Origin of the sequence: Rhizobium sp. BT-226 (genome assembly GCF_025847085.2) — a bacterium.
Lineage (GTDB): Bacteria > Pseudomonadota > Alphaproteobacteria > Rhizobiales > Rhizobiaceae > Rhizobium > Rhizobium sophorae.
Map to the genome: position 1 here is coordinate 173,015 of NZ_JAOYTI010000004.1, position 114,414 is coordinate 287,428.

At 61.5% G+C, this 114,414-nt stretch carries 104 protein-coding genes, 1 tRNA gene and 1 riboswitch (2 of these 106 only partly in view); of the genes, 63 read left to right on the forward strand and 42 right to left on the reverse strand.

The features are described 5' to 3' along the window. A protein-coding gene (locus OIU37_RS25355) for an IS5 family transposase (protein ID WP_372353392.1) crosses the window boundary here: on the reverse strand, positions 1-111 show its start. The gene continues 267 nt to the left of window position 1, outside the view; 111 of the gene's 378 nt are visible here — the first part of the coding sequence; its start codon is at positions 109-111; its stop codon lies off the left edge, out of view. A 149-nt stretch (positions 112-260) separates the two neighbouring features. Further along, a complete protein-coding gene (locus OIU37_RS25360) occupies positions 261-2,024 on the reverse strand; it encodes a glucan ABC transporter ATP-binding protein/ permease (protein WP_168309168.1) in 1,764 nt (587 codons plus the stop codon). Between the two features lie 319 nt (positions 2,025-2,343). Here OIU37_RS25360 and OIU37_RS25365 point away from each other — a divergent pair, with 319 nt between their 5' ends. The 3 genes from OIU37_RS25365 (at position 2,344) to OIU37_RS25375 (ending at position 7,544) form a co-directional block, all read left to right on the forward strand. Next, positions 2,344-3,099 carry a LuxR family transcriptional regulator gene (locus OIU37_RS25365; protein WP_240603978.1) on the forward strand — a complete coding sequence of 252 codons (756 nt, stop codon included), beginning with the start codon at positions 2,344-2,346 and terminating at the stop codon, positions 3,097-3,099. 217 nt (positions 3,100-3,316) lie between these two features. Further along, positions 3,317-6,781 (forward strand): pyruvate carboxylase, encoded by a 3,465-nt coding sequence (gene pyc / locus OIU37_RS25370; protein WP_264258964.1) that lies wholly within the window; start codon positions 3,317-3,319, stop codon positions 6,779-6,781. Positions 6,782-6,971: 190 nt separating this feature from the next. Continuing rightward, on the forward strand, positions 6,972-7,544 hold the full coding sequence (locus OIU37_RS25375; protein ID WP_138331911.1) for an NADPH-dependent FMN reductase: 573 nt from the start codon (positions 6,972-6,974) through the stop codon (positions 7,542-7,544). 59 nt (positions 7,545-7,603) lie between these two features. On the opposite strand, the gene OIU37_RS25380 is transcribed toward OIU37_RS25375, so the two are convergent. The 4 genes from OIU37_RS25380 to OIU37_RS25395 all read right to left on the reverse strand — a co-directional run bounded on the left by OIU37_RS25380 (position 7,604) and on the right by OIU37_RS25395 (position 10,944). Then, on the reverse strand, positions 7,604-8,365 hold the full coding sequence (locus tag OIU37_RS25380) for an amino acid ABC transporter ATP-binding protein (protein WP_264258965.1): 762 nt from the start codon (positions 8,363-8,365) through the stop codon (positions 7,604-7,606). Next, entirely contained in the window at positions 8,362-9,042 is a 681-nt protein-coding gene (locus OIU37_RS25385) for an amino acid ABC transporter permease (RefSeq protein ID WP_264258966.1), read from the reverse strand. The genes OIU37_RS25380 and OIU37_RS25385 overlap by 4 nt, the downstream gene beginning before the upstream one ends. Positions 9,043-9,146: 104 nt before the next feature. Continuing rightward, on the reverse strand, positions 9,147-9,920 hold the full coding sequence (locus tag OIU37_RS25390) for an amino acid ABC transporter substrate-binding protein (protein ID WP_017995516.1): 774 nt from the start codon (positions 9,918-9,920) through the stop codon (positions 9,147-9,149). A 154-nt stretch (positions 9,921-10,074) separates the two neighbouring features. After that, the gene (locus OIU37_RS25395) at positions 10,075-10,944 is read right to left on the reverse strand and encodes a DMT family transporter (protein WP_264258967.1); all 870 of its coding nucleotides are present in this window, start codon (positions 10,942-10,944) and stop codon (positions 10,075-10,077) included. Positions 10,945-11,149: 205 nt separating this feature from the next. On the opposite strand from OIU37_RS25395, the gene OIU37_RS25400 reads away from it, so the two are divergent. The 4 genes from OIU37_RS25400 to hisC all read left to right on the forward strand — a co-directional run bounded on the left by OIU37_RS25400 (position 11,150) and on the right by hisC (position 15,608). Further along, positions 11,150-11,926: a DeoR/GlpR family DNA-binding transcription regulator gene (locus OIU37_RS25400; protein WP_182208612.1), complete on the forward strand. Its 777-nt coding sequence runs from the start codon at positions 11,150-11,152 to the stop codon at positions 11,924-11,926. Positions 11,927-11,990: 64 nt separating this feature from the next. Then, positions 11,991-13,184, forward strand: a complete 1,194-nt coding sequence (locus OIU37_RS25405) for an MFS transporter (RefSeq protein WP_180696556.1) — start codon at positions 11,991-11,993, stop codon at positions 13,182-13,184. Positions 13,185-13,279: 95 nt separating this feature from the next. Next, positions 13,280-14,530: a flavodoxin-dependent (E)-4-hydroxy-3-methylbut-2-enyl-diphosphate synthase gene (gene ispG / locus OIU37_RS25410; RefSeq protein WP_171604728.1), complete on the forward strand. Its 1,251-nt coding sequence runs from the start codon at positions 13,280-13,282 to the stop codon at positions 14,528-14,530. Between the two features lie 16 nt (positions 14,531-14,546). Beyond that, the gene (gene hisC / locus OIU37_RS25415) at positions 14,547-15,608 is read left to right on the forward strand and encodes a histidinol-phosphate transaminase (RefSeq protein ID WP_182208611.1); all 1,062 of its coding nucleotides are present in this window, start codon (positions 14,547-14,549) and stop codon (positions 15,606-15,608) included. Between the two features lie 9 nt (positions 15,609-15,617). Here hisC and OIU37_RS25420 read toward each other — a convergent pair whose 3' ends face one another. After that, positions 15,618-16,532, reverse strand: a complete 915-nt coding sequence (locus tag OIU37_RS25420; protein ID WP_240603982.1) for a polyprenyl synthetase family protein — start codon at positions 16,530-16,532, stop codon at positions 15,618-15,620. 135 nt (positions 16,533-16,667) lie between these two features. Between OIU37_RS25420 and mtgA the strand changes: the two genes are divergently transcribed. From mtgA to OIU37_RS25445, 5 genes are all read left to right on the forward strand, one after another. Further along, positions 16,668-17,405: a monofunctional biosynthetic peptidoglycan transglycosylase gene (gene mtgA, locus OIU37_RS25425; protein WP_171604489.1), complete on the forward strand. Its 738-nt coding sequence runs from the start codon at positions 16,668-16,670 to the stop codon at positions 17,403-17,405. A 96-nt stretch (positions 17,406-17,501) separates the two neighbouring features. Next, positions 17,502-18,224 (forward strand): DUF1868 domain-containing protein, encoded by a 723-nt coding sequence (locus OIU37_RS25430; RefSeq protein WP_264258968.1) that lies wholly within the window; start codon positions 17,502-17,504, stop codon positions 18,222-18,224. 13 nt (positions 18,225-18,237) lie between these two features. Then, the gene (locus tag OIU37_RS25435; RefSeq protein ID WP_182208609.1) at positions 18,238-18,885 is read left to right on the forward strand and encodes a glutathione S-transferase family protein; all 648 of its coding nucleotides are present in this window, start codon (positions 18,238-18,240) and stop codon (positions 18,883-18,885) included. A 155-nt stretch (positions 18,886-19,040) separates the two neighbouring features. Then, a complete protein-coding gene (gene rpmF, locus OIU37_RS25440; RefSeq protein WP_003543812.1) occupies positions 19,041-19,226 on the forward strand; it encodes a 50S ribosomal protein L32 in 186 nt (61 codons plus the stop codon). A gap of 145 nt (positions 19,227-19,371) precedes the next feature. Then, positions 19,372-19,779, forward strand: a complete 408-nt coding sequence (locus tag OIU37_RS25445; protein ID WP_003543801.1) for a hypothetical protein — start codon at positions 19,372-19,374, stop codon at positions 19,777-19,779. Here the strand turns inward: OIU37_RS25445 and phaR are convergent. Beyond that, on the reverse strand, positions 19,774-20,346 hold the full coding sequence (phaR, locus tag OIU37_RS25450) for a polyhydroxyalkanoate synthesis repressor PhaR (RefSeq protein WP_129422077.1): 573 nt from the start codon (positions 20,344-20,346) through the stop codon (positions 19,774-19,776). The genes OIU37_RS25445 and phaR overlap by 6 nt on opposite strands. 238 nt (positions 20,347-20,584) lie before the next feature. Between phaR and OIU37_RS25455 the strand changes: the two genes are divergently transcribed. Continuing rightward, positions 20,585-21,766, forward strand: coding sequence for an acetyl-CoA C-acetyltransferase (locus OIU37_RS25455; RefSeq protein ID WP_171604492.1), 1,182 nt, complete (start codon positions 20,585-20,587; stop codon positions 21,764-21,766). A 68-nt stretch (positions 21,767-21,834) separates the two neighbouring features. Beyond that, entirely contained in the window at positions 21,835-22,560 is a 726-nt protein-coding gene (locus tag OIU37_RS25460; protein WP_171604493.1) for a beta-ketoacyl-ACP reductase, read from the forward strand. A gap of 485 nt (positions 22,561-23,045) precedes the next feature. Here OIU37_RS25460 and OIU37_RS25465 read toward each other — a convergent pair whose 3' ends face one another. Both OIU37_RS25465 and OIU37_RS25470 read right to left on the reverse strand, forming a co-directional pair. After that, positions 23,046-23,306 (reverse strand): YMGG-like glycine zipper-containing protein, encoded by a 261-nt coding sequence (locus OIU37_RS25465; protein ID WP_003543792.1) that lies wholly within the window; start codon positions 23,304-23,306, stop codon positions 23,046-23,048. A gap of 27 nt (positions 23,307-23,333) precedes the next feature. Next, entirely contained in the window at positions 23,334-23,489 is a 156-nt protein-coding gene (locus OIU37_RS25470) for a DUF3309 family protein (RefSeq protein WP_017962528.1), read from the reverse strand. An 809-nt stretch (positions 23,490-24,298) separates the two neighbouring features. On the opposite strand from OIU37_RS25470, the gene OIU37_RS25475 reads away from it, so the two are divergent. From OIU37_RS25475 to OIU37_RS25495, 5 genes are all read left to right on the forward strand, one after another. Further along, positions 24,299-27,571 carry a helicase-related protein gene (locus OIU37_RS25475; protein ID WP_182208608.1) on the forward strand — a complete coding sequence of 1,091 codons (3,273 nt, stop codon included), beginning with the start codon at positions 24,299-24,301 and terminating at the stop codon, positions 27,569-27,571. A gap of 2 nt (positions 27,572-27,573) precedes the next feature. Beyond that, entirely contained in the window at positions 27,574-27,978 is a 405-nt protein-coding gene (locus tag OIU37_RS25480) for an RNA-binding S4 domain-containing protein (RefSeq protein WP_180696550.1), read from the forward strand. 194 nt (positions 27,979-28,172) lie between these two features. Beyond that, complete coding sequence (gene fdxA, locus OIU37_RS25485) at positions 28,173-28,511, forward strand: ferredoxin FdxA (RefSeq protein ID WP_003567552.1); 339 nt, start codon at positions 28,173-28,175, stop codon at positions 28,509-28,511. 393 nt (positions 28,512-28,904) lie between these two features. After that, on the forward strand, positions 28,905-29,477 hold the full coding sequence (locus tag OIU37_RS25490) for a CarD family transcriptional regulator (RefSeq protein ID WP_003543775.1): 573 nt from the start codon (positions 28,905-28,907) through the stop codon (positions 29,475-29,477). 375 nt (positions 29,478-29,852) lie between these two features. Further along, entirely contained in the window at positions 29,853-30,716 is an 864-nt protein-coding gene (locus OIU37_RS25495; protein ID WP_012759432.1) for an RNA polymerase factor sigma-32, read from the forward strand. Between the two features lie 134 nt (positions 30,717-30,850). Here OIU37_RS25495 and OIU37_RS25500 read toward each other — a convergent pair whose 3' ends face one another. Then, a complete protein-coding gene (locus OIU37_RS25500; RefSeq protein ID WP_264258974.1) occupies positions 30,851-32,395 on the reverse strand; it encodes a M48 family metalloprotease in 1,545 nt (514 codons plus the stop codon). A 390-nt stretch (positions 32,396-32,785) separates the two neighbouring features. Next, a complete protein-coding gene (locus OIU37_RS25505) occupies positions 32,786-34,324 on the reverse strand; it encodes an MDR family MFS transporter (protein WP_180696547.1) in 1,539 nt (512 codons plus the stop codon). Positions 34,325-34,439: 115 nt separating this feature from the next. On the opposite strand from OIU37_RS25505, the gene OIU37_RS25510 reads away from it, so the two are divergent. The 4 genes from OIU37_RS25510 (at position 34,440) to OIU37_RS25525 (ending at position 38,255) form a co-directional block, all read left to right on the forward strand. Next, on the forward strand, positions 34,440-34,967 hold the full coding sequence (locus OIU37_RS25510; RefSeq protein WP_264258975.1) for a MarR family winged helix-turn-helix transcriptional regulator: 528 nt from the start codon (positions 34,440-34,442) through the stop codon (positions 34,965-34,967). A gap of 57 nt (positions 34,968-35,024) precedes the next feature. Beyond that, a complete protein-coding gene (locus tag OIU37_RS25515) occupies positions 35,025-35,681 on the forward strand; it encodes a thiamine diphosphokinase (protein WP_182208607.1) in 657 nt (218 codons plus the stop codon). 3 nt (positions 35,682-35,684) lie between these two features. Further along, positions 35,685-37,505: an ABC-F family ATP-binding cassette domain-containing protein gene (locus OIU37_RS25520; RefSeq protein WP_182208606.1), complete on the forward strand. Its 1,821-nt coding sequence runs from the start codon at positions 35,685-35,687 to the stop codon at positions 37,503-37,505. 120 nt (positions 37,506-37,625) lie between these two features. Continuing rightward, positions 37,626-38,255, forward strand: coding sequence for a hypothetical protein (locus tag OIU37_RS25525; RefSeq protein WP_182208605.1), 630 nt, complete (start codon positions 37,626-37,628; stop codon positions 38,253-38,255). Positions 38,256-38,294: 39 nt separating this feature from the next. Here the strand turns inward: OIU37_RS25525 and OIU37_RS25530 are convergent, their stop codons facing one another. The 3 genes from OIU37_RS25530 to OIU37_RS25540 form a co-directional block, all read right to left on the reverse strand. Next, positions 38,295-38,585 carry a type II toxin-antitoxin system RelE/ParE family toxin gene (locus tag OIU37_RS25530; RefSeq protein WP_180696543.1) on the reverse strand — a complete coding sequence of 97 codons (291 nt, stop codon included), beginning with the start codon at positions 38,583-38,585 and terminating at the stop codon, positions 38,295-38,297. Then, entirely contained in the window at positions 38,582-38,830 is a 249-nt protein-coding gene (locus OIU37_RS25535; RefSeq protein ID WP_182208604.1) for a type II toxin-antitoxin system ParD family antitoxin, read from the reverse strand. Before OIU37_RS25535 ends, OIU37_RS25530 begins: the two co-directional genes overlap by 4 nt. A 106-nt stretch (positions 38,831-38,936) precedes the next feature. Next, complete coding sequence (locus tag OIU37_RS25540; protein ID WP_182208603.1) at positions 38,937-40,826, reverse strand: ABC transporter ATP-binding protein/permease; 1,890 nt, start codon at positions 40,824-40,826, stop codon at positions 38,937-38,939. A 114-nt stretch (positions 40,827-40,940) separates the two neighbouring features. Next, positions 40,941-41,018: riboswitch (SAM riboswitch) on the forward strand. Between the two features lie 47 nt (positions 41,019-41,065). Between OIU37_RS25540 and metA the strand changes: the two genes are divergently transcribed. From metA to OIU37_RS25570, 6 genes are all read left to right on the forward strand, one after another. Next, positions 41,066-41,989 carry a homoserine O-succinyltransferase gene (gene metA / locus OIU37_RS25545; RefSeq protein WP_003543755.1) on the forward strand — a complete coding sequence of 308 codons (924 nt, stop codon included), beginning with the start codon at positions 41,066-41,068 and terminating at the stop codon, positions 41,987-41,989. A gap of 225 nt (positions 41,990-42,214) precedes the next feature. Next, complete coding sequence (locus OIU37_RS25550; RefSeq protein ID WP_182208601.1) at positions 42,215-43,237, forward strand: aldose epimerase family protein; 1,023 nt, start codon at positions 42,215-42,217, stop codon at positions 43,235-43,237. Between the two features lie 131 nt (positions 43,238-43,368). Further along, entirely contained in the window at positions 43,369-44,142 is a 774-nt protein-coding gene (locus tag OIU37_RS25555; protein ID WP_182208600.1) for a GntR family transcriptional regulator, read from the forward strand. Then, entirely contained in the window at positions 44,139-45,170 is a 1,032-nt protein-coding gene (locus OIU37_RS25560; protein ID WP_264258978.1) for an SIS domain-containing protein, read from the forward strand. The genes OIU37_RS25555 and OIU37_RS25560 overlap by 4 nt, the downstream gene beginning before the upstream one ends. Continuing rightward, positions 45,170-46,321 (forward strand): N-acetylglucosamine-6-phosphate deacetylase, encoded by a 1,152-nt coding sequence (gene nagA / locus OIU37_RS25565; RefSeq protein WP_240603985.1) that lies wholly within the window; start codon positions 45,170-45,172, stop codon positions 46,319-46,321. The genes OIU37_RS25560 and nagA overlap by 1 nt, the downstream gene beginning before the upstream one ends. A gap of 17 nt (positions 46,322-46,338) precedes the next feature. Continuing rightward, positions 46,339-47,067, forward strand: coding sequence for an SIS domain-containing protein (locus tag OIU37_RS25570; protein ID WP_264258979.1), 729 nt, complete (start codon positions 46,339-46,341; stop codon positions 47,065-47,067). Positions 47,068-47,129: 62 nt separating this feature from the next. Here OIU37_RS25570 and efp read toward each other — a convergent pair whose 3' ends face one another. Beyond that, on the reverse strand, positions 47,130-47,699 hold the full coding sequence (efp, locus tag OIU37_RS25575) for an elongation factor P (RefSeq protein ID WP_028758989.1): 570 nt from the start codon (positions 47,697-47,699) through the stop codon (positions 47,130-47,132). A 147-nt stretch (positions 47,700-47,846) separates the two neighbouring features. Here efp and epmA point away from each other — a divergent pair, with 147 nt between their 5' ends. From epmA to OIU37_RS25620, 9 genes are all read left to right on the forward strand, one after another. Beyond that, complete coding sequence (epmA, locus tag OIU37_RS25580) at positions 47,847-48,908, forward strand: EF-P lysine aminoacylase EpmA (RefSeq protein ID WP_264258980.1); 1,062 nt, start codon at positions 47,847-47,849, stop codon at positions 48,906-48,908. Then, positions 48,905-49,957: a lysine-2,3-aminomutase-like protein gene (locus OIU37_RS25585; protein ID WP_264258981.1), complete on the forward strand. Its 1,053-nt coding sequence runs from the start codon at positions 48,905-48,907 to the stop codon at positions 49,955-49,957. The genes epmA and OIU37_RS25585 overlap by 4 nt, the downstream gene beginning before the upstream one ends. Positions 49,958-50,221: 264 nt before the next feature. Further along, a complete protein-coding gene (locus tag OIU37_RS25590) occupies positions 50,222-50,473 on the forward strand; it encodes an acyl carrier protein (protein ID WP_003543737.1) in 252 nt (83 codons plus the stop codon). After that, positions 50,473-51,654 carry an acyl-CoA dehydrogenase family protein gene (locus tag OIU37_RS25595; RefSeq protein WP_264258982.1) on the forward strand — a complete coding sequence of 394 codons (1,182 nt, stop codon included), beginning with the start codon at positions 50,473-50,475 and terminating at the stop codon, positions 51,652-51,654. Before OIU37_RS25590 ends, OIU37_RS25595 begins: the two co-directional genes overlap by 1 nt. 5 nt (positions 51,655-51,659) lie before the next feature. Continuing rightward, positions 51,660-52,568, forward strand: a complete 909-nt coding sequence (locus OIU37_RS25600) for an amino acid--[acyl-carrier-protein] ligase (RefSeq protein ID WP_012759415.1) — start codon at positions 51,660-51,662, stop codon at positions 52,566-52,568. Next, complete coding sequence (locus OIU37_RS25605; protein ID WP_171604729.1) at positions 52,559-53,551, forward strand: DUF1839 family protein; 993 nt, start codon at positions 52,559-52,561, stop codon at positions 53,549-53,551. The genes OIU37_RS25600 and OIU37_RS25605 overlap by 10 nt, the downstream gene beginning before the upstream one ends. Positions 53,552-53,567: 16 nt before the next feature. Continuing rightward, positions 53,568-56,042: a glycoside hydrolase family 2 protein gene (locus OIU37_RS25610; RefSeq protein ID WP_182208593.1), complete on the forward strand. Its 2,475-nt coding sequence runs from the start codon at positions 53,568-53,570 to the stop codon at positions 56,040-56,042. A gap of 109 nt (positions 56,043-56,151) precedes the next feature. Next, entirely contained in the window at positions 56,152-57,330 is a 1,179-nt protein-coding gene (locus OIU37_RS25615) for a glycosyltransferase family 4 protein (protein WP_264258984.1), read from the forward strand. Between the two features lie 190 nt (positions 57,331-57,520). Then, positions 57,521-60,832, forward strand: a complete 3,312-nt coding sequence (locus tag OIU37_RS25620) for an oligosaccharide flippase family protein (protein ID WP_264258985.1) — start codon at positions 57,521-57,523, stop codon at positions 60,830-60,832. 69 nt (positions 60,833-60,901) lie between these two features. Here OIU37_RS25620 and OIU37_RS25625 read toward each other — a convergent pair whose 3' ends face one another. The 3 genes from OIU37_RS25625 to OIU37_RS25635 form a co-directional block, all read right to left on the reverse strand. Then, positions 60,902-62,080 (reverse strand): glycosyltransferase family 4 protein, encoded by a 1,179-nt coding sequence (locus OIU37_RS25625; protein ID WP_264258986.1) that lies wholly within the window; start codon positions 62,078-62,080, stop codon positions 60,902-60,904. A gap of 251 nt (positions 62,081-62,331) precedes the next feature. After that, entirely contained in the window at positions 62,332-62,568 is a 237-nt protein-coding gene (locus OIU37_RS25630; protein ID WP_003543721.1) for an Lrp/AsnC ligand binding domain-containing protein, read from the reverse strand. 68 nt (positions 62,569-62,636) lie between these two features. Beyond that, positions 62,637-63,545, reverse strand: coding sequence for a LysR family transcriptional regulator (locus tag OIU37_RS25635; RefSeq protein WP_264258988.1), 909 nt, complete (start codon positions 63,543-63,545; stop codon positions 62,637-62,639). 84 nt (positions 63,546-63,629) lie between these two features. Here OIU37_RS25635 and OIU37_RS25640 point away from each other — a divergent pair, with 84 nt between their 5' ends. The 6 genes from OIU37_RS25640 (at position 63,630) to OIU37_RS25665 (ending at position 72,058) form a co-directional block, all read left to right on the forward strand. Continuing rightward, positions 63,630-65,063 (forward strand): VOC family protein, encoded by a 1,434-nt coding sequence (locus OIU37_RS25640; RefSeq protein WP_264258989.1) that lies wholly within the window; start codon positions 63,630-63,632, stop codon positions 65,061-65,063. A gap of 68 nt (positions 65,064-65,131) precedes the next feature. After that, on the forward strand, positions 65,132-66,415 hold the full coding sequence (locus OIU37_RS25645; protein WP_264258990.1) for an FAD-binding oxidoreductase: 1,284 nt from the start codon (positions 65,132-65,134) through the stop codon (positions 66,413-66,415). A 24-nt stretch (positions 66,416-66,439) separates the two neighbouring features. Next, positions 66,440-67,978, forward strand: a complete 1,539-nt coding sequence (locus OIU37_RS25650; protein ID WP_264258991.1) for an aldehyde dehydrogenase family protein — start codon at positions 66,440-66,442, stop codon at positions 67,976-67,978. Positions 67,979-68,190: 212 nt separating this feature from the next. Next, positions 68,191-69,207, forward strand: coding sequence for an iron ABC transporter substrate-binding protein (locus OIU37_RS25655; protein ID WP_264258992.1), 1,017 nt, complete (start codon positions 68,191-68,193; stop codon positions 69,205-69,207). Between the two features lie 149 nt (positions 69,208-69,356). Next, positions 69,357-71,024 (forward strand): iron ABC transporter permease, encoded by a 1,668-nt coding sequence (locus OIU37_RS25660; RefSeq protein WP_171604519.1) that lies wholly within the window; start codon positions 69,357-69,359, stop codon positions 71,022-71,024. Continuing rightward, a complete protein-coding gene (locus OIU37_RS25665; RefSeq protein WP_264258993.1) occupies positions 71,021-72,058 on the forward strand; it encodes an ABC transporter ATP-binding protein in 1,038 nt (345 codons plus the stop codon). Before OIU37_RS25660 ends, OIU37_RS25665 begins: the two co-directional genes overlap by 4 nt. 78 nt (positions 72,059-72,136) lie before the next feature. Here the strand turns inward: OIU37_RS25665 and OIU37_RS25670 are convergent, their stop codons facing one another. The 9 genes from OIU37_RS25670 to OIU37_RS25710 form a co-directional block, all read right to left on the reverse strand. Beyond that, the gene (locus OIU37_RS25670) at positions 72,137-73,471 is read right to left on the reverse strand and encodes a glucoamylase family protein (RefSeq protein WP_171604521.1); all 1,335 of its coding nucleotides are present in this window, start codon (positions 73,469-73,471) and stop codon (positions 72,137-72,139) included. Between the two features lie 254 nt (positions 73,472-73,725). Then, complete coding sequence (locus OIU37_RS25675; RefSeq protein ID WP_264258994.1) at positions 73,726-75,564, reverse strand: ABC transporter ATP-binding protein; 1,839 nt, start codon at positions 75,562-75,564, stop codon at positions 73,726-73,728. A gap of 24 nt (positions 75,565-75,588) precedes the next feature. Then, positions 75,589-76,344, reverse strand: coding sequence for a DUF1028 domain-containing protein (locus OIU37_RS25680; RefSeq protein WP_264258995.1), 756 nt, complete (start codon positions 76,342-76,344; stop codon positions 75,589-75,591). Positions 76,345-76,346: 2 nt separating this feature from the next. Further along, the gene (locus tag OIU37_RS25685; protein ID WP_264258997.1) at positions 76,347-78,131 is read right to left on the reverse strand and encodes a gamma-glutamyltransferase family protein; all 1,785 of its coding nucleotides are present in this window, start codon (positions 78,129-78,131) and stop codon (positions 76,347-76,349) included. 21 nt (positions 78,132-78,152) lie between these two features. After that, a complete protein-coding gene (locus OIU37_RS25690) occupies positions 78,153-79,028 on the reverse strand; it encodes an ABC transporter permease (RefSeq protein ID WP_027666974.1) in 876 nt (291 codons plus the stop codon). Next, positions 79,025-79,972, reverse strand: coding sequence for an ABC transporter permease (locus tag OIU37_RS25695; protein ID WP_171604526.1), 948 nt, complete (start codon positions 79,970-79,972; stop codon positions 79,025-79,027). Before OIU37_RS25695 ends, OIU37_RS25690 begins: the two co-directional genes overlap by 4 nt. A gap of 166 nt (positions 79,973-80,138) precedes the next feature. Next, a complete protein-coding gene (locus tag OIU37_RS25700) occupies positions 80,139-81,647 on the reverse strand; it encodes an ABC transporter substrate-binding protein (protein WP_264258998.1) in 1,509 nt (502 codons plus the stop codon). Positions 81,648-81,738: 91 nt separating this feature from the next. Continuing rightward, positions 81,739-82,470, reverse strand: a complete 732-nt coding sequence (locus OIU37_RS25705; protein ID WP_168309113.1) for a FadR/GntR family transcriptional regulator — start codon at positions 82,468-82,470, stop codon at positions 81,739-81,741. A gap of 210 nt (positions 82,471-82,680) precedes the next feature. After that, positions 82,681-84,123 (reverse strand): M81 family metallopeptidase, encoded by a 1,443-nt coding sequence (locus OIU37_RS25710; RefSeq protein ID WP_264258999.1) that lies wholly within the window; start codon positions 84,121-84,123, stop codon positions 82,681-82,683. A 408-nt stretch (positions 84,124-84,531) separates the two neighbouring features. On the opposite strand from OIU37_RS25710, the gene OIU37_RS25715 reads away from it, so the two are divergent. After that, the gene (locus OIU37_RS25715) at positions 84,532-85,314 is read left to right on the forward strand and encodes an HNH endonuclease (protein WP_264259220.1); all 783 of its coding nucleotides are present in this window, start codon (positions 84,532-84,534) and stop codon (positions 85,312-85,314) included. Between the two features lie 138 nt (positions 85,315-85,452). Here OIU37_RS25715 and OIU37_RS25720 read toward each other — a convergent pair. Beyond that, positions 85,453-85,527 (reverse strand) — tRNA-Gly (locus OIU37_RS25720). A 256-nt stretch (positions 85,528-85,783) separates the two neighbouring features. On the opposite strand from OIU37_RS25720, the gene OIU37_RS25725 reads away from it, so the two are divergent. From OIU37_RS25725 to OIU37_RS25740, 4 genes are all read left to right on the forward strand, one after another. Further along, complete coding sequence (locus tag OIU37_RS25725) at positions 85,784-86,293, forward strand: prolyl-tRNA synthetase associated domain-containing protein (protein WP_264259000.1); 510 nt, start codon at positions 85,784-85,786, stop codon at positions 86,291-86,293. A 160-nt stretch (positions 86,294-86,453) separates the two neighbouring features. Next, positions 86,454-87,428, forward strand: coding sequence for a thioredoxin (trxA, locus tag OIU37_RS25730; RefSeq protein ID WP_264259001.1), 975 nt, complete (start codon positions 86,454-86,456; stop codon positions 87,426-87,428). A gap of 280 nt (positions 87,429-87,708) precedes the next feature. Beyond that, positions 87,709-88,395, forward strand: coding sequence for an LON peptidase substrate-binding domain-containing protein (locus OIU37_RS25735; protein WP_264259002.1), 687 nt, complete (start codon positions 87,709-87,711; stop codon positions 88,393-88,395). 9 nt (positions 88,396-88,404) lie between these two features. Continuing rightward, a complete protein-coding gene (locus OIU37_RS25740) occupies positions 88,405-88,593 on the forward strand; it encodes a Trm112 family protein (protein ID WP_017966162.1) in 189 nt (62 codons plus the stop codon). A gap of 41 nt (positions 88,594-88,634) precedes the next feature. On the opposite strand, the gene OIU37_RS25745 is transcribed toward OIU37_RS25740, so the two are convergent. Continuing rightward, entirely contained in the window at positions 88,635-89,849 is a 1,215-nt protein-coding gene (locus OIU37_RS25745; RefSeq protein ID WP_264259003.1) for a ubiquinone biosynthesis hydroxylase, read from the reverse strand. A gap of 83 nt (positions 89,850-89,932) precedes the next feature. Between OIU37_RS25745 and tesB the strand changes: the two genes are divergently transcribed. The 6 genes from tesB to OIU37_RS25775 all read left to right on the forward strand — a co-directional run bounded on the left by tesB (position 89,933) and on the right by OIU37_RS25775 (position 97,600). After that, on the forward strand, positions 89,933-90,817 hold the full coding sequence (gene tesB / locus OIU37_RS25750; RefSeq protein WP_171604533.1) for an acyl-CoA thioesterase II: 885 nt from the start codon (positions 89,933-89,935) through the stop codon (positions 90,815-90,817). 211 nt (positions 90,818-91,028) lie between these two features. Further along, positions 91,029-91,379, forward strand: coding sequence for a P-II family nitrogen regulator (locus OIU37_RS25755; protein ID WP_017962468.1), 351 nt, complete (start codon positions 91,029-91,031; stop codon positions 91,377-91,379). A gap of 27 nt (positions 91,380-91,406) precedes the next feature. After that, complete coding sequence (locus OIU37_RS25760) at positions 91,407-92,834, forward strand: ammonium transporter (RefSeq protein ID WP_264259004.1); 1,428 nt, start codon at positions 91,407-91,409, stop codon at positions 92,832-92,834. Positions 92,835-93,084: 250 nt separating this feature from the next. Further along, the gene (locus OIU37_RS25765) at positions 93,085-95,781 is read left to right on the forward strand and encodes a DNA translocase FtsK (protein ID WP_182208570.1); all 2,697 of its coding nucleotides are present in this window, start codon (positions 93,085-93,087) and stop codon (positions 95,779-95,781) included. Positions 95,782-95,920: 139 nt separating this feature from the next. After that, complete coding sequence (locus OIU37_RS25770; protein ID WP_171604536.1) at positions 95,921-96,589, forward strand: outer membrane lipoprotein carrier protein LolA; 669 nt, start codon at positions 95,921-95,923, stop codon at positions 96,587-96,589. 207 nt (positions 96,590-96,796) lie between these two features. After that, complete coding sequence (locus OIU37_RS25775) at positions 96,797-97,600, forward strand: exodeoxyribonuclease III (protein ID WP_026230959.1); 804 nt, start codon at positions 96,797-96,799, stop codon at positions 97,598-97,600. A gap of 48 nt (positions 97,601-97,648) precedes the next feature. Here the strand turns inward: OIU37_RS25775 and OIU37_RS25780 are convergent, their stop codons facing one another. Further along, positions 97,649-98,104 (reverse strand): cyclic nucleotide-binding domain-containing protein, encoded by a 456-nt coding sequence (locus tag OIU37_RS25780; RefSeq protein ID WP_264259005.1) that lies wholly within the window; start codon positions 98,102-98,104, stop codon positions 97,649-97,651. Between the two features lie 138 nt (positions 98,105-98,242). After that, positions 98,243-98,926: a response regulator transcription factor gene (locus tag OIU37_RS25785; RefSeq protein ID WP_027666953.1), complete on the reverse strand. Its 684-nt coding sequence runs from the start codon at positions 98,924-98,926 to the stop codon at positions 98,243-98,245. A 167-nt stretch (positions 98,927-99,093) separates the two neighbouring features. Here OIU37_RS25785 and OIU37_RS25790 point away from each other — a divergent pair, with 167 nt between their 5' ends. Together OIU37_RS25790 and OIU37_RS25795 are read left to right on the forward strand one after the other, a co-directional pair. Beyond that, complete coding sequence (locus OIU37_RS25790; RefSeq protein WP_171604537.1) at positions 99,094-99,615, forward strand: L,D-transpeptidase; 522 nt, start codon at positions 99,094-99,096, stop codon at positions 99,613-99,615. A gap of 128 nt (positions 99,616-99,743) precedes the next feature. Then, positions 99,744-100,574: an aldo/keto reductase gene (locus OIU37_RS25795; RefSeq protein ID WP_264259006.1), complete on the forward strand. Its 831-nt coding sequence runs from the start codon at positions 99,744-99,746 to the stop codon at positions 100,572-100,574. Positions 100,575-100,731: 157 nt separating this feature from the next. Here OIU37_RS25795 and leuC read toward each other — a convergent pair whose 3' ends face one another. The 10 genes from leuC to ffh all read right to left on the reverse strand — a co-directional run bounded on the left by leuC (position 100,732) and on the right by ffh (position 108,804). Beyond that, on the reverse strand, positions 100,732-102,141 hold the full coding sequence (gene leuC / locus OIU37_RS25800) for a 3-isopropylmalate dehydratase large subunit (protein WP_020052055.1): 1,410 nt from the start codon (positions 102,139-102,141) through the stop codon (positions 100,732-100,734). Positions 102,142-102,216: 75 nt separating this feature from the next. Next, the gene (locus tag OIU37_RS25805; protein WP_003567430.1) at positions 102,217-102,378 is read right to left on the reverse strand and encodes a hypothetical protein; all 162 of its coding nucleotides are present in this window, start codon (positions 102,376-102,378) and stop codon (positions 102,217-102,219) included. 39 nt (positions 102,379-102,417) lie between these two features. Next, positions 102,418-103,230, reverse strand: coding sequence for an amino acid ABC transporter permease (locus OIU37_RS25810; protein WP_264259007.1), 813 nt, complete (start codon positions 103,228-103,230; stop codon positions 102,418-102,420). A 16-nt stretch (positions 103,231-103,246) separates the two neighbouring features. Further along, positions 103,247-104,044, reverse strand: coding sequence for a basic amino acid ABC transporter substrate-binding protein (locus OIU37_RS25815; RefSeq protein ID WP_264259008.1), 798 nt, complete (start codon positions 104,042-104,044; stop codon positions 103,247-103,249). Between the two features lie 145 nt (positions 104,045-104,189). Further along, complete coding sequence (gene rplS, locus OIU37_RS25820) at positions 104,190-104,744, reverse strand: 50S ribosomal protein L19 (protein WP_003582945.1); 555 nt, start codon at positions 104,742-104,744, stop codon at positions 104,190-104,192. 287 nt (positions 104,745-105,031) lie between these two features. Further along, the gene (gene trmD / locus OIU37_RS25825) at positions 105,032-105,763 is read right to left on the reverse strand and encodes a tRNA (guanosine(37)-N1)-methyltransferase TrmD (RefSeq protein ID WP_264259009.1); all 732 of its coding nucleotides are present in this window, start codon (positions 105,761-105,763) and stop codon (positions 105,032-105,034) included. Next, entirely contained in the window at positions 105,763-106,332 is a 570-nt protein-coding gene (gene rimM, locus OIU37_RS25830; protein WP_264259010.1) for a ribosome maturation factor RimM, read from the reverse strand. The genes trmD and rimM overlap by 1 nt, the downstream gene beginning before the upstream one ends. Before the next feature lie 113 nt (positions 106,333-106,445). Next, positions 106,446-106,817 carry a 30S ribosomal protein S16 gene (rpsP, locus tag OIU37_RS25835; protein ID WP_003543667.1) on the reverse strand — a complete coding sequence of 124 codons (372 nt, stop codon included), beginning with the start codon at positions 106,815-106,817 and terminating at the stop codon, positions 106,446-106,448. Positions 106,818-106,865: 48 nt separating this feature from the next. Then, complete coding sequence (locus OIU37_RS25840; protein WP_037101839.1) at positions 106,866-107,186, reverse strand: chorismate mutase; 321 nt, start codon at positions 107,184-107,186, stop codon at positions 106,866-106,868. Between the two features lie 16 nt (positions 107,187-107,202). Continuing rightward, positions 107,203-108,804, reverse strand: coding sequence for a signal recognition particle protein (gene ffh / locus OIU37_RS25845; RefSeq protein ID WP_264259014.1), 1,602 nt, complete (start codon positions 108,802-108,804; stop codon positions 107,203-107,205). Positions 108,805-109,296: 492 nt separating this feature from the next. Between ffh and OIU37_RS25850 the strand changes: the two genes are divergently transcribed. The 6 genes from OIU37_RS25850 to OIU37_RS25875 form a co-directional block, all read left to right on the forward strand. Next, positions 109,297-109,521 (forward strand): hypothetical protein, encoded by a 225-nt coding sequence (locus OIU37_RS25850; protein ID WP_264259015.1) that lies wholly within the window; start codon positions 109,297-109,299, stop codon positions 109,519-109,521. A 118-nt stretch (positions 109,522-109,639) separates the two neighbouring features. After that, on the forward strand, positions 109,640-110,545 hold the full coding sequence (dapF, locus tag OIU37_RS25855; RefSeq protein ID WP_264259016.1) for a diaminopimelate epimerase: 906 nt from the start codon (positions 109,640-109,642) through the stop codon (positions 110,543-110,545). Beyond that, a complete protein-coding gene (mtaB, locus tag OIU37_RS25860; RefSeq protein ID WP_264259017.1) occupies positions 110,542-111,816 on the forward strand; it encodes a tRNA (N(6)-L-threonylcarbamoyladenosine(37)-C(2))-methylthiotransferase MtaB in 1,275 nt (424 codons plus the stop codon). The genes dapF and mtaB overlap by 4 nt, the downstream gene beginning before the upstream one ends. Positions 111,817-111,832: 16 nt before the next feature. Further along, complete coding sequence (gene ftsY / locus OIU37_RS25865) at positions 111,833-113,428, forward strand: signal recognition particle-docking protein FtsY (protein ID WP_264259018.1); 1,596 nt, start codon at positions 111,833-111,835, stop codon at positions 113,426-113,428. A 76-nt stretch (positions 113,429-113,504) separates the two neighbouring features. Beyond that, positions 113,505-114,149 carry a septation protein A gene (locus OIU37_RS25870; RefSeq protein WP_003543660.1) on the forward strand — a complete coding sequence of 215 codons (645 nt, stop codon included), beginning with the start codon at positions 113,505-113,507 and terminating at the stop codon, positions 114,147-114,149. Beyond that, on the forward strand, positions 114,146-114,414 hold the 5' end (the start) of the coding sequence (locus OIU37_RS25875) for a DUF2585 domain-containing protein (protein WP_168312943.1). 319 nt of this gene lie beyond the right edge of the window; 269 of the gene's 588 nt are visible here — the first part of the coding sequence; its start codon is at positions 114,146-114,148; its stop codon lies off the right edge, out of view. Before OIU37_RS25870 ends, OIU37_RS25875 begins: the two co-directional genes overlap by 4 nt.

Genomic DNA, 114,414 nt, shown 5'->3' on the forward strand with positions numbered 1-114,414 from the left:
CAACCGGTTATCTACCCCCGTCCGACTTGGATCGCTGGCCTTGCCCGGCAACAAAGGCGCAATTCTCGACCATTGCGCCTCATTCAACTCGTATCGCTTCACTCCCATCATAGGCCTCCGTGCTTCACACGGTACCCTATGAATCAGTGATCAACCGATTTGGGAATCCTCAATGTCGATTGGTTCTAGGTGTTTAGTCCAGGCAAACAAAAAGGCCGGAAGGAGTTACCTTCCGGCCTTTATCTTCAAACCTGAACCGATCAGGCGGCTTCGGTGGTGTGGGCCTTGCGGACCTCTTCGTCCGTCAGGATGCCGCTGGCGCGCAGCAGGGCGGCGAAGCGGCCGTTGCTGTGGCTGAGTTCGTCGAAGCTACCCTGTTCGACGACGCGGCCGTCATCCAGGAAGAGCACCATATCGGCTTCGCGGACCGTCGACAGGCGGTGTGCGATGATGAAGGTGGTGCGGTTCTGGCGCAGATTGTCGATCGCGGCTTTGACGCGGGCTTCGGTTTCGACGTCGAGCGCCGAGGTCGCCTCGTCGAGCACCAGGATTGGCGCGTCCTTGAGGATGGCGCGGGCGATCGCGATGCGCTGGCGCTCGCCGCCGGAGAGCTTGTTGCCTCGTTCACCGACATGCGTATCGTAGCGATCCTCGCGGGTCTCGATGAAGTCGGCAGCGGCGGCGGCTTCGGCCGCACGGCGCATTTCCTCTTCACTAGCGCCCTCGCGGCCAAGGCGGATATTGTCGCTGATCGAACGGTTCAGCAGGCCCGCATCCTGGAAGACGGTGGCGATGTGGCGACGCAGCGACTTGCGGGTCACCTTGGTGATATCGGTGCCGTCGACGAGGATCTTGCCGCCCTGGGCATCGTAGACACGCTGCAGCAGGTTGACGAGCGTCGTCTTGCCGGCGCCGGTCGGGCCGACGATCGCGACCGTCTGGCCTGCTTTCACCGAGAAGGAGACGTTGTGCAGGCCCTGCGAGCTGTTGCCGAAGCCGAAGGACACGTCGCGGAACTCGATCGCACCCTTGACGTCCTTGATCTCGCCGTTGCCGGCAGGCTCTTCACGTTCACGCACCGAGTCTTCCAGCGCATAGAATTCCTCAAGCTTGGAACGGGCCTCGAAAATCTGCGTAGCGAACTGGCGCATCAGGTCGAGACGGCCGATCAACAGGTTGGCAAAGCCGATGAAGGCGATGACGTCGCCGACGCGCAGCTGGCCGGCCTGGACGAGCATGGTGCCGATGATCAGGACCACCATCATCGCGATGGTCGACGCCATGCGGTTCAGTGCGCTGGCGATCGCCCACCAGTCGAGGACCGGATACTGAGCTTCGAGCAGACGGTCGGCGAAGGATTTCAGCGCCCTGGTTTCGGCCTCGATGCGGTTATAGCTGTGCAGGACCGAAACGTTGCTGATCGAGTCGCTGACATGCGAGAAGACGGTGTGATAATGGTTCTCGACCGAAGCCTGGCCGTCCTTGGTGCGGCCCATGACGACGCGGCCGATCAGCCAGTAGGCGATGGCGAGCACCATGAGCACGGCGGAAAGGCGCAGGTCCATCGACATTGCAGTCGGTATCAGAAGGGCAAGTGCGATGACCGTCGACAGGTGGTTTCGCATAAATTCCAGCCAGAGGCCGAATAGCGTCTCGCAGGCGCGCAGCAATGTATGCAGTGCGTTGGAAGTGCCGCGCTGATGGTGCCAGCCGAGCGGCATGGAAATGATGCGGCCGAAGGCTTCCGTCAACAGCGTCGCCCGCCGGCCATGGGCCAGCCGGTCGGCCTCGCGGGCCACCAGAACGAAGGCAATGGTGTTGAAGACGGCGAAAGTCGCCCACATGAAGAGGATGGGCTTGACCTCACCCTTGCCCGAAATCGCATCGATGATGCGACCGAACAGGATCGGCTCCGCGATAGTGATCGTCGCAAGAACAATGTTTGCGACAACGACCAGGGATACGCGCAGCTTGTAGGCGCCAAGATAGCGCAGAGCTCTTGCATAGACCTTGAATAGCGTCACGTGGAACCTCTTGTGCATCTGCGAAAAACGGGATGATGCGATGCTACAAAAGGCTACCTGAACGGGCGATTAACGGAGTATTCAGGCTTCAACCGGTGTGATGATTAATACGATCATACTATCGCAGGATGCGACGAGATGGGCATGGCGCGGAACTTGCCGTTCGGCTATATCCCGCAACAATTTGCGCTTGCATTTTATTAAATGTTTAGCGCAGCATTAAATTACAGACTGCATTTATTGAAGACCGTTTCGCGGCCAGTTCGACCAGCCGCCGACGGCCTCATGCGGGCATCAGGTCCGGGCAAGGGGCATTTTTGTGAATATTAATTCGTTAATTCAATTACTTGTAATTCTGGAAGAATGCTCAAATCCTGAAGCCGTCGTCACCGAGCTGGAGCAGATCCTCCGCGGTTGCGGCTTCGAATATTACGGGCTGCTGCGCCATGTGCCGCAGAACCCGGTGCAGCAGAATCCGGACCCCTGGGCTGCGGCGCTTGCCGGCTGCTGGCCGGAACAATGGCCACAGATATATACCGCGAAAAAATATGCTCTGATCGATCCGATGGTGCGCTATCTCGCCCATGCGCAGCGGCCTTTCCGCTGGCGGGAGGCGATCGCGGCCTTCCACAAGGACGCACATCAGCGCCGCATGGAGCAGATGATGGTCGATGCCTTCGGGCATGGATTGGAGGATGGCTACATCTTTCCGATCCACGGGCGCAACGGCATTCTCGCCAGCCTTAGTCTCGCCGGCAAGCCGATCGAGCTGTCGCCGGTGGAGATCGCATTGTTGGAGGCGGTGGCGCGCAAGGCCTTCTGGCGGTTGCTCGATCTGAAGGGCGAGGCGCAGGCACTGGAAACCGTGCTGCTGGCCGACACGCCGCTGACGCGGCGCGAGATGGAAATCCTGCACTATCTCGCCGAAGGCATGACTTCGATGGAGATCAGCAAGATGCTGAAGATCTCAAACCACACCGTCGACTGGTATATGAACGGCCTGCAGGACAAGCTGAAGGCGAAAAACAGGCAGCAGGCGGTGGCACTTGCCTTCCGTCATGGCCTGATAAGTTAGCGCAATGCCGCTTCTCAACGAAGCGGAATTGCTCTGGTTTTTTATTTTTGCGCAACTCCGGACGGAAAACCGTTTCGGACTTTTCCTGGAGTAGCTTCAGAATGTCGAAAAATTGCATTTCGCAGTCGCAAGATAAATTGAACTTCCTGTGACAAGAAGTTAAGAATTTCCTTCGCGGGTGCAGCATTCCCGCGTCTGAACGTCTGAGGAGACCGTTTTGCCCATTTCCAAGATTCTCGTTGCCAACCGCTCTGAAATTGCCATCCGCGTGTTCCGTGCGGCCAACGAACTTGGAATAAAAACGGTGGCGATCTGGGCGGAAGAGGACAAGCTGGCACTGCACCGCTTCAAAGCGGACGAGAGCTACCAGGTCGGCCGCGGCCCGCATCTTTCCAAGGACATGGGCCCGATCGAGAGCTATCTGTCGATCGAGGAGGTGATCCGCGTTGCGAAACTCTCCGGGGCCGATGCCATTCATCCCGGCTACGGCCTGCTGTCGGAAAGCCCCGAATTCGTCGATGCCTGCAACACGGCCGGCATCATCTTCATCGGCCCGAAGGCCGATACGATGCGCCAGCTCGGCAATAAGGTCGCAGCGCGCAACCTGGCGATCTCGGTCGGCGTTCCCGTAGTGCCGGCCACCGGGCCGCTGCCGGAGGACATGGCCGAAGTGGCGAAGATGGCGGAAGGGATTGGCTACCCCGTCATGCTGAAGGCTTCCTGGGGCGGCGGCGGGCGCGGCATGCGCGCGATCCGCGATCCAAAGGACCTTGCCCGCGAGGTGACGGAAGCCAAGCGCGAGGCGATGGCGGCCTTCGGCAAGGACGAGGTCTATCTGGAAAAGCTCGTCGAGCGCGCACGCCATGTCGAAAGCCAGGTTCTCGGCGATACGCATGGCAATGTCGTGCATCTCTTCGAGCGCGACTGCTCGATCCAGCGCCGCAACCAGAAGGTCGTCGAGCGCGCGCCGGCGCCCTATCTCTCTGAGGCGCAGCGCCAGGAACTCGCCGCCTATTCGCTGAAGATCGCGGCGGCGACCAATTATATCGGCGCCGGCACCGTCGAATATCTGATGGATGCCGATACCGGCAAATTCTACTTCATCGAAGTCAATCCGCGCATCCAGGTCGAGCATACGGTGACCGAAGTCGTCACCGGTATCGATATCGTCAAGGCGCAGATCCACATCCTCGACGGCTTTGCGATCGGCACGCCGGAATCGGGCGTGCCGCGCCAGGAGGATATCCGTCTCAACGGCCATGCGCTGCAGTGCCGCATCACCACGGAAGATCCGGAGCATAATTTCATTCCGGATTACGGCCGCATCACCGCCTATCGCTCGGCGTCCGGTTTCGGCATCCGCCTCGATGGCGGCACCTCCTATTCGGGTGCGATCATCACCCGCTTTTATGATCCGCTTCTCGTCAAGGTCACGGCGTGGGCGCCCAATCCGTCCGAAGCGATTTCCCGCATGGACCGGGCGCTGCGCGAATTCCGCATTCGCGGCGTGGCAACCAACCTGACCTTCCTCGAAGCGATCATCGGCCATCCCAAGTTCAGGGATAACAGCTACACGACACGCTTCATCGACACGACGCCGGAACTCTTCCAGCAGGTGAAGCGCCAGGATCGCGCCACGAAGCTCCTGACCTATCTCGCCGACGTCACCGTCAATGGCCATCCCGAGGCCAAGGATAGGCCGAGGCCGCTGGAAAACGCTGCCGAGCCGGTGGTGCCCTACGCCAACGGCAACACCGTCAAGGACGGCACCAAGCAGCTCCTCGACACGCTCGGCCCGAAGAAATTCGGCGAATGGATGCGCAACGAGAAGCGCGTGCTCTTGACCGACACGACGATGCGCGACGGTCACCAGTCACTGCTCGCCACCCGCATGCGCACCTATGACATCGCCCGCATTGCCGATACCTATGCGCATGCGCTGCCAGGCCTTTTGTCGCTCGAATGCTGGGGTGGCGCGACCTTCGACGTCTCCATGCGTTTTCTGACGGAGGATCCCTGGGAACGCCTAGCGCTGATCCGCGAGGGCGCGCCGAACCTTCTGCTGCAGATGCTGCTGCGCGGCGCCAACGGGGTCGGCTACACCAATTATCCTGATAATGTCGTCAAATATTTCGTCCGCCAGGCGGCCAGGGGCGGCATCGATCTCTTCCGTGTCTTCGACTGCCTGAACTGGGTCGAGAACATGCGCGTCTCGATGGATGCCATAGCCGAGGAGAACAAGCTCTGCGAGGCGGCGATCTGCTATACCGGCGATATCCTGAACTCGGCCCGTCCGAAATACGATCTGAAATACTATACCGAGCTTGCCGTCGAGCTCGAGAAGGCCGGGGCGCATATCATCGCGCTCAAGGATATGGCAGGCCTCCTCAAGCCTGCGGCTGCGAAGGTTCTGTTCAAGGCGCTGCGCGAGGCGACCAGCCTGCCGATCCATTTCCACACGCATGATACATCGGGTATTGCGGCCGCGACCGTTCTTGCCGCCGTCGATGCCGGCGTCGATGCCGTCGATGCCGCCATGGATGCGCTTTCCGGCAATACTTCGCAGCCCTGTCTCGGCTCGATCGTCGAGGCATTGCGCGGTACGGAGCGTGATCCGGGCCTCGATCCGGAATGGATCCGCCGCATCTCCTTCTATTGGGAAGCGGCGCGGAACCAATATGCCGCCTTCGAAAGCGATCTGAGGGGGCCGGCATCCGAAGTCTATCTGCACGAAATGCCGGGCGGCCAGTTCACCAACCTCAAGGAGCAGGCCCGCTCGCTCGGCCTCGAAACCCGCTGGCATCGGGTGGCGCAGGCCTATGCCGACGCCAACCAGATGTTCGGCGATATCGTCAAGGTGACGCCGTCTTCCAAGGTCGTCGGCGACATGGCGCTGATGATGGTCTCCCAGGACCTGACGGTCGCCGATGTCGTCAGCCCCGACAAGGAAGTCTCCTTCCCGGAATCGGTGGTCTCGATGCTGAAGGGCGATCTCGGCCAGCCGCCGTCAGGATGGCCCGAAGCACTGCAGAAGAAGGCGCTGAAGGGCGACAAGCCCTATACCGTGCGCCCGGGCTCGCTGCTCAAGGAGGCCGATCTCGATGCGGAGCGCAAAGTCATCGAGACGAAACTCGAGCGCGAGGTCAGCGACTTCGAATTTGCGTCCTACCTGATGTATCCGAAGGTCTTCACCGACTTCGCGCTCGCCTCAGATACCTACGGCCCGGTCTCGGTGCTGCCGACGCCCGCCTATTTCTATGGTCTCAAGGACGGCGAGGAGCTGTTTGCCGATATCGAGCGTGGCAAGACGCTCGTCATCGTCAACCAGGCGATGAGCGCGACCGACAGCCAGGGCATGGTGACCATCTTCTTCGAGCTCAACGGCCAGCCGCGCCGCATCAAGGTGCCAGACCGGGCCCATGGGGCGACGGGTGCCGCCGTCCGCCGCAAGGCCGAACCAGGCAATGCCGTTCATGTCGGCGCGCCGATGCCGGGTGTCATCAGCCGTGTCTTCGTCTCGCCCGGCCAGGCCGTCAATGCCGGTGACGTGCTCGTCTCCATCGAGGCGATGAAGATGGAAACGGCGCTGCATGCGGAAAAGGATGGCACGATTTCCGAAGTGCTGGTGCGGGCCGGCGATCAGATCGATGCCAAGGACCTGCTCGTCGTCTATGCAGGCTGAAGCGCTGACATCCTCCGCAACGGTGCCCATCAGCCGACTTTGCGAGCGGGCTCCATTCACTCGATTGTGTATGATCGGCCTGTCAAAAAGCTGATTTTTCGAAGCCTTCGCGCCTTGCCCGGCGCGGAGGCTTTCTCATAAACTTGCGCTCCCATCATCCGCCCCCAAGACCAATCAGGAAATGATATCCATGAGCAAGTTGAAGATTGCCGTCATCGTCGGCAGCACGCGTATTGGCCGTTTTGCCGAGCATCCGGCCAAGTGGATTGCCGCTATCGCCGCAGAGCGCCAGGACATTGAGGTCGAGGTTCTCGACCTGCTCGAATACCCCATGCATTTTTTCGGTGAGCAGCGTGCCACGACCGCTGAAAGCGAGACGGCAGAGCGCTGGAAAAAGAAGCTGCGTGAATTCGACGGCTTCATTTTCACCGTTGCCGAGTACAATCACGCTCCGACGGCGGTTCTGAAGAACGCCATCGACCTCGGCGAGTTCATCCACAAGCCGGTCGGCTTCGTCGGTTACGGCGGTGTCGGCGGCGCACGCGCAGTCGAGCATCTCCGGCTGATCTTCGTGGAAATGGGCGCGGCTTCGGTGAAAACGGGCGTGCATATCGCGCTTGGCGAATATCTCGGCGTCCTCAAGGAAGGCAAGAGCCTCAGCGACTACGCGCATCTCAACGAAGCGGCGAAGAACCAGCTCGACCAGCTCACCTGGTGGGGCAATGCGCTGAAGGCGGCGCGCTCGGTCGTCACGGCCTCCTGATTGGCGTTCCAGCCAGCCGGGATGTTCGCATCCCGGCATTGGCTCAGATATCGTAAGTCTCAGATATCGTAAGTATGGGCGGCGTTGATCGTCGAGATGAAGCGCTTGGTGCGTTCGCGCTCCGGCGCGCTGAAGATCGCTCTGGCGCTGCCCGTTTCCACCACGCTGCCGGCTTCCAGGAAAACGACGTCATTGGCGATCTTCGAGGCGAGCCGGAGATCGTGGGTCGCCATCACCATCGTCGTGCCTTCGCTGGCCAAACGGCCGAGCACATCGACCACCTCGGCCGAAAGCTCCGGATCAAGCGCCGAGGTCGGCTCGTCGCAAAGAAGCACGCGCGGCGACGGCGCCAGCGCCCGGGCAATCGCCACACGCTGCTGCTGGCCGCCTGAAAGCGTCGAGGGCCAGGCGTTCGCCTTTTCGGTCATGCCGACCTTGGCCAGCAGCTCCATTGCGCGCTCGCGGGCCTTTTCCCGTGGCCATCTCAACACCGTCACCAGGCCTTCCATGACATTCTCGATCGCGGTCTGATGCGGGAAAAGCTGGAAGTTCTGGAAGACCATGCCGGTCTGGCGGCGGATCTTCTGGATCGCCGGCCAGCTCGTTCGTTTGCCCGGTGCAAAGGCCAGCGTTTCCTCTCCGAGGCGGATGGAGCCGGCGGTCGGAATTTCGAGCAGGTTGATGCAGCGCAGCAGCGTGCTCTTGCCGCCGCCCGAAGGCCCGACCAGCGCGGTGACGCTGCCTTCGGGGATGCGGATGCTGATATCCTTGAGGATGACGGCGTCGCCGAAGCGCTTTTCGATGTTGGAAAGCTCGATCATGCATTTGCCTCCAGCATGCCGCCGTAACGCGCGAAGCGGCGCTCCAGCCGTACCTGCAGCTGCGAGAGAACGGAGCTCAGGACGAGATAGATCAGCGCCGCTTCGATATAGAGGATCAGCGGCTCATAGGTGGTGGCGACGATGCGCTGCGCCGCCTGGAAGAGCTCGGGCACGGTGATGGCGGCGGCAAGCGAAGTGTCTTTGACCAGCGAGATGAAGGTGTTCGACAAAGGCGGCACGGCGACGCGGGCAGCCTGCGGCAGGATGGTGCGGCTCATCGCCTGGCGCCAGCTCATGCCGATCGAATAGGCGGCTTCCCACTGGCCCTTCGGCACCGAGGAAATGACGGCGCGGATAATCTCGGAGCTATAGGCGCCGATATTCAGGGTGAAGCCGATGAGGGCGGCCGGAAAGGCATCGAGCAGGATGCCGATGCTCGGCAGGCCGTAGAAGATGACGAAGAGCTGTACGAGCAGCGGCGTGCCGCGGATGACCCAAACATAAAAGCGGGCAATGGCTGCAACTGGCTCCGGGCCGAAGAGACGTCCGATTGCGGTGGCCAAGCCCAAGATCAGGCCGAACGTGAAGGAAAGCAGGGTCAAGGGGATGGTGAAGATCAGCCCTGCCCAAAGGAGCGAGGGAAGCGATTCCGCCATCAGTTGGAGCCAGTGCGGCAAGGGCGTTTCCTCAAGAAAAGACGCGTCCGGCGAGGTTTCGCCGAACGCTTTTCCATGCAGCTATAAATGATATGACGGCAGTGGGAAACCGCTGGTGTCAGGGCTTACTTCGAAACGTCCTGGCCGAAATATTTGTCGGCGATCTTCTTGTAAGTGCCGTCGGCCTTGATGTCGGCAAGCGCCTTGTTGATTTCGGCCAGAAGCTCCGGCTCGTTCTTGCGGATGATGACGCCGGAATAGTCGGCGTTTTCCTGCTCGGCGACGATCTTTACCGGCGCGTCCGGCTTGTGCTTCTTGAAGTCCAGGAAGGAGAGGCTGTCGTTGATCGTGGCGTCCGCGCGCTTGGTCAGCACCAGCTGGATCGACTGATCGAAACCGTCGGTGCCGACAAGCTCGGCACCGGCTTCGGTTGCGAGCTTGCCGAAGTTGCTGGTCAGCGACTGGGCGGCCTTCTTGCCCTTCAGATCGGCGAAGGATTTGATGCTGTCGTCGCCGTCGCGGGCGATCAACACGGCCTTGGAGGCGATATAGGGCTCGGAGAAATCGTATTTCTGCTTGCGGGTTTCGGTGATGCCGACCTGGTTGATGACGGTGTCGTAGCGCTTGGCGTCGAGGCCGGCGATCAGGCCATCCCACTTGCCTTCGACGAACTCGGCCTTGACGCCGAGCTTGGCGGCGATCGCTTCGCCGATCTCGACATCGAAGCCGACGAGCTTGCCGCTTTCGTCATGATAGGTGAAGGGCGCATAGGTGCCCTCGGTGCCGATCTTGAAGACGCCAGCCGATTTGATGGCGGCGAGGTTTTCGCCGGCATGGGCGGGCAGAAGGGCCGCAGCCTGAATGAGGGCGGCAGCGGCGACGGTTTTCAGCCAGTTCATTGTTGTATCCATCCTTGGGAGGTTGTCATCGGATGAGGGATAGTTCGCAGAAAATTAGGGCGCGGGAAGCGTAAAAAACTGCGAATAAAAGCAGCAACTGCAAATATTTTTCTCAAGCTACCGGTTGAACCGTGAATCTCTTGGAAAATTCGCATCAAACAGCGATGCGACGGCGCAGCCTTTCGCTGACGATGATGATCAACCCGGCCCCGAGGATCATGCATGCGCCGGCGATGACATTATGCGTGGGGACATCTGCCCAGATCAGGTAGCCGAGGAGGAAGGCCCAGACGAGAGACGTATATTCGAATGGCGCAAGCACGGAGACGGGCGCCCGGCGCATGCCTTCGAAGAGGGCGAACTGCGCCGAGCCGGCAACAACGCCGGTGGCGACGAGCAGCGCCAGCTGCGTCATGTCAGGTGTCCGCCACGTATAGAGAACGGCAACGCCGGTCATAACAAGGAAAAAGACATTGGAGACCGCAAGCTGGACGATGGTCTTCTCGTGCAGTGAGGTCTTGCGCAGCAATACCATGGCAGAGGCCCAGAGAACGGCGGCCTGCAGCGCCAGATAGACCGGCCAGGAGATGGTAAGACCGATGGGGTTGCAGGCGATCAGCACGCCGACGAAGCCGACGCCGACGGCAAGCCAGCGCGCCGGCGTGACCTCCTCCTTCAGGACGAGCCATGCAAGCAGGGTGCCGACGATGGGTGCGGCGTAATAAAGCGTCGTTACTTCAGCCAGCTGCAGGCGGCTTGCGGCGGAATAATAGGAAAGCCAGGCAGAGAGAAGAAGGATGCTGCGGACGATCATCGGCTTGATGATCGGCGATGTCATCGTTTGATGGACGAGCTTGCCGCGGCCATAGGCGAGACAACCGACAAGGATGCTGAGACTGCGGAAAAACAGGATCTGCCAGACCGGGATGGTGACCGTCAGGATCTTGATGATCGCGTCATGGAAGGTGAACGCCATATAGGCGACGCTCGTGAGCAGAATGCCCAGGCTGACGGAGTTTTTCACGGAAATACACCAGATGGCGGATATGCCGGCGGGAATCGAGAATATGCGATCGGTAACCCCGGCCCTCGGGCCGGTCAATAGGCCATATTTCGCTCCGGTAGTGGAGCTTTGTTTCATAACGTCAGAAAACGTGTGATCGTGCATATTGCTTGCACGGTTATCAGCGTTTATGCACGTTTTCATGTCTCATAGATCCGGTAGAAACATGCAGGATTTTTTGTTGCGAGAGCGCCAGGGGCTGATTTCCGAGAGGCTGCGGCTCAATGGCCGCGTGCTGGCGGCGGAACTTGCGATGGAATTTGGTGTCTCCGAGGATACGGTGCGGCGGGACCTGCGCGAGATGGCCGCGGCCGGGCTCTGCGAGCGGGTCTATGGCGGTGCTTTGCCGGTCTCGCCGGCGCATGGAAGCATGACGCAACGCATCGGTTTTGCCGCTGACCGGAAACAGGCGCTGGCGGGCGCTGCGGCAAAGCAGATTGCCGCTGGTTCGACCGTGTTTTTCGATGCCGGCAGCACCAATCTGGCGATTGCCAACGCATTGCCGGCCGAACTTGCGCTCACGGCTGCGACGAATGCGCCGGCGATTGCCGCAGCGTTGATCGACAAGCCTGGCGTCAACGTCATTCTGATCGGCGGGATGGTGGACCGGCAGACGGGCGGTTCGCTCGGCGCCAAGGCCTTGCGGGATATGGAGCAGATTTCGCCCGATCTCTGCATTCTCGGCGCCTGCGGCGTCGATCTCGAAGCCGGCATCACCGTGTTCGGCTTCGAGGATGCGGAGTTCAAGCGGTTTGCGACGTCCAGGAGCAGAAAAGTGCTGGTGGCTGCAACCTCGGAGAAATTCGGCACTGCGGCCCCCCATAGCATCCTGCCGGTTGCCCATTGCGAATGCCTGGTCGTCGAGCACGATACCGATCCGGCCATTCTCGCCCGTTACCGCGAGCGCGGATGCAGAACTGTTCTCGCCGAGAAAACGAACTGAGGCGACGTCGTAGAGTTTAGGGAAACCGGGCGTGAGCAAGCCCGGCAATGAGGAAAGACGGAAAATGGACAGTCATGTAAGTGCGCCACCGGGAGCCCGGAGCGGCTTCATTACCAGAAGCAGGGCTGCAGTTTCCCTGCTCTTTCTCATGAATGGTTTTGTCGTCGGCTGCTGGGCTCCGAAGATCCCCGATTTTGCCGAGCGTCTGGCGCTGACCAAGTTCGAGCTTGGGCTGATGATCCTGGTCTTCGGGGTCGGCTCGCTGGTCATGATGCCGATCGCCGGTGCGCAGATTGCCAAACACGGCTCGCGCATCGTCGTTCAGGTCCTGGCTGCCTGCGTGCTGCCATTGCTATTGGCTTTGACGCTGGCGCCAAATGTGATCACCGGGGCGATCTCACTCTTCCTGTTCGGCGGCTTCATCGGCGCAATGGACGTGGCGATGAATGCCAATGCGGTGTCGGTCGAGAAATCCATGCGTCGCGCCATCATGTCGTCCTGCCACGCTTTCTGGAGCCTTGGCGGACTGATCGGCTCAGGTCTCGGCGGCATCGTTATCTCCAAGCTCGGCATTCTCGGCCATGCGCAACTGGCGACGGTGCTGGCGGCGATCTTCCTTGCCGTCGCCTGGCCGATGATCCTTGCCGATCCGCCGCATCCCGACACCAAGAAGGAAAAGACGAAGCTGCCGATGGTGCCGCTGCCGTGGCTGCTCGGATTGATGGCGCTGTTCAGCATGGTGCCGGAAGGTGCGGTTCTCGATTGGGGCGCGCTCTATCTTCGGCAGGAAATGGATGCGTCCGTGGCACTTTCCGGTCTTGGTTTCGCAGCCTTTTCGGCCACCATGGCAATCATGCGCTTTGCCGGCGACCTGGTGCGTGATCGTCTCGGCGGCGTCAAGACACTGCGGATCTGCACTTTGTTTGCCATTGTCGGCATGCTGCTTGCAGGCTTGGCGCCCAATGCCGAGCTTGCCATCCTGGGCTTTGCCTTTTGCGGTATCGGCATTTCCAACATGGTGCCGATCGCCTTCTCGGCGGCGGGCAACATTCCCGGCCTCAAGCCCGGCATCGGTATTTCGGTGGTCACGACCATGGGCTATTCCGGGATGCTGGTGGCACCATCGTTGATCGGCTTCGTCGCCGAGCATATCGGTTTTGCCGTCGTTTTCATGGCGCTGCCGGTGCTGCTGCTCGTCGTTCTGCTGCTTTCCAAGCTGGCCCATTATGCCGATGAGACCTCCGGAGGCGGCCACTGAGCCGCCTCCCAACAAAAGTGATATCAGGGGCGGTTGACAAGAAAGCGGTCATGATCCACCTGAAAGGCACTGTTTTTAGGGGTGAAAAGCGCTTCATGTTGTCAGCCGCCGATTTTGATCCGAAACCGCGCCGCGCTTCCGTTGCCGTCGATGTCGGCGGCGTCATCGTCGGCGGCGGGGCGCCGGTGGTCGTGCAGTCCATGACGAACACCGATACGGCCGACATCGATTCCACCGTCGCGCAGGTCGCCGCGCTGTTCCGGGCGGGTTCGGAGCTGGTGCGCATCACCGTCGACCGCGACGAGAGTGCGGCCGCCGTGCCGAAGATCCGCGAGCGGCTATTGCGCCTCGGCATGGACGTGCCCTTGATCGGCGACTTCCATTATATCGGCCACAAGCTGCTTGCCGATCATCCTGCTTGTGCCGAAGCGCTGGCGAAATACCGCATCAACCCCGGCAATGTCGGCTTCAAGGACAAGAAGGACAAGCAGTTCGCCGAGATCATCGAGATGGCGATTCGTTACGATAAGCCGGTGCGCATCGGCGTCAACTGGGGTTCGCTCGATCAGGATCTGCTGACTGCGCTGATGGACCGGAACGCCGAGGCTGGGTCGCCGCTTTCGGCCCGGCAGGTAACGCGCGAGGCGATCGTGCAGTCGGCGCTGCTGTCGGCAGCCCTTGCCGAAGAGATCGGCCTGCCGCGCAACCGCATCATCCTGTCGGCCAAAGTCAGCCAGGTTCAGGACCTGATCGCCGTCAATTCCATGCTCGCCGAACGCTCCAATCATGCGCTGCATCTCGGCCTGACCGAAGCCGGCATGGGCACCAAGGGCATCGTCGCCTCGTCGGCGGCGATGGGCTTCGTGCTGCAGCACGGCATCGGCGATACGATCCGCGTGTCGCTGACGCCCGAGCCGAACGGCGACCGCACGCGCGAAGTCCAGGTGGCGCAGGAAATCCTGCAGGTCATGGGCTTTCGCCAGTTCATACCTGTCGTTGCGGCCTGTCCCGGCTGCGGGCGCACGACGTCGACGGTGTTCCAGGAGCTTGCCCAGAACATCCAGAACGACATCCGCAAGAACATGCCGGTCTGGCGCGAGAAATATCCTGGCGTCGAGGCACTGAACGTTGCGGTCATGGGCTGCATCGTCAACGGGCCGGGCGAAAGCAAACATGCCGACATCGGCATTTCGCTTCCGGGCACTGGCGAAACGCCGGCCGCCCCCGTCTTCATCGACGGCCGGAAAGCGCTTACGCTGCGCGGTCCCAATATCGCCGCCGATTTCGAGGCGCTTGTCGTCGACTATATCGAGAAGCGTTTCGGCCAGCGGACGGCGGCGGAATGACCGACCGCAACTTCGGATGAGCCAGTACTGGTCGCCAATCGTCAGCAAGCTTCAGCCCTATGTCGCCGGGGAGCAGCCCCGTACCGCCGGCTTGGTCAAGCTCAATACCAACGAAAATCCTTACGGGCCGTCTCCGAAGGCGCTCGAGGCGATCCGGGAAGCGGCGGACGATCGTCTGCGGCTCTATCCAGATCCCACTGCCACGGAATTGCGCGAGACGATCGCGGCCCGTTTCGGCGTGACGGCTGAGGAAGTATTCGTCGGCAATGGCTCCGACGAGGTTCTCGCGCATGCATTCCAAGCGCTCCTGAAACATGAGCGGCCGCTCCTCTATCCCGATGTGACCTACGCCTTTTATTCGACCTATAGCCTGCTATACGGCGTCGAAGCGATCGAAGTGCCTGTCGATGACAGGTTCCGGATCCGGCTGGAAGATTACGACAGGCCATGCGGCGCGATCATCATCCCCAATCCGAATGCACCGACCGGGATCGGCCTGCCGCTTGCCGACATAGAGGCGCTTGTCGCCGCCCACCCGGATGCGGTGGTCGTGATCGACGAGGCCTATGTCGACTTCGGCGGTGAAAGCGCCATCCCGCGCATTTCAAAATATCCCAATCTGCTTGTCATTCAGACCCTGTCGAAATCCCGCTCGTTTGCAGGCCTGCGCGTCGGCTTCGCGCTGGGGCAGCGGGAACTGATCGAGGCGCTGGTGCGCGTCAAGGACAGCTTCAATTCCTATCCGCTCGATCGCCTGGCGCAGCTTGCCGCGACGGCGGCGATCAAGGACGAGGCGTGGTTCGAGACATGCAGAAGGAAAATCATTGCCAACCGGCAAAGCCTTGTTGGGGAACTAGAAGCGTTGGATTTCGAGGTTCTGCCGTCCCAGGCGAATTTCGTTTTTGCTCGGCACCAAAGCCAGTCGGGCGCGGCGCTTCTCGCCGCTCTGCGCGAACGGAACATTCTCGTCCGGCATTTTGCCAAGCCGCGTATTTCGGACTTCCTGCGGATCAGCATCGGCACGGATGAAGAGTGTGCCCGTCTGGTTTCCGCTCTCAAGGAGATACTGGCAGCCTGACCTGCCGCTTCAGCTCTTCCGGTCGGCGATGAAATGCGCCGCAGCAATGAGGATCGAAGCACGGGCGCCGTAGGGGGCAAGCAGCGCCTCGGCATCGCGGACGTGCTCACGGAGCTGGGTCTCGGCCCATTCCATGCCGCGCAGGGCGACGAGTGTTCCCTTGCCGCGGGCCGCATCCTTGCCGGTCGCCTTGCCCATGGTCGCCGCATCCGAGGTCAGGTCGAGAATGTCGTCGGCCAGCTGGAAGGCAAGGCCGATCTTTTCGCCGAAGGCGCGCAGGCGGCGGCGATCTTCCGGCGGGCTTGCCGAGATGACGGCGCCGGCTTCGCAGGCGAAGCGGATCAGCGCGCCTGTTTTCATCGCCTGCAGGCGGATGATGCCGGCCGCGTCGGGCGCCTGCTTTTCCGCCGCGAGATCAAGCGCCTGGCCGCCGGCCATGCCGCCGAGACCGGCTGCGCGGGCAAGGGCCAGCACGAGCGCTGCCTTGCTCGTATCGGGAAGGGCCGTTTCCGGCGCGGCTATGATGTCGAAGGCGTAGGTCAGCAGGCTGTCGCCGGCGAGGATCGCCGTCGCTTCGTCGAACTTGATGTGGACCGTCGGTTTGCCACGGCGCAGATCATCATCGTCCATGGCGGGCAGATCGTCATGCACGAGCGAATAGCAGTGGACGCATTCGAGGGCTGCGCCGACACGAAGGGCCGCCTCGGCGTCGCCGCCGAGAAGAGCGGCACTTTCGACGACGAGAAACGGGCGTAGCCGCTTGCCGCCGTTCAGCACGGCATAATGCATGGCATCGCGCAGCGTCTCGGGCCTGGCGATTTCATCGGAAAGGGCACTCGGCGAAAGCAACAGGTCGAGCAGCGCCTCGATGTCGCGGGCGTTGTTCTTCAGCCTCGTCTCGAAAGTGTCCCGGTTCGCGTCCATGGGCGCTGTTTGGCATGAGCGCCCCCGGGCTTGCAACGGAATTGTCGATGGCGGCAGCAAGATTCGCCGCGCACTCTGGCATAAGCTCCGCACAGGCGTTATGAGAACGACAGGAGCGAAATCGGACTGGGGACATTGGATATAGCGCCAGAGAGAGAGGACAGCGTCGACATGCCGGCTCGTCGGCGATGGTTCGAAGACCGGCGTATATTGAAACGCATTGTTCTTGCCGTGCTGATCATGCTGATCCTTCCCTATGCGCTGATCTTTTTCTATCTGCTGCCCTTCATTCACCCCGTCTCGACGCTGATGCTGCGCGATCTCGTGCTGCTGCGTGGTTACGACAGGCAATGGGTGTCGCTGGACAAGATCGCCCCGGTTGTGGTGCAGTCGGTGATGATGTCGGAGGACGGACAATATTGCTTTCACGGCGGTGTTGACTGGGCGGAAATGCGCATGCTGGTCGAGGATACGCTGAAAGGTCAGGCGACGCGTGGCGGCAGCACCATCCCGATGCAGACGGCGAAAAACCTCTTCCTCTGGAACGGCCGCTCCTTCGTGCGCAAGGCGCTGGAACTTCCACTCGCGGTGACCACGGATTTCGTCCTGTCGAAACGGCGGCTGATGGAAATCTATCTCAATATCGCCGAATGGGGTCCCGGCATCTACGGCATCGAGGCGGCGGCCCAACACCATTTCAAGGTGCCGGCCTCGAAGCTGACGCGGCGCCAGGCATCGCTGCTTGCCGTCTCGCTGCCGAACCCCATCGACCGCAATGCCGGCAAGCCCGGAAGAGGTCTTCGCCGGCTCGCCGGCGTGATCGAGAGACGTGCACAAGGTTCGGGCGATTACATCAAGTGCATCTATGATTGAGATCAGAACTTGTCGTTGGAAGCGGTGACCGTCATCTGACATTCGTGGTTCTGCCATATGGGCGAATGCCGCCCCAACCAGAGCCGCGAGTCGCCCATGAACATCACGACGTTTTCGCCCCAGCTTCTCTTCTACTCGAAGACGCACAATCCGAACCCGCCCACGCATCTCGGCAGCCGCTATCGCAAGGTCGGCGGCTTTCTTCCGGAAGCCGGCAACACCATCGTTTGCCATGCCGAAAAAGGTTCGCAGACGCAAAAGGTGCTGATCGAGGCGCGTGAGACATATCTGGCGATGCCCGAGGCCTCGCAGTTCCTCTTCACGCCGATATCAAGCATTCACATGACGCTTTTCGAAGGCGTGATCGAAACCAGGCGCCGGCAGGATTGCTGGCCGGGCGATCTGCCGCTCGATACACCGATCGACGACATGACCGAGCTGATGGCGGCCCGGCTCGAAGGTTTCTCGGTGTTCGATCCCTTCAAGGTCGCCGTCGTCGACGCTCGCCCGTCGGGCCTGCTCGTCGACGGGGCGAGCGAGAACGACCGCAAGGTCATGCGCGCCTGGCGCAATGCGCTGGCCGAGCTTCTGGGCTATCGCCAGCCGAACCATGACGACTATAAGTTCCACATGACCTTCGCCTATGCGATCGAACGGTTGGAGTACGAAGCCTTGCCACGCTGGCAGGCAATGCTCGACAACGTGGCCGGGGATATCCGCCGCAAAGCCCCTGTTCTCGAGCTGACCCCGCCGGCATTCTGCGTGTTCGAGGACATGAACCATTTCCACGAATTGCTGATTTTCGATTTCGAAGCTTGAACGGGAGAGGCCCATGGATAGACCGACGCTCTACATCGCCAACAAGAACTACTCCTCCTGGTCGTTCCGGCCCTGGATGGCGCTGACCGGCGCCGGCGTCGATTTCGAGGAGGTCCTGATCCCCTTTGACTATCCCGGTGGCAATCCCGATATCAAGGCGATTTCGCCGACCGGGCGGGTGCCCCTTCTGCAGCACGGCGCATTGAAGATCTGGGAATCGCTGGCGATCATCGAATATGTCGCCGAGCTTTATCCGGACGCCGGCCTTCTGCCGAGGGATCGCGCCGAGCGGGCGCTCGCCCGTTCGGTTTCGATGGAAATGCTGTCGAGCTTCCGGGCGCTGCGCAGCGCCTGCCCGATGAATATCCGCCGGCCGAAGGGCAGGATCGCATTGTCGGATGGTGTCGACGCCGATATCAACCGCATCGAGACGATCTGGCGCGACCTCCTGCAGCAATCCGGCGGACCGTTTCTGTTTGGCGCGTTCAGCGGGGTGGATGCGATGTTTGCGCCTGTCGTCAACCGGTTCGACATTTATGATCTCGTCAGCCAAAACGATACGCTGGCCTATATGGAGACCATGAAGGCGCATCCGGCCTGGCGGAAATGGGAAGAGGCGGCCCGCGCCGAGCCTTGGATCGTGCCGGAAGACGAAGTCTGAGCCGGGAATCATCGGCTTCGCAAAAAATACGCATGGGGACTGGTCAAGGTCACCCCTTGCATGTATAAGCGCGCCAAATTCCGAAATCGCGACATGTCCGTTTCGGCCGCCAGTCTGGCCGTGGGAATGTTTTGCCCGCAAGTGGAGTAAGAGAAATGGCTGTACCGAAGAGAAAAACAAGCCCGTCCAAGCGCGGTATGCGCCGTTCGGCAGACGCCCTGAAGGCTCCGACCTACGTCGAAGACAAGAACTCCGGCGAACTGCGCCGCCCACATCATATCGACCTGAAGACCGGTATGTATCGCGGCCGCCAGGTTCTGACGCCGAAGGAAAGCGCATAATTTCCCGATCCGGCTTGTCCGATCGAAGTTTCAAGGCCGGCGTCATGCCGGCCTTTTGCATTTCGACAATATAATATTTGCAATGACTTGCGGTGGGGCAAGGGTTTGCGGCAGTATTCTTCCATGAAGCGCTGGGAGATTGCCGATGATAGCCGCCATGCCCCTAATGATTATCCCGTTTATTCTTTACAATCTTGCGATGCTGGGCCTGATGGGCGATGGCGGCATTCCGGCACTGCAACATGATATCATCGTGCTGTCGATGATCTCGGGCGCGATCTGGAGCATGGCGCTCGGCGATCTTTTCATCGTCATCGCGCTTGTCGTGCTGTTCTTCGAAATCCTCAAAGCGACCAGAACCGGTCCCGGCAATCTCGTCAACCACATGCTGTCGATGCTGGTGTTCATCGCCTTCCTGGTCGAGTTTTTGCTCGTCCGGGATGCTGCGACGCAGGTCTTCTTCATTTTGATGACGATCGCTCTGATCGATGTCATCGGCGGTTTTGCCGTGTCGATCCGGAGCGCCGGGCGGGATGTCTCGATCGGATTATAGGTTGTCGAGTTTGTTCTGAAGGGCGCGGAGCTGTTCCTTCAGCTCATCGATATCCTTGGCCTCGGCCTTGCGGCTTTCCTTGGCAGGCGGCGTCATGAAGGGCGAGAACATCTGCATCGCCTGCTGAAACAGCTCGGTGTTGCGGCGAACCTGGTCCTCGACCATCTGCATCGGCAACTGCAGGTTCTTGCCGAGCGGCGTTTCGCCGAAGGCGCGGTTTACCTGCTCGCGCATCTGGGCCTGTTGTTCGGTGAAGGAGCGCATCGAATGTTCGAGAAAGCTCGGCACGACCATCTGCATCTGGTCGCCGTAATAGGTAATGAGCTGGCGCAGGAAGGAGATCGGGAGCAAGGTGTTGCCGGTCTTCGATTCCTGTTCGAAGATGATCTGGGTCAGCACCGAATGGGTGATGTCATCTCCGCTTTTTGCATCTTGTACGGTAAATTCTTCGCCCTTCTTCACCATCTCCGCCAGGTCTTCCAGCGTCACGTAGGTGCTGGTGCCCGTGTTGTATAGGCGGCGATTGGCGTATTTCTTGATAACGATCTGACCCTCATGCTTCGCCATATCAGTCTCCTGAACCCCCGTCTGATTTATGGATATTCCTCCACTTGAGACTGTAAACGCAAAAGAAGCCCGGTGACAATCTCTTTGTGCGATGCGGCAAACCTTTAACAGAGCAGATGAATCGGGCTTTGACGGGCTTTGCCTAAAAATGACGGCGGCCGGTCTTCGCGTTTGACTTGTGCTCCAAGCTTTGCCAGTTTCCACTTATGTAAGTGAGACGAAAACGAGGAGCGTCCCCATGAGCAATTCATCCATCGTCATCGCCAGCGCAGGGCGAACAGCAGTCGGCGCCTTCAACGGTGCTTTCGCGACAGTCCTCGCGCATGAGCTCGGGGCGGCCGTCATCAAGGGTGCGCTCGAGCGCGCCGGCGTCGATGCAGGCGAGGTGGATGAGGTGATCCTCGGCCAGGTGCTTGCCGCCGGCGAAGGCCAGAACCCGGCTCGCCAGGCGGCGATGAAGGCCGGCATTCCGCAGGAAGCGACGGCCTGGGGCGTCAACCAGCTCTGCGGCTCGGGCCTGCGCGCGGTCGCGCTCGGCATGCAGCAGATCGCCACCGGCGACGCCAAGATCATCGTTGCCGGCGGCCAGGAATCCATGTCGATGGCGCCGCATGCCGCGCATCTACGCGGCGGCGTCAAGATGGGCGACATGAAGATGATCGACACGATGATCAAGGACGGCTTGACCGACGCCTTCCATGGCTACCACATGGGCATCACCGCTGAGAATATCGCGCGCCAGTGGCAGCTTTCGCGCGACGACCAGGATCAGTTCGCGGTCAGCTCGCAGAACAAGGCGGAGGCGGCGCAGAAGGCCGGCCGCTTTACCGACGAGATCATCCCCTACGTCATCAAGACACGTAAGGGCGACGTTACGGTCGATGCCGACGAATATATCCGTCACGGCGCGACGATAGAGGCGATGGGGAAGCTGCGGCCGGCCTTCGACAAGGATGGCACGGTCACGGCCGCGAACGCGTCCGGCCTTAACGACGGTGCCGCTGCGGCGGTGCTGATGAGCGAAGCTGAGGCAGTCCGGCGCGGCATCCAGCCGCTCGCCCGCATCGTTTCCTGGGCAACGGCGGGTGTCGATCCGCAGATCATGGGCACCGGACCGATCCCGGCTTCGCGCAAGGCGCTCGAAAAGGCCGGCTGGTCGGTCAACGATCTCGATCTCGTCGAAGCCAACGAGGCCTTCGCGGCGCAAGCCTGCGCCGTCACCAAGGATCTCGGGTGGGATCCGTCGATCGTCAACGTCAATGGCGGAGCGATCGCGATCGGCCATCCGATCGGCGCCTCGGGTGCGCGCGTTCTCAACACGCTGCTGTTCGAAATGAAGCGCCGCGGCGCCAAGAAGGGTCTCGCCACGCTTTGCATCGGCGGCGGCATGGGTGTGGCCATGTGCTTTGAAGCGCTTTAAATAGCATACGATCCATATTCGATTGAAGATCCCGCCACGAGCGGGCGAAAACACAAGGGGAGCGGAACATGAGCAGAGTGGCTCTGGTCACTGGGGGTACGCGCGGCATCGGCGCAGCAATATCCATGGCGCTGAAAAACGCCGGATACAGGGTTGCAGCCACTTATGCCGGCAATGACGAGAAGGCCAAAGCCTTCCATGACGTCACCGGTGTTGCGGTGTTCAAATGGGATGTTTCGGACTACGCTGCCTGCGGCGAGGGGATCACCAGGGTCGAACGCGAGATCGGGCCGGTCGAAATCCTCGTCAACAATGCCGGCATCACCCGCGACGCGATGTTCCACAAGATGACGCCGCAGCAGTGGCATGAGGTGATCAATACCAATCTCACCGGCCTCTTCAACATGACGCATCAGGTCTGGACCGGCATGCGTGACCGCAGCTTCGGCCGTATCGTCAATATCTCGTCGATCAACGGGCAGAAGGGCCAGATGGGCCAGGTGAACTATTCGGCGGCCAAGGCGGGCGATCTCGGCTTCACCAAGGCGCTGGCTCAGGAGGGTGCTGCCAAGAACATCACCGTCAACGCTATTTGCCCCGGTTACATCGGAACCGAAATGGTGCTTGCCGTGCCGGAGAAGGTGCTGAACGAACGCATCATTCCGCAGATCCCGGTCGGCCGTCTCGGCGAACCGGAAGAGATCGCGCGCTGCGTCACCTTCCTCGTCTCCGACGACGCCGGCTTCATCACCGGTTCAACGCTCACGGCCAATGGCGGACAGTTCTTCGCCTAGGTATTTCTGTCTTCGAGTCGACGGTAGAGATTAGATTCAAAGCGACAGCGCGTCCGGCAGGACGCGCTATCGCTGTTTTTTGAACGTCTCGTGATGCCGGTTGTGGCCGGTGTAGTGGTGCGTTTTCGGAAAGATCAAGAGCGGCGGTCTGTGTTCGGACGTCGCTGTGGCCGAGCTCTGGCCGGCACTTTGCGTAGCGAAGGATCATCGGTGCCGAGGGCTGATATCGCGGTCGTCAGGAAAGCCGACGCGATGAGAACGGCGACGAGGGAATTCAGCAAAATCTGAATCATGGAAGCGTTTCCTTTCCGGTGCGCCGGGCGGCTGTGCCTGCCCGTTGCGCTCTGAAGGAAATATGTGCCTGCCCGTTGGGCGGTGGTAGGTTTGACTTTCGTAACCGATTGTCAACGTCTCGTTGACGGATGCGACCGGCAAAAGAAAACGGGCGCCGAAGCGCCCGTTGGGAGTCCGATATGCTTTGCCGATCAGTAGCGGCAACGGGCCTCGTAGCGGCGGCCGTAGCGGTCGCGATAGACGCAGTAGCCGCGGCGTTCGACCGACTGGCCGATCAGCGCGCCGGTCAAACCGCCGGCAACGGCGCCGACGGCGGCACCACCCCAGCTGTTGGTGACGGCACCGCCGATAACCGCGCCGGTGCCGGCACCGATCGCCGTACCTTGCTCGGTCGCTGTGCAGGATGCCAAGGCGCCGACGAGGGCACCAATAAGAACAATCTTCTTCATCATGTCGTAACTCCCCAGGTTAGTTGGGCTTTAGATGCGGCCCATTAGTACAAGGATAATGATAATCACGAGAACTAGCCCCAAACCGCCAGAAGGTCCATAGCCCCAGCCACGGCTGTAACCCCAATTCGGCAAGGCTCCGATCAAGAGCAGAATGAGGATAATAAGAAGTATCGTGCCAAGCATGGTGTGTTTCCTTCATTTCATCCGCAATTTGGATGGACGAGAAACACGTATTGGCGATTTTTGTTCCCGGTTAAGCTCCGGAAATGTGTCGAAGCCTGATTCACGGTTTAATTTCCGTCATCTCGTAAAAACGCCGCTATGGTTAAAAAGACATTTAAATACAATATGTTGCGGTGAACGAAGCGGGAAAATCGCGATGTCGCCGATTCGTCAGCGATTCGTTCCGTTTTTGATCGGCGCGCCACAATTGGCCGCCCTGACTTAACGCTGTCTGAATCCGGCGCCTGAAAGATTAATGCTGATACGACGAGGTGGAGCGAGGCGATCTGCCGCCAATGCGCATCTAGGGCCTGGACCTGATAAGGCTACCAGATGTGGCCGTGAACGAAAGGCGAAAATGCCAGCGTCAGCGATTCGTCTCCGATTCGTTCCGGCTTTGGTCGAGAGGTTAATTTCGGGCGGATTTTCGCCTGTTCGAGATCGGGCGAAGATCGTCACTTACGACGGCGAAAATGGGAACAGGAGAGAGTCTCGCGATTCAGCATTTAGTGGGAAAAAGTGATTCAAAATCAATACTTAGCCGTGAACAAAAGCTGAATCAGCCGGAGTCATCGATTCGTCGCTGATTCGTTCTCACGCTGTTCCGAATCGGAAATTCGGCCGTTCCGGGCGACTCGCAAAGGTCGCAATCCCCGAGGCATTTTGAAATCTGCCCTTGCGTTTGCGGCGGTAGCTGTCCATTTGTTGTCCAGCTCCCATCGAGGAGCCGAGATTTTCCTGGGGCCACCCCGCCTCATTTGCATGGACCCATGACACTGACTTCGCAGCCGATGATTCTGAGTGGGCGCGGTGTGACCGCGGTGCTCGGGCCGACCAATACCGGCAAGACCCATTATGCCATCGAGCGCATGGTCGCGCACGGGACGGGCGTGATCGGCCTGCCGCTCCGGCTGCTGGCGCGCGAGGTCTATACGCGGGTGGTCGAGAAGGTCGGCGCACAGAATGTGGCGCTGGTCACCGGCGAGGAAAAGATTTCGCCACCCACTGCGCGTTTTTCCGTCTGCACTGTCGAGGCGATGCCGCGCGAAACCAGAGCCGCCTTCGTCGCGATCGACGAGGTGCAGCTCGCCGGCGATCTCGAGCGCGGCCATATCTTCACCGACCGCATCCTGCATCTTCGCGGCCGCGAGGAAACGCTGCTGCTCGGCGCGGCGACGATGCGGCCGATCCTGCAGCAGCTCCTGCCCGGCATCACTATCGTCGAGCGGCCGCGGCTTTCGCATCTTTTCTATGCCGGGCAGAAGAAGATCACACGGCTGCCGCAGCGCTCGGCCATCGTCGCCTTTTCCGCCGACGAGGTCTATGCCATCGCCGAGCTCATCCGCAGGCAGCGCGGCGGCGCGGCGGTCGTGCTCGGCGCGCTCAGCCCGCGCACCCGCAATGCTCAGGTGGCGCTCTATCAGGCCGGCGACGTCGAATATCTGGTGGCGACCGATGCGATCGGCATGGGCCTCAACCTCGATGTCGATCACGTCGCCTTTGCCCAGGACCGGAAATTCGACGGTTACCAGTTTCGCAATCTCAATCCGGGCGAACTCGGCCAGGTCGCCGGGCGCGCCGGGCGGCATGTGCGGGACGGAACCTTCGGCGTCACCGGGCAAGTCTCGCCCTTCGACGAGGAGCTGGTGCAGCGCATCGAGGGCCACGAGTTCGACAACGTCAAGGTTTTGCAGTGGCGAACGACCGAGATGGACTTCTCTTCAATCGCATCGCTGCGCGCCAGCCTTGAGACGGGACCGCGCGTGCCGGGGCTGACGCGGGCGCTGCCTGCGGTCGACCAGCAGGCGCTGGAACAGCTTTCGCGTTATCCAGAGGTCATCGATCTCGCCGACAGGCCGGCGCGCGTCGAAAAACTTTGGGAGGCTTGCGCACTTCCCGACTATCGGCGTATCACCCCAGCACAACATGCCGATCTTATCTCGACCCTCTTTTCCGATCTCGTCCGCTATGGCACGGTGAATGAGCAGTTTCTTGCGGAGCAGGTTCATCGCTCCGATCGAACAGATGGCGAAATTGACACGCTTTCGGCGCGAATCGCGCAGATAAGGACCTGGACCTACGTTTCGAATCGGCCCGGTTGGCTTGCCGATCCGACACACTGGCAGGAAAAGACGCGGGAAATCGAAGATCGATTGTCCGACGCGTTACATGAAAGGTTGACGAAACGCTTTGTTGATCGCAGGACATCTGTGCTCATGAAGCGCCTGAGAGAGAATGCGATGCTGGAAGCTGAAATCAGTGTGAATGGCGATGTCTTCGTTGAAGGACATCATGTAGGGCAGTTGAGCGGATTCCGTTTCACGCCGGTGGCGGGAACGGACGGGCCGGATGCCAAGGCGGTTCAGGCTGCGTCGCAGAAGGCGCTCGGGCTCGAGTTCGAAGCCCGCGCGGCCCGGATGCATGCCGCCGGCAACAGCGATCTGGTGATCGGTTCGGATGGGCTGATCCGTTGGCTGGGCGACCCGGTGGCGCGGCTTTCGGGCAGCGATCACATCATGCGTCCGCGCGTGATTCTGCTGGCCGACGAGCAACTGACGGGCAATGCCCGCGATCATGTTGCCGCCCGCATCGAGCGCTTCGTCAATCATCATATCAGCACGGTGCTGAAGCCGCTCGACGATCTGTCGCGTGCCGAAGACCTGCAGGGTCTCGCCAAGGGGCTTGCCTTCCAGCTCGTCGAGAATGTCGGGGTACTGTTCCGCCGCGACGTGACCGAGGAGGTGAAGTCGCTGGACCAGGAGGCCCGTGCCTCCATGCGCCGCTACGGCGTGCGTTTCGGCGCCTATCATATCTTCGTTCCCGCACTTCTGAAGCCGGCGCCGGCCGAGCTCATCACGCTGCTCTGGGCGCTGAAGAACGACGGTCTCGACAAGCCGGGCTATGGCGATCTCATTCCCGTGCTTGCCGCCGGCCGCACCTCCGTGGTCACCGATCCGAGCTTCGAGCGGATGTTCTACAAACTCGCCGGCTTCCGTTTCCTCGGCAAGCGTGCCGTGCGTATCGACATCCTGGAACGGCTTGCCGATATCATCCGTCCGCTGCTGCAATGGAAGCCTGGTCAGAACAACCGTCCGGAGGGTGCTTATGATGGCCGCCGCTTCACGACGACGACGGCGATGCTGTCGATCCTCGGTGCGACGCTCGAGGACATGGAAGAAATCCTCAAGGGTCTCGGCTATCGCGCCGATGCCGTGAAGGCGGAAGAAGCATCGGTCCATCTTGCGGCGCAGGATGCGGCCTCAGTACCTGCCGCCAGTGCGCAAACGCCTGCGGAAGAGACAGCCGAGAAGGCCGATCACGACGATGCCGATGGCGCCGCGGAAGAGACTGCTGCCGAGCCATCCGTAACCGAGGCGGCTTCGGCGGTTGCCGACGCGCCCGTGGCGGAAGCGGTTGAAAGCCCCGCTCCGGCCGAAGCGATCGAGGCATCTGCTCCGGCGGAAGCCTCTGTTTCCGGGGAAACCTCCGCTCCTGTGGAAGCGGTATCGGCTTCCGGGGAAGCAGGATTTGCTCCTGGGGAAGCCGGCGAGCCGACGGAACCGAAGCCGGTTCTTCTGTGGCGTCTTGGCGGTCGCAACGACAATCAGCGCCAGGGGCGCGGCGGGCATGGCGAACGCCGTGGCGGCCAGGGCCAAGAGCGCGGTCAAAATCAGGAGCGCGGCGACCGCAATCGCCGGCCGGGCGGCGGTGAAGGCGGCGAGGGCAATCGCGGCGGCGACGGCCGCGACAACAATCGCCAGAACCGCGGCAAGGAAGGCGGTGGTCGCGATGGTGGCCGGCCGCAGCAGGCAAGAGGCGACCGCAACAACCAACCGCGTGGCGACCAGCCGCGCGGCGACCGGCAGGACCGTGGCGATCGCAAGGATCGCGGCGAGCGTAACGATCGCAACGACCGCAACAACAATCGTGGCGGCTCGCAGCCGTTACGCTTCGAGGCCAAGCCGCCGCGCAAGGAGAAGCCGATCGATCCGGATTCGCCCTTCGCCAAGCTCGCAGCTCTCAAGGAGCAGATGAAGAAGTAATCATGAGCGGGGAGACACAGCCGACAAGCGGTTCGCGCCAGCGCATCGACAAGTGGCTGTTCTTCGCGCGCATGGTGAAGTCGCGCTCGCTGGCGCAGAGCCATATCCAATCAGGCCATGTGCGCATCAACGGCGAGCGTTGCAACCATCCAAGCCAGATGGTCAAGCCGGGCGACCGTATCGAGCTGACGCTGGAGCGGCGCGATGTCGTTCTCGTCATGCGCCTTGCCGGCGAACGGCGGGGGCCATACGAGGAGGCGCGCCTGCTCTACGACGACCAATCCCCGCCGCCCGATGAGACAAAACGTCTCACGCCCTACGAGCAGGCGATCCGGGCCACCGGCACCGGCCGTCCGACCAAAAAGGAAAGACGTGCAATCGACAGGCTGATGTCGGACGAGGATTAGAAAACTCTGTCTGCAGCGGCGGCTTTTGCAGATCGTTTATCCTTGAAATCCGGCGCCAAAGCCGATAGGTCACTGACAACCTGCCGGAAGCGTGCTTGCCTCCCAAGCCTGCTCACGCTTTTCTTCCGGCACGGGGATAGGCGCGACGTTCCAGGTTGCCCGGCCCCATCCGCATGGAAATCCTGGAGTTCTTCATGACCTATGTCGTGACCGACAATTGCATCAAGTGCAAATACACCGATTGCGTGGAAGTCTGCCCTGTCGACTGCTTCTATGAGGGCGAGAATTTCCTCGTCATCCATCCCGACGAATGCATCGATTGCGGCGTCTGCGAACCTGAATGTCCCGCCGAGGCGATCAAGCCCGATACCGAGCCGGGCCTCGACAAATGGCTGAAGATCAATACCGAATATGCCACGATCTGGCCGAATATCACGGTCAAGAAGGACCCGTTGCCCGAGGCCAAGGAAATGGATGGCGAGACCGGAAAATTCGAGAAGTATTTTTCGGAGAAGCCCGGTTCCGGCGATTGAGACAGCGCCCACATTCGGCCCCCGGATTCGGGCGACCGCGGCGCGAAACGTTTTAAAAGCTGCGTGAGGCATATGGGTGACATGTGTTGCTCGCATGACTCAAGCGAAGCAAATTATTGATTTCCTCATATTTTTATGATAGGTTTCGTCTACTGTTCCATTTGTGGCATAACGCATGCCCAAAACCATCACGAAAGCAAAACAAATCCGTACACGGTTTCCGTGACATATCAACGCTTTGAGCGCCGGGTCCCAAGATCGTGCGCAAGAAGTCTTTGCTTTTGCCCGATGGGACCAGAGTGAAGTCACCCGACGGATACTACCGTCTCACCCGGGCCTGACTGACCCGGCTCCGGCCGCCGCCGGAAGCGTAACAGGGAGTTTTTGAATAGAATGACGACTCAGCAGAAAAAGCCTTCTACAGCACGTCACGGCTTCAAGACCGGTGAATCGATCGTCTACCCCGCTCATGGCGTCGGTACCATCACCGCTATCGAAGAGCAAGAAGTTGCCGGCATGAAGCTCGAACTTTTCGTTATCGATTTCGAGAAAGACAAGATGCGTCTGAAGGTTCCGGTCGCGAAAGCGATGAGCATTGGTATGCGCAAGCTTTCGGAAACGGATTTCGTCGAGCGTGCTTTGAAGGTCGTGCAGGGCAAGGCGCGCGTCAAACGCACCATGTGGTCCCGCCGCGCCCAGGAATATGATGCCAAGATCAATTCTGGTGACCTGATTTCCATCGCTGAGGTCGTGCGCGATCTGTATCGTGCCGAGAACCAGCCTGAACAGTCCTATTCCGAGCGCCAGCTTTATGAGGCTGCACTCGACCGTATGGCGCGCGAAATCGCCGCCGTCAACAAGATGTCGGAAACCGAAGCCGTTCGCCTCGTCGAGACCAATCTCAACAAGGGTCCGAAGCGCGGCAAGGCGATCGAAGAAGACGATTCACAGGACGAAGCCGCATAAAGCGACCCTGATATTTGTCAAAAAACCCGGCCTTTGCGCCGGGTTTTTTTTATTGGAACTTTTTCCCGGCTGCCGCGTTTATCACACGTAATTGCGGACTGCTCGTCGGGCAACGGCCTCAACGGGCGAACTGCTATTCCGTCAATGTTCGATGAGGAGCGGATCATGCCTTTTCTAGATTGCCCATCCGGCAAAGTGAAGAAACAGGTCCAGCCCGGCCGTCTTACCGGCACATGATGAGAAATAGAGCCTTCCCCTGAAAAGTCCAGGGCGAGGCTTTTATGCATTCAGAACCCATTCAATCCGGACAGCGATGTTCCGGAACATGAGTTTTATTGTTCATTTCAGGGCGAGAGGCCTGTTCAGGAGATCGAAATGAAGAACATGTCTGCAGATCGGCGCATGATCAAAATCGCGATGGCCGCTCCTTATCTCGCCCGCCAGGAAGAGCACGATCTCGCCACCCGTTGGAAGGATCACGACGACCGCGGCGCCCGCAACCAGATCGCCATGGCGCATATGCGCCTCGTCATATCCATGGCCGGCAAGTTCCGCAATTTCGGCCTGCCGATGAGCGATCTGGTGCAGGAAGGTTATGTCGGCCTGCTCGAGGCCGCCGCCCGCTTCGAGCCGGAACGCGACGTGCGCTTTTCCACCTATGCAAGCTGGTGGATCAGGGCGTCGATCCAGGATTATATCCTGCGCAACTGGTCGATCGTGCGCGGCGGCACGAGTTCGGCGCAAAAAGCGCTGTTCTTCAATCTGCGCCGTCTGCGCGCCAAGCTCGCCAAGGGCGACACGCAGCTGACGCTGCAATCCATTCACCAGGAAATCGCCGCCGCTCTCGGCGTCAGCCTCTCGGATGTGCAGACGATGGATGCCAGGCTTTCCGGCAACGACGCTTCGCTGCAGGCGCCGTCGGTCTCCGGCGATGCCGAGAGCGCGGAGAAGATGGACTTCCTCGTCAGCGACGATCCCCTGCCGGACGAGCAGGTGTCCAACATGATCGACGGCGAGCGCCGCCGCGTCTGGCTCGCCTCGGCGCTGAAACACCTCAACGAACGCGAGATGAAGATCATCAGCGCCCGGCGTCTGGCGGAAGACGGTGCCACGCTCGAAGAACTCGGTGCCGATCTCGGCATTTCCAAGGAACGTGTGCGTCAGATCGAAAGCCGGGCGATGGAGAAGCTTCGCAGCGCGCTCGTCAGCGCCGATCCGCATATGGCGGCCTACGCCTGAACTTAAAGTGCGTCTCGATCTTAGATTCGCTTGTCGCGATTTAGATCATTGTCGCAAAACCGCCGCTCAGTTTTGCGCGAGATGTTTTATCCCCTCCAGCAGCACAGACTGGCCCGGCGCAAGCCGGGCCTCTTTTATTCGGCGATGATCTTGACGCGATCGCCTGTTGAAACGGCTGCGCCCGTGGGCAGGGCGTTGATGAGCTTGAAGAGATCGAGCTTGCGGTCTGTGCCCATCATGCGGGCGGCGAGTGTCGAGATGTTCTCACCCGGCCGGACGGTGACGACGCGGATGCGCAGCGGCTTCAGCGAGGCGGCCTCTGCCGGCGTCATGCGACGGAAACTCGCGCGCAGCACATTGGCCGTCGGCTCAAGGGCGCCGCTGCCCTTCGGCACGGCGGTCAGGAAACGGAAGATCTGCGAATTGTTGCGGATCACGGTCACATCGAAATCCCAGCGGTCGGCGCTGGCGCGCGCGGTGGCTGCTTCCATGCCGTTGATGGTGATCGGCTGGATGGTCGATGGGTCGAGGCCGGTCACCCAGCCGCTGGATATATAGTTGGTGAGGCTCTGGTTCTGATTGTCGGCGACGCCGTCGAAGCGGACGGCAATGTCGTTCGGGCCGGTGGCCATCACCGCTTCGACCTTGTTGTCGATGTGGAAATCCGGCGGCACGTCGAAGCGGATGCCGAGACCGCCATGCAGGAAGGTCTGGCCGCGCACATAGCCTTCCTCCGGGCTATCGCCGTAGAGCAGTCCGTCTATGCCGTCGAGATAATAATTGCGACCCTTGTCGCCGACCGAGCCTTCCTGGCCGAAGGCGCGGGCGTGGGTGCGGGCTAGCTCTATGCGCTGGGCCGAATTCGGATGGCTCGACAGGAAGTCGAGACTCTGGTCGGCTTCGGGATCAACCGACATGAAGCGACTGTAAGCCGCCATCGAATCGAGGAACCGGGCGGCAGCATAAGGGTCGTAGCCGGCTTCGCCGAGCATGCGCACGCCGATGACATCGGCCTGCAGTTCCTGCTGGCGGGAAAAGGCGGCGAGCCGCAGCTTGCCGCGGGCAAGCGCCTGCTTGCCGGCGATGTCGCTGGAGAGGACCTCGGCGACGACACGGCTGGCGATGACCTCAGCCTCTTCGCGCTTCTGCCGCTCGATGCCGTGGTTTGCCGTCACATGGCCCATTTCGTGCGACAGCACGGCGGCGACTTCCGAGGCGTCGTTGGCAAGGGCGAGCAGGCCGCGGGTAACGTAGAGATAACCGCCCGGCAGCGCGAAGGCGTTGATCGCCGGCGAATTCAGAATGGTGATGCGGTAGGACTGGCTCGGATTTTCCGACACCGCCGTCAGCGCGCCGGCGATGCGGGCGACGAGGCGCTCGGTTTTGGCGTCCTTGTATTCGCCGCCGTAGCTCGCCACGATGCGCGGATGCTCACGGGCGCCCATCGCTGCGCGCGGATCGTTCTTCTGCACCTCGTCGACGATCTGCGGGTTGGAAGAAGGCGAGACACTGGGCTGATAGGATTGGTCGATCAGCGATTGACAGCCATTCAGCACCATTGCGAGCGCCGAAAGCAGCATCAGGCGACGCGCGAAGCACCGCGGGGCGGAGATGGCATCACTGGAAAGCGCGGGCGAATTCCACGTCGTCAAGCTGTCCAGTCTGATTCTCCGCATCATGTCGCTGTTTTGCCGGTTTGCCGCAGATTCGGACCGACCGTGGCAAGGGGAACTCAACAGGTGCGCACCCCTGATCTCGCGCTGCACAATCGGCCGATACAAGTCGTTGCTGTAGCTGATTTACGCATCGGTTGCATAGCGAGACTCTGTTTAAATGTGGCGCCGTTGCATTTTAGCAAGCCTCAGGCATTAAGGCTTCCCTTCGCTCGGATGAAATTATGGCGAAAGTTCCGTCACAAAGCGGAGATTCGTCGACGGTGCGGAAAAAGAACGGCCCGATTGAAGCAACCGGCTCGATAGCGACAGTCCAGCGGGAAAATTGCAACCCTTGATACAGGCATCGAGAGGGAACGCCTCCTGATGAAGCATTCTCTCGCAGTAACGAGTCGACTATTCGGCAGCTTCCGCGGTCGCCGGTTGCGGCTTTGTCGTCTCGCCGGCGCGGGGCAGCTGCACGGGTTTCAGCATGATGGCGGCGGCAAGGCCGATCAGCGCAATGGCGCAGGAGGTCATGAAGAGCGGCGAGAAAGCGGCGGCATAGGTATCGGCGACGGCCTGGCGGCTCGCTTCGGGAAGGGCGGCCATCATTTTCGGCGTCAGCTGCTCGATATCGGCGACGCCGGGAATGGAGACGCCGACCTTGCCGAGCTCGGAGGCGATGATGGCGCCATAGATGGAAATGGCGATCGAGGCGCCGCCCATGCGCGACAGCGTCACCGAGCCGGTGGCGGCGCCGACGTCGCGGGCGGGTGCTGCATTCTGTACGCCGATGACGGGAACTTGCTGGGCAAGGCCGATGCCGATGCCGTGCAGCATCATGACCGCGCCGATGAAGGCGATCGGCGTTCCCGCATGGATCTGCGACATCAGCGCAAAGGCGATGGCGCTGCAGGTGAGGCTGGCGATGGCGAAGGGCTTGTAGCGCCCCGTCTTCGAGATGATGCGGCCTGCGGAAAGCGACCCGCAGACGAGGCCGCCGGTCAGAAGGATGAAGAGCAGACCGGCGGCCGACGGCGAAAGGCCGGTCGTGGTCTGCAGGAAGAGGGCGAGATAATTGACCATGCCGATGGCGATGGCGCCGCCCATGATCGAGATCACCAGGAGCAGGCTGAAGGTCGAATTGCGAAACAGCTGCAGGGGAACAATCGGCTCCGGCGCGCGGCGCTCGACGAACACCCAGGTGACGGCGCAGACGAGGCCGAAGACAACGATGCCGATGCTCTCAGGCGAAATCAATGCACCGAACAGTTCGCTGCTGTCGGTGGCAAGCACGATGCTTGTCGTCGTCATGGCAAGCAGAAGCGCACCGGCATAATCGATCTTGGGGCGACGATGCGGTTTGCGGTACGGCAGCATGAAGGCAAGGCCGGTGAGCACGATAAAGCCGATCGGCACGTTGACGAGAAAGATCGAACGCCAGCCGAAGAGATCGCTCATCGTCCCGCCGAGCACCGGGCCGATCGCGCCCGATGCCATCAGCACCAGGCTGGAATAGCTTTGATAGCGCGCCCGCTCGCGTGGCTCGAATAGGTCGGCGTTGACGGCGAAGATCGACACCATGATGCCGCCGCCGCCAAGGCCCTGCAGCACGCGGGCGGCGATCAGCGTATTCATCGAAACCGCAAGACCGCAGACTGTCGATCCGACGGTGAAGATCATGATCGCCGTCATCATCACGTATTTGCGGCCGAACAGATCGCCGAGCTTGCCGTAGAGCGGCATGACGGCGCTCAGCGACAGGAGATAGGCCGAGCCGATCCAGCCGAAGCGCTCGAGATGGCCGAATTCGCCGACGATCGTCGGGAGCGCCGTGGAGACGATTTGATTATCAAGCGTCGCCATGAACATGGCGGTCATCAGGAAGAAGAAGAGGGTAAGCCGGCGACGAGGATCCGTCACGAGCGGCGCAGGCGCGAGTTGCATGTCCATGGAGGTATCGTTCCGGGTTGAAGTGCTTTTATGTGCTAACAGCATATAATTGTCAATGGCACATTAATGACATCAGCATATTCAATTTTTGAATCGGCTCTGTTATGGTCCTGTGATGAGCGACGTCCTGACCAAGACCCCTTCTGCGGAGCCGGCCGAGCCGGATCGTGAAAACGTGCCGCGTATCGGCCGGAGCATGGCGCGCATGCGGCTGATGACCGGGCGGCGGCTGATCGGCCGGCTGGCGATCCAGAGTGCTGCACCGGGCCTTGAGCTTTCGCATCTCGACGTGCTCGATGCCGTGCGGAGGGCGCAGCCTGCCGGCGAGGTCACGGTCGGCATGATCGCAGAGATGCTGCGCATCGATCCGTCACGAGCAAGCCGGGTGGTGGCCGACATGGTCGGGCGCAACGTGCTGCGCCGCGAGGCCTCGCAGGCCGATGCGCGGCGGATCGTCGTCGTCATTACCGAGGTCGGCCAGGACCTGCTTGCCGAGATCGTCGCGCAGAAGCTTGCAATCATTTCCGAGATCGTTTCCGACTGGCCGCAGGAAGATGTCGAGCGTTTCGCAGCGCTTTTCGAGCGCTTCATCGGCGGCTACGAGGCGGTTTTCCTGTCGCGCGACAAGGATACACCGGGCTGAGGCAGACGCCGTCGTTCGCCGGCCCTTCCCCTCGACCCCTCGTTTGCGCTAAGGGCAATGCCCATGAGCCAATCCACATTCACCATTCTCCTTGGCGGCGAACTCAGCCTGACGGAGCGCCTGCGCGATGCCATCGAAGACAGCCGCTTCATTGCGGCCGATGGCGGCATGCGGCATGCGGCAGCACTCGGTATTACGCCGGAGCTCTGGGTCGGTGATTTCGATTCGACGCCTGATGATCTCGCGGGTGCATTTCCCGATGTGCCGAAACAGCCCTATCCGGCAGCGAAGGCGGCGACGGACGGCGAAATCGCAGTGGCGGAAGCAATCGCGCGGGGTGCCCGGCGGCTCATCCTCGCCGGTGCGCTCGGCGGTGAACGTTCCGACCACGCGCTTCAGCATCTGCTGTCGGCCGTCAGCCTGGCGGAAGAGGGTTTCGACCTGCTGCTGACCTCGGGCAAGGAAGAGGCCGTGCCGCTGGTGGCCGGTACGATCGAACTGGACCTTCCCAAAGGCAGCCTGTTTTCCGTGCCCGGATTCAGCGAGCTGAGAGGGCTTACCATCGAGAATGCGCGTTATCCGCTGGTGGATTTCCATCTGCCTTTCGGCTCGTCGCGCACCATTTCCAATGTTGCGGAAGGCAAGGTTCGCTTTTCGCTCCGCAGCGGCCGGGCAATCGTGCTCGCCCGGCCCTATGATCTTTCCGGAGTCTGATTTTTGGCCCCTCCCATTCTGAAACTCGACGATATCTTCCTGAGCTTTGGCGGTGCGCCGCTTCTGGCCGGTGCTGGCCTGCAGATCGAGCCCGGTGACAAAATCTGTCTCGTCGGGCGCAACGGCTCGGGAAAATCGACGCTGCTGAAGATTGCCGCCGGCCTGGTCGAGGCGCAGTCCGGCGAGGTCTTCCGCCATCCGTCCTCGACGGTGCGTTATCTCGAACAGGCGCCGGATTTTGCCGACTTCACCACGGTGCAGGCCTATGCCGAGGCCGGCCTCGGGCCAGGCGATGACCCCTATCGTGTCACCTATCTCCTCTCCCATCTCGGGCTGACCGGCGATGAAGACCCTAAAATGCTGTCCGGTGGCGAATCGCGGCGCGCAGCCCTTGCCCGGGTTATGGCCCCGGAGCCGGACATTCTTCTGCTCGACGAGCCGACCAACCATCTCGACCTGCCGACCATCGAATGGCTGGAAGGCGAGCTGCAAAAGACGCGCAGCGCCTTGGTATTGATCTCGCATGACCGGCGTTTCCTGGAAAAGGTCTCGACGGCAACCGTCTGGCTCGACCGCGGCACCTCGCGCCGGCTTGACAGAGGCTTTGCGCATTTCGAAGCCTGGCGCGACCAGGTGCTGGAGGCCGAGGAGCTGGAGCAGCACAAGCTCGGCAAGTCGATCGAGCGCGAGGAGCACTGGCTGCGCTATGGCGTCACGGCGCGGCGCAAACGTAACATGCGCCGTCTCGGCGAGCTGCAGACGATGCGCTCGAACTATCGCGGCCATAAGGGGCCGCAGGGCACGGTGCAGGCGACGGTTTCGGACGCGCAGGAATCCGGCAAGCTGGTGATCGAGGCCGACAAGATCACCAAGAGCTTCGGCGAGCGGGCAATCGTCACGCCGTTTTCGATCCGCGTGCATCGCGGCGACTGCATCGGTCTGGTCGGGCCGAACGGCGCCGGCAAGACGACGCTGCTGAAGATGCTGACCGGGCAGCTTTCACCCGATAGCGGCATCGTCAAACTCGGCACCAATCTGGAGATCGCGACGCTCGACCAGAAACGCGAGGATCTCGATCCCGAGGATACGCTTGCCAACTATCTGACGGATGGGCGCGGCGAAAACCTGCTCGTCAACGGCGAACAGCGTCATGTCACCGGCTACATGAAGGAATTTCTGTTTCAGCCGGAACAGGCGCGTACGCCGATCAGAAACCTCTCCGGTGGCGAACGCGCCCGGCTGATGCTGGCGCGCATCCTTTCGCGCCCAACGAACCTTTTGATCCTCGACGAACCGACCAACGACCTCGATATCGAAACGCTCGATCTCCTGCAGGAAATTGTCGCCGGCTTTCCCGGCACCGTCATTCTCGTCAGCCACGACCGCGATTTCCTCGACCGCACCGTGACCTCGACGATTGCACCCGCCGTGCCGGATGCGCCGGACGGCCGCTGGATCGAATATGCCGGCGGCTATTCCGACATGCTTACGCAACGCAAGGGCGCGCTTGAGGAGCGCAAGAGGGCAGAGAAGGCAGCGGAGAAGCCGAAGACGCAGGAGGCAGCGCCGTCCGCGGGAAGCACGAGGAGCAAGCTCTCCTTCAAGCAGAAATTCGCACTGGAAAACCTGCCAAAAGAAATGGCGAAGGCCGAAGCCGAAATCGCCAAGCGCGAACAGGTGATGGCAGATCCCAATCTTTTCACGCGCGATCCCGCAGCCTTCAACCGGCTTGCCGGCGAGATGGAAAAACTGCGCGCCAGCCTGACTGACATGGAAGAGGAGTGGCTGGAGCTCGAAATGCTGCGGGAAGAGCTGGAAGGCTGAGATTTTCTCAGACCTGAAGGCTCACTTTTCCTTGATTCGTCAGTGTGTCTTCCTGCGGCATAAGGTGCCGTCCGGCAGCCGGGGATATTGCCGATCGCAATGGCGACAAGGAAAAGTCATATGTCTCGCAAGCCTTATTCCCGTTTTCTCACAGCACTTACTGCCGGCAGCCTCGTGGCGCTTGCCCTGTCGCAAGACGCACAGGCGCAGGATGCCCAGCGCATTCGTGTTCGCGGCGCAATCGAAAGCCTCAGCGGCGATACGCTTGTCGTCAAGACGCGCGAGGGCAGCGATGCGACGGTCGCGCTGAAAGCCGGCTGGAAGGTCGGCGGCATCAGACAAGCTTCGGTCGAGGATATCAAACCCGGCGATTTCGTCGGTGTGGCCTCACTTCCGAAGGGCACCGGCCCGGACGGGGCGATCGAGGTGCTGATCTTTCCGGCGTCGATGAAGGGAACCGGTGAGGGCAACCGTCCCTGGGATGCGCAGCCGAACAGCCAGATGACCAACGCGACTGTCAGCAACGCCGTCAAATCCGTCGACGGCCACACGATCACGCTGACCTATCAGGGCAAGGAAAAGACCATCTCGATTGCCGATGGCACGCCGATCGTGACATTGGCGCCTGCGACCAAGGATGATCTGAAACCCGGTGCCGGCGTCGTCGTCACCGGCGAGAAGGCGGCTGACGGCAGCATCTCGGCCAGCCAGATCGCCGTTGGCCTCAACGGCATCACGCCGCCGATGTGATCGGCGGCTTTAGTAGAGGAAAAGGGTCAAGGCTCAGTTTTACACAAAGAGGCTTTCCCAGTCCTCCCGCCCATGCAGCACGCGAACAATCAGGATATTCTCGTCGCGGATCATGTAGGCAATCATATGCGCATGATACGGATGGAGCCGCATCGGCGGGTTCAACTCACGGCGCTCACGGGCCATGCGTGGATTATCGTCCAGCAGTTCAAACGTGCTGAATAGGTCATCGATGTATCGCTCTGACTGCGGCACGCCAAATTGATCGGCACCGAGAACATAAATTTCAGCTATGTCTCGATCCGCTTCGACGGTTGTGCGGTATTTCATACGTGTCGCGCAGCCAGCCGTTCGCGCGCGATTTGGAGAATATCGTCCTTGGAACGATCACTGACGCCGCTTTCCAACCCGTCGGTGATCAAATGCTGCAATTCCGCCAGCTTACCTGCGCGCTCTTGATCACGCCGTATCAGGTCGCGGACATAATCGCTCGCATTGCTGTAACGCCCGGTTTTTGTCTGAGCGTCCACCCATTCCTTCATTGGATCGGGTAGGGAAACATTCATGGTCGCCATATACATCACCTCGTCCGATCATCATGGCATATTTTGACAAAGATTGCATCATTCTCGCCATACAGGGGCAGCGAGATTTTCCTCAACGCGCTGGACGCGCGGCGTTTTACAGCGCCGGCGCGGGCACGGCGGCAGCGCCCGCACTGGCACTGGCGCCGGTCTGGACGACGGGCGGCTCCTCGGATTTTGACGGCAGCGCCTGTAGATGCAGCACGCGCGGCTTCAGCGCCTCGAGATAGGCCTCGGAGCGGCCGATATAGATCATGCCGCTTTCGGGCATCGAGGTGAGCAGTTTGGCCATCGTTTCCTGCAATTCCGGCTCCATGCCTTCCAGCACTTCGTCGAAGATGATCCAGCGCGGGCGCACGAGAAGCAGCCGGGCGAAGCCGATCGCTTTCTGCTGGTCGCTGTCGAGCAGCTTGTCCCAGCGAGCGCGGGTCTCGAGCCTTGCGATCAGCGAATGGAGACCAACCTTGTCGAGGGCCGCCTCGACGGCGGCTTTCTCGTAGGCTTCCGGACGTTCGGGAAAGGCCAGCGCCTCGCGCAGTGAGCCGCCGGGGACATAGGCGAGCTGAGGAACGAAGAGCATGTCGTCGATTGGCGGCAGGCCCATCGTGCCGCTGCCGCACGGCCAGAGGCCGGCCATTGCCTGGAAGAGCAGCTTGCGATTGACGCTGTGATCGCCGTTGATCATGACTTTTTCGCCGGCCTTGATCACGACATTGGTTTCGCGCAGGCGGAAACCGCCGCATTCCTCGATGTCTTCGCCGACTTTGGCGACGATCACCACGTCCTTCAGCGTCAGCGTGTCGGGTGCGGCGTTTTCATAGGCGATGCTGTCCTTAAGGTCGAAGTCGTCTTCCATGTCGACCAGCGCCTGGCGGAAATCGGTGACGCGCATCAGCGTGGCGCGCCATTCGGCGATCGGGCCGAAATTGGACACATACCAGCGCAGCGCCGTGTTGACCTGGTTGAAGGCACCGACGGACATCATCAGCTGGCCGAGGGTGAGGCCGCCGGAGAAATAGGCGGGGGCGGCAACGATGATCGGGATGACGATCACCAGCCAGCCATAGCCGGCCGAAACCCAGGTGAGATTGGTATTGGCCATGGCAAGCCGCTTGACGACTGTCAGGACCGAGCTGATATCGGTGTTGATGCGCCGGCGCTCGTTCTCCTCGCCGCGGGCAACGGTAATTGCCGGCATGTTCTCATTGGCATGCATCAGCGTGAAGCGAAGCTCGGCTTCTTTCGAAAAACGGTCGGCATTGAGCTTCACCAGCTTGCGACCGACGACCTGGCTCAGCACCGAGGCAGAAGCGGCATAGAAAATCGCCGCCCAGACCATGTAACCCGGAATGGAAAAGCTATGGCCGCTGATGCGGAAGATGAAGCCGCTCGAAAGCTCCCAGAGAACGCCGATGAAGCTCACCAGAAGAATGGTCGACTGCAGCAGACCGAGAACCAGCCCTGTCGTGCTTTCGGCGAGGTTGCGGGAATCCTCGTGCAGGCGCTGGTCCGGGTTGACGCCGATCAGGCCGCTGGAGGCAAGCCGTAGCGCCCGCTTGCGCTTCAGCCACTGGTCAACCAGATCGCGTGACAGGCCTTCGCGCATATAGAGCGCAGTCATCTGGTTCAGCCAGGCCTGCAGCACGTTGAGCAGCAGCAGTGTGCCGGCGATCATCGCGAAGATTTCGAGCTGGTGGAAGAATTCGCCGAGGTCGCGGCGCTCCAGCGAGTCGTAGAAGGGAGCATTCCACTCGTTCAAAATGACCTGGCCGTAGGACGTCGCCAGGATAACGAGGATCAGCACGGTCGCCAGAAACAGCACCTTGCCACGCACTTCCGAATTCCAGAATGCTGAGAACATCACCCCGAGGCGATATGTCAGGCTGAAATCATACCCTACCCTATCCTGCCCCCGGATGCCCGGCCTCCTCTCGACTTTATCTGCCATTACGCTTTTCCAAATCGCCCATGCCCCTATAAATAACATGGTGGCGTTACGGGTCTATCAACAGATTCTATCAGTCATTAAACTGTGATGATGCTTGCACGAGTCTCTCCTGCATGCATTCGCCAGTTGATTCGCAATCAGACTGGGTCTAATTAAGGCCTCCGTGGTGATTTGGCCGGCCGGCTTGCAGCCACGTTAAAAAAGTCGCTAAAGGGCCGCGTGCGGACCGGTAGCGATTTTTGTCGCCGCCGGTTTTTGTTTTTGATCGAGTGACCGCAATGCCCATCAAGATCCCCGATACGCTGCCCGCCTTCGAAACCCTGGTTCAGGAGGGTGTGCGGGTGATGACCGAGACGTTGGCGATCCGTCAGGATATCCGACCGTTGCAGATCGGGCTGCTCAACCTCATGCCAAACAAGATCAAGACCGAGCTGCAGATGGCCCGCCTCGTCGGCGCCTCGCCGTTGCAGGTGGAGCTGTCGCTCATTCGCATCGGCGGCCACAAGGCGAAGAATACGTCCGAGGATCATCTGCTTGCCTTCTACCAGACCTGGGAAGAGGTAAAGCACCGCAAGTTCGACGGCTTCATCATCACCGGGGCGCCGATCGAGCTTTTACCCTATGAGGACGTCACCTATTGGCCGGAGATGCAGGAGATTCTCGACTGGACGGAAACAAATGTCCATTCGACGATGAACGTCTGCTGGGGCGCGATGGCGGCGGTCTATCATTTTCACGGCGTTCCGAAATACGAGCTGAAAGAGAAGGCCTTCGGCGTCTACCGCCACCGGAACCTGAAGCCTTCCTCGATTTATCTCAACGGCTTTTCCGACAATTTCGAAGTGCCGGTGTCGCGCTGGACCGAAGTGCGCCGCGCCGATATCGAGAAATCCGAAAGCCTGGAGATCCTGATGGAGTCCAGCGAAATGGGCGTCTGCCTCGTGCACGAAAAGAGGGGCCGGCGGCTCTACATGTTCAACCATGTCGAATATGATTCCACCTCGCTTTCCGACGAGTATTTCCGCGACGTCAATGCCGGCGTGCCGATCAAGATGCCGCACAATTACTTCCCGCATAACGATCCGGCGCTTGCGCCGCAGAACCGCTGGCGCAGCCATGCGCATCTCTTGTTCGGCAACTGGATCAACGAAATCTACCAGACGACGCCCTTTGATGTGGAAGAGATCGGTACCGATCTCTGACCGTTGCCGATCACGCCGCGAGCCGATGTCGCTGCACCACTGCTGCGGCTTTCTTTCCGATCTGCCGGTTGCGGATCGAAGCAAATGCGGGCAGGTTCCTGTCCCGAAGCCTACCACACCGCGCGTCTTCGTCGGACGTGCAATGCACACTTTGAATCGCTGCAAATTCCTCAAATCGATTCCGAATTGAGGAATTTGCAGCAGGGACAGAATGGACGGTCGATCATGTCGGATAAGTTGGAGCGGGACGTTTTCGGGCAGACGCAGGCGGGCGAGACCGTCTATCGCGTCGTGATCAAGGGTGGCGGGCTGACGGCCAAGATTATCAGCTGGGGCGCGGTCATCCAGGATCTGCGTCTCGAGGGACATGATGCGCCGCTGCAGCTCGGCTTCGACGATTTCGACAGCTATCTCCTTTATTCGTCTTATTTCGGCGCGACGCCCGGCCGCTGCGCCAACCGCGTCGGCGGCGGCAGGTTCACGCTTGACGACAAGGACTATCAGCTCGAACTGAATGAAAACGGCGTGACGCATCTGCATGGCGGCAGTGACAATATCGCCAAACGCAATTGGACGATCGTCGAGCATGACGTCGACCGCGTTGTGCTGAAGATCGTCGATCCCGATGGCCGCGCCGGCTATCCCGGCAATTGCACCATCCAGGCGACGTTCCGGGTGCATGGCAATGGTGAACTGTCGATCACCTATGAATCGACCAGCGACCAGCCGACGCTCGCCAATGTCTGCCAGCACGCCTATTTCAATCTCGACGGCCGCGAAGATGCACTTGGCCATGACATCATGATAGCTGCCGATCATTATCTGCCGACCGATGAGAAGCAGGTGCCGACCGGTGAGATCCGTCCCGTCGAGGGCACGGAATTCGATTTCCGCGAGATGGCGCCGATGAAGCGTTTCGTCGGCAATGAACAAGCGTTTTACGACCATAATTTCTGCGTGTCGGGCGAGCGTACCGCCAAGCGGAGCGTCGCGCTTGCCCGCAGCCTGTATTCCGGTGTGTCGCTGGAAGTGCGCAGCACCGAGCCAGGTGTGCAGTTCTATGCCGGCTTCAAGCTCGATGTCGGGGCTCCCGGCATCGGCGGTCGCAAATACGGCCCATTCGCCGGCTTCTGCCTGGAGACGCAGGTCTGGCCGGATGCCATCAATCACCAAGGTTTTCCGAATGCGGTCCTGCGCCCCGGCGAAGTGCTGCGCCAGGAGACGGATTATATCTTTACCAAGAACTGAGCGTCTAACGGACGCACGACTGTCAAATTTGACCGTTATGAAACCCTTGCTGGTCCGCCGGCGAGGGTTTTTTCGTTCCGTGTTCGATTCTGTCTTGCCGATTGGTTCTATATAGGTTCTATTGTGTGCCCATGGATAGAACCAGTCTGATAGCGGAACTGAACAGCCGCGGCCTGCGTGACGAGGCCCTGACCGGGCCGCTTTACAAGCGGCTGGCGCAGACGCTGACCGGCCTCATTCAGGAAGGGCTGCTGAAGCCCGGCACCGCACTCCCGGGCGAGCGCGACCTTGCCGAGGCTCTGAAGCTCGGCCGTGTCACCGTACGCACCGCCTATCGCGATCTGATGGCATCCGGCGCACTGGAATCGCGCCACGGAAGCGGTACTTTCGTCTCGAGCCGGGTGGAGCGCATGGAACAGTCGCTGTGGCGGCTTTCCTCCTTCTCCGCTGACATGCGCTCGCGCGGGCGTCTGCCGGCCGCACGGATATTGTCGCGGTCGGTCAATACACCGTCGCCGGAGGAATCCTTCCTGCTTGGCCTCGGCGGTGACGAACCGGTGCTGAGGCTCGACCGCTTGCGCCTTGCCGACGGCCTGCCGCTGGCGATCGAACGCGCCGTGGTGCCGATCAAGTTCTTAGGCGACGATGCCGGCGGCGAGGGATCGCTCTACGATGCGCTGACGGCCAGTGGCCACAGGCCCGTGCGCGCGCTGCAGCGGCTGACCGCGGTCACGCTCGACCCGTCCTCCGCCGCGATCCTGAACGTCAAGGCCGGCGCGCCGGCGCTTCTGATCGAACGTGTCTCGCGGCTGGAAGACCAGCGCGTCGTCGAATACACCCGCTCGCATTATCGCGGCGATGCCTATGATTTCGTTGCCGAATTGAGAATCGGAGATGACCTATGAATGACAACCAGTCGCTGATGCTGCAGGAAGCCGGCCAATCGCCCGAGGTGGTCGCCACGCTGCTCGAAAAGGAAAAACCGGTCTTTGCCGAGATCGCCCGGTTGTTTTCGTCCGCCCGCCCGAGCGTGGTGACGACGGCAGCGCGCGGCTCCTCGGACCACGCCGCCACTTTTTTCAAATATCTCTTCGAGATCACCTGCGGCGTTCCGGTCGCCTCGGTCGGCCCGTCGATCGCTTCGGTCTATGGTGCGGCGCTGCATCTGAAGGGCGGTGTCCATTTCACCGTCTCGCAGTCGGGCGCCAGCCCCGACATCGTCGCGCTGCAGGATGCGGCGAAGAAGGGCGGCGCGACGACGATCGCCGTCGTCAACGTTACCGACAGCCCGCTTGCCAAACAGGCCGATGTCGTTCTCGGCCTCAATGCTGGCGCGGAAAAGAGTGTCGCGGCGACAAAATCCTTCATCGCCTCGGTTGCTGCTCTTTCCGGGGTAACGGCTGCGATCGGCGGCGCGTCCGATCTGCAGGCCGCGCTCGGCAAACTGCCGGAGGCGCTTTCGGCAACTGCCGGCATCGACACGGCGGCAGCCGAGGAGGTGCTCTTCAACGCGACCTCGCTCTATACGGCCGGCCGCGGCCCGGCTTTCGCGATCGCGCTCGAAGCGGCGCTGAAGGCCAAGGAAACCTCCGGCCTGCATGCCGAGGCCTTCTCGCTGGCAGAACTGATGCACGGCCCCATGCGCCTGGTGCAGCCGGGCTTCCCGATCGTCGCCTTTGCGCCCGACGATGCGGCCTTCGCCAACAATGTCCAGGCGCTGAAGCGCCTGCAGAAACTCGGCGCCACCACCGTCGGCTTCTCGACGCAGCCGCTTTCCGGTGTTCATCTGCGCGTGCCGACGACGGGCAACGGCCTGGTCGATCCGCTGGTGTCGCTGCTCGTCTATTACCGGCTGATCGAGTCGGTGACGCGCCGCAAGGGCTTCGATCCAGACAAGCCGGCAAACCTGCTCAAGGTGACGGAGACGGTCTGATGGCCCGCAAGATCTTCCTCGGCGCCCGCATCTTCGATGGCGAGCGTTTCCATGACGAGAAAGCCCTCATCGTTGCCGATGGCCGCGTCGAAACGATCGTCGCGAGAAACGACCTACCGGATGGCGAGGTCGTGACGCTTGCCGGCGGCGTTCTGTCGGCCGGCTTCATCGATGCGCAAGTCAATGGCGGCGCCGGGCGGATGCTGAACGACGAGCCTTCCACCGCCTCGATGGACATTATCGCCGGCGGGCACCGGCCTTATGGCACAATGTCGCTGTTGCCGACGCTGATTACCGATACATCAGAAGCATCCGCTGCCGCGATCGAGGCGGCCAAGGAGGCCGTGAAGGCGAACCGCGGGGTTGCCGGCCTGCATCTTGAAGGCCCGCATCTGGCGCCTGCGAGGAAGGGCGCGCATCTGGCCGAACTGATGCGGCCGGTGGAGGACCGCGACGTCAAGGCTTTCATTGCGGCGCGCGAGGCGATCGGCACGCTGCTCGTCACCATGGCTGCCGAGCAGGTGACGGTTGCCCAAGTGCGCGAGCTTGCGGAAGCGGGCGTCACCATCAGCATCGGCCATTCCGATTGTTCGAGCGAGGCGGCGGAAGAACGTTTCGATGCCGGGGCGCGGGGCGTCACGCATCTCTTCAACGCCATGAGCCAGCTCGGACACCGCACGCCCGGCCTCGTCGGCGCGGCGATCGATCATCCTTCGACCTGGTGCGGCATCATCGCCGACGGCCATCATGTCGATCCGAAGGCCCTGCGCACGGCGCTGCGCGCCAAGCGCGGCGAAGGCAAGCTGTTTTTCGTCACCGACGCGATGTCGCTCGTCGGGTCGGAGAAGGACTCGTTCACGCTGAACGGGCGCACCGTCCGGCGCGAAAGGGGCGGCTTCTGCTCGAAGCTGGTGCTGTCCGACGGCACGCTGGCCGGTTCCGACGTCGACATGATCTCGACGATCCGGTACGGCGTTACCTATCTCGACCTGACGCTCGCCGAGGCGTTGCGCATGGCGACGCTTTATCCGGCCCGGTTCCTCCGGCTTGCCGATCGCGGCCATCTCTCGCCGGGTACGCGTGCCGATCTCGTGCATCTCACCGATGCGCTTGCCGTCACCGCCACCTGGCTCAGCGGCGAAGCGGCCTGAAATCAAGGAGACGTGGGATGACCGACATTACCGATGCCTATTTCTCCAATCTGATCGGTCGGCTGGAGGAACTGAAGCAGACGCTTGCCCAGCCGATGGCGCAGGCAGCAGCCGTCATCCTCGATGCCGCCCGCGGCGACAAGCGCGTCTATGTCTTCGGCACCGGCCATTCGCATATGCTGGCGGAAGAGGTGCACTATCGTGCCGGCGGGCTCGCCTTCACCGTGCCGGTGCTCGTCGGCTCGGCCATGCTGCATGAGGGTGCGGTCATCAGCTCCGTCTATGAGCGCACACAGGGCCTGGTGCGGCCGATGTTGGAGCGCTACGGCATGCAGCCCGGCGATGTCATCATCATCGCCTCCAATTCCGGCGTGAACGCCGCGCCGATCGAGGCGGCCGACTATGCGCGCGAAATCGGCGCAAAGGTGATTGCCATCACTTCAATCGCCTATTCCTCGGCGATCGCCAATGGCCGCCGGCGGCTCGCCGACGTCGCCGATGTGGTGCTCGATAACGGGTTGCCGCCGGGTGATGCCGTTGTCGATCTCGAAGGCACCGGACTTCGGGTTGGGCCGGTCTCGACGGCGGTCGGGGTGACAGTGATCAATGCGATCTTCGCGGAAGTTGCCTCGGATCTTTCGAAATCCGGCGATGCACCGGTCTATCTCAGCGCCAACATGCCGGGCGCCGCCGAGATCAACCAGAAGCTCGTCAAGAAATACCGGCCGCGCAACCCGCATCTTTGAAGGTGGCGGACACAAAAAAAGGCCGGGATGAGCCGGCCTCTTCGATAGGCTGAAACCAGGGATCAATCCTTGGCGCGTTCGACGTAGGAATTGTCTTCCGTGGCGATGACGACGCGAGTGCCGGCATTGATGTGCGGCGGCACCATGGTGCGCACGCCGTTTGACAACATGGCCGGCTTGTAGGAGGACGATGCCGTCTGGCCCTTGACGACCGGTTCCGTCTCGGTGATTTCGAGCGTGACATGGCGCGGCATCTGGATCGCCAGCGCAATGCCTTCATGCATTGACAGAACGCAGGTCATGCCTTCCTGCAGATAAGCCTTGTCGTCACCCATCGTCTCGACATCGACGACGACCTGATCGTAGTTTCCAGGGTTCATGAAGTGAAAGCCTTCGCCGTCCTCGTAGAGGAACTGATGGTTCACGTCTTCGACGAAGGCGCGCTCGACCTGTTCGGTGGTACGCCAGCGCTCGGAAACCTTCACGCCGTCGACGATGCGACGCATGTCGACCTGGGTGACCGGCGTGCCCTTGCCCGGATGAAAGTTCTGGGCGGTGAGAACGACGTAGAGCTTGCCGTCGACATCGAGAACGTTGCCCTTGCGGACCGAAGAGGCGATGACCTTGACCATAAGACTTCCTTGTAACTCGGCTTTCGGCGTCGTAGATGACTGTCGAGACGCCCGAAGACGCAAATGTTTTTCTTTGGGGCGCAACTAACCTAAAATCCGGGAAATAGCCACCCCCCATACCGGCTTCTCCGGCGAAGAAAGCTTGGAATGAACTCTTCGGCGAAAGCGTCCCCCTGGTGGACCCCGTCCGTGCATGCCGACCGCCGTCCGTTCCTGATCGGTCGCAATGCGATCCAGGCGGCGTTGCGCGGGTTTTTCGCGCGCGAGGATTTCATCGAGGTGGATACGGCGGTGCTGCAGATCTCTCCCGGCAACGAGGCGCATCTGCATGCCTTCGCCACGGAAGCACTGACGACGGATGGGCAAAAGGCGCCGTTTTACCTGCATACCTCGCCGGAGTTTGCCTGCAAGAAGCTGCTTGCGGCGGGCGAGGAGCGCATCTCGTGTTTTGCCCATGTCTATCGCAACCGCGAGCGCGGGCCGCTGCATCATCCTGAGTTTACCATGCTCGAATGGTATCGGGCCGGCGAAAGCTACGAGAGCCTGATGATGGATTGCGTGCGGATCCTGGCGCTGGCGACTGAGACGGTAAAGACCGGCAAGCTTGCTTATCGCGGCGCCGAGAGCGATCCCTTCGCCGGGCCGGAGCGGATCAGCATTGCCGAAGCGTTCGAGCGTCATGCCGGCATTGATCTTCTCGCCTCGGTCGCAGCCGACGGTTCGACCGATCGCGACCATCTGGCGGCCGAGACGACGCGCGTTGGCATGCGTGTTGCCGATGACGACGGCTGGGCCGATCTCTTCAGCCGGGTGCTGGTCGAAAAGATCGAGCCGCGTCTCGGCTTCGGCCGCATTACCATCCTCGACGAATATCCGATCTCGGAGGCAGCCCTTGCGCGTCCCTCGGCACGCGATCCGAGGGTTGCCGAGCGTTTCGAACTCTATGCCTGCGGCGTCGAGCTTGCGAATGGCTTCGGCGAACTCACCAACGCTGCCGAACAGCGGCGACGGTTCGAGATCGAGATGGCCGAGAAGGCGCGGGTCTACGGCGAGACCTATCCGATCGACGAGGATTTGCTCGCCGCGCTGTCGCTGATGCCTGACGCAAGCGGTATCGCGCTCGGCTTCGACCGGCTGGTGATGCTGGCGACGGGAGCATCGCGCATCGACCAGGTACTCTGGGCGCCGGTTGCGGAGTATGGAACATGAATGTCGTCAAACCGATCAAGAGTGTCGACGATCTCGTGAAGGCGGGGCTGGTCGCACCTGCCGATCGCATAGCGCTCGAGGAGGTGGCGGCGCGTTACGCGGTTGCGCTGACGCCTGCGATCAGCAAGCTTATTGATCGAGCCAATCCCGATGATCCGATCGCTCGGCAATTCGTGCCCGATGCGGCTGAACTCACGATCGCCCCGGAAGAGCGCGCCGATCCGATCGGCGATCATGCCCATAGCCCAGTCGAGGGCATCGTTCATCGCTATCCTGACCGCGTGCTGCTCAAGGCCGTGCATGTCTGCCCGGTCTATTGCCGTTTCTGCTTCCGACGCGAAATGGTGGGGCCGCAGGGCCTCGGCACGCTCGATGCCGCGGCGATGCAGGCCGCTTTCGATTATATCCGCGGTCATGAGGAGATCTGGGAGGTCATCCTCACCGGCGGTGATCCGCTGGTGCTTTCGCCGCGCCGGCTCGGCGAGATCATGGAGGCGCTTGCCGGCATCGCGCATGTGAAGATCGTGCGTTTCCACACGCGCGTTCCGGTCGTCGATCCCGAGAAGATCGATGCGGCGCTGATCGCCGCGCTGAAGGCGAGCGGCAAGACAGTCTATCTGGCGCTGCACGCCAACCATGTCAGCGAACTGACGCCGGAAGCGCGGGCCGCCTGCGGCCGCCTCGTCGATGCCGGCATCGCCATGGTCAGCCAGTCGGTCCTGCTCAAGGGTGTCAATGACGATCCCGACGTGCTCGCGAAGCTGATGAAGGCCTTCGTCGAAATCCGCGTCAAACCCTATTACCTCCATCATCCGGATCTGGCGCCCGGTACCAGTCATTTCAGAGTAACGATCGAGGAGGGGCAGGAGATCGTCGCGGGGTTGCGCGGCCGGATTTCCGGTCTCTGCCAGCCGGCCTACATCCTCGATATCCCAGGCGGTCACGGCAAGGCCGTCGTCAGTGGGAGCGCGATCCGGGCGACAGGCGACGGATGTTATTCCGTCACCGATTATCGCGGCGGCGCGCATTCCTATCCGCCGGCCGGTTGAGGCAAAACGCGGCGTTTTGCGTGTCATTTCTGTACTCGCCACTTCAGAAACCAGAGTGTGCCGCAGCGTCCAAATTACCTTAAGCCATTGATATAAGGTGGTTGTTTACGACGGCTCGGGAAGGATCGCTAAAATCCTAACTATGAGCCTCAGTCATATTTAACGCAATAAATTAGCGGAATGTTCTGTTTTCCGCACTAAAAGAACGCTCATGACAAGGCGATGAACGCCGGTTCGGGATCATGAGAATCTTGGAGTGATGGGATGAATAAGGCAATCCGCGACCTCGTAGCCAAATTCGGCAAGCTTCCTGGGTCGATCGACCAGGTCGCCGACGACGCCGATCTGTATGCGGCAGGTTTGACGTCCTTTGCTTCTGTGCAGTTGATGCTTGGCCTAGAAGAGGCCTTCGACATCGAATTTCCCGACAATCTCCTGAACCGCAAATCCTTCGCGAGCATCTCGGCCATCGCCAGGACCGTCGATCTCATCCGGGACAGCCGGAAGGTCGCCTGATGAATTTCCCCGTCAAGATCATGCAGGACGGTCTTGTCACAAGGGTGGCCCGTGTCGCCGAAATTGCGGCGAAACACGCGGATACCGTTGATGCCGAGGCCCGCTTCCCCCGGGAAGCCGTCGATGCGATGAAGGCTGAAAGGCTGCTCGGCATCCAGGTGCCGCGCCATCTCGGCGGCGAGTCCGCCTCGATCACCGAGATCGCCGAATTGTGCTCGATGCTCGGCCAGGCCTGTGCCGCAAGCGCCATGGTCTTCGCCATGCACCACATCAAGCTGTCGAGCCTCGTTGAACACGGCGTCGACAGCGAATGGCATCGTGGTTTCATGCGCCGCATCGCAGCCGAGCAGCTGCTGATCGCATCCGCCACCACCGAAGGCGGTATCGGCGGAAACCTGCGCAACAGCATCTGCGCGGTCGAGGTCGATGGCGACACGTGCCGCCTCGAAAAGGATGCGACCGTCATTTCCTACGGCTCGCACGCCGACGCCATTCTCATCACCTCGCGTGCCCACGCGCAGGCGGCTTCCTCCGATCAGGTGCTGACGGCCTTCCTCAAGGACCAGTACACGCTCGAGAAAACGCATGTCTGGAATACGCTCGGCATGCGCGGAACCTGCTCCGACGGTTTCCTTTTCAAGGGACAAGCGCCGGCTTGCCAGATCCTGCCGAAGCCTTTCGCGGAGATCGCGGCGCAATCCATGCTTGCCTCCTCACACCTCTTGTGGAGCGGCGTCTGGTACGGCATCGCCGTCGATGCCGTTGTGCGTGCCCAGGCTTTCGTGCGTGCCGCCGCCCGCAAGGCGCCGGATGCCCAGCCGCCGGGCGCGCTGCGCCTCGCCGAGGTTTCGAACCTGCTGCAGATGGTCAAATCCAACGTGGTTGCCGGCCTCAAGGCCTATGAGGATGCTAAGACTGATGCCGACAGGCTGTCTTCGATGGGATTTGCGGTGGCGATGAACAACGTCAAGATCGCCTCGTCCGAGACGATCCTGGAGATCGTCAACCATGCCATGCTGATCTGCGGCATCATGGGCTACAAGAATGGCACGCCCTTCAGCCTCGGACGCCATCTGCGCGACGCGCATTCCGCACAGCTCATGATTTCGAATGACCGCATCCTCGGCAACACGTCGAGCATGCTTCTTGTCCATAAGCAGGACACTAGCCTACTGGGGTGACAGTCATGGATATGCAGACCTCGTTTCTGGACCGGCTTTTCGAATCCGGTCTGCTGATCGATACCGGCATCGACGGGCTCTACGGCCGCAGCGGCCAGTTCGAAGATGTGATCGCTGCCTTCGAGCGCCTGATCGACACGTTCGGCGGCGCCGATGGTGCCGAAGCCATGCGCTTTCCGCCCGGCATGAACCGCGCCTTCTTCGAGAAGAGCGGCTACATGAAGAGCTTTCCGCAGCTCGCCGGCACGGTGCACAGCTTCTGCGGCAGCGAGCTCGATCATGTCAGCCTGCTGCAATGCATGGAAGTCGGCGAAGATTGGACCAAGGGACAGGAGGCGACCGACATCGTGCTGACGCCGGCGGCCTGCTATCCGCTCTATCCGACGATCGCCAAGCGCGGCAACCTGCCGAAGACGGGCGGCCTCTTCGACCTGCAATCCTATTGCTTCCGCCATGAGCCGTCGAAAGACCCGGCCCGCCAGCAGCTGTTCCGCATGCGTGAATATGTCTGCATGGGCACTGAGCTGCACGTCACGGATTTCCGCCAGCGCTGGATGGACCGCGGCGTCGAGATGATGAAGGCAGTCGGCCTCGAGGTGACGATCGACGTCGCCAATGATCCGTTCTTCGGCCGCGCCGGTAAGATGCTCGCCAATAATCAGCGCGACCAGAACCTGAAGTTCGAGCTTCTGATCCCGATCACCTCGGCTGCCAATCCGACCGCCTGCATGAGCTTCAACTACCATCAGGATGCCTTCGGCACGAAGTGGGGTCTCAATCTCGAAGACGGCAGTGTCGCGCACACCGCCTGCGTCGGCTTCGGACTGGAGCGCATCGCCCTTGCCCTCTTCCATCATCACGGGCTCGATGTGAAGCAATGGCCGGCCAGCGTCCGGAAAGCGCTGTGGGGCTGAGCAAATCGATGACATCGGTATTTTCGGGGGTATTTTCGGGAATCGACCCGGAAACCTACCGGGCGCATGCGCTGCATTCCGGTGAGCGCGCCTGGCCGGAAACCAATTGCTATGTCGATCTCTGGATCGAAGTTCTGGCGACATCAGGCGTTGCGCCGGAGGCGATGCTGGGTTTTACCCTGACGCAGGATTTCGAGGGCGACCAGTTCACCTTCTTCAAGGTGCCGCTTGAGGATCTCGAAGCGCTCTACGGCATTCGTGCGACCGAGCTTGCCATCTACGACAGTGTCGAACGCCATGTCGAGGTGCAGATCGCGCGGGGCCGTCTCTGCCTGATCGAAATGGATTCCTTCTACATGCCGGATACGCGCGGCACTGCCTACCGGCAGGAGCACGGCAAGACGACCGTTGCGATCAACCGGCTTGATGTTGCGACCAAGCGCGTCGATTATTTCCACAATGCCGGTTATTTCCGACTCGAAGGCGAGGATTTCGACGGTCTGTTCCAGCTGCAGCTGACGGAAAACGACCCGCCGTTCCTGCCCTATACGGAATTTGCCCGGTTCCCGGAAAGGCCGGCAGATGAAGCGCATCTGCGCGCGACCGCGCGGCGGCTTGCCGGTTTTCATTTTGCCCGGTGTCCCCGCGAAAACCCGATCCGCGCCTTTGCAAGCGTCTTTCCGCAACAGGTCGAAGCGGTGGCGGAACGCCCGTTCGGCTTCTTCCACAAATACGCCTTCAACACGCTTCGCCAGGTGGGCGCCAATTTCGAGCTGGCGGCCGATCACCTCACCTGGCTTTCCCCTGGTGAATTCGCGGCTGCCACTGAGCATGCCAGGCGCATTTCGGAGGTGGCGAAATCGGTGCAGTTCCAGCTTGCCCGCGCCGTCACCCGCAGGAAGTTCGAGCCGTTGCAGGCAGCTCTTGATCCGGCCGCCGATGCATGGGATTCCATGATGGCGTCGCTTGCGGGGCGAATCTGAGGCCGGAGATCTAACCATGCGGGGGCGTTTGGCGAGCATCGGTGCCGAGGAAAGTCTACTTTCCGAAGGCTGGAACCTGATCCTGACGGAGCCGGGCGCCTGCGCCGTGCCGCATGACATCCCGCTGTCGGCGCAGTTCATTCCAGCACCCGTTCCCGGCACCGTCGCCGCAGCCCTCGAAAAAGCCGGGCTCTTCGATCGGGAAAATCCCGAGCCGCTGAACACGCGGGATGCCTGGTATCTCTGCCGGCTTTTCGATGCCGAGCCCGGCGATGCGATCCTGCGTTTCGAAGGGCTGGCGACGCTCTGCCATGTCTTCCTGAACGGCCAGGAAATCCTGTTTTCCGAGAGCATGTTCACGGCGCACGAGATTCCGGTGACGCTTTCGGGCGGCGACGAACTGGCACTGTGCTTCCGGGCGCTCGGCCCCCGTCTGTCCGAGCCAGGCCCGCGTGCGCGCTGGCGGCCGCAGATGATCACGCCGGCGGGCTTGAAGAATTTCCGCACGACGCTGCTCGGCCATATGCCGGGCTGGTGCCCCGATATCCATGCCGTCGGGCCATGGCGGCCGATTTCGATGGTACGGCGTCATCCCGTCTCGATCGACAATGTCTCCATACGCGCCGTATTGGAGGAGAGTGGTATCGGCCGCCTCAGCGTTTCCCTGCACAGCAATGCCGAGGATCCGGCAATGCTGCTGCGCTGCGGCGGGATGGAGCAGCCCTTCGAGAAGGTCGGCGACAGTCATTACTCGGCTATCCTGAAGCTTTCCGACATCGAGGCCTGGTGGCCGCATACGCATGGCGCTCCGCGTCTCTATGAGCTAACGCTGGTTTCCGACGGCGTGGAATATCCGCTCGGCAGGACCGGCTTCCGGCGCATCGACGTCGACCGCGGTGCCGATGGCGATGATTTCGCGCTCCTCGTCAACGGCGAACGCCTCTTCTGCCGCGGCGCGGTGTGGGCGACGGCCGATATCGTGCGATTGCCGGGCGGGCGGGCGGATTATGAGCCGTTCCTGCGGCTTGCCGCTGCAGCCGGCATGAACATGATCCGCATCGGCGGCACCATGGCCTACGAAACGCCTGATTTCTTCGCGCTCTGCGACGAGCTCGGTCTGCTCGTCTGGCAGGATTTCATGTTCGCCAATTTCGATTATCCGCGCAACGACAAGGCTTTTCTCGGTCACGTGCATGCGGAGGTCGAGGAGTTCCTGCACGGTGTGCAGGGGGCGCCTTCCCTCGCGGTGCTTTGCGGTGGCAGCGAAATCCACCAGCAGGCGGCCATGCTCGGCCTGCCGGCGGAATTCTGGAGCGGGCCGGTCACCGATGAAATCATCCCGGCGGTCGTCGCGCGCATGCGCCCCGACGTGCCCTATGTGCCGAACTCGCCATATGGCGGGGCAATGCCCTTTTCGCCCAATGCCGGTATTGCGCATTATTACGGCGTCGGCGCCTATATGCGGCCGATTGCCGATGCACGCCGCGCCGATGTGCGTTTTGCTTCCGAAAGCCTCGCCTTCGCGCATGTGCCGCAGCAAAGGACGCTGCAGCGTCATCTCGATGTGCCCGCCGTCCACAGCCCGCTATGGAAGGCCCGCGTGCCGCGCGACCGCAGTGCATCGTGGGATTTCGAGGATGTTCGCGACTTCTACCTGCAGCTTCTCTACGGTTTCGATCCGGCTGAGCTGCGCCGCGAAGATCCGGAACGCTATCTCGATCTCTCCCGCGCCGCGACCGGCGAGGTGATCGAGGAGGTTTTTGCCGAATGGCGGCGCAGGGGCTCCGCCTGCAATGGCGCGCTCGTCTGGACACTGCAGGATCTACTGCCCGGCCCCGGCTGGGGAGTGATCGACTCCACCGGAGAGCCGAAGCCGGTCTGGTATGCGATGCGCCGTGCATTCCGGCCGGTGCAAGTGGTCTTCACCGACGAGGGAACGAACGGTCTCGACGTGCATGTCGTCAACGAGACGGATGCAGCACTCGATGTCGAGCTCGAGGTTGTCTGCCTGCGCGGCGGAAAACAGCAGGTCGTCAGCGGCAGCAGGGCCTTCAAGCTGGCGGCAAGGGACACGGAGCGCCTTGCCTGCACCGCGCTGTTCGGCGCCTTCTTCGATACGACCTATGCCTTCCGCTTCGGGCCGCCGGCGCATGATGCAAGTGTGGCGCGCCTGCGCTCGCTGGCGGACGGCGCCATTCTCGCCGAGAGCTTCCACTTCCCGTGCGGACGGGGGAAGGCGCTTCATGATGCAGGGATCGAAGCATCACTCACCAGAGACGGCGACGACTGGTTCGTTGACATCAGGACCGACCGGCTGGCGCAATCTGTGCATATCGACGTCGAAGGCCATCGGGCCGAGGACGACTGGTTCCACCTTGCCCCCGGCGCGATGCGGCGTGTGAAGCTCCACGCGCTGGCCGGCGTGGAAAGCGATATTCCGCCTGCGGGCGAGGTCAGAAGTCTAGGCAGTTCGCATCGCGTCGCGTTCTAGAAAGGAAAGAGCATGCTGTCGTCCGAAAACCGCGCACACTTTTCGGCATCATGCTCTGGGGCTGACGCGCTGCGAAGGATGATGCCGATCCATTGGGAAAGACCGTGATTTGAGAACAATATACCGCTTTCTGCGCGCCCATGTTCTGCAGCGGCTGATCCCGCGGTCGCGTCTTGCCTTCAATCCGCGCAGGCCGGTGGAAATCGTCGGCTATCTCTCGATGGCGGTCGGCGTCGGCGAATCGGCAAGGCTCTGCGCCGGCGCATTGACGGAGGTGGGGCGGGCGATTTCGCTCTCCGACGTCAGCACGCATCCTGACGAGAATTCCTTCGCCGGATGGATGCCGTCGCATCTCTCCACCGAACCTGTGGGGAGCCGGATCTGGCATCTCAATCCGCCGATGCTGCCGCGCGCCATCCTGAAGAAGGGCGTTGCCAATTTCACCGGCGCCTTCAACATCGGCTATTTCGCCTGGGAGCTCCAAGTCGTGCCGGCCGAGTGGCGCAATGCGATGCATTACATGAATGCCGTCTTCGTGCCGTCGGAATTCACCAGGCGGGCGATAGCGCCCCTCACTGCGGCACCGGTCATCGTCGTTCCGCATCCTGTCACCGAGAAGCCGGCGACGGAAGGCGTGCGCCAGAAATTCGGCATCGAGGAAGACGCCTTTCTCGTCAGCTTCATCTTCAGCGCCGGCTCCTCGATCAACCGGAAGAATCCGCAGGCCGTCATCGAGGCCTTCCGGATATTTGCCGCCGAATGCCCCGGCGCCTTCCTGTTGATGAAGGCCAGCGGCGATATTAACAAGGATGAGGGCCTGCGCGAATTGGTCGCCTCGGTCGCGGGCAATACCCGGATCAGGATCGTCACCGACAGGATGTCGGATTCCGATATCAATGGCCTCATCCGCAGTTCAGACGCTTATCTTTCGCTGCATCGCTCCGAGGGTTTCGGGTTGACGGTAGCCGAGGCGATCATGCAGCGGACGCCGGTCATTTCCACAGGCTGGTCGGGCACGGTGGATTTCTGCGATCCCGACAATAGCTGGCTGGTTGCCTCTCCCCTCATTCCGGTGGTCGATACCCATCCCGAATTTGCCGGGCTCGAAGGCGCGGTCTGGGCCGATCCCTCACCCGAGGCGGCCGCCGCGCACTTGCAAGATATCTTCCGCACACCCGAGCGTGCGCGAGAGAAGGCCGAGAAGGCGCGGGAGTTCCTGCTGCGTTACCTCGCGGAAAACAGCTACGAGAAGGCGCTTCAGACGCTGGCGGCGATGCAGGCGAGCTAAGCTGAGGTCGTCACTCCGCTTTATTTTAACATTTTCGCATTAGAGATGGCGGGTATGCGGCTTTAGAGCATGTCGCGCAAAAGTGTGCAGCGGTTTTGCGATAACGACATGCGTAAAAACAAAAACCTAAAGTGCGAGGAGCGATCTGAAGATCGCGACGCGCTTTAGGCCGATGCTGACGGATGGACAGATGTCGAAGGGTATTATCGCAAACTCGGTGATGAATGCGGCGGCAGGCATGCTGCTGCTTCTGACGGGCTTTGTTTCATCGATCATAACCGCGCGGCTGCTCGGGCCGGAAGCCAACGGCATCGTCGCCTTCTCGCTCTGGCTGGTGGTGACCGGCGCCTCGATCGCCGAGCTCGGCTCCAGCATCACGCTGCTGAAGACCTTGCCGCAACTTTCGGCGGAAGGATTCGACGCGCGCCGCCGGCGGGGTTTTGCCGCCATCCTCGTCAGCTTCATGATGTTCTCGACCGTCGTGCTGCTGGCGCTCTACGCGCTGTTCTTCCTGACCTCCGAAAAGATGCACTGGGCCGACACGGCGCCATCCGTCGCTCTGGTCACGGGCGTGCTGTTCTTCATCCAGGCGATCGGATCCTTCGTCAAATTCTACCTGATTGGCGAAAAGAAGCTGGGCGCCTTCTTTAAGCTGACGGTTGCCGTCTCGATCGTGCAGCTTGCCGGCGTTGCCGTCGGCGCCGTTTTCTACGGCGTCGAGGGCGTTCTCGTCGGCTATGCGCTCGGCCAGCTCGTGCTGTTTTTCGCCACGCTGCCGATCCTTCTGGCGCGGCGCGACTGGTGCGGAGTCTCGCTGAAATATCTCGCCTCCTCCTCCGTCATCCTGTCGATCCAGTTCATCATCGATTCCATTTTCCTCAACCGGCTCGAGCTTCTCTTCCTGCAGCAGTTCTGGTCGGTGGAGATGGTCGGCTATTATGCTGTCGGCCTGTCGATCGCGAATATCGCGCTGCAACTGCCGATCCAGATGACCGGCAGCCTGCTGCCCTATTATTCCGAGCGGCGGCACAGCAGCGACGATTCGACATTGCCGGTCGAGGTCTTTACCGCCGTTACCCGCAGCATGGCCTATATCGTGCTGCCGATGAGCCTGGGGCTTGCCGCGATCTCCAGCGAACTGGTGCTCGTGGTGTTCGGCGAAGCATTCCGCCGCAGCGGGACGGTGGTGGCGCTGCTTGCGCTTGTTGCTCCCGCCTATACCTTCATGCAGATCCTCAGCCTCTACCTGCTGTCGATGGACAGGGCCCGCTCCCGCCTGAACATCAGTGTGATAGGTGGCCTACTGATGGTAGCGGGTTGTTTACTGATCGTACCTAGGCTTGCCGCCGAGGGTGCCGCACTCGTGCGCATCCTCGTATTCGTTGCGATGTCGGTGATGATGATCAGACAGACAGGATTCGGATCCCAGCTTTCGGGTCTCTACGCAAGCTTGACGAAGGTGACGCTCGCCTCCGTCCTCTGTGCTTGCGGAGCGACTTCCGTGTTGGAATTCGTCCAGGGGCCGGCCGGATTGGTCGGCGCGATCATCGCCGGCGCATTCGCCTATTTCGCAGCTCTCCGGGTGCTGCGCGCCGTGCCGGGCGAAGATGTCGAAGTCATGCGCTCCATTCTCGACAAGATGCCGTCCCTGCTGCGGCGACCGGTTGGTCATGCGATCAATTTCATCGCGCCGCGGCTTCCGGGCGATCCCGATCGCGCCAAGGTCGCGCCCGGCGAATTCTCGCTCGAACCGGCCGAAGGTGCGGGACGCAGTGCTGCCCTGCCTGTCGTCTTCGACGGCACGATCGGGCTGTTCATGCCTGAAAATCCTCTCGCCCAGAAACGCTCGGCCGCCGTGCTCTTCGTCAGTCCCTGGGGTTTCGAGGAGATGTGCAGCCGTAAATTCTTCCGCGTCGCGGCGGAGCATTTCTCGGATATCGGCGTGCCGAGCCTGCGCTTCGACTATCGCGGCACCGGCGACGCGCTGGATTTCGACGCACTGCCGGCGAGGCTGGAAACCTGGGAAGATTCGATCCGTGCGGCCGCCGACAAGCTGAAGTCGCTGAGCGGCTGCGACCGCATCATCCTCATCGCACAGGGCCTTGGTGCTACGCTTGCCCATCGCGTCGGTTCCTCGATCGAAGGCGTCGACAGCCTCGTCATGCTGGCGCCGGTGCTGAGCGGCCGGGCCTATCTGCGCGAACTCAACATGTGGTCGAAGATCATCGATGCCGATCTCGGCCTCGGCAAGGAGCATGTCCAGACTGCGAAGGTGCAGATCGCCGGGCTCGTCATGCCCGAAGAGATCGCTGCCGAGCTCGGCAAGCTCAGCATTGCCTCGCCGCAGGGGCTTGCGGCCTCCCGCTATCTGATCCTCGAACGTCCTGCCAAGGCCGAGGATACCGGCTTTGCCGACGCGCTGAAGGCGCTTGGCGCCGATGTCGAGCAGACGGCTTTCGAAGGCTATGACGAGCTCGCCACCAATCCGCTGTTTGCCAAGACGCCAATGGCTGTCGTCGCGCTGCTGACGACGTGGCTGGAGGCAACGACGACAGAGACATCCGCCGCCCATTCGCCGGCGGCGATCGACAACCCGCCGCTAGCCGGCGATGGTTTTGCCGAAACGCCGGTGCGTTTCGGAAGCCACAATCATCTGGTCGGCGTCGTCAGCCGGCCGCTTGGCGAGATCAAGGGCAATGCCGTGCTCTTCCTGTCGACGGCCTATGACCGGCATGCCGGTTGGGGACGGACGACGGTTGATATGGCGCGCGAGCTCGCCCGCCAAGGCGTCGTTTCGCTGCGCTTCGATTCCGCCAATGTCGGCGACAGCCCGCCGCGGCCGGATGCGCCGGAACAAGTGCTTTATTCGGATACGCAGACCGCAGATGCTGTCGCCGCACTCGATCTGCTCGAAACCGTCGTCGCCGGCCCCGTCATGGTCGCCGGCCGATGCAGCGGCGGCTATGTCGCCTTCCGCGCCGGCGTCGCCGACGAACGCTTGAAGGCAGTCGTGTCGATCAATCCCTTCGTCTATTACTGGGATCCTGACATGCCGGTGCGCCGCGAGCATGTCGTTTCCGTCCCGCGTAGCCTTGATGATTACAGCCAGCGCCTGGCGCGGCTCGACACGCTGAAGCGGCTGTTGCGCGGCCAGGTGGACGTCGTTGCAGCGCTGCAGAATATCATCATCGCCGCCGGCCGCCGGCTGTCGCCGTGGATCGCGCCGCTGCTCGAGTTGCTCCCCGACCGGCGCCATATCGCCCGCGAGGTCCGGCACTCATTCGCGTTGTTCGGCAAACGCAAGGTGCCGCTGACGCTGATCTACAGCGAGGGCGATGTCGGGCTTGACCACGTCTATTTCCACTTCGGGCCGCGCGGCGCCAGGCTTTCCCGCTACCCGAACGTGCGCCTGCTGATGTTGGCGGATGCCGACCACAATCTGACGCCGCCGCAATCGCGCAAATTCGTGCTCGACGAGATCATTCGTCTGGCAAGAGCATAACCGGCGATGCTACAGCGCCGCGTCGTTTCACACGCGCAATGCTGTAGCTTATGCGGCAGGAAGACGGGATCAGATGCTTTCCGCGGCGACGACATCAAGCGATCTGTAGAGATCGATATAGCGTCCGGCGACGATATCCCAGGAATAGCCGCGGGCGGCGTCGAGAAGCTCGGCGCGAACGGTGTCCGGTTGGCGCGAAAGGTGTTCATAGGCCGTTTCGAACGCCGTGGCGGCACTCTCAGGATTGGTGAAATCGGCAAGCATGAGAACGGGATGCCGGGCGGCAAGCGTCGCAAAGGCATCGTTGGCGTTCAGCACCGGCAGGAGGCCGGCGCTCATCGCCTCCAGAGCGACCAGGCCGAAACCTTCATATTCCGAGGCGGAAGCGAGAAGCGAGGCTTCTGCGATGATGCGCCGGATGGTGTCGTTCTCGGGCGACACATGCAGGGTGACGCGGCCGGACAGATGACGGCTTTCGATGGCGCTGTTGACATCCGCCCGGTTCAGGTCGGACTCGGCGCCGACGATGTCGAGATGCCATTCCGGATCGCGGGTCCTCAACATGGCCATCGCATTGAGCAGGTGGTCCAGCCGTTTGTTCACCGAGAACCGGCCGATCGTGACGATGCGGCGCTTCGCCCGGCGTGAAGCGGTGTCGGCAAACTTGCCGATATCGGCGCCGTTTTCGATCAGCAGGCTGTCGGGCACGATTTCTGAAAACTGCTTGAGGTCGGAGGCGCTGCAGCAGACGACGCGACGATAGGCCATCGCCGAAGCGCGGGTCAGCGTCCGGAACCAGATCTTCTTGATCGCCGCGTATTTCCGCGTGTGGAAGAAGCCGCCATGGGTGGTGACGATCATCGGTTTTCCGTGCAGCAGCCGGCCCCAGGCGAGCGCGTCGAAGAAGAAGTCGATGGCATGGACATGCACGAGATCGGCATCGGCGAGATGGCGGAAAACCTGCGGTGCCAGTGGATAACGGCTGGTGCCAAACCAGGGAATGCGCACCACCTCGATGCCGTCGATATCTTCGCGAAGTGGCAGCTTGTCTTCAGGCGCGGTGAAGAGCGAATCCAGCGTGACGACGCGCACGCGATAGCCGCGGCGCACGGTCTGGCGGGCGAGATTGGCGACCACGTCTTCCAGGCCGCCGCGATTGGGCAGGAACTGGCGTACGACATGGACGATCAGCGGAGCCGTTTCCAACTGCGGCTTCGCGCGCGCCCTATCTGCCTCGACGATCGACATTTTCCACCTATCGCTGCACGTGCCGGTCCGCGCTGATGCAGGCCCCGTGATAACAACGACCAGATATGCCCGGCGTTAAGGCGCGGTTTAGGCGACGTCCTGCGGGGGCGATTCTTCGCGAAAAAGGTTAACCGTGTCTGACGGGAATTTCAGAGCGTTTCCGTTTTTCTCGAATCACGGAAACGCTCTATCTCTTTTGTTTTCACGCAATTCCGGACGCAAAACCGCTGCACACTTTTGCTGGAATTGCTCTAAAATGCCTTGAAGGTCAGCGTCGTCAGCGAGCGGACGATGCCGGGAATATTGGCGATGTTGTCGTTGATGAATTTGCCGATATCCTGGCCTTCCTCGATATAGACCTTCAGCAGCAGATCGTAGTCGCCGCTGGTCGAATAGAGCTCCGAGACCAGTTCGGTCTGGTAGATGGCGTCGGCGACATCATAGGTCTTGCCGGGTGCGCATTGGAGCTGGACGAAGATCGGCTTCATGAAGATTTCCTGCAAAGTTGTTTGGCGCGCATAATGGTCGAAAGCGCCCCTCCGATGCAAGCCGTTCGTCACGCAGTTGGGTTGGTAGTGGCTTCCGCGACGATCCACTCGCGAAAGGCGGCAAGTGGCGCATAATCGGCGCGCTCGGGCGGAAAGGCGAGATAATAGCGCTCGCGACTTTCCATTTCACGGTCGACAGCGGCGACGAGATCGCCGCGCCTGATCTCCTCCTGCATCAGGAATGTCGGCAACAGGGCGACGCCGAGGCCGGCGATTGCCGCCTGCGCAGCGGTGGCGAACTGGTCGAAAAGCATGCCGTGTACATTTTCGAAGGAAACGCCGTTGCCGGCGAACCATTGTTCCCAGGCGTCAGGACGCGTCGTCAGGTGCAGCAGCGGAACGGCGAGCAGATCCTCCGGTCCTGAGATCGCATATTGCTTCAGAAAATCCGGACTGCAGGCCGGCACCGTGCGCTCCGACATCAGAAGGGCGAGTTCGGCGCCCGGCCAGTGCGGATGGCCGAAATGGATGGCGGCGTCGATCGAATCGAGGCGGAAATCGAAGGGCGAAAGCCGGGTCACCAGATTGATGGTCACGCCGGGATTGGCGGCGAGAAAGCGTCCCAGGCGCGGCGCCAGCCATCGTGTGCCGAAGGTCGGCAGGATGGCGAGATTGATCGTGCCGCCATGCGGATTGGCGCGCAGGTTCAGCGAGGCGCTGGATATCCGCCGCAGCGCCTCGCGAATCTCGCGGGCATATCCGTCGCCGGCAAGCGTCAGCCGCATGGTCTGGCGTTCGCGCAGGAAGAGCTCGACACCAAGCTGCTGCTCGAGCGCGCTTACCTGACGACTGACGGCGCTCTGCGTCAGATCGAGTTCGCGCGCTGCTGCCGTCACGCTGCCGGTGCGGGCAACCGCCTCGAAGGCGGCGAGATGCGAAATCGATGGCAGAAAACGTCTAGACGTCAGCATGATCATTCCGTTTCAGAATGGGCTATTTCCGAAATAGCGATATTTGCGGCTTTGTCGCGCGTGTAAAGGGGTTCATCCTGCAAAAACGGAATGAGCCGGAGTTTCCCAATGCCGCAAGCCTTCGTTTCCCCAGACCGCATCCGATCGCTGTTCACCGAGGCGATGTCGCAGATGTACCGGGCGGAGGTGCCGCAATACGGCACGCTGATCGAGCTGGTGGCGGATGTGAATGCCGGCTGCCTCGAGAATGATCCTGACCTGCGCGAACGTCTGGCTCAAGCCGGCGAGCTGGAGCGCATCGATGTCGAGCGCCACGGCGCCATCCGGCTCGGTACGGCCGACGAGCTCTTCACCATTCGCCGGCTGTTTGCGGTCATGGGCATGCAGCCGGTCGGCTACTACGATCTTTCGGTTGCCGGTGTGCCGGTTCATTCCACCAGCTTCCGGCCGATCGACGAGGTGGCGCTCAACGTCAATCCATTCCGCGTCTTCACCTCGCTGCTGCGATTGGAACTGATCGAAGACGAAGGGCTGCGCCGCGAGGCCGAAGCCATTCTGGCGAAACGGCGGATCTACACGCCGCGTGCCGTCGCGCTGATCGAGCGCCACGAGCAGAACGGCGGCCTGAGCGAGGCGGAAGCGACGGAATTCGTCGCCGAGGCGCTGGAAACCTTCCGCTGGCATGGCGAAGCGACAGTCAGCGCCGAAACCTACAAGCGGCTGCACGATGCACATCGGCTGATCGCCGACGTCGTCAGCTTCAAGGGGCCGCACATCAACCATCTGACGCCGCGCACGCTCGATATCGACGCCGTCCAGGCCCGTATGCCGGAACGCGGCATCACGCCGAAGGCGGTCATCGAAGGGCCGCCGCGCCGACATTGCGATATCCTGCTGCGACAGACGAGTTTCAAGGCGCTGGAGGAAACGATCGCCTTTTCCGGTGAAAACGATGGCGCGGTTCGAGGGACACATACCGCCCGCTTCGGGGAGATCGAACAACGCGGCGTGGCGCTGACGGCGAAGGGCCGGGCGCTTTACGACCAGCTGCTCGCCTCGGTTCGCGGCGAGGTGCAGGTGGGCGCCGGCGGCGCCAAGGCCGGCGCCTACGACGATGAACTTGCCACGCGTTTCAAGGCACTTCCGGACAGCTGGGATGAGCTGCGCAACGAGGATCTGGCCTTCTTCCGCTATGCCGCGACGCCTGCAGGCATTGCCGCTGCGGCCGGCAGCACGCTGCCCGGTGATCCGGAGGCACTGATCGCCTCGGGTTACCTCACCTTCACCCCCATCGTCTACGAAGACTTCCTGCCCGTCAGCGCGGCCGGCATCTTCCAGTCGAACCTCGGCACCGACCAGCAGCAGAACTACGCGACTCGCTCGAACCGGGACGCCTTCGAGGCAGCACTGGGCGCGACCGTTCAGGACGAGCTGGCACTTTACGCCGAACGCCAGGCTGCATCGCTGGATTCGGCACTGGCCGCGCTCGGCCTTGCGGGCCTGCCGCTGAAGACGGTTGCGTGAAATGGCAGGTTCAACACTTTCTTTTATGCATTAGAGTATCCGCGATTTCGCTCCGATCGGACTGAGCCATGCTGAATGATCCGCGCTCCCACGGTCTCTGGGAAAAGACAGCGCCCGAAGCGCCGACGACCTCGCCTCTCGATGGCCCAGTATCGGCCGATGTCGTCATCGTCGGCGGCGGTTACACCGGCCTCTCTTCCGCCTTGCATCTTGCCGAAGCCGGGTCGAAGGTGGTGCTGCTGGAGGCCAAGGAGATCGGCTTCGGCGGTGCCGGGCGCAATGTCGGGCTGATCAATGCCGGCATGTGGGTGATGCCGAACGATCTGCCCGGCGTGCTCGGCCCGGTGCATGGCGAACGTCTGCTCGACCTGCTCGCCAATGCGCCGAAGCTCGTCATGGAGCTGATCGACAAACATCAGATTGCCTGCGAACTCGAACGGAACGGCACGCTGCATTGCGCGGTCGGCGCGGACGGGCTGAAGGAGATCGAGGATCGCGCGGCGCAATGGTCCGCCCGCGGCGCAGCCGTGACGCTGCTCGATGCGACGGAAACGGCCAAACGCATCGGCAGCGATGCCTATGCCGGTTCGCTGCTCGACAAACGCGCCGGAACGCTGCAGCCGCTTGCCTATGCCCGCGGCCTTGCCCATGCCGCCGTCAAGACCGGGGTCGTCATTCATACGTCCAGCCCGGTCGTTGCAACGGAGCAAAACGGCAGCCGCTGGATCGTGAAGACGGCAAAGGGCGAGGTCAGCGCGGACTGGATCATCGTTGCGACCGATGCCTACAGCACCGGTCCTTTCGAGCAGGTGCGCAACGAACAGATCTATCTGCCCTATTTCAATTTCGCCACCGTGCCGCTCGGCCATAATCTGCGTCAGTCGATCCTGCCGGGGCGGGAAGGCGCATGGGATACCAAGGAAATCCTCTCATCCTTCCGCATGGACCAGGCCGGGCGTCTCGTTTTCGGCAGTGTCGGGGCGCTGCGCAATACCGGCCTTTCCGTACACAAAGGCTGGGCGAAACGCGCATTGAAGCGGCTCTTCCCTGTCATCGGCGATGTCGAATTCGAGTGCGAATGGTATGGCCAGATCGGCATGACCGACGATGCGCTGCCGCGCTTCCACAAATTCGCCCCGAATGTCGTCGGCTTTTCGGGTTACAATGGCCGCGGCATTGCGCCCGGCACGGTCTTTGGCCGCACGCTGGCGGAGCATATCCTCGGCCGGCTTCCGGAAGCCGATCTGCCACTACCGCTGACGGCACCCAGCGAACCGAGCTTCCGTGCGCTCAAGGAAATATGGTACGAAGCCGGCGCTCAGGTCGCCCATTTCGCCGATGCCCGCTTCTGAGAAAATTAGATTGGAACCAAGACAATGACCATCGCCGTCCTCGATCTCGCCACCGAAACCGCCAAGCTGCTCGCCGAACTCGGCGTCGATGCCGGCCGCTATCACGGCGGCACGCTTTCCGTCACCTCGCCGGTCACCGGCAAGGAAATCGGCAGGCTCAGGGAACATTCCGTTTCCGAGGCGAAGGCGGCAATCGAAACGGCGCACCAGGCCTTCCTCGAATGGCGTGCCGTGCCGGCGCCGAAGCGCGGCGAACTGGTCCGCCTGCTCGGCGAGGAACTGCGCGCCTCCAAGGCAGCACTCGGCCGTCTCGTCTCGATCGAGGTCGGCAAGATCACCTCCGAGGGTCTCGGTGAAGTGCAGGAGATGATCGACATCTGCGATTTCGCGGTCGGCCTCTCCCGCCAGCTCTACGGCCTGACGATCGCCACCGAGCGCTCCGAGCATCGGATGATGGAAAGCTGGCACCCGCTCGGCGTGATCGGCATCATTTCCGCCTTCAACTTTCCTGTTGCCGTCTGGTCGTGGAATGCAGCCCTTGCGATGGTCTGCGGCAATTCCACCGTCTGGAAGCCCTCGGAAAAGACGCCGTTGACGGCGCTTGCCGTGCAGGCTCTGTTCGAAAAGGCGCTGAAGCGTTTCGTCGCCGAGGGCGGTAGCGCACCGGCCAATCTGTCGACGCTGATCATCGGCGGCCGTGAGGTCGGCGAAGTGCTGGTCGATCATCCGAAGATCCCACTCGTTTCCGCCACGGGCTCGACGGCCATGGGCCGCGCCGTCGGTCCGCGCCTGTCGCAGCGTTTTGCCCGCGCCATTCTCGAACTCGGCGGCAACAATGCGGCGATCGTCTGCCCGTCGGCCGATCTCGACCTGACGTTGCGCGGCGTCGCCTTCTCCGCCATGGGCACGGCCGGCCAGCGCTGCACGACGCTGCGCCGTCTCTTCGTCCATGAGAGCGTCTACGACCAGCTGGTGCCGCGCCTGCAGAAGGCCTACGGTTCCGTCACCATCGGCAATCCGCTCGAGGCCGGGACGCTTGTGGGACCGCTGATCGACGGCCAAGCTTTTAAGAACATGCAGGCGGCGCTGGGCGAGGCGAAATCGGCCGGCGGCACCGTAACCGGCGGCGACCGCGTCGAAACCGGTTCGACCGAGGCCTTCTACGTTCGCCCGGCGCTTGTCGAAATGCCTGATCAGACCGGCCCGGTCGAGCACGAGACCTTTGCGCCGATCCTCTATGTGATGAAATACAGTGACTTCGACGAGGTGCTGGCGCTGCACAATGCCGTGCCGCAGGGGCTGTCGTCGTCGATCTTCACCAACGACATGCGCGAGGCCGAAACCTTCGTCTCCGCACGCGGCTCGGATTGCGGCATCGCCAACGTCAATCTCGGGCCATCGGGCGCCGAAATCGGCGGCGCCTTCGGCGGCGAGAAGGAGACCGGCGGCGGCCGCGAATCCGGCTCGGATGCCTGGAAGGCCTATATGCGCCGCTCCACCAACACGATCAATTACGGCAGGACGCTGCCGCTGGCGCAGGGCGTCAAGTTCGACGTCGAATAAGCTGGCTGCAAAGGCTGCAAGAGAGAGGCGGCGCTTGCAGAGCGTCGCCTTTTTTGACCGAGTTGAGATTTATTCCCCTGTAATATGAAATATTTAGTCAAGATATTGTGATGTCTTTTCTGGGCAAGCCAAACTTGAAATTGGTAGTCAGGAAAAATATACGCCTCTGATCGCCCTTGGAGAGCTCGGGTGACATCGCTACGGAGGCCATCATGAACACTGCTCTTAACCGTTTTTCCCTCGCGCTTGCCGCTTCGCTTCTTTCCGTCACCGCGCTTGCAGGCAGCGCCAATGCGCAGGATGAAGGTCTCGTCGTTTACAATGCCCAGCACGAAAGCCTCGGCCGCGAATGGATCGATGCCTTCACCAAGGAGACCGGCATCAAGGTCACCATGCGCCAGGGCAGCGACATGCAATTCGCCAACCAGATCATCCAGGAAGGCGACGCCTCTCCGGCTGATGTCTTCCTGACCGAGAATTCGCCGGCAATGACGCTGGTCGATGGCGCGGGCCTTTTCGCTCCCATCGAAAAGGAAACGCTGGATCAGGTTCCGGATCAGTATCGCCCGGCTGACGGCATGTGGACCGGCATTGCCGCCCGCACCACGGTTTTCGCCTATGATAAGACCAAGCTCACCGAAGACAAGCTGCCGAAGTCGTTGCTCGACCTCCAGGATCCGGTCTGGAAGGGCCGCTGGGGCGCGGCACCTGCCGGCGCCGACTTCCAGGCTATCGTCGCAGCCCTGCTGCAGCTGAAGGGCGAAGATGCCACCAAGGCATGGCTGAAGGGCCTCAAGGACAACGCCACCCGCTACAAGGGCAACAGCGTCGCCATGAAGGCCGTCAATGCGGGCGAAGTCGAGGGCGCGGTCATCTATCACTACTACTGGTTCGGCGATCAGGCGAAAACCGGCGAGAACAGCAAGAATGTCGGCATGCATTACTTCAAGAACCAGGATCCGGGCGCTTTCGTCAGCGTTTCGGGCGGCGGCGTCCTGAAGTCCACACAGCACATGAAGGAAGCCCAGGCTTTCCTGAAGTTCGTCACCGGTAAGGCCGGCCAGGCGATTCTCAAGGACGGCACCTCCTATGAATATGCCGTGGGCAAGGATGCGCCTTCCAACGACAAGCTCACTCCGCTTGCCGATCTCAATGCGCCGAAGGTCGAAGCTTCGACCCTCGACAGCAAGAAGGTCGTCGAACTGATGACGGCCGCCGGCCTGATCTAAAGCGTGGCGCGCCACACTTTAGATCTTTGGTTTTCCGCATGTCGTCGTCGCAAAGCCGCGGCACAGTTTTGCGCGACATGCTTTGACCTTTCTGCCGCAGGCGTCTTCCGGCCAAAACTGTTGCTTTTGGCTCAAGAAAACCTTAGGGCATGACGACATCCGGCAACCGCCTTTCAAAGGCGGTTGCCTTCCTTTTTCAGCGTGTAAAGGCATCGGCCTTGCTGCAGGACAACAGATTGCTCGCATCCGGCAACGAGGCGCCGGTCGCGCCGAGGGTCGCGCGAATGGTTTTGCCGCGCGGACGCATGCCGGACGCTTCGGTGATCCTGCTTGCAACCCTCGTCGCGATCTTCAGTCTCGTGCCGCTCGGCTTCATCGGCTGGGTCACCTACGATGTCGGCTGGGAAACAGTGAAGGCCCTGGTCTTCCGGCCGCGCGTCGGTGAACTTCTCGTCAACACGGTTCTGCTGGAATCGATCACCATCCCGCTGTCGATCGCGCTTGCCGTGACGCTTGCCTGGCTGACGGAGCGGACGGACATTCCTTTTGCGCGGCTCTGGGCCTGGCTGGCGATCGCCCCGCTCGCCGTGCCCGCCTTCGTGCACAGCTATGCCTGGGTCAGCCTCGTTCCCGGCATGCGTGGCCTGCAGAGTGGCGTCTTCGTCTCGGTCATCGCCTATTATCCGTTCCTCTACCTGCCGGTCGCCGCAGCGCTGCGGCGTCTCGATCCGGCCATCGAGGATGCCGCGGCCTCGCTGGGCCTTAATCCCTGGCGGGTCTTCTTCCGCGCCGTGCTGCCGCAGCTCAGACTCGCCATCTGTGGCGGTTCGCTGCTGATCGCGCTGCATCTGCTGTCGGAATACGGGCTGTTCGTCATGATCCGGTTCGACACGTTCGCGACGGCGATCGTCGACCAGTTCCAGTCCTCCTACAACAGCCCGGCCTCCAACATGCTCGGCGGCGTGCTCGTCGCCTGCTGTCTTTTTCTGCTCGGCTTCGAGGTGCTGGTGCGCGGCAATGAACGTTATGCCCGCGTCGGCTCCGGCTCGCCACGTCCGGCGGACCGCCGCCGGCTGGGCTGGTTCGTGGCGCCAGCCATGTTGCTGCCCGTCGTCCTGGCGGCGCTGACGCTCGGCGTGCCGCTGGTAACGCTTGGCCGCTGGCTCTATCTCGGCGGCACCGATATCTGGCGCATCGAAGTCGGCAGCGCCTTCCTGCAGACGATCGTGCTCGCAGTTGCCGGCGGCGTGCTGGCGACGATGGCCGCAGCACCGATGGCCTGGCTTTCCGTGCGGGCGCCCGGCCGCTTCCAGCGTGTGCTTGAAGCCTGCCATTATTATGTCGGCTCGCTGCCGGGCGTCGTCGTGGCGCTGGCGCTGGTGACGATCACCGTGCGTCTCGTGCTGCCGCTCTACCAGACCTTCGCAACGCTCATCGTCGCCTATGTGATGCTTTTTCTGCCGCGCGCCATGGTCGGGCTGCGCGCCAGCATCGCCCAGGCCCCGGTGGAGCTGGAGCGCGCCGCGATGGGTCTCGGCCGCACCCCGGGTCAGGCGGTGCGGCAGATCACCATGCGGCTTGCAGCACCGGGAGCGGCCGCCAGCGTCGCGCTGGCCGCACTCGGCATCACCAATGAACTCACGGCGACACTGATGCTGTCGCCCAACGGCGTCGATACGTTGGCGACGAAATTCTGGTCGCTGACCAGCGAGATCGATTATGTCTCGGCCGCCCCTTACGCCTTCATGATGGTCGTGTTGTCGCTGCCGCTCACCCTGATGCTTTATACCCAATCGAAACGGACCGCCGGCCAATGACGCTGCTCACGATCGAAAACATCAGCAAGCGTTATGGCCCGGTCCAGGCGCTGAAGGATATTTCGCTCGACGTCGTGGCGGGCAGCCGCACCGCCGTCGTCGGCCCGTCCGGTTCGGGCAAGACGACGCTGCTGCGCATCATTGCGGGCTTCGAGCAACCCGATGTCGGCAGGGTGACGCTGGATGGCGACCTGCTCGCAGACGGTCCGGCGACGGTACCGGCGCACAAGCGCGGCATCGGCATCGTTTCGCAGGACGGCGCCCTGTTTCCGCACTTAAGCGTTGCCGAGAATATCGGCTTCGGCTTCGAACGAGGGGCTGCGGATCGGGAGGAGCGCGTGCTCGAGTTGCTCGACATGGTCGAGCTCGACCGCGGCATGCTGGTCCGGCGCCCGCATCAGCTTTCCGGCGGCCAGCAGCAGCGCGTGGCGCTCGCCCGCGCGCTCGGCCGCAAGCCGCGGCTGATGCTGCTCGACGAACCTTTCTCGGCGCTCGATACCGGCCTGCGTGAAAATATGCGCAAGGCGGTTGCGCGTGTGTTGCAGGCGGCAGGCATCACCACCATTCTCGTCACCCATGATCAGGAAGAGGCGTTGACCTTTGCCGATCAGGTGGCGGTTCTGAGGGAAGGACGGCTGATCCAGGCTGGGTCGCCGCAATCATTGTATCTGCATCCGCGCGATCGCGAGACGGCACTGTTTCTCGGCGATGCCGTGCTGCTTCCCGCCATCATCCGCAACGGTTTGGCAGATTGCGCCCTCGGCCGTGTCGCCGTCGAGGGCAGCCGTCAGGGCAAGGCGGAGATCATGCTGCGGCCCGAGCAGATTCGTGTCGTCGCCGATGAAAGCGATCGCGATTATGGCGGGCGTGTCGTCGAGGTGGAATTCGGCGGGGCGGTCTGTACCGTTGCGGTTTCGCTAGACGGCGTGGCGCTGCCGCCGATCCTGATCAAGACCTCGAGCGTCGCGCTTCCGGCGCGAGGCGACCTCGTTCGCCTCGATATTGCCGGCAAGGCGCATGTCTTCGAGAGCTGAGTTAGAGCCCCGCGGGGCTCTATCTTTGTTTTGCGCAATCCCGGACGCAAAACCGCTGCGCACTTTTGCTGGAATTGCTCAGCCGAACTTGCGCACCACTTCTTCCGGCTCGATGCCTTCGAGCCAGCCGCCGGTAAAGCCGGCGCGTTCGAGCCCGAGGCGGATGACCGGTGATTGCCGCATCAGTTTCCAGATGAAATCCGAACGGTCGTTCTCGATGGTCATGACGACAAGACCCTGGTCGATGCCGACGGTGCGGTCGTCGACCCAGCCTTCCGGCCGCTTGGTCTTGACGGTCGGATTGAAGCCGCCGGGAAAGCCGCCTTCCAAGAGCAGGTTCGGATAGGTGGTGAGAAGCGCCTTGGTGCCGTCGAGAGCCGCCAGCCGGTCGTAGGGCAGGCAGGCAAGTGCCGCCCAGGGTGCGATCGTGCCGTCATCGGGGCCGAGCGGTGCGCCGCGGGCGGCGTAACCCAGAACCTTCGGCTGGCGACCGCCGCGCATGCGCCGTGTCGGCGGTGGACCGTCACAGGCGGAGAAACCCCAGATATTCCTGTTGTAGCCGACGAACTGGCCGGGATTGCGCTCGGCATAGTCACGCTGGACGTTGATCATCACCTGCGTATTGCGGAAATAATCCCAGTTCCGCTCCGCCATCGGCTTGTCCTGAATGGTGCGGAAATCGATCCAGGCATGCGAGAAGAGGTGGATGAAGAGCGGCCCGGCATAGAGATAGGACTGCTCGCCATGCAACATCCAGGAATAGCTTGACGTAAAGGCGTCGTAGCTCGATTGCGGAATGGGATGCGTCGGCGAGGCGAGCGCCAGCGTATAGAGGATGATCGCCTCGTCGAAGCCGTGATAGCGCCAGCGCAGGAAGCCGGAAGAGGGCTTCCAACCCATGGCAATAGTGTCGCCCTTGTTTAGCGCCCAGCGCCAGTCGACGCGCTCGTAGATGAAGGTCGCGAGTTGACGGATTTCCGTCTCCGTCTCGTCGTCTTCGCGATTGAAATACTGTGCGGCCGTCAGAATGCCGGCGACGAGCAGCGCCGTGTCGATGGTCGAAAGCTCGCTGTTCCAGGCGCGATGGCCGGTATCCATGTGCAGGAAATGATAGAAGAAACCGCGATGGCCGGTCGCGTGGCGTTCCTCGCCCTGACGCGCCTCGGCGAAGAAACGCAGCGTATTGACCGTACGCTCGGCTGCTTCCTCGCGGCTGATCCAGCAACGCTCGACACCGACAGGATAGGAGGAAAGCGCAAAGCCGACGGCTGCGATACTCGCCGGCACGCCGCCGATCGAGGTATCCGCCACCAGGCCATTTTCGGGATTGGTATATTTCAGGAAGTACTTGAACGCCGAATGCTGCAGCCTGTCGACGAGTGCTGCATCAATGTCTTCAATCCGTTGCAGCATAGGCTCCTACCCAACTGTTGCATCGCCCCATGCTTCAACATGGGGGCCGTCCCCGGGCAAATCAAACCTTTTTGATTCGCAAGGATAAGAGAACACAAAAGGGGGGAATCGGTCGTTAATAATTATCGGTAAAATAATATCTAGCAGAAGTCATATAAGCGGTGCAGCAAAAAAGACGGCCCGCGCGCCACCGGCACGGGTTATTTTCCCGCAATACTTGTTTATCGGATGCTCCAGAGAGTGCGTTTTCACGTTCAGGCGGCTTCGTCGAGCCGCACCAGATGACCTGCCGACACTTCCCGATATCGGCGAGGCGGCGCGACGTAGCCGACCGGGCGAACCGGGCTCTTGAGCTCGTCGGTCCCGAGGTTGCGCTTGATGCCGCGCCGCGCGGGATCGGGCACGGGCACGGCTGCCATCAGCCTCTTCGTGTAGGCGTGCTGCGGATTGCTGAACAATTCCGCGCGTGGGCCGATCTCAACGATCTCGCCGAGATACATCACCGCGACCCGATGACTGACGCGCTCGACCACCGCCATGTCGTGGGAAATGAATAGGAAAGCGAGGTTGAGGCTTTGCTGCAGATCCATCAGCAGATTGCAGACCTGTGCCTTGATCGAGACATCGAGGGCCGAAACGCTTTCGTCGGCGACGATCACCTTCGGATCGAGTGCGAGCGCCCGGGCGATGCAGATGCGCTGGCGCTGACCGCCGGAGAATTCGTGCGGATACCGTTTCATCATATCGGGTTTCAGCCCGACGCGTTCGAGGAGATCGGCCGCCTTGTCGCGGGCCTGGGCGCCGGTGCCGAGGCCATGTTCGGTGATGGGTTCGGCGACGGCGGCGCCGACGGTCATGCGCGGGTTGAGGCTGGCGAAGGGATCCTGAAAGATCATCTGGATGCTGCGGCGCATCCGTCTGAGACTAGCCGCGTCAAGGCTCAGCACGTCATAGCCGTCGAGGCTGACGCTACCGCCGTTCGGCTGGACGAGGCGGGTGATGGAGCGGCCGGTGGTCGACTTGCCGCAGCCGGATTCGCCGACGAGCGACAGCGTCTCGCCCTGGAAGAGATCGAAAGAGACATCTTCGACCGCATGGATCGCGCCGGTCTTGCGGCCGAGCAGCCCGCCGCGGATGTCGAAACGGGTAACGAGGTTCTTGACTTCGAGGATCGGCGTCCGGCGGCGGTCGACGGTATCGGCCACCTCGATCGGCTCCCGGCGTTCGCCGGTCGTGGTATCGACGACCGGGAAACGCAGCGGCCATTTCCGGTCGGCCATCGAGCCGAGGCGCGGCACGGCCGAGAGCAAAGCGCGGGTATAGGGATGCCTGCCGCGATGGAAGATGGCGTCGGTCGTGCCGGTTTCCACCGCTTCGCCGCGATACATGACGATGGTGCGGTCGGCGATTTCGGCGACGACGCCCATGTCGTGGGTGATGAAGAGCACGGACATGCCCTCTTCTTCCTGCAGCATCTTGATCAGGTCGAGGATCTGGCCCTGGATCGTCACATCGAGCGCCGTTGTCGGTTCATCGGCGATCAGCAATTTCGGCCGGCTGGCGAGCGCCATGGCGATCATCACGCGCTGGCGCATGCCGCCTGAAAACTGGTGGGGATATTCATCGAAGCGCGAGGCGGCGTTGGGGATGCGGACCCTTTCCAGCAGGCGCAAGGTTTCGGCCCGCGCCTCGGCCTTGCCGATATCGCCGTGGCAGGTGAGCGCTTCGGAGATCTGGCGGCCGATGGTGAAGATCGGGTTGAGGGATGTCATCGGCTCCTGGAAGATCATGGCGGCGTCGTTGCCGCGCACCCGGCGCATCTCCTTTTCCGGAAGCGTGAGAACATCCTTGCCGTTCAAGGTGATGGCGCCATCGATGCGGCTCGATCCCTTGGCGAGAAGCCGCATGATCGAAAGGGAGGTGACGCTCTTGCCCGAGCCGCTTTCGCCGACGATCGCCACGGTCTCGCCTGGCATGACGTCGAAGGAGACGTCGCGCACCACCGGCTTCCAGTCACCATCGACGAGGAAAGAGGTCGTCAGGTTCCGGACGGAGAGAACCGGAGAGGCGGAGGCTGAAGAAACATCACTCATGTCGTTCCCTTGGTCTTATCTGGTTCACGTCTTCAAAGGCGTGGCGAAGGAGGCGGAAGGCCTGCCTTCAGCGATGCGGGCCGCTTCCAGCGCCGCGATCTTTTCATCGATCTCGCGCCTGTCGGTCATGCCGTTCGGATTTTGCCGCGTCGCCATCGTCTCGGCGACATGCAGGTAGCGTTCACCCGCCACGGCATGCAGGCGGACAAGTTCGGCGAGCGGATTGGGATGATCGTCGGCGCGGAGGCTCAGCCACGGATAATCCTGGTCGCGATGGATGACGAGGGCGGCAGACTGCCTGCCGCGCTTGTCGCCGCCGGCATCTTCGCCTGCCTGCATCGCCAGCAGCAGGCGTTCGGCCAAGGGCTTGTCCATCGCCTTGTTGTAGGTGGCAAGCGTCTCAGTGATAACGTCAGGACCCACGAGCATGTTGCCGGCGGCCGAGACGTTTTCGTCGACCAGATGCCCCGCCCAGTCGATGCATGCCCCGCCGGTGAAGGCGGCGTTGCGCCCCTTCGCATCGAGGAGGTGCAGCTGCCGCTGATTGCGGCCGGCGTCACGCGTGGTCAGCTCGGCGATGATCTCCTCCGGCGCCTTGTCGGCGGCAAGCAGCGACAGGCCATCGACGCCGTAAAGCGGGCTGACGAAGGCCTGCGTGGCGACGGCGCCGATGCCGCCGCGAATATGCGGCACGAGAGCGCCGACGGCGAAGAAGCGGCTCGCGACGGCAATACCGAGATGACCGGTCAAGGGATCACGGGCGACGATCGACCAAGTCATGACTATCTCCCGATCGCATAGGCCTGCATCAGGCGCGGGGTGGCCGCTGCGCGCAGCAGTCCATCGGCATCGCGTCTTGCGGCCGTCAGCCGGCCGATCGTCCAGGGATCGGCGACCGTCAGCTTGTGGCCCTTGCGGCGCAGGGCATCAAGGACATCGGGGCCGAAATTCGCCTCCGCCATCAGGCTGCCGGGTTCGCGGGTGCGCGGATAGAAGGAGCCCGGAAAATGCGAGGTGTGGAACAGCGGTTGATCGATTGCCGCCTGTAGGTTCAGCTTGTGGTGGGCGTAGCGCAGGAAGAAGGAGAGCTGCCACTGTTCCTGCTGGTCGCCGCCGGGTGTACCGAAGGCGAGCGTCGGGCGGCCCTCATAAAGGCCGAGCGAAGGCGTCAGCGTCGTGCGCGGCCGTTTGCCGGGGGCAAGCGACGTCGGCAGGCCTGGTTTCAGCCAGAACATCTGGGCGCGGGAATTGAGGCAGAAGCCGAGCCCGGGCACGGTCGGCGAGGATTGCAGCCAGCCGCCGGACGGGGTGACGGAGACCATGTTGCCGTCGCGGTCGATCACATCGATATGCACGGTATCGCCGCGTTTTTCGGAAAGATGCGCCATGGTCGGCTCGTAGACGGCGCCCGTCTTCGAATCCGCGCCGAGCATCTTCATCGTCAGATCATGCTGCGCTTCGAAGCCAGGCACGATGCCGGGGCGAAGATCGAAGGAGGCGTCTGCGCCGACCAGCTTGCGGCGCTCGGCGGCATAGGCCTCCGACAGCAGATGCGTGACAGGAATCTCCGAGAAATCAGGATCGCCGTAATAGACTTCGCGGTCGGCGAAGGCGAGCTTCATCGCCTCGACGACGGTATGGACGAAATCGGTGCCAGCGGGATCCATCGCGGCGAGATCGAAGCCTTTGAGGATCGACAGGGTCTGCAGGAAGACCGGACCCTGACCCCAGGGACCGATCTTTGCAATCGTCCAGCCGTGATAATCATAGGTCAGCGGCTCCTCGATCGTTGCCGACCAGTTTGCCATGTCGTTGGCGGTCAGGACGCCCTTGTGGCGGTTGCCGCTCGCATCCATCACCTCGGCGGTCTTCAGATAGTCGTCGATCTTCTCGGCGACGAAGCCGCGATAGAAGGCGTCGCGGGCTGCCTCGACCTGCGCTTCCCGGCCGCTTTTCGTCTCGGCCTCGGTGATGATGCGCTTCCAGGTTTCGGCAAGCACCGGATTCCTGAAATTCGCATGCGCTTCGGGCGCGCTGCCACCCGGCAGCCAGGTCTCATAGGAGCTCGGCCATTCCTTCTCGAAGAAGGCGGCGAGCCCCTTGATGGTGGCGGAGACGCGCGGCAGCATCGGATGGCCGTGCTCGGCGTAGTAGATCGCCGGTTCCAGCACATCGCGCACGCTCATCGAACCATAGTCGAGCAGCATCAGCATCCAGCCATCGAAGGAGCCGGGGATGACGGTCGCAAGCAGTCCATCGCCGGGGATCAGGCTCAGGCCTTCCGCCGTATAGTGTTCGATCGTCGCGCCGGCGGGGGCGGGGCCCTGCGCGCAGATGACCTCGACCTTGTCCTTCTTCTTCGAATAGATCACCGCCGGCAGATCGCCGCCCGGGCCGCAAAGATGCGGCTCGACGATCTGCAGCACGAAGCCCGTCGCCACTGCCGCGTCGAAGGCGTTGCCGCCCTTTTCGAGAATGCTCATGCCGACGGCCGAGGCGATCCAGTGCGTCGAGGTGACGACACCGAAAGTGCCGAGGATCTCGGGACGGGTCGTGAATGCGGTCATGTCAAATGTCCTTTCAAGAAATCATGCTTCGCGCGGATCGAGCGCATCGCGCAGGCCGTCGCCTAAGAGATTGAAACCGATGACGACGAGGAAGATCGCGGCACCCGGCCACATCGCCATCCATGGCGCCTGGGAGAGGAAATTCTTGGCGACGTTCAGCATCGAGCCCCAGCTCGGCGCCGGCGGCTGCTGTCCGAGGCCGAGGAAAGAGAGGCTCGCTTCGGCGATGATCGCCGTTGCTATCGTCAACGTTGCCTGCACGAGGATCGGCGCGAAGACATTCGGCAGGATGTAGCGGGTAATGATGCTCGAGGACCGGAGCCCGATCGAGCGGGCGCCCTCGACATATTCTTCGGTCTTGACCGACAGCACCTGGCCGCGCGTCAGCCGCACGAAGACGGGCATGGCCGAAAGGCCGATCGCGATCATCGCATTGGTCAGGCTCGGGCCGAGAAAGGCTGCGAGCGCGATCGCGGTGATGAGGAAAGGCATGGCCAAAAAGGCTTCGGTGATGCGGGAGATCACCATGTCGATCCAGCCGCCGAAATACCCGGAGATAAGGCCGAAGGGCACGCCGATGACAACGGCGATCGCCACCGAAAAGACGCCGGCCATCAGCGAGGCCTGCGCGCCCCAAATCATCCGGGAAAGAATGTCGCGGCCGATGTCGTCGGTGCCGAGCCAATGGGCGGCGGAGGGCGCCTTGCGGATCGCCGACCAGCTTGTGGCGTTCGGATCGGGAATCGGAAGAAGGGGCGCGGCAATGGCGAGGATCGCGAAGAAGGCTATGATCGCAAGGCCGACGAGGGCGCCCTTGTTGGCCTTCAGCTTGCGCCAGGCACGGCTCGGCGTGCGGTCGATCGCAGAGGGAATACCGGTCTCCCCAATCGCGGTCATAGGGCGGCCCTCATGCGCGGATTGAGCAGGACATAGAGAATATCGGCCAAGAGGTTCATCAGGATGAAGCCGATCGCGGTGCAGATCACCACACCCTGGACGACGGCGTAGTCGCGGTTGAAGACGGCGTCGACGATGAGCTTTCCAAAACCCGGAATGGTGAAGATCTGCTCGGTCAGCACGGCGCCGGCAAGCAGTTCGCCGAAGAGCAGCGCGGTCAGCGTCACGATCGGCAGCATTGCGTTGCGGAAGCTGTGTTCGAGCACGACAGTGCTTTCCGGCAGTCCCTTGGCTCGGGCGGTGCGGATGTAATCGGCGCTCAGCACGCTCAGCATTGCCGAGCGGGTATGGCGCATCAGGGTCGCCGCCAGCGCATTGCCGAGCACGAAGGAGGGCATCAGCATGGTTTCCAGAGAACGCAGCGGGTTACTGAAGAAGGGTTCGTAGCCGGATGCCGGCAACCAGCCGAGATTGACCGAAACCAGGAGGATCAGCATGATGCCGAGCCAGAAATTCGGGATCGACAGGCCGGTCAGCGCGATGATGTTGGCGAGATAGTCGATCATCGTGTTCTTCTTGACGGCTGCCAGGATGCCCATCGGCACGCCGATCGCAAAAGCGAAGATCATCGACATGATGGCGAGCTGGATGGTGACCGGCAGCTTTTCGCCAATGAGCTGCAGAACCGGCTGGTTGGTGCGCAGCGAGATGCCGAGGTCGCCTTGAAGGGCGGCACCCAGCCAACGCACATATTGATAGGGCACGGGATCGTTCAACCGGTACTTCTCGCGCAGGAATTCGAGAACCTGCGGGTCGCGTTCCTCGCCGGCCATGGCAAGGATCGGATCGCCGGGCAGCAGCTTCTGCAGCGAGAAGACGAAGATCGAAATGATCAAAAGCGTCGGTATGGCGACCAAGAGCCGTTTGGCGATGTAGGTGTACATGGGCGATCCTGACACGACTAAAGCATGTCGCGCAAAAGTGTGCAGCGGTTTGGCGATAACGACATGCGTAAAACAAAAAGCTAAAGCGCGTGAAGCGAATCTGAAAGATTGCGACGCGCTTTAGAATCATGCGGCGGAGGGTTTGCGCCGCATGATTTGCTTATGGTCAGCCGGCCTTCTTGACACCGACGAGACGGATCATCCCATCCGGCGAGGGAACGAAGCCGGTGATGTTCTTGTGCAGCGCCCAGATCCAGGACTGATGGCCGAGATAGATGATCGGCAGATCATCGTTGAGGATGACGGCGGCGGCATCGTATTTCTGCTTGCGCACGGCATCGTCGGTCGATGCACGGGCTTCGTTCAGCAGCTTGTCCACGTCGGGATTGCAGTATTTCGTGTCGTTGATACCGCCCTTGCAGGTGATGAACTGATGGATGTTGCCATCGGGATCGACGCGGCCGGACCAGTCGGAACGGCTGAGCTGATAGTTGCCGGCCGTCTGCTCGTTCAGCAGCGTGGCGAATTCCGTCGATTTGAGGCTGACGTCGAAGCCGGCTTCGCCGACCATCGACTGGATGATCTGCATCATCTGCATGGCGACGGGATTATTCGGGATCTGCAGCTCGATCGGCACGCGGTCGAAGCCGGCTTCCTTGATCAGCGCCTTGGCCTTGTCGAGATCGCGGGCGGGGACGGGAATATCCTTATCGAACCACGGGCTGCTCGGCGGGAAGGGCTGGTTGCCGGCAACCGCCGTGCCTTCATAGACGATCTGGTTCACGGCATCGCGGTCGATCGCCAGCGAGAAGGCCTGGCGCAGGCGCTTGTCCTTGCCGAACGGATTGTCGGCGCGCGCACCATTGCCGATATTGGTGTAAAGCGCCATGTAGCCGGTGCCGACGGCGTCTGCATAGACGAGGCTCGAATCAGACTTCACCGCCTCCGCATCGGTCGCCGCCAGGCGCTCGATCATGTCGAGATCGCCGGAACGCAGGTTGGCGAGGCGCACCGTCGTATCCGGGATCGGCAGATAGGTCAGCTTGTCGATGAAGATCTTGTCCTTGTTCCAGTAGTCCTGGAATTTTTCGAGCACGATGCGGTCCTGCTGGACGCGCTCGACGAACTTGAACGGGCCGGCGCAGACCGGGTGATCGCCGAATTTGGCGCCGAGTTCCTTGGCGGCCTTTGGCGAGACGATCATGCCGGCGCGGTCGGATAGCTGGGCAAGAAGGGTGACGTCAGGCGCCTTGAGGGTGAACTTGACCTCGTATTCGCTTGTCGCCTCGACCTTTGCGACCGAGCTGAGCTCGCTCTTACGGCGTGATTCCGGCAGGGTGATGTTGCGCTCGATCGTGGCGACGACCGCTTCGGCGTTAAAGGGGGTCTCGTCGTGGAACTTGACGCCCTGGCGCAGCTTCATGGTGAGCTCTTTGCCGTCGGCCGACCAGCTCCATTCGGTGGCAAGCTGCGGCACGATCTTCAGATCCGGCGAGACGTCGACCAGCTTGTCGCACATCGCGGTATAGACGATGCGGCCGACGAAGGTGCGCGACTGCGCGGGATCGAGCACGTCGGCATCGTCCTGCAGGCCGATCTTCAGGTCGACGGCGAAGGCAGGAAGCGCAAACAGTGCGCCGGCAACGGCGGTGGTCAGCAATTTGGCGATCTTCATTCCATTCTCCTCTGTCTATTTTGTTTGGTTTTTGCTTCCATTCCGGCGGTTATGGCCCGCCCGTCTCATTTCTCTCTGCTCATTTCGCTGTTCAGGCGAGGGTCTTGTCGACCTCCGTTTCGCTATGGTCGAGCGAGGTGATGCGGATGAGGCTTTCCTGCAGCGTCAGCAGATGCTGGCGCATCGCTTCGCCCGCCCTGGCAGGATCACGAGCGGCGATCGCATCGACGATCGCCGTGTGCTGGTTAAAGGTCACGGGCCGCGTCCGGCTGGCGCTGCGGGCGCGCTCGCGGATCGTCTGCCAGGCCTCGTCCTGGCGCACCCGGTTGATGACATCGAAGATGGTGAGGAAGAAACCGTTGCCGGCGCATTGGGCGATCTGGCGGTGCAGCGCCCCGTCCCAGAGTTCGCGCCCGTCGGCATCGGTGCTTTCGTAGATCTTCTTCACCAGATCGTACATGCGCTCGATATCGGCGGCCTTGGCGCGCATGGCGGCAAGCTGGGCGAGTTGCGGCTCGATGCGCAGGCGCACTTCCATGACTTCCATGAGATCGGTGCCGGCAACGATCGAGCCGACATGATCGCTCCAGCCGTCGGGGCGCGGGCCGGCATAGGTGCCGGAGCCCTGGCGGCGCCAGATGCGCCCCTCGGCCTCCAGCACTTCGAGGGCGCGACGGATGGCACGGCGGCCGACGCCAAGCATTTCCGAAAGAGTGCGCTCGGTCGGCAGCTTGCCGTCGGCGTCGAGACTGTCGGACTGCAGGAGTGCCCTCAGCCTCTCCAGCGCATAATTCGAATTGCCCTGCGTCTCATCCATCGGCATTCGCTTAAATGGTCCGTACCAATTTTCTATTGGTTCAGTGCAAACCAAATCGCGCCGACCGTCAAGCGCTTTTTTGTGCAAACCGAAATCTGCCCGTTTTTTGCTCAAATCCCGCTATTGTCGCGATACGGAAAACAGTCGATCGCGGCGACAGGGTGGCGCCGCGATCGACACTATCATCCAGACAAACGCAATTGGTTCAGGTCAAACTCAGGCCGGCGTCGAGCGTGCGGAGAGAAAGACCTGCGGCTCGAAGGCAAAATCCTTGTCGAAGGGGTAGGTTGGATGCTGCTTGCGCAGTCGCGGCAAGCGCTCGACGAACTGATCGACGACACCTGTTGACAGCGCCATCAGGTTCGGATTGGCGAGCGGCGCCAGTTCCGGCGAGAGATAGCCCGATTTGACGACGATGATCTTCGCCTGGTGCGGGTCGAGGCCGAGCCGGGTGAAATCGACGATATTGTGATAGGGCCGGCGTTTGGCGGAAAGCACGAGATCGATGCCACTAACCGAAACCACCGCCTGGCGGTCGGAGGGATCTGATGTCTCATGCAGGAATTTGACGGTGAAGCGGGCAGAGACCGGCTTGCTGCCCTTGGTATCGAGCGAGGCGCCGACGCTGAGCTCCAGTTCCGCGCCGATGCCGGCAGCATAACAGGCCTCGGTCGCCGCCTTGTCGGCGATGCCGGCAAAGACCACGCCGGCGGCATCCCTGGCGATCAGTTCCGCCAGCACGTCGGCCCGGTCCCCGACGCCGCCACCTGTGGGGTTGTCACCGGATTCGGCAAGCACCACCGGGGCGGTCGGGCTTGCGATTGCTCTCGCGACGCATTCTTCGAGCGAGCCGGTCTCGCAGCCGAAGACAAAGTCCTCGCGCGCATCCCAATAGGCCTTGGCGAGACGTTTGGCCTCGCGCTCCAGCACAGTGCGGTTGGTGCCGGTCATGATCGCGGCGGCGGTGGCGCGCGGTTCGTCGGCCCAGACATAACCGACCATCAGCGATGCATCCCAAACGCCGTCGATCGCGTCGATCCCAGGCAGCAGGTCATAGAGGCTCTTTGCCGGCTCATCGACGGTGCTGGTGCGCTCGCCGGGCAGCACGACGGGGATCGGAGCCCAGAGAACGACCGGCCGTTTGCCGGTTTTCAGGCTCCTCACCAGCATGGAGACGGAGCGGCGCATCGTCTCCTCGACATCGATATGCGGCGCGGTGCGATAGGTGGAATAGATATCGAGCGCATCGATGATGCGCTGGGTGACGTTGCCGTGGAGGTCGTAGCTTGCCGAAACCGTGCAATCTTCGCCGACCAGTGCACGGGCCGCACTGATCCAGTCGCCCTCGGCATCCTCCATGCCCTCGACATACATGGCGCCGTGCATGGCAAGATAGAGACCGTCGAGCGGCAGCATCGGCTTCAGCCGCTCGAGGAATTCACCCTTGAAGGCCTCGTAGGTGGCACGCGAAACCGGGCCACCGGCAATGGCCCGGGCATGGATCGTCGGCAGGAACTCGGCATTGTAATCCTTGAGGAAGGCGAAATAGGGCGCTGCCAGCAGCGCCTCGCCGCGCAGCACGCGAAAATCCTTCTCTTCGTTCAGGACGGGGTTGTATGTGCTGCATTCGATATGAATGCCACCGACGGCGATGCGCATGGGAAACCTCAGTTGATGTTGGGAGCAATCAGGAATTTATGGGTGGTGGCGGCACCGTGGCCTGAGCGCCGGCGTCGACGCGCTGGGTGCGGATCGGTGTCGCCCAAAGGAACTCGCGTTGCGATAAACTGAACATGAAGGTTCCCTAGTCAAAGACGCGTCCATTTTGCCCCGACAATAAATTTACAATCGAACCAATCAACCAAAATAATTACGAGCTTGATTGGGGGGCGCAGGCGAGCGGGTGGTGTGGTGCCTGTGCAGCCAAAACGGATATGTTATACGACGATCATGGGATTAGGGGTTTTCATCCACCGCTCAGATTCGATCTATGACGACAGCCCGGCGGAGCAATATCAGTTTCCCAGCCAGTATCTCCATCGTGTCCAAGCATGCGTCGGCGACTGAATTATTTACTACGAGCCTCGAAAGGTCTCCGAGACTCGAGGTTATTTTGCTGTAGTGAAGGTGCAGCAAGTCGTTCGAGATTCCACCACATCGGGCATGTATCTAGCGCTGATCGAACCTGGAAGTTATCTCGACTTCGTCCACCCAGTTCCCTTCAGCGGTGCCGACGGTGTCGTCGAGCGCGGTGTGCTAAACGCGGAAGGTCGGATTTCCGGCAGCGCGCAGTCGGCGGTTCGTCCAATCTCGACGGACGACTTCAGCCGCATCGTTGCGCTGGGCCTCGATGATCGCGAACCATTGTTGCCACGCGTCGATGCGAGGGCATCGCCTCCAGGTTTTGGGGAAGAGCAAGCGCCTTTCCAATTCGAACAGAGCCGCGACCGAGTGAGCTATATAGCGTCCCGAATTGTGCGAGATCGCGTTTTTCGCCAAGTCGTTTTGAGCGCCTATGATAAGCGCTGCGCAATTACCGGGCTCAAGTTGATCAATGGCGGAGGGCGGCCAGAAGTCGATGCGGCGCATATCCGGCCGGTCGAGGCGAACGGTCCCGATATCGTCAGCAATGGGATTGCTCTATCCGGCACGGCCCATTGGATGTTTGATCGAGGATTGATCGGGCTCACCGACAATCTGGAGATTCTGATTTCACGACAGGTCAATGATCCCGATGCAGTACGGGGTTTTATCAACAAAACCGGTCGCGCGATTGCGCCCCGAAGAGCATTTGAGCGACCGCATGCGCATTTTCTGCAATGGCACCGCGAGCACTGCTTCAAGCAGTAAATATGTCGCCGTTATTTTCGGCAATCGCGCAACGAAGAAGCCGCACCTTGACAAACATGTGCGAGCTACGAGCGGCCCGAACTAGCGGGACGGACATCGTGCCGTCCATGTATCCAAGCTGAACAAGTCGGGAGAAACTGGAGCGGGCGAAGGGATTCGAACCCTCGACCCCAACCTTGGCAAGGTTGTGCTCTACCCCTGAGCTACACCCGCTCAATCCACATCGGTCCGGGGTAGTTGTTGGACCATGGGCGCCGCCTCGCGGCGACCGGCGCTATATGGCCTAACGGGTTTTCAAATGCAACAGGGAAATGACGGAGAGGCGAAGAAAAATTCTGGTGCTGGCAGACGCCCGGCGGAAAGGCCGCAAATGCGGGGCAAAGCGTCGGTCGCAAAGATTGCCAAACGCTGTGGACCGACTTAATCAGGACGCCTCGCTTTTTTCCCTTCCTGTCCAATGGATTGCCCCATGTCCGAAAATGCCCCGAAGACAAGAGACGAATTGTTTGCCTTTCTCGACGGCCTCGGCATTGCCCATAAGACGGTCGACCATGCGCCGGTCTTCACCGTCGCCGAATCGGTTGCCCTTCGTGACGAGATTCCCGGCGGTCACACCAAGAACCTCTTCATCAAGGACAAGAAGGACAGGTATTTCCTGCTGACTGTCGAGGAAAATGCCGAGGTCGACCTTAAACAGGTGCATAACTTGATCGGCGGGTCCGGCCGGGTCTCCTTCGGCAGGCCGGAGAAGCTGATGGAGTATCTCGGCGTTGCTCCGGGTTCGGTGACGGCCTTCGGCGCGATCAACGATACTGCGGAGAATGTCACTTTCGTGCTCGATGCCGATCTGATGGCGCACGAGATCGTCAACTGCCATCCGCTATCCAACGATGCGACGACGTCGATTGCGAGCAGCGACCTTATCCGCTTCATGGAAGCGACGGGACATAAGCCGCTTGTCTTGAAAGTGACGTCCTGACATACGATTTTAGCACTAAAGCGCGTCGCGATCTTTTAGATTCGCTTGCCGCGCTTTAGTCTTTGGTTTTGCGCATGTCTTTATCGCAAAACCGCCACACAGTTTTGCGCGACATGCTTTAGCAAAGACGCCGGCAGGATCGGCGCGGCGGGAGATACCTATGAGCGGCAGCGACAACCCCTATAACGGTTCCTTCGGAAATCAGATGACGGCGACGACACGCTTTAGTGCTGCGCCGGAACCCGCGGCTGCGGCCGGCAGCTATATCACGGATACGACGACCGCGAATTTCGCCAAGGACGTCATCGAGGAATCGCGCAAGCAGCCGGTGCTGGTCGATTTCTGGGCGCCCTGGTGCGGTCCGTGCAAACAGCTGACGCCGGTCTTGGAAAAGGTAGTCAACGAGGCCAAGGGCCGCGTCCGGCTGGTCAAGATGAACATCGACGATCATCCCTCGATCGCCGGCCAGCTCGGCATCCAGTCGATCCCCGCTGTCATCGCCTTCGTCAACGGCCGTCCTGCCGACGGTTTCATGGGCGCGGTGCCGGAAAGCCAGATCCAGCAGTTCATCGACCGGATTGCCGGTCCGGCCGGCGCCGATGAGGCGGCCGAAATCGAAGCCGTGCTTGTGGAAGCGGCGGAACTGCTTGCCGCCGGCAATATCAACGAGGCCGCTCAGCTTTATGGCGCCGTCATGCAGGCCGATCCCGAGAACGCCAAGGCGCTTGCCGGCATGGCCGAATGCATGATCGCCGCCAACCAGCATCAGCGGGCACGCGAAATCCTGACGGAATTGCCGGAAGAGCTGGCGAAAGACGCCGGCATCCAGGCCGTGCTGATGAAGCTCGAGCAGATCGAGGAGGCCCGCAAGCTCGGCGATCCTGTTGCGCTCGAGCACGAACTGGCCGCCAATCCCGACGATCACGAGGCGCGGTTGAAGCTTGCCAAGATCCGCAATGTCGAAGGCCGGCGCGACGAGGCGGCCGACCATCTGCTGCTGATCATGCGCAAGGACCGCGCCTTCGACGATGATGGCGCCCGCCGCCAGCTGCTGCAGTTCTTCGAGGTCTGGGGCTTCAAGGATCCGGCGACGGTTGCAGCGCGCCGCAAGCTTTCAGCGATGCTGTTCTCGTAGGGCACCCGCGCGCCCGACAGGACGCGCCATGGTCGGTCTATCGCATTGAATCCGGGCATGATCTTTTCCGAAAATCGATTCCGATTTTCGGGGTATTCGACACTGCATAATTCCTTAAATCGGAATCGATTTAAGGATAAAATTATGCAGTGATTCAAAGTGTTACAGCGTGTTTTGCGCGTCTAAGAAGACGCGCGGCGCTGTAAGTTCGAGCATCGGCCCTTGCGTTTTCGGACGAGGGCACCACATTCTCGTCAAGACGGGCAAGCCCGTTACAAGAATGCGGGACGGTTTCATGCAAGTCGGGAATGCCAGATACCTGAAGCCGGGCGATCTGCCTGATGCGATCGCTGTCTTCCCCCTGACCGGCGCCCTTCTCCTGCCGGCCGGGCAGCTTCCCCTCAACATTTTCGAGCCGCGCTATCTGGCGATGCTGGATGCCGCACTGAGCGGAAACCGGCTGATCGGCATGGTGCAGCCGGCACTCGGCGAACATGAGGACAAGGGTGGCGAGCCCAATCTTGCCGCTGTCGGCTGCCTCGGCCGCATCACCTCCTTCGCCGAGACCGGCGACGGGCGCTATATCGTATCGCTGACCGGCGTCTGCCGTTTCCGGTTGCTGGAAGAGAAAGCGACCAGCGATCCCTTCCGCATCTTCCGCATCGCCCCGTTCATCGCCGATCTCTCGGCCGCAAACGAGGAGGAGGCGGTCGATCGCGCAGCGCTTCTCACCGCCTTCAAGGCCTATCTCGATGCCAACAAGCTGGAGGCCGACTGGGAGAGCGTCGAGCGGGCGAGCAATCTGACGCTCGTCAATTCGCTGGCGATGATGTCGCCCTTCGGGCCGGCGGAAAAACAGGCGCTGCTGGAGGCGCCTGACCTGAAGACGCGGGCCGAGACGCTGATCGCGATTACCGAAATCGTGCTGGCGCGCGTCTTCGGTGACTCCGACACGGTTCTGCAGTAGACTTCAGCGATGGATGAAAAACTCAGCCGCGTCGATCCAAAGCTGCTCGATCTCCTGGTCTGCCCGCTCTCCAAGGGCCGGCTTTCCTATGATCGCGAGCAGAATGAGCTTGTCTCGGAAAAGGCGCGGCTTGCCTATCCGATCCGCGACGGCATTCCGATCATGCTGGTGTCCGAAGCTCGCCGTCTCGACGATTGAAGCAATTCCAGGAAGCGCTGTTGCCGGGAATTGCGTAAAGGTTAAATCGTCTCTCCGGCAAGCAGGCGCGGATTGTCCTTTGCCGTCGTTCCGGCCGCCTGGCCGATGAAGAAGGATTTGAGACGCGGCAGCCGGTCGACGATGCCGAGGCCGACGTCGCGGGCGATGCGGATCGGCGTCGCATCGTTGGAGAAGAGCCGGTTCAACACGTCGGTCGTCACCCCCATGCGGAAAGTGTCGAAGCGCCGCCAGGTCTGGTAGCGCTCGAGGATATTGATCGAGCCGATATCGAGGCCGAGGCGGTCGGCCTCGACGACGGTCTCGGCGAGTGCCGCCACATCCTTGAAGCCGAGATTGAGCCCCTGACCCGAAATCGGGTGGATGCCATGGGCGGCGTCGCCGGCCAGCGCGAAACGCGGCGCGACGAAGGAGCGGGCGAGCGTTAGGCCGAGCGGGAAGGCGCGCTTGTCGCCGATCACTTTCAGGTTGCCAAGCTTGTGGCCGAAGCGGCGTTCGAGCTCTTCCTCGAAGATCAGGTCGTCGGCGGCGACCAGCCGGTCGGCATCATGCGTCCGCTCCGTCCAGACGAGCGAGGAGCGGTTATTCTTCAGCGGCAGGATGGCGAAGGGACCGGCCGGCAGAAAATGTTCCTCGGCGCAGCCGTCATGCGGCCGCTCGTGTTCGACCGTCGCAACGATGCCGGACTGGCCGTAGTCCCAGGTGACGGTCTTGATGCCGGCGAGATCGCGCAGCGTCGAGCGCACGCCGTCGCAGGCAACCAGCAGCCGGGTTTCCAGCGCGCTGCCGTCCGAAAGCGTGACGGTGACATGGGTGTCATGGGTCTTCAGCTCCGTGGCGCCGAGCCCGTGGCGGATGTCGATGCCGAGCCGCTCGCAGGCGCCGCGGAGTGCCGCGACCATCGCAACATTCGGGATCATGTGGGCGAAGGGCCGGCCGTCGGCCACTTCGCCGTCGAAGGTCAGAAAAACCGGACGCACCGGATCGGAGGTCTTGGAATCGGTGACGATCATTTTGGTGATCGGCTGGGCTTCCGGCTCGATCTCGTTCCAGATGCCGAAGACCTCGAGCATCTTCGCCGCCGCCGCGATGATGGCGGAAGCGCGCGTATCGTTTTTCCAGACATGTTCGGGCGCCGCCTCGACGACGGCGACATTCAGATGCGGGGCGGCCTGTTTGACCGCGACAGCGGCGGAAAGGCCGACATAACCCCCGCCCACAACCAGCATGTCCAGCATCGCGCCGCTCTCGTACCTTGTGCCTCAGATGTGCTCTATATAGATCATCGCAACTTCACTTCCTACCGCTGGGAGACATAGAAATGACGGGCGAGACATCAGGGCCTTCGGCGATGGAGACGCTGCTTTCGACGCTCGACCTCGAGCCGATCGAGGTCGATATCTTCCGCGGCCGCAGCCCCAAGGTCGGCTGGCAGCGGGTCTTCGGCGGCCAGGTGATCGGCCAGGCGCTGATGGCGGCGCAGCGCACCATCGAGGGCGAGCGTTTCGTCCATTCGCTGCATGCTTATTTCATGCGTCCCGGCGATCCCACGGTGCCGATCATATACCAGGCGGAGCGCATCCGCGACGGATCGAGCTTCAACACGCGGCGTGTCGTCGCCATCCAGCACGGCAAGGCGATCTTCGCGCTGTCGGCCTCCTTCCAGGTAGAGGAGCCGGGTTTCGAGCACCAGATCGCGATGCCCGAAGTCGAGATGCCGGAGGCGCTGCTCGGCGAACAGCAGATCAAGGAACAGTATCTCGCGCACGCCCCGGAAGCGATCCGAAAATACTGGCAGCGCGAGCGGCCGATCGAGATCCGTCCCGTCTCGTTGACGCATTATTTTTCCGACAGGAAGCTCGATCCCAAACAGGACGTCTGGGTGCGCGCCACCGGGCCGGTTCCCGACGACCGGCTCTATCAGGCGGCGGTGCTTGCCTATCTTTCGGACATGACGCTGCTCGATACGTCGCTCTATGCGCACGGAACGTCCATTTTCGACCAGAGCCTGCAGGTGGCGAGCCTCGATCACTCCATGTGGTTCCACAGACCCTGCAAACTCGACGACTGGCTGCTTTATACGCAAGACAGTCCGTCGGCTTCAGGCGCCAGAGGATTAACCCGGGGGTGCTTGTTTACACGATCGGGTAGCTTGATCGCATCGGTCGCGCAGGAAGGCCTGATTCGGAAAAAGGCAAATGAATAAAAAGTGTGCAACTTTATAAATTTGCGCGTTATTTGTGCGCTCATTGGCCGATCATTTGCCTGTTTATTGGCACTATTTATTATAACCCTTACTTTTCAATAACTTACGAACTGCCTCGAATCTGGCACGCCCCTTGAATGTGTATTGGCCGGTCGCTGTTCAGGAACGTCAGCGGCAAGGAGAGTCGGCTCCGCGCCGAGGATAACGAAGGATGGGAAACCAGATGAAAATTGTGATGGCCATTATCAAGCCGTTCAAGCTCGATGAGGTCCGCGAAGCCCTTACGGCGATCGGTATTCAGGGGCTGACCGTAACCGAGGTGAAGGGTTACGGGCGCCAGAAAGGGCACACCGAAATCTATCGCGGCACCGAATATGCAGTCAGCTTCCTGCCGAAGCTCAAGATCGAAATCGCGGTTGCATCGGAACTCGTCGACAGGGCGGTCGAGGCCATCGCGGCAGCGGCCAAGACCGGTCAGATCGGTGACGGCAAGATCTTCGTCTATTCGATCGACCATGCCGTGCGCATCCGTACGGGCGAAACCGATTCAGAAGCGCTGTAAGAACGGCAGATCAAGGAGCTTTTTCCAATGTCAATTTCGAAGTTTTCTTCCACCTTTGCGCTGACTTGCGCAGCTTCGGCCGCCCTTTTGGCCCCGGCCGTCGCTTTCGCGCAGGAGGCTGCACCAGCCGCCACTGCCGCTGCTGCTCCTGCTCTCACCATGGACAAGGGTGACAATACCTGGATGCTCGTCTCCTCGGCGCTCGTCCTTCTGATGACCATCCCCGGCCTTGCGCTTTTCTACGGCGGTCTCGTCCGTGCCAAGAACATGCTCTCGGTGCTGATGCAGGTCTTCATGATCACGGCCGTCGTGGCGCTGATCTGGGTGACCTACGGCTATTCGCTCGCCTTCACCGACGGCGGTTCGCTGAACAGCTTCGTCGGCGGCTTCTCCAAGGCCTTCCTCGCCGGCGTCAACACCTCGTCGCTCGTCGAAACCTTCTCGAAGGGCGTCGCCATTCCGGAATACACCTTCATCGTGTTCCAGATGACCTTCGCCTGCATCACGCCCGGCCTTATCGTCGGCGCATTCGCCGAACGCATCAAGTTCTCGGCCGTCATGCTCTTCGTCGTGCTCTGGGTGACTTTCATCTACTTCCCGATGGCACACATGGTCTGGTTCTGGGGCGGTCCGAGCTCCTACACCTCGCCGGCCGGCCTGATCTTCTCCTACGGCGCAATCGACTTTGCCGGCGGCACGGTCGTTCACATCAATGCCGGTATCGCGGGCCTCGTCGGCGCCATCATGCTCGGCAAGCGCACGGGCTATAAGAAGGAAATCATGGCTCCGCACTCGATGACGCTGACCATGGTCGGCGCCTCGCTGCTCTGGGTCGGCTGGTTCGGCTTCAACGCCGGCTCCAACCTCGAAGCCAACGCCTATGCCTCGCTTGCCTTTATCAACACCTTTGTCGCAACGGCTGCCGCCGCTGTGTCCTGGTGCATCGTCGAAAGCCTGACCCGCGGCAAGGCCTCCATGCTGGGTGGTGCTTCCGGTGCGGTCGCCGGTCTCGTTGCCATCACTCCGGCGGCAGGCTTTGCCGGCCCGATGGGCGCGATCGTTCTCGGTCTCATCGTTTCGCCGGTCTGCTACTTCTTCGTCGACGTCGTGAAGAACAAGTTCAACTACGACGACAGCCTTGATGTCTTCGGCGTCCATTGCATTGGCGGCATCATCGGCGCTCTCGGCACCGGTATCCTCGTCAACCCGGCACTCGGTGGTGCAGGCATCGTCGATTATTCCACAGCCGACTTCGCAGCCTCCTATGCCGGCACGGCAACCCAGGTCTGGAACCAGGCCAAGGGCGTGCTGACGACGCTGCTGTGGTCGGGTATCGGTTCTGCGATCCTCTACAAGATCGTCGACGTCGTCATCGGCCTGCGTGTGACCGTCGAAGCCGAACGCGAAGGTCTCGACCTTTCGACCCACGGCGAAGCCGCCTATCACTCTTCCTGATCACAGGGTTTGCGGCGCCCGGCAGAAGGGCGCCGCTTCACAGCCCGTCGCGGCCTATCTAACCATAGACCGCATTTGGCCCGGACCTTTCAAGGTTCGGGCCTTTTTCATTTCCCTGCTCGGAATTGTCGTCCAGGCATGCATGGTTAACATCGCTTTAACCCGGCTCTGATTAGGTAGAGCGGACGCATTTTGGCACGGCGAAGCTTCAGCGATTCGCGTGTCCTCAGGCATTGGACGGGTTAGACACATGGCAAGAAGCACGTCGCCGGCAATGGATGGCCGTCCGGATCGGTTCTCCTTCTCGGCATTCATGCTGCGGCAGATCCAGGCGCTCATCGGCTTTGCGATCTTTCTGCTGCTGGCGTTCTGCGTCGCGGCACTGGCGACATGGAATGTTGCGGATCCGAGCTACTCCTATGCGACCGCCAACTTGCCGACGAATATTCTCGGCTACAGCGGGGCTGCCTTTGCCGATATCGTCATGCAGTTCCTCGGGCTTGCCAGCGTCGTTTCGATGCTGCCGATCGTCGCCTGGGCGCTGACACTGATCTCAGGCCGCCGCTTCAGCCGTATTCCTGCCCGTGCCGGCGCCTGGTTCGGCGGTTCGGTGCTATCCTGCGCCGTCCTCGGCTGCTTTCCGCCGCCGCTCACCTGGCCGATCCCGAACGGCATCGGCGGTGTCATCGGCGACATGATCCTGCGTTTTCCCGCACTCTTCGTCGGCGCCTATCCGACGGGCACCTTCGCCATGGTCGTCGGCTGCATCTTCGCCGCGCCGACCGCCTGGCTGATGCTCTTTGCATCGGGGCTCGTCGGCCGCAGCGACGCCGACGAGGAGATCGAGGAAGACTACGTCGATACGCGTAGCAAGGCCCGCGTCGTCGGAGACGAGGACGAGGAGGAAGACGAGTCCCGCTGGGTTGCTCTCAGCGGTGCAGTGACGCATGCCTGGTACATGAGCCAGGGCCGGCTGCGTCGGCTCTTCGGCATGGGGCCGCGCAAGCGGCGCCAGGGCGATTACGAATCACCTTATGATTTCAACGATGACGAGTTCGGCACGCTGAACGAACCCGTCCGCGCCAAGGCTCCGACCGTCCGCGGCGAGCGCATGGAGCCCTCGATGGAACCATCGATGGGGGCAAGGACGGCTTCGCCGCGGCGCATCGTCTCCGCGCCATCGTTTTCCATCGATGACGATGACGACAATGACGACGACCTGCCCTTCGATAACGACATGCCGCCGCGCCCGGCCGATATCCTGCCCGACGACGATGACGACGACGACTGGATGATCCGCGCACCTGCAAAGGCGGCTGGCAAGCCGGAACCGCGCGTCGTCCCGGTGGTCGCGCGTCCGAAGCCCAGCGCCCGCATCGAGCGGGAGGCGCAGGGCTCGTTCATCCGTCCCGAAGGCTTCCAGCTTCCCTCGATGCATCTGCTCGCCGAACCGAAGAATGTCGTGCGCGACTCCACGCTTTCGGCCGATGCGCTGGAACAGAATGCCCGCATGCTCGAAGGCGTGCTTGAAGATTTCGGCGTCAAGGGCGAGATCATCCATGTCCGCCCCGGCCCTGTCGTCACGCTCTACGAACTGGAGCCGGCGCCCGGCATCAAGTCGTCGCGCGTCATCGGCCTTGCCGACGATATCGCTCGCTCGATGAGCGCCATTGCCGCCCGAGTCGCCGTCGTGCCCGGCCGCAATGCGATCGGCATCGAATTGCCGAACCAGACGCGCGAGACCGTCTATCTGCGTGAACTCATCGCCTCCCGGGATTTCGAAGGCAGCAAGGCGAAGCTCGCCATGGCGCTCGGCAAGACGATCGGCGGCGAAGCCGTGATCGCCGATCTCGCCAAGATGCCGCATCTGCTCGTCGCCGGCACCACCGGCTCGGGCAAGTCGGTCGCCATCAACACGATGATCCTGTCGCTGCTCTACCGCATGACGCCGGAGCAGTGCCGTCTGATCATGATCGACCCGAAGATGCTCGAACTCTCCGTCTATGACGGCATCCCGCATTTGCTTTCGCCTGTCGTCACCGATCCGAAGAAGGCCGTCGTCGCGCTCAAATGGACCGTGCGCGAGATGGAAGAGCGCTACAAGAAGATGTCGAAGATCGGCGTGCGCAACATCGACGGCTTCAACACCCGCGTCGAGCAGGCGCTGTCGAAGGGCGAGGCGATCTCGCGCACGGTGCAGACCGGCTTCGACCGCCATACCGGCGAGGCGATGTACGAGACCGAAGAATTCGATCTGCGGCCGATGCCCTATATCGTCGTGATCATCGACGAGATGGCCGACCTGATGATGGTCGCCGGCAAGGACATCGAAGGCGCCGTCCAGCGTCTGGCGCAGATGGCGCGTGCGGCCGGCATCCACGTGATCATGGCGACACAGCGTCCCTCCGTCGACGTCATCACCGGCACGATCAAGGCGAACTTCCCAACCCGCATCTCCTTCCAGGTGACCTCGAAGATCGACAGCCGTACCATTCTCGGCGAACAGGGCGCCGAACAGCTGCTCGGCATGGGCGACATGCTCTACATGGCGGGTGGCGGGCGTATCCAGCGCGTGCACGGCCCGTTCGTTTCGGATGTCGAGGTGGAAGAGATCGTCTCCTACCTGAAGACCCAGGGCTCGCCGCAATATCTCGACGCGATCACCGCCGATGACGACGAAGATGGCGACTACGGCGGTGGTGGCGGCGGTCCGGCCGGCACGTCCAATCTTTCCGAATCGGAAGATCCCTACGACCAGGCGGTCGCCATCGTGCTGCGCGACGGCAAGGCGTCGACCTCCTATGTCCAGCGCCGGCTCGGCATCGGCTATAACCGTGCGGCCTCGCTCGTCGAGCGCATGGAAAAGGAGGGCATCATCGGACCGGCCAACCATGCCGGCAAACGCGAGATTCTCGTTCCGACGGAAGGCGACATCCTCGACCGCTGACATAACAGGCATATATTTCCGATGCAGCCGCTTTTGCGGAAACCTGATAGCATCGAAGCCGTTACCTCTCGCAGGCCGATCGCAACGCCTTGAAGACGCCGCCTTTCGGCAGCATGCAGATCGCATAAAGGAGATTTAGATGAGTCACTCCGATACCTTCCTCTCCGGCCTGACGGTAACGCGCCGCCACCTTCTCGGCGCCTTTGCCGTCGCGGCGATAGCGAGCGCCATTCCCCTCGGTGCTTACGCGCAGGCGGCAGCTCCCGCCTCCGGCACCGCGCAGGCGATCGCCGATCATTTTTCCGGCGTCACGACGATGCAGGGCGAATTCGTGCAGTTCGGCCCGCGCGGCGAGCAGACCGGCGGCAAGTTCTTCATCCAGCGCCCCGGCAAGCTGCGCTTCAACTATGACGATCCGTCGCCGATGCGAGTGATCGCCGACGGCAAGAACGTCGCCATCGGCAATATGAAGCTGAAGACCTGGGATCTCTATCCGCTCTCCAAGACCCCGCTCAGCCTGCTTCTGGCGCAGCGTATCGATCTGTCGGCCGGCATGGTGAAGGGCGTGAAGGAAGAGTCTGACCTGACGACGATCGCACTCGGCAACAATACGGTGTTCGGAAACTCGACCATTACCATGATGTTCGACCCGAAGACCTACGACCTGCGTCAGTGGACGATCACCGACAATCAGGGCAAGGACACCTCGGTGATGATCTTCAACGTCAAAACCGGCATGCAGTTCGACGATCGCGTCTTCCGCGTGCCCTATGAGACCATTCCAGGCACGCCTCAGTCGCGCAACTGAGGGCTTTTCGGTTGATCGGCTGCTCCTTTTACAAGATCCGGATGTTTTCAGGCCGGCTTGGCTTGAAAACATCCGGATCTCTATCAAAGATTTGAGCATGATGTCGTCCGAAAAGCGCTCACACTTTTCGGCATCATGCTCATGGCCGGTTCCCTCGCGTCTGCCTTTGTTTTAAAGCCCTTTCATGAAAGCGTGAAAGGTTTGGGCATGGGTTTTTCGATCACCACCTGGAATATCAATTCGGTGCGGCTGCGCATGCCCATCGTCGAGCAACTCGTTCTCAAGCACAGGCCCGATATCCTCTGCCTGCAGGAAACCAAGGTGACGAACGAGCTGTTTCCGGCGGCACCACTCAGGGCGATGGGCTACAATCACATCATCATCCATGGCCAGAAGGGCTATCACGGCGTGGCGATCGCCTCGCGCATTCCGTTGACCGAGGATCACCGGCAGGATTATTGCGGCGTCGGCGATGCGCGCCATATCTCGGCGATCTTCGAGCACGGCAATCGCCGCGTTCGGCTGCATAATTTCTACGTCCCAGCCGGCGGTGACGAGCCGGATCGCACGATCAACCCGAAATTCGGCCACAAGCTCGATTTCATCGAGGAGATGAAGCTGCTGAAAGCCAATGGCGAGGCCAACACCTCGGCCATCCTCGTCGGCGACCTCAACATCGCGCCGCTGGAGCATGACGTCTGGTCGCACAAGCAGCTTCTGAAGATCGTCAGCCATACGCCTGTCGAAACCGAGGGGCTGCTCGAGGTGATGAAGCGCGGCGCCTGGCTCGATCTGATGCGCCAGCATGTGCCTGAAAACGAGAAACTCTATACCTGGTGGAGCTACCGCGCCAAGGACTGGGAGGCCGCCGACCGCGGCCGCCGTCTCGACCATATCTGGTCGTCGTCAGATCTCGGGCCGCATCTCAAGCGGATAGAAATCCTGAAGGAGGCGCGCGGCTGGGACCGGCCCTCCGACCACGTACCGGTCACGGCGCATTTTGATTTCTAAAACGATGCGGTTCAGCTTTCCTAAAGCGCAGAACTGCTCTAACCGGGATCAGTTGAAGCGGTAGAACTGGCTTGCGGCCTTTGCCGCGAGTTCGGCAAGATTGTCGCGGATCCGGTTCTCGATCAGCCGGGCTGCGTCCGGATATTCCTCGATCAGCCGGTGGAAGAGGGCGCGGGTGATGCGGATGATGCTGGTATCCTCGCGTGCTACCGCGGTGAACTTGCGCTCCACCAACGTCACCAGCGCCAGCTCGGAAACCAGGGCTCCCGGACCGGCGATCCCCCCTGTCCTCTGCATGCCGTCGCTGCTCGTCGCGCTCAGCTCCAGGCTGCCGCTGAGGATGACATAGGCGCTCTCGGCGGGCGAGCCCTGGCGAAACAGCATCTGGCCGGCGGCAATCATGCGCCGGTCGGCGCCGAAGGCGATCAACCGCAGCTGATCCTCGTTCATGTCCTTGAACAGAGGAAGCTGCGCGAGCATGTGAATGTCGTCGGTCAGCGCCATGCGGGCTTTTCGCCTTAGAGCAATTCCAGCAAAGTGCCTGGCGGTTTTGCCAGGCAAAGCGTGAAACGCTTTTGCCGGGAATTGCGTGAAAACAAAGAGATAGAGCACTTCCGTTATTCAGGGAAAAACGGAAATGCTCTAGGGTATGATCTTGTAGCCGCCGTTTTCCGTGACGAGGATTTCGGCGTTGGAGGGGTCGCGCTCGATCTTCTGGCGCAGGCGGTAGACGTGGGTTTCCAGCGTATGCGTCGTCACGCCGGAATTATAGCCCCAGACCTCTTCGAGCAGTATGTCGCGGGTGACGACCTTTTGTTCGGCGCGGTAGAGATAGCGGATGATCGCCGCTTCCTTTTCCGTCAGCCGGATCTTCTGGCCGTTATCGGTGGTCAGGAGCTTCTGGCTCGGCTTGAAGAGGTAGGGGCCGACGGTGAAGGTCGCGTCCTCGCTCTGCTCATGCTGGCGCAGTTGCACGCGGATGCGCGCGAGCAGCACGGCGAACCGGAAAGGCTTGGTGACATAATCGTTGGCGCCGGCTTCGAGACCGAGGATCGTGTCCGAATCGGTATCGTGGCCGGTCAGCATGATGATCGGCGCCTTGAAACCGCCCTTGCGCAGCAGCTTCACTGCCTCGCGGCCGTCCATATCGGGCAGGCCGACATCCATGATCAGCAGGTCGATCGGCATCGAGCGGGCGGTCGCGACACCTTTGCCGGCGTTGGCTTCCTGCAGAACCGTGAATTCCTCATACAGCGACAATTGCTCCGTCAGCGTCTGTCGAAGGTCATCGTCGTCATCCACCAGAAGAATGGTGCGTGCGGTCATGCCGTTTGCGTCCTCATGTTAAGTCCCCTAGTCCTACGCCAAATTCCTGGTTTGGCAAGGATCGGGCAGCGGGCTGTTGCCGGGTCGGTTTCGATATGATTTCAATCGAAGCCCCAGACAAGGCACGACATGCGAGAAAAATGGAAAAAGCAAGGCAGAGGCGAGGTATGACGCCGTCGACGATCATGGTGCGTCCTGCGCCGGGGCGCAAGAGCCGGGCGATCGTCCAGCTTGGCGCCATCACCGTGCCTGCTGCGATCGGCCGCTCCGGCCGCACCGTGATGAAACGCGAGGGCGACGGCGCCACGCCGATCGCCTCGATGAGGTTGATATCCGGCTTCCGGCGCGGCGAGCGGAACGGCCGGCTCGTCACTTCCCTTTCCATCCGCCGCATCCGCCCCGACATGCTCTGGTGCGATCAGTCTGGCAATGCCAGCTACAACCGCCTCGTGCGCGCGCCGTTCAGCGCAAGTCACGAGGAGATGTGGCGCAGCGACGGGCTCTACGATATCTGCCTGGTGATGGACTGGAACATTTCCTCGCGTGCGCGCAATCGCGGCTCGGCGATCTTCTTTCATCTCATCCGGCCAGGCTACGAGCCGACGGCGGGTTGCGTGGCGGTAAGCCTGCGCGACATGCGCCGCCTGCTGCCCCACCTTCGAAAGGGAACGATTGTCCGCGTCGTCTGATTGTCTTCCGGATGCGGCCGCCTATATGTTTTCGGTGACCGAACGCTCGGGCTGAAATGCGTTCAGGGACGCCCCATAGGGGCGCAACTCATGCCTCGTCCAATTCTTCAAACTCCCGGAGATATATTGTGACCGCTCAACCCTTCATCACTTTCCATGACGGACATTCCATTCCACAAGTCGGCCTTGGCGTCTGGCAGACGCCGCAAGATATTGCCGCTCCCACCGTGCGCACGGCGATCGCCGCCGGCTATCGTCACATCGATACCGCTTCCGGTTACGACAACGAAGAGGGCGTCGGTGAAGGCATCCGCTCTTCCGGCCTCGACCGCAAGGATATCTTCGTCACCACCAAGCTCAGGAATACCGATCAGGGCTATGACAATACGCTGCGCGCCTTCGACGGCAGCCTGAAGAAGCTCGGTTCCGAATATGTCGACCTCTATCTCATTCACTGGCCATCGCCGCATCGCGGCCTTTATACCGAGACCTGGAAGGCTTTCGTGCGCATCCGCGAAGAGGGCCGCGCCCGCTCGATCGGCGTGTCGAATTTCTACCCTGAACATCTCGAGCGTATCATCGGTGAAACCGGCGTTGTTCCCGTCATCAACCAGATCGAGCTGCATCCCGATTTCCAGCAGAAAGCGGCGCAGGAGGCTCATCAGAAGCTGAATATCGCCACCGAATCCTGGAGCCCGCTCGGCCAGGGCAAGTTCATCTCGAACGCGGTGATCGGCGAGATCGCCAAGAAGCATCAGAAGACGCCGGCCCAGGTCATCATTCGCTGGCACATCGACACCGGCCTCGTCGTCATCCCGAAATCGGTAACGCCGTCGCGTATCGAGCAGAATTTCCAGGTGTTCGACTTCAAGCTTGATGCCGACGATATGGCCGCGATCGCTAAACTCGACAGCGCCGGTGCCCGCATGGGGCCGGATCCGCACACGGCGACCTTCTGATCGTCGTCTCGATTATCGGCAAGTCAATGGTCGTCCCGCAAAAGACCGCATCTGGTGGCCGTCGCAAAAGCGACTGAGGCGGGGCGGCATAAAATGTGAAAGCCCACCGATGCGCAGGGGCATCGGTGGGCTTTGGATTATCATCCGTTTTGACGGATCAGTTCCACTCGCGGATATCGACGAAGTGCCCGGCGATCGCGGCTGCGGCTGCCATTGCCGGCGAGACGAGGTGCGTGCGGCCCTTGAAGCCCTGACGGCCTTCGAAGTTGCGGTTCGAGGTCGAAGCGCAGCGTTCGCCCGGCTTCAAGCGGTCGTCGTTCATGGCCAGGCACATGGAGCAGCCCGGCTCGCGCCAGTCGAAACCGGCGGCCTTGAAGATCTTGTCGAGGCCTTCGGCTTCCGCCTGTTCCTTGACGAGGCCGGAGCCCGGCACGATCATCGCGTCGACGGTTGGGGCAACCGTCTTGCCTTCGACGACCTTGGCGACTTCGCGCAGATCCTCGATGCGGCCGTTGGTGCAGGAGCCGATGAAGACGCGGTCGAGCGTGATGTCGGTCATCTTCGTGCCCGGCTTCAGACCCATATAGTCGAGCGCGCGCCACTTGGAGGTGCGCTTGGTTTCGTCCGGAATGTCGTCCGGGTTCGGAACGATGCCCTGGACGGAGATGACATCCTCGGGCGAGGAGCCCCAGGAAACGATCGGCGGCAGGCTGGCGGCGTCGAGCACGACGACGCGGTCGTAATGAGCGCCTTCGTCGGTCTGCAGGGTCTTCCAATAGGCGATCGCCTGTTCCAGCGCCTCGCCCTTCGGCGCGCGCGGCTTGCCCTTGATATATTCGAAGGTCTTTTCGTCCGGGGCGATCAGGCCGGCGCGGGCGCCGCCTTCGATCGTCATGTTGCAGATGGTCATGCGGCCTTCCATCGACAGCGCGCGGATCGCTTCGCCGGCAAATTCGATGACGTGGCCGGTGCCGCCGGCCGTGCCGATCTCGCCGATGATGGCAAGGATGATGTCCTTGGCGGTGACGTGCGGCGGAAGCACGCCGTCGACCCGCACCAGCATGTTCTTCGCCTTCTTCTGGATCAGCGTCTGGGTCGCCAGCACATGCTCGACCTCGGAGGTGCCGATGCCGTGTGCCAGCGCGCCGAAGGCGCCATGCGTCGAGGTGTGGCTGTCGCCGCAGACGATGGTCATGCCGGGCAGGGTGAAGCCCTGTTCCGGACCGACGATGTGGACGATGCCCTGGCGCTTGTCGCTTGCCGAATAATATTCGACGCCGAATTCGGCGGCATTGGTCGCCAGCGCTTCCACCTGGATGCGGCTTTCCTCGTTCTTGATGCCGAGATGGCGGTCGGGCGAGGTCGGAACGTTATGGTCGACGACGGCGAGCGTCTTTTCCGGCGCGCGAACCTTGCGGCCGGTCATGCGCAGGCCTTCGAACGCCTGCGGCGAAGTGACTTCGTGGACCAGGTGGCGGTCGATGTAGAGAAGACAGGTTCCGTCTGCCTGTTCGTCGACGAGATGATCGTCCCAGATCTTGTCGTAGAGGGTACGCGGTGCGCTCATGGCGTTAAGTCCGTTTTTCTGAAGCTTTTGGAAAATCGAGAAATGGCAGATCAAGCTCCGCCGGCCGTCATTCGATCAACGAAGTCGGCTGTTGAGCGCACCGGACACGCACGCAAAAAACCGCGCCGGCAGGCGATAATGGTCCTGCAGCACGAAAATATGCGCGCCAATGCATCTGAACTTGGATTCCATGGCCTGCATATAGCGATTTTTCGCGGCGGCTTCAATTTGAATCATCAGCAGACGCTCTGCGGCCTCTCAGCGGTGCGGCGGCGCTTACCGCGACTTCATCCATTTCTCCGTCCGCCGCAGCGCCAGCGACAGGCCGATCGTCAGGATCAGATAGATATAGGTGACGATCGAATAGGTCTCGAAGAAGCGGAAGGAGCCGGCAGCATAGACCTTGCCCATCTGGGTGATGTCGGCGACGCCGAGCACGGAGACGAGCGAACTGTCCTTCACCATCGAGACGAAATCGTTGGAGAGCGGCGGGAAGATCACCCGGATTGCCTGCGGGAAGACGACGGAGCGGAAGCGTCGGTAGCGCGACAGGCCAAGCGCCTTGGCCGCCTCGATCTGGCCGGGATCGACCGACTGGAAACCGGCCCGGAAGATTTCGGCGATGAAGGAGGAATAGCCGACCGTCAGCGCGATGATCGCTCGCCACATCAGCGAGAGATCGCGCACCAGGATGGGCTCGGCCACGCCTGATGTCACCAGCGGTGAAATCAGGAAATTATAGCCTGCAACCAGAGCTGGCGCGCCGACGAAGGCGACGTAGAACAGCATCACGAGGATCGGGATGCCGCGGATGATCTCGATGTAGAATCGCGCAATCTGACGCAACACCTGGCTGTCGGCCATGCCAAGCAGGCAGATGCCGAGGCCGAGCACGGTGGCGAGCACGAAGGCGACCAGCGTGACGAAGACGGTGATGCCGACACCGTTGACGACGGTGCGGAAGACCTGGGCGTAGATATCGTTGGCGACGATGACGGCGGCAAGGACGATGCCGATCGCGACAAGCGCGACCAGCCACCAGGGATAGTCGTCCTTGACGTGTCTGTCGGGAGATGGTCGCACTGCCATCAATAGCTGCTCGGCGTCATTCGCCCATCTTGTAGTCGAGGAACCACTTCTTGTTCAGCGTATCGAGCGTGCCGTCGGCCTTGAGTGCGGCGATCGCGGCATTGACCGGGGCGACAAGGTCGGACCCTTTCGGGAAGATGAAGCCGAAATCCTCGGTGCCGAGCGGTTCGCCGATCAGCTTCAGGGCGCCGTTCGAGGCATCGACATAACCCTTGCCGGCGGTGCCGTCGGTCAGCACGACGTCGACGTCGCCGGCCTTCAATGCCTGGACGGTGGCGCCGAAGGTTTCGAAGAGCTTGATGCGCGGGTTCTGCTCGTTGCCATCAAGCACTTCATAGACGGCGGTGTAGAAAGGCGTGGTGCCGGGCTGTGCGCCGACCAGGCCATCTTTGAATTCGCCGAAGGACTTGGCATCCGTGAAGCGCTTCTCGTCGCCGCGCACCAGCATGAACTGCTGCGAGCGCATATAGGGATCGGAGAAATCCACCTTCTGCTTGCGGTCTTCCTTGATGGTGATGCCGGTCATGCCGATGTTGTACTGGCCGTCGGAAACCGCCTGGATCATCGCGTCCCAGCTGGTGTTCTGGTATTCGACCTTGAAATTCAGCCGCTTGGCGATCTCGTTCATCGCATCATATTCCCAGCCGATCGCCTTGCCGGATTTCGGATCGACGAATTGCAGCGGCGGATAGGCATTCTCGGTGACGACGACGACGCTCTTGCCGCCGAGATCAGGCAGCTCGGCGGCCGATGCGGCGAGGGGTAGAAGAGCAAGGGCGGCGAAGCTCGCAAGAACGGTACGGCGAAACAACATTGAACGGTTCCCCAAAATTGAACGGCAAAAACTGTCACGGAAGATAGGTCTGAGGCAAGGCCGCCGGCTGCGCACCGAAGCAAAAAATAGAAAAGGCGACCCGAAGGCCGCCTTTCCAAGCAAAGAATTTCGCGTAGCGCAGATCTTATTCTGCTGCCGGTTCCGCTGCAGCGGCGGCTGCTTCTGCGGCGGCCTTTTCAGCAGCGGCCTTGGCTTCCGCAGCTTCTGCTGCTGCCTTCTCGGCGGCGAGCGCCTGAGCTGCTGCAACCTTTTCAGCTTCGATGCGTGCCTTTTCCTCGGCAATAGCGGCGCGCTCGGCGTCGTTAAGCTTGCGGGCGCGGACGCCGGTGTCTTCAACGATACGGGCAGACTTGCCGCGACGGTCGCGCAGGTAATAGAGCTTGGCGCGGCGGACCTTACCGCGACGAACGACGTCGACGCTTTCAATCATCGGCGAGTAGACCGGGAATACGCGCTCGACGCCTTCGCCGTAGGAGATCTTGCGGACCGTGAAGTTTTCCTGCAGGCCGCCGCCGGAGCGGGCGATGCAGACGCCTTCATAGGCCTGAACGCGGGTACGGGTGCCTTCCGTGACCTTCACGTTGACGCGGACGGTGTCGCCCGGGGAAAATTCGGGAAGCGTGCGCTTGGCTTCGATCTTGGCGGCCTGTTCGGCCTCAAGCTGCTGAATGATGTTCATCGTCTTAACCTTTGGTTCTTCTGAAACAGCCAGAGCGCTCAACACTGATCCTTCGGAACTGGCCTCAGGACTTTGCCCGTCAAGGGCGGGAGCGGATTCGCCATTCTTTGTTTGCTGGCAGACGGGGATAAACCCCATTTCCGCGTGCGCCAATACACGAAAGGCCAGGGCTTGTCATCCCTTGGACGGCATTTTTGTGAAAAGGGCTGCGAAATCAGCCGTTTTTCTCACTTTACAGCGCCGCGCGTCTTTTTCTGACGCGGAAAGGACGCTGTAACGTTTTGAATCTACGCATCGTGCTTTCCGAAATTCGATCCCGATTTTCCGGGCGATGCGCCAGCCTTTTCCAGCAGATCCGGCCGCCGCTCCCGCGTCAGCCGCACCGCTTCCTGATGCCGCCATTTTTCGATGGCGCCGTGGTTGCCCGAGGTGAGGATCGCGGGGATTTCCCGGCCTTCCCATTCCTGGGGCCGGGTATAATGCGGATGTTCCAGCAGTCCGCCTTCGAAGCTTTCGTGCAGGCCGGAAAGGTCGTTGCCCATGACGCCAGGCAGGATGCGGATAATCGCATCGAGCACGATCAGCGCCGCCGGCTCGCCGCCGGATAGGACGTAGTCGCCGATCGAGACCTCTTCCAGTTCGCGCGCCTCGATCACCCGCTGGTCGACACCCTCGAAGCGGCCGCAGACGATGATGACGCCGTTGCCGGCCGCGAGCTCGCGCACACGCTGCTGCGTCAGCGGCCGGCCGCGCGGGCTCATCAGCAGCCGCGGGCGGGTATCGTTTTCTGAAGCGCTGTCGATTGCGCGGGCGAGAATGTCTGGTTTCAGCACCATCCCGGCGCCGCCGCCGGCCGGGGTGTCGTCGACGGTGCGATGTCTGTCGGTGGCGAAGTCGCGGATCTGTACCGTGTCCAGCGACCACTGCCCCCGCTCCAGCGCCTTGCCGGCGAGCGAGAAGCCCAGATGCCCCGGAAACATTTCCGGATAAAGTGTCAGCACGCTCGCCCGGAAAGCCATCACTTCTTCTTTTTCGGCTTGTCGGGAGTGAATTTCGAAAGTTCTTCCGGCTCGTCGGCCAGACCCGCCGCCAGCGGATCGATCAGCAGCGTGCCGGCCTCGAGGTCGATCTCCAGCACCGAGGCTTCGGAGAAGGGGATCAGCACCGGGCGTTTGCCCGGACCCTTGAGTTCCAGCAGGTCGCCGGCGCCGAAATCGAAGACGCCGGTGACCGTGCCATAGCTGACACCCTTGTCGTCGCGCGCCTCGAGCCCTTCGAGATCAGCATAGTAGAACTCGTCGTCCTCCAGCTCCTCGTCCGGCAGGTTGTCCCGCTCGATATAGAGTTCAAGTCCGTTCAGGGCCTCGGCGGCATTGCGGTCGTTGACGCCGCGGAAACGGACGACGACGACATTCTTCATCTCGCGGATTTCGAGGACTTCGAAGCTGCGGCCGTCCATGCTGTGCAGATGGCCGTAGTCGCCAAGCGCGCTCGGATCGGCCGTATAGGCCTTGGCGCGCACCTCGCCCCGGAGGCCTTGCGCGCCACCGATCGTCGCCATCAGAACGGGGTTTTCAAGCTTGGTCATGGGTTCCTTCATGTGAAGCCGAAAGACAGGTTTCTCATAAACGAAGTGTGGGCGATTGGAAACGAAAACGGGCGGCATGTCGCCATGCCGCCCGCTCGAAGGGAAAGTCGCGATTATTCCGCGGCGTCGGCAGCAGCAGCGGCGGCGTCGGCAACCTTCTGAGCCTTTTCGGCGGCGCGTTCCTGGGCGCGCTTGCCAGGCTTTGCCTTGACCGGGTTGTTCTTGACTTCGCGCTTGGCAACGCCGGCCTCATCGAGGAAGCGCAGAACGCGGTCGGTCGGCTGGGCGCCGTGTTCGATCCAGTGCTTGATGCGCTCGGCGTTCAGCTGAACGCGCTTCTCATCGTCCTTGGCAAGCATCGGATTCCAGGAACCGAGGTTTTCGAGGAAGCGGCCGTCACGCGGGCTGCGCGCATCGGCGAGAACGACGTGGTAGTACGGGCGCTTCTTGGAACCACCGCGGGCGAGACGAATTTTCAGTGCCATGTTGTTTACTCCTTGGGCTTTTCTTGACCGCTTCGTTAAGCGGTACGGTTATCGGGCTGCAGCGCTTTGTTCAGCGTGATCCGCAGCGATCTGCTCATGATGCCGGATGACTTCCTTGATGACGAAGTTCAGGAACTTCTCGGCGAAATCCGGGTCCAGATGCGCATCTTCGGCAAGCTGACGAAGACGGGCGATCTGGTATTCCTCGCGCGCCGGATCGGCCGGCGGCAACTTGTACTTGGCCTTCAGCACGCCGACCTCTTTGGTGCAGCGGAAGCGTTCAGCCAGAATGTGGACGAGCGCCGCGTCGATATTGTCGATCGACTGGCGGTAGCTCGAAAGCTGGGCTTTGACGTCTGGATCAATCATGGGGCGGGCGATCCTTTCACTTCTTCTTGGGCAATCCGGGCAGGCCCGGGAAACCACCACCAAGGCCCGGCAGCTTTGCGCCGCCAAGACCGGGCAATCCGCCCGGCAAGCCTCCGCCTAGACCGGGCATACCCCCACCCGGTTTTCCGAGACCCGCGGCTTCCGCCTGCTTCTGCAGCGCTTCGAGCTGCTTCGGGTCGATATTCGAGAGATCGGGCATGCCGCCCATGCCGCCCATGCCGCCCATGCCGCCGAGGCCCCCCAGCCCCATCTTGCCGGCAAGGCCGCCCATCATCTGCTTCATCATGCCGCCTTTGCCCTTGCCGCCCATCATCTTCATCATGTCGGCCATCTGCCGATGCATCTTCAGAAGCTTGTTGATGGCGGCGGCATCGGTGCCGGAGCCGGCGGCGATGCGCTTCTTGCGCGAATGCTTGAGCAGGTCGGGATTGGCGCGCTCGGCCCTGGTCATCGACTGGATGATGGCGATCTGGCGGCCGAAAAGCTTGTCGTCGAGGCCGGCTGCGGCCATCTTGTCCTTCATGCCGGCCATGCCGGGCATCATGCCCATGATGCCGCCCATGCCGCCCATCTTCTGCATCTGGCGCAGCTGGTCGGCCAGGTCATCGAGATCGAACTTGCCCTTGGCCATCTTGGCGGCCATGGCCGCCGCCTTCTCGGCGTCGATGTTCTCAGCCGCGCGCTCGACGAGCGAGATGATGTCGCCCATGCCGAGGATGCGGTCGGCGATGCGGCGAGGATGGAATTCTTCCAGCTCGCTCATCTTCTCGCCAACGCCGATCAGCTTGATCGGCTTGCCGGTGACGGCGCGCATCGAAAGGGCGGCACCACCGCGGCCATCGCCATCCATGCGGGTCAGCACCAGACCGGTGATGCCGACGCGTTCGTCGAAACTGCGGGCGAGGTTGACGGCGTCCTGGCCGGTGAGGCTATCGGCGACCAGCAGGATTTCATGCGGGTTCGACCGCTTCTTGATGTCGGCCATCTCGACCATCAAGGGCTCGTCGATATGCGTGCGGCCGGCGGTATCGAGGATGACGACGTCATGGCCGCCAAGCTTGGCCGCCTGCACGGCGCGGGCGGCGATATCCGTCGGCGACTGGCCCGATATGATCGGCAGCGTGTCGATATTGGCCTGCGCGCCGAGCTGGCGAAGCTGCTCCTGGGCTGCCGGACGGCGCGTGTCGAGCGATGCCATCAGCACCTTCTTCTTCTCGCGCGTCGACAGGCGATGGGCAATCTTGGCCGATGTCGTCGTCTTGCCGGAGCCCTGCAGGCCGACCATCATGACGACGACGGGGGCGGCCGCATGCAGGTCGATGCCGACGCCTTCGCCGCCCAGCATCTCGATCAGTTCGTCATGCACGATCTTGACGACCATCTGGCCGGGCTTGATCGACTTCAGGATCTCGGCGCCGACGGCCTTTTCCCGCACGCGGTCGGTGAAGGAACGCACGACGTCGAGCGCGACGTCGGCCTCCAGCAAAGCGCGGCGAACCTCGCGCAGCGCTGCGGAAACATCGGCTTCCGAAAGCGCGCCACGGCCTGTCAGTCCATTCAGAATGGATCCAAGACGGTCCTGGAGGTTTTCAAACATCGGCTCTTCCTTGATACGTTTCGGGCGGGTTGGGATATGCCCGGAAACGTCGTGCTTTTCCTTGACGAAAACAAGACGCAAAGCCAAAAGGCACCCGAGGGCGCATCGCGCTGTCGGGTGTTGACCTCCGGGATCTCAGGTCCCGGTCGGCGGCTCGGAGTCGTGTGGCTCGTCGCGGATTGGGCGTGATAAACAGGAAAGCCGCGCGAAAGTCAAGGCAATGCGGACAAATGACCGCATGCCCGACTTCTCAAAAGCTGTGTGACGAGAGGGCGCTAGCGTCTCATCCAGTGGTTGCAGCGAAAGTACATACTTAAACAAAGCGATGTATTGGCTTGCGCAATCCGCCAGTGTTTCAGGTTTTGCCGATAAATATTCCCACTCGGGCGGCTGAATTCGCTGTCAACGCCAGTTGCAAATTATTCTGCTTATGATTCTACTTTCTACTTAAGTGCGTCCTGTAAAATGATTCGTGAATATCCTTGATGCCGAATGAATCGGCGGAGATATCGAATGCTAAATGCTGATATTGAGAGCTGGGCGCTGGCGCGGGCCCATCATATTGTTCTGAATGAGGGCTTGAATCTTGCAAAGGCGGCACAGGATCTGGATCGCAAACGGTCTCGCTCGCTGGTCTACGAGCTGAGAAAGGTCATCACCGCAGCTATTGTCGAAGCCCATGCTGCGTCCTTCGATCCTGACGGTTCACAGCGGTAAAAGCCGAACTGCTGCCTTGCAGGGGTCAGCGGGCCGTAACGCCTGCCCGGCACTCACCCACTGGTAATTCCTTCGCATTTCCGCCATATACACCGGAAAGACAGACGGAATGATACCTATGAGCGCAACGGTCGAATTCGCGAGGATGAACGGGCTTGGCAACAAGATCCTGGTCGTCGATATGCGCGGCCGGCCGGACAAGGTGACGCCGGCGGCGGCGGTCGCGCTCAATGCCGATCCGCAGACTGAGTTCGATCAGATCATGGCGATCCATGATCCGAAGGCCGAAGGCACCGATGCCTTCATCGACATCCTGAATTCCGATGGCTCGAAGGCGCAGGCCTGCGGCAACGGCACACGTTGCGTCGTGCAGGCGCTGGCAGCCGAGACCGGCAGGAAGGTCTTTACCTTCCAGACGGTCGCCGGCATCCTCAACGCCGTCGAGCACGAGGACGGGACGATTTCGGTCGATATGGGCCGGCCGGTGTTCGATTGGGACAGGATCCCGTTGGCGGAAGAATTCCACGACACCAGCCGCATCGAGTTGCAGATCGGCCCGATTGACAAGCCGGTGCTGCATTCGCCTTCGGCAATGTCGATGGGCAATCCGCATGCGATCTTCTGGGTGGACAGGGACGTGATGTCCTATGATCTCGCCCGCTTCGGACCGTTGCTCGAAAACCATCCGATGTTTCCCGAGCGCGCCAATATCACGCTGGCACAAGTGACGTCGCCGACATCGGTGACGACGCGTACCTGGGAGCGCGGCGCGGGACTGACGCTAGCCTGCGGCTCGGCTGCCTGTTCTGCTGCCGTCAGTGCTGCGCGCACCGGCCGCACCGGCCGCAAGGTGACGATCAATGTGGCAAGCGCCAAGCCGCCGGCCATGCTTTCCATCGAATGGCGCGAGCGCGACGATCATGTCATCATGACCGGTCCGGCCGAATGGGAATGGTCCGGCAGGGTCGATCCTTCGACCGGTCTCTGGTCGCGCGATGGTACCCGAGAGGCGGAGGCGCAGTGAGCGGCGTCGAGGTCATTACCTTCGGCTGCCGCCTCAACACATATGAATCCGAAGTGATGAAGGCGCAGGCTGAAAAGGCCGGGCTCAACAATGCCATCCTGGTCAACACCTGTGCGGTGACCGGCGAGGCCGTGCGCCAGGCCCGCCAGGCGATCCGCCGGGCGCGGCGCGACAATCCGCATGCCCGCATCATTGTCACCGGCTGCGCTGCGCAGACGGAAAAACAGACCTTTGCCGAAATGGAGGAGGTCGATGCCGTGCTCGGCAACGAGGAGAAGCTGACCAGCGCCTCCTATCGTAGCCTGCCGGATTTCGGCGTTTCGGCCGAAGAGAAGCTCCGGGTCAACGACATTATGAGCGTCAAGGCGACGGCGCCGCAGATGGTCAGGCATATCGACGGCCATGTGCGCGCCTTCATCCAGGTACAGAACGGCTGCGATCATCGCTGCACCTTCTGCATCATTCCCTATGGCCGCGGCAATTCCCGCTCCGTACCGATGGGAGCCGTCGTCGACCAGGCCCGCAATCTCGTTGACGGCGGTTATCGCGAGATCGTGCTGACCGGCGTCGATGCCACCAGCTATGGCAGCGATCTGCCGGGCACACCGACGCTCGGGTTTTTGGCGAAGACGCTGCTGAAACAGATCCCCGATATCCGCCGCCTCAGGCTTTCCTCGATCGACAGCATCGAGGCCGATGCCCACCTGATGGATCTCATCGCCGACGAGCCACGTTTCATGCCGCATCTGCATCTGTCGCTGCAACATGGCGACGACATGATCCTGAAGCGCATGAAGCGCCGGCATTTACGCGCCGATGCGCTGCGTTTCATCGAGGATGCGCGTCGCCTCTGCCCCGAGATGAGCTTCGGCGCCGATATGATTGCCGGCTTTCCCACAGAAACCGAAGAGATGTTCGAGAATGCCGTGCGGCTGGCGCAAGAGGCTGGCATCGCCCATCTGCATGTCTTCCCCTACAGTCCGCGTCCCGGCACGCCGGCCGCCCGCATGCCGCAGCTCGACCGGTCGCTGGTCAAGGATCGCGCCGCAAGGCTGCGCGCCGCTGGACATAGGCTGTATCGATCCCATCTCGATCAGATGATCGGAACCCGGCAATGGCTGCTTGTTGAAAACAACGGCCTGGCGCATACGGAGAACTTCACGCTGGTCGCGGCCCCCGGCCTTCGTCCCGGCGAACTTGTGCCGGTCACGATCACCGGCCACAATGGCAAGCATCTCGACATGCAATTGACGGCCGCAGCCGCGGCCTGACTTTCACGGAATCCCCATGGCGCTCAGTTTCATCAAAAAGGTCTTCACCTTCGGCAAGCCGGCTGAAGAACCTGTGCCTGCGGCCGTGGAAAGGGAGCTGCAGCCGCGTTCGCGCGACGAAGATCTGCCAATCGCGGATGATCCTGTTCTTCCGGAAGAAATGGACACGGCCGGCGGACCGGCTGCCGATATCGGCGAGGCCGGGGTCGAAGCACCGTTTGCAGATGATGATGTCGAACCCTCAATCCTGCCAGCTGCGGACCAACTCAGCGATATGGGTGTCGTACCGCTTTCATTGCTGGAAGCCGAGGCAGCAGCGGAGGCGGAGACTGAAATCCAGGCGGTCGCCGAAACCGTCGCGGAAATACCCGCTTCTGTCCCTCTGGGACATCTTCCCCACGAGGCGGGAGATCCTGTGGAGACCGGAGCGCTAGAACAGCCGGCTGACCTCGAAGAGATCGTCGAAAAGCTTCCGGAAGAGATTCCGACTGAGCCGGAAGAGATTCCGGCTGAGGATGATGCAGGGCTGGATTCGCCCTTCCAGCCAATCTCCCCACTTGTGGGGGAGATGCCCGGCAGGGCAGAGGGGGGTAGCCCCCCGGCAGAACCGGAGACCGGCTCTCCCATCCTCCCCAAAGGCTTCGCAACAGGCCCGAAGGTCGTCGAGCCGGAGCCGATTGCCCCGCAACCGAGGCTCAGCTGGTTCCAGCGCCTGCGCAACGGCCTTGCGCGCACCTCCTCGCAGCTGACCAGCCAGATCACCGCGCTTTTCACCAAGCGCAAGCTCGATGACGAGACGCTGCAGGATCTTGAGGATCTGCTTATCCAGGCCGATCTCGGCGTCGAGACTGCCATGCGCGTCACTGATACGCTCGCTTCCGAACGCTATGGCAAGGATGTCACCGGCGAGGATGTCAGCCGCATCATGGCGTCGGAAATCGCAAAGGTGCTGAAGCCGGTCGCCAAACCGTTGCAGCTCGACCTTTCGCATAAGCCGCATGTCATCCTCGTCGTCGGCGTCAACGGCACGGGCAAGACGACGACGATCGGCAAGCTTGCGGCGAAGCTTTCCGGCGCCGGGCTGAAGGTGATGCTGGCTGCCGGCGATACTTTCCGTGCGGCGGCGATCGAGCAGTTGAAGATCTGGGCCGACCGGACCAATTCCGAATTCATCGGCACCAAGCTTGGCGCCGATGCCGCCGGTCTTGCCTATGATGCCTTCGAACAGGCAAAGGCGAAAAAGTGCGACGTGCTGATCGTTGATACGGCCGGCCGCCTGCAGAACAAGGCAGAGCTGATGGCCGAGCTCGAGAAGATCGTGCGCGTGCTCGGCAAACTCGATCCCGATGCCCCGCATACCGTACTGCAGACGCTCGATGCCACGACCGGGCAGAACGCGCTCAGCCAGGTCGAGATCTTCCGCAACGTCGCCGGTGTCAACGGGTTGATCATGACCAAGCTCGACGGCACGGCGCGTGGCGGCATTCTCGTTGCCATCTCCGCCAAGCACAAGCTGCCGGTCTATTTCATCGGCGTCGGGGAGGGCGTCGAGGATCTGGAGCCGTTCGAGGCCGAGGATTTTGCCCATGCCATTGCCGGACTTGGGCAATGATGCCACAGATATGCCGCCGAAAGCCTGCAAGGCACGGCCGGAAACAGGTTTCCAGGAAAACAGGTTTGAAGAACGCATGAGCACCGAAAGCGATATCACCCCGTCTGCTGCCGACCGGCATCATCCGCTGCTGAAACTGGCGCTGGAACTCGGGCCGCTGATGATCTTTTTCTTCGCCAATTTGCGCGGCCAGTGGCTGGTGGAGACCTTTCCCGCTCTTTCCGAATTGGGCGGACCGCTGTTCGTTGCGACCGGCCTCTTCATGGCGGCGACGATCATCTCGCTGATCGTTTCGAAGATCGTGCTCGGCCATCTGCCGATCATGCCTTTTGTATCCGGCATTGTCGTCGTCATCTTCGGCTCGCTGTCGATCTGGCTGCAGAACGAGACCTTCATCAAGATGAAGCCGACCATCGTCAACGCGCTCTTCGGCGTGGCGCTGCTCGGCGGGCTGGCCTTCGGCAAGTCGCTGCTCGGCTATGTCTTCAACGCCGCCTTCCAGCTCGATGCCGAGGGCTGGCGCAAGCTCACCATCCGCTGGGGCATCTTCTTTCTCTTCCTTGCGGTGCTGAACGAAGTCGTCTGGCGCAATTTTTCCGACGGTACCTGGGTCGCCTTCAAGGTCTGGGGCACGATGCCGATCACCATCATCTTCACGCTGGCGCAGATGCCGCTGGTGCTGAAACATAGCGTCAACCTGGAAACGGAAGGCGAGAAGTGAGCGCTGTCGACGTAGAATCCCGCGTAAGACACCAGAACTTCTGGTTTGTCGCCTGCCTTGTGGTCCTGGTCATTCAGATCGCTGCCGAATTTATGATGGGCCGCGTGCCGATCTGCGCCTGCGGTTATGTCAAGCTGTGGGAGGGCGGGGTCAATACCAGCGGCAATTCGCAGCATCTGTCGGATTGGTACACGCCGTCGCACATCATCCACGGCTTTCTGTTTTACGGCCTCGCGCATCTCATCCTGCGCGGCAAGCCGTTGGC

Bases quoted from the DNA above. Each gene is read 5' to 3' on its own strand.
- OIU37_RS25375 (WP_138331911.1), top strand. From the start codon at position 6,972: ATGAGCAAGTTGAAGATTGCCGTCATCGTCGGCAGCACGCGTATTGGC.
- OIU37_RS25380 (WP_264258965.1), bottom strand. From the start codon at position 8,365: ATGATCGAGCTTTCCAACATCGAAAAGCGCTTCGGCGACGCCGTCATC.
- OIU37_RS25390 (WP_017995516.1), bottom strand. From the start codon at position 9,920: ATGAACTGGCTGAAAACCGTCGCCGCTGCCGCCCTCATTCAGGCTGCG.
- OIU37_RS25400 (WP_182208612.1), top strand. From the start codon at position 11,150: ATGCAGGATTTTTTGTTGCGAGAGCGCCAGGGGCTGATTTCCGAGAGG.
- OIU37_RS25405 (WP_180696556.1), top strand. From the start codon at position 11,991: ATGGACAGTCATGTAAGTGCGCCACCGGGAGCCCGGAGCGGCTTCATT.
- ispG (WP_171604728.1), top strand. From the start codon at position 13,280: ATGTTGTCAGCCGCCGATTTTGATCCGAAACCGCGCCGCGCTTCCGTT.
- hisC (WP_182208611.1), top strand. From the start codon at position 14,547: ATGAGCCAGTACTGGTCGCCAATCGTCAGCAAGCTTCAGCCCTATGTC.
- OIU37_RS25420 (WP_240603982.1), bottom strand. From the start codon at position 16,532: ATGGACGCGAACCGGGACACTTTCGAGACGAGGCTGAAGAACAACGCC.
- OIU37_RS25430 (WP_264258968.1), top strand. From the start codon at position 17,502: ATGAACATCACGACGTTTTCGCCCCAGCTTCTCTTCTACTCGAAGACG.
- OIU37_RS25435 (WP_182208609.1), top strand. From the start codon at position 18,238: ATGGATAGACCGACGCTCTACATCGCCAACAAGAACTACTCCTCCTGG.
- rpmF (WP_003543812.1), top strand. From the start codon at position 19,041: ATGGCTGTACCGAAGAGAAAAACAAGCCCGTCCAAGCGCGGTATGCGC.
- OIU37_RS25445 (WP_003543801.1), top strand. From the start codon at position 19,372: ATGATAGCCGCCATGCCCCTAATGATTATCCCGTTTATTCTTTACAAT.
- phaR (WP_129422077.1), bottom strand. From the start codon at position 20,346: ATGGCGAAGCATGAGGGTCAGATCGTTATCAAGAAATACGCCAATCGC.
- OIU37_RS25455 (WP_171604492.1), top strand. From the start codon at position 20,585: ATGAGCAATTCATCCATCGTCATCGCCAGCGCAGGGCGAACAGCAGTC.
- OIU37_RS25460 (WP_171604493.1), top strand. From the start codon at position 21,835: ATGAGCAGAGTGGCTCTGGTCACTGGGGGTACGCGCGGCATCGGCGCA.
- OIU37_RS25465 (WP_003543792.1), bottom strand. From the start codon at position 23,306: ATGATGAAGAAGATTGTTCTTATTGGTGCCCTCGTCGGCGCCTTGGCA.
- OIU37_RS25470 (WP_017962528.1), bottom strand. From the start codon at position 23,489: ATGCTTGGCACGATACTTCTTATTATCCTCATTCTGCTCTTGATCGGA.
- OIU37_RS25475 (WP_182208608.1), top strand. From the start codon at position 24,299: ATGACACTGACTTCGCAGCCGATGATTCTGAGTGGGCGCGGTGTGACC.
- OIU37_RS25480 (WP_180696550.1), top strand. From the start codon at position 27,574: ATGAGCGGGGAGACACAGCCGACAAGCGGTTCGCGCCAGCGCATCGAC.
- fdxA (WP_003567552.1), top strand. From the start codon at position 28,173: ATGACCTATGTCGTGACCGACAATTGCATCAAGTGCAAATACACCGAT.
- OIU37_RS25490 (WP_003543775.1), top strand. From the start codon at position 28,905: ATGACGACTCAGCAGAAAAAGCCTTCTACAGCACGTCACGGCTTCAAG.
- OIU37_RS25495 (WP_012759432.1), top strand. From the start codon at position 29,853: ATGAAGAACATGTCTGCAGATCGGCGCATGATCAAAATCGCGATGGCC.
- OIU37_RS25500 (WP_264258974.1), bottom strand. From the start codon at position 32,395: ATGATGCGGAGAATCAGACTGGACAGCTTGACGACGTGGAATTCGCCC.
- OIU37_RS25505 (WP_180696547.1), bottom strand. From the start codon at position 34,324: ATGGACATGCAACTCGCGCCTGCGCCGCTCGTGACGGATCCTCGTCGC.
- OIU37_RS25510 (WP_264258975.1), top strand. From the start codon at position 34,440: ATGAGCGACGTCCTGACCAAGACCCCTTCTGCGGAGCCGGCCGAGCCG.
- OIU37_RS25515 (WP_182208607.1), top strand. From the start codon at position 35,025: ATGCCCATGAGCCAATCCACATTCACCATTCTCCTTGGCGGCGAACTC.
- OIU37_RS25525 (WP_182208605.1), top strand. From the start codon at position 37,626: ATGTCTCGCAAGCCTTATTCCCGTTTTCTCACAGCACTTACTGCCGGC.
- OIU37_RS25530 (WP_180696543.1), bottom strand. From the start codon at position 38,585: ATGAAATACCGCACAACCGTCGAAGCGGATCGAGACATAGCTGAAATT.
- OIU37_RS25535 (WP_182208604.1), bottom strand. From the start codon at position 38,830: ATGGCGACCATGAATGTTTCCCTACCCGATCCAATGAAGGAATGGGTG.
- OIU37_RS25540 (WP_182208603.1), bottom strand. From the start codon at position 40,826: ATGTTATTTATAGGGGCATGGGCGATTTGGAAAAGCGTAATGGCAGAT.
- metA (WP_003543755.1), top strand. From the start codon at position 41,066: ATGCCCATCAAGATCCCCGATACGCTGCCCGCCTTCGAAACCCTGGTT.
- OIU37_RS25550 (WP_182208601.1), top strand. From the start codon at position 42,215: ATGTCGGATAAGTTGGAGCGGGACGTTTTCGGGCAGACGCAGGCGGGC.
- OIU37_RS25555 (WP_182208600.1), top strand. From the start codon at position 43,369: ATGGATAGAACCAGTCTGATAGCGGAACTGAACAGCCGCGGCCTGCGT.
- OIU37_RS25560 (WP_264258978.1), top strand. From the start codon at position 44,139: ATGAATGACAACCAGTCGCTGATGCTGCAGGAAGCCGGCCAATCGCCC.
- nagA (WP_240603985.1), top strand. From the start codon at position 45,170: ATGGCCCGCAAGATCTTCCTCGGCGCCCGCATCTTCGATGGCGAGCGT.
- OIU37_RS25570 (WP_264258979.1), top strand. From the start codon at position 46,339: ATGACCGACATTACCGATGCCTATTTCTCCAATCTGATCGGTCGGCTG.
- efp (WP_028758989.1), bottom strand. From the start codon at position 47,699: ATGGTCAAGGTCATCGCCTCTTCGGTCCGCAAGGGCAACGTTCTCGAT.
- epmA (WP_264258980.1), top strand. From the start codon at position 47,847: ATGAACTCTTCGGCGAAAGCGTCCCCCTGGTGGACCCCGTCCGTGCAT.
- OIU37_RS25585 (WP_264258981.1), top strand. From the start codon at position 48,905: ATGAATGTCGTCAAACCGATCAAGAGTGTCGACGATCTCGTGAAGGCG.
- OIU37_RS25590 (WP_003543737.1), top strand. From the start codon at position 50,222: ATGAATAAGGCAATCCGCGACCTCGTAGCCAAATTCGGCAAGCTTCCT.
- OIU37_RS25595 (WP_264258982.1), top strand. From the start codon at position 50,473: ATGAATTTCCCCGTCAAGATCATGCAGGACGGTCTTGTCACAAGGGTG.
- OIU37_RS25600 (WP_012759415.1), top strand. From the start codon at position 51,660: ATGGATATGCAGACCTCGTTTCTGGACCGGCTTTTCGAATCCGGTCTG.
- OIU37_RS25610 (WP_182208593.1), top strand. From the start codon at position 53,568: ATGCGGGGGCGTTTGGCGAGCATCGGTGCCGAGGAAAGTCTACTTTCC.
- OIU37_RS25620 (WP_264258985.1), top strand. From the start codon at position 57,521: ATGTCGAAGGGTATTATCGCAAACTCGGTGATGAATGCGGCGGCAGGC.
- OIU37_RS25625 (WP_264258986.1), bottom strand. From the start codon at position 62,080: ATGTCGATCGTCGAGGCAGATAGGGCGCGCGCGAAGCCGCAGTTGGAA.
- OIU37_RS25630 (WP_003543721.1), bottom strand. From the start codon at position 62,568: ATGAAGCCGATCTTCGTCCAGCTCCAATGCGCACCCGGCAAGACCTAT.
- OIU37_RS25635 (WP_264258988.1), bottom strand. From the start codon at position 63,545: ATGATCATGCTGACGTCTAGACGTTTTCTGCCATCGATTTCGCATCTC.
- OIU37_RS25640 (WP_264258989.1), top strand. From the start codon at position 63,630: ATGAGCCGGAGTTTCCCAATGCCGCAAGCCTTCGTTTCCCCAGACCGC.
- OIU37_RS25645 (WP_264258990.1), top strand. From the start codon at position 65,132: ATGCTGAATGATCCGCGCTCCCACGGTCTCTGGGAAAAGACAGCGCCC.
- OIU37_RS25650 (WP_264258991.1), top strand. From the start codon at position 66,440: ATGACCATCGCCGTCCTCGATCTCGCCACCGAAACCGCCAAGCTGCTC.
- OIU37_RS25655 (WP_264258992.1), top strand. From the start codon at position 68,191: ATGAACACTGCTCTTAACCGTTTTTCCCTCGCGCTTGCCGCTTCGCTT.
- OIU37_RS25660 (WP_171604519.1), top strand. From the start codon at position 69,357: ATGACGACATCCGGCAACCGCCTTTCAAAGGCGGTTGCCTTCCTTTTT.
- OIU37_RS25665 (WP_264258993.1), top strand. From the start codon at position 71,021: ATGACGCTGCTCACGATCGAAAACATCAGCAAGCGTTATGGCCCGGTC.
- OIU37_RS25670 (WP_171604521.1), bottom strand. From the start codon at position 73,471: ATGCTGCAACGGATTGAAGACATTGATGCAGCACTCGTCGACAGGCTG.
- OIU37_RS25675 (WP_264258994.1), bottom strand. From the start codon at position 75,564: ATGAGTGATGTTTCTTCAGCCTCCGCCTCTCCGGTTCTCTCCGTCCGG.
- OIU37_RS25680 (WP_264258995.1), bottom strand. From the start codon at position 76,344: ATGACTTGGTCGATCGTCGCCCGTGATCCCTTGACCGGTCATCTCGGT.
- OIU37_RS25685 (WP_264258997.1), bottom strand. From the start codon at position 78,131: ATGACCGCATTCACGACCCGTCCCGAGATCCTCGGCACTTTCGGTGTC.
- OIU37_RS25690 (WP_027666974.1), bottom strand. From the start codon at position 79,028: ATGACCGCGATTGGGGAGACCGGTATTCCCTCTGCGATCGACCGCACG.
- OIU37_RS25695 (WP_171604526.1), bottom strand. From the start codon at position 79,972: ATGTACACCTACATCGCCAAACGGCTCTTGGTCGCCATACCGACGCTT.
- OIU37_RS25700 (WP_264258998.1), bottom strand. From the start codon at position 81,647: ATGAAGATCGCCAAATTGCTGACCACCGCCGTTGCCGGCGCACTGTTT.
- OIU37_RS25705 (WP_168309113.1), bottom strand. From the start codon at position 82,470: ATGCCGATGGATGAGACGCAGGGCAATTCGAATTATGCGCTGGAGAGG.
- OIU37_RS25710 (WP_264258999.1), bottom strand. From the start codon at position 84,123: ATGCGCATCGCCGTCGGTGGCATTCATATCGAATGCAGCACATACAAC.
- OIU37_RS25725 (WP_264259000.1), top strand. From the start codon at position 85,784: ATGTCCGAAAATGCCCCGAAGACAAGAGACGAATTGTTTGCCTTTCTC.
- trxA (WP_264259001.1), top strand. From the start codon at position 86,454: ATGAGCGGCAGCGACAACCCCTATAACGGTTCCTTCGGAAATCAGATG.
- OIU37_RS25735 (WP_264259002.1), top strand. From the start codon at position 87,709: ATGCGGGACGGTTTCATGCAAGTCGGGAATGCCAGATACCTGAAGCCG.
- OIU37_RS25740 (WP_017966162.1), top strand. From the start codon at position 88,405: ATGGATGAAAAACTCAGCCGCGTCGATCCAAAGCTGCTCGATCTCCTG.
- OIU37_RS25745 (WP_264259003.1), bottom strand. From the start codon at position 89,849: ATGCTGGACATGCTGGTTGTGGGCGGGGGTTATGTCGGCCTTTCCGCC.
- tesB (WP_171604533.1), top strand. From the start codon at position 89,933: ATGACGGGCGAGACATCAGGGCCTTCGGCGATGGAGACGCTGCTTTCG.
- OIU37_RS25755 (WP_017962468.1), top strand. From the start codon at position 91,029: ATGGGAAACCAGATGAAAATTGTGATGGCCATTATCAAGCCGTTCAAG.
- OIU37_RS25760 (WP_264259004.1), top strand. From the start codon at position 91,407: ATGTCAATTTCGAAGTTTTCTTCCACCTTTGCGCTGACTTGCGCAGCT.
- OIU37_RS25765 (WP_182208570.1), top strand. From the start codon at position 93,085: ATGGCAAGAAGCACGTCGCCGGCAATGGATGGCCGTCCGGATCGGTTC.
- OIU37_RS25770 (WP_171604536.1), top strand. From the start codon at position 95,921: ATGAGTCACTCCGATACCTTCCTCTCCGGCCTGACGGTAACGCGCCGC.
- OIU37_RS25775 (WP_026230959.1), top strand. From the start codon at position 96,797: ATGGGTTTTTCGATCACCACCTGGAATATCAATTCGGTGCGGCTGCGC.
- OIU37_RS25780 (WP_264259005.1), bottom strand. From the start codon at position 98,104: ATGGCGCTGACCGACGACATTCACATGCTCGCGCAGCTTCCTCTGTTC.
- OIU37_RS25785 (WP_027666953.1), bottom strand. From the start codon at position 98,926: ATGACCGCACGCACCATTCTTCTGGTGGATGACGACGATGACCTTCGA.
- OIU37_RS25790 (WP_171604537.1), top strand. From the start codon at position 99,094: ATGACGCCGTCGACGATCATGGTGCGTCCTGCGCCGGGGCGCAAGAGC.
- leuC (WP_020052055.1), bottom strand. From the start codon at position 102,141: ATGAGCGCACCGCGTACCCTCTACGACAAGATCTGGGACGATCATCTC.
- OIU37_RS25805 (WP_003567430.1), bottom strand. From the start codon at position 102,378: ATGATTCAAATTGAAGCCGCCGCGAAAAATCGCTATATGCAGGCCATG.
- OIU37_RS25810 (WP_264259007.1), bottom strand. From the start codon at position 103,230: ATGGCAGTGCGACCATCTCCCGACAGACACGTCAAGGACGACTATCCC.
- OIU37_RS25815 (WP_264259008.1), bottom strand. From the start codon at position 104,044: ATGTTGTTTCGCCGTACCGTTCTTGCGAGCTTCGCCGCCCTTGCTCTT.
- rplS (WP_003582945.1), bottom strand. From the start codon at position 104,744: ATGAACATCATTCAGCAGCTTGAGGCCGAACAGGCCGCCAAGATCGAA.
- trmD (WP_264259009.1), bottom strand. From the start codon at position 105,763: ATGGCTTTCCGGGCGAGCGTGCTGACACTTTATCCGGAAATGTTTCCG.
- rimM (WP_264259010.1), bottom strand. From the start codon at position 106,332: ATGACCAAGCTTGAAAACCCCGTTCTGATGGCGACGATCGGTGGCGCG.
- rpsP (WP_003543667.1), bottom strand. From the start codon at position 106,817: ATGGCACTGAAAATTCGTCTCGCCCGCGGTGGTTCCAAGAAGCGCCCG.
- OIU37_RS25840 (WP_037101839.1), bottom strand. From the start codon at position 107,186: ATGATTGATCCAGACGTCAAAGCCCAGCTTTCGAGCTACCGCCAGTCG.
- ffh (WP_264259014.1), bottom strand. From the start codon at position 108,804: ATGTTTGAAAACCTCCAGGACCGTCTTGGATCCATTCTGAATGGACTG.
- OIU37_RS25850 (WP_264259015.1), top strand. From the start codon at position 109,297: ATGAATCGGCGGAGATATCGAATGCTAAATGCTGATATTGAGAGCTGG.
- dapF (WP_264259016.1), top strand. From the start codon at position 109,640: ATGAGCGCAACGGTCGAATTCGCGAGGATGAACGGGCTTGGCAACAAG.
- ftsY (WP_264259018.1), top strand. From the start codon at position 111,833: ATGGCGCTCAGTTTCATCAAAAAGGTCTTCACCTTCGGCAAGCCGGCT.
- OIU37_RS25870 (WP_003543660.1), top strand. From the start codon at position 113,505: ATGAGCACCGAAAGCGATATCACCCCGTCTGCTGCCGACCGGCATCAT.